A 115,343-nucleotide genomic window follows, 5' to 3' on the forward strand; every position below is an offset into this window, starting at 1 on the left:
AAAAATTTCTTTCCCAAGCCCTTATAGACGCGCGCCCGGGAACTACACAAAAAACAGGACTGAATATGCACAAAAATCTTATTCTATGTATTTTTTAATGATATTCTACACGAATAAAAATTAAATAAATACTTATAAAGTTCAAAAAGAATTGAGGTTAAACTCCAGCTTTTATAACTAATTATAATTAGATTTACAAAAATATGTATTTTTCTTGGATACCTATATATAATGGAACTGGAATTCAATGATCTGAACATAAATATTATTATAAAATTTCAGAGAAAAGAGGGAGTAAAAAATTATACAGATCGTACATCTTTCAGATATTCATTTTTCAGAAGCATACTTTGTCCCGGAAATCGCAGAATCCATGCTGCAGAGCATAAATCAGCTGGATCCGGATATAGTAGTAATTACCGGTGACCTGACAGAAAATGGTTTTTCAGCCGAATATGATGGAGTAAAGAAGTTTATTGACAGGATCGAGTGTAAAGACAGAGTCCTTGTCCCTGGAAACCACGACTCCAAAAATGCCGGGTACCTGCACTTTGAAGACCTTTTCGAAAACAGGTTCTCAACCAAGAATCTCGGAGGCGTAACTGTTGTAGGGGCTGATTCCTCACAGCCTGATCTTGATGAAGGGCATCTCGGAAGGGAAAACTACGGCTGGATCAAAGAAGCCTTCTCCGGGGAGAATTTCAAGGTATTTGCCCTGCACCACCACCTTGTCCCGGTCCCTCTTGCGGGCAGAGAAAACACCGTCCTTGTCGATGCAGGCGATGTCCTTGATCTCCTGAACCGCTGCAAGGTAAACCTCGTACTTTGCGGGCACTGCCATATTCCTCATGTCTGGAACCTGAACAATATGCTCGTTGTAAATGCAGGCACCTTCTGTTCCTCCAAGACCAGAGGTAAAACCACGCAGTGTTTTAACCTGATTCAGGCTGAAAACGAAAATTCAGATAAAAATAACTGGAAGGTCCGGATTTCCAGGGTTTTCCCGCAGGGGAACTTGGAGCTGATTACAGAAACCGTAATGTAAGGGAGCATCAGATCTCCTGGTTTTCCTTTACTGGTTTTCCTCTTTTTTATTTTTGATTATTAAGAAAGGGGACGTTGTCATCATTCCTTTTCCTTTCAGACTTTACCGCCTCAAAAAAGAGGCAGGCGGTCGTGATCGCAGATCTGAAAGGAGAAGACCTAATCCTCTGCCAGATTACAAGTGCTGTAAGAAATGACGAGTATGCCGTTCTTCTTACGAATCCTGACTTCGAAGAAGGCAGCTTCCCTACCGAAAAGAGTTCGATTCACACAAATAAGGTCTTTACTGCTGACCTTTACTGCTGACCTTTACTGCTGACATATCCCTTATTCTATAGAGGAGTGACTATCTTAAGCCACAGAAAATCCGGGAAGCCGAGGAAAACTTACCGAGATATTTACAAAATAATTGCTTTGCAGGGAAAGCTACAGGTCAATTATTTTGCTACTTACTCCTTCTTGATCTGCCACCCTACCAGTTTATCCGTTTTAATTTTCTCAATCTCATTTCTCTCAGCCAGGTCCTGCAGAATTTCAAGAATCTCTTTTTCCCTGATCTCGAGATCGTACCTGTCCTTAAACTCAGCTATAATCTGAGAAGTATCAAGGACATTATGCCCAAGAATTTTTTCAGTAAAGCCTGCCAGATCTTCATACCGAGCCCAGGGGTAAATAATCCAGCGCCATCTGACAACCTTCTGACCATAAAAATCCGGAACGAAAGAAGAACAGGTCTTGTGCTGGAGGACTGCGGTTCTTATCTCTGCAGGTCTCAGGCTCCGTACATAATCCACAGCAAGCTGCAGGGTATCTCCAGTATCGGTTATGTCGTCTGCAATCAACACCTTTTTCCCGCTTATGTCCCCGGAAACAGGAAATTTGATTCTGGCTCCCGCCTGCATGTCCGCCCCCCACATATAGTGTTCAATTTTCATTGAGGTAAGCTCTTTAAAAAGCAAAAAGTCCGAAACCAGCCTCCCTGGAACATAGCCTCCCCTTCCTATAGCAATGATCAGGTCGGGCTGGTAGCCTGAAGCTTTAATTTTCCGGGCAAGAAGCCTGGAAAGGCGAGAAACCTCTCCAAAGCTTATGAGCTCGCACCTGAAAGATCCCTTTTCTGCCGGAGAGCACCCTTGCTGTCGGGCTTCTTTTCTATTTACTGTGTTCAGATAAACCGCCTTCTTCATGCATGTCTTTCAGGCTCCTCTTCCGGATATGAACCAGAGGGAAGCTACTGTACTTGCAAACGATCTCCAAATGAGCAAATAGTGCACCCTCAATACTGATATGAGGTACGTATTTCAATCACCTCTTCCCTTGAAATTACTTCAGTACCATCTACCACGGCATAGACTCTGAAATAGAGGTTACCTGCAGCAGGTGCTACTATACTACCTTCGAACTCCTGAGGACTTATTCCATTCTGTGAAAGACTTCTTGAAGGATATGCATCAATGTTCGGACCTGCATGTGTAGAACTGCTTAGGACACGGGTGTCACTGATATTACCCGGAGACCCGCCTGATACCCTCCATCGGATATTAAAAGCATCTCCACCCCGAACGCTTTCCGGCGCCTCAGTAATTTCAATAGATATTTCTTCAGCTTCTGTACCTGAAGGTGACTCCGCAACTTCAGGTGACTCTGCAATTTCAGGCGTTTCATTATCTGTGAGCGGCTCGACCTGCCCGTTTTCGGTGCAGCCTGCTGCAAACACCAGTGATATGCAAAAAAGTATAGAGAAAAAATGAATCATACCTCTCATTAAACAACCCCCTTACAATAACTTGATAACCATACTTGATAACCCTGTATGCCTGGATTTTAACTGTAGCTCCCTGCTCTAGATTTATCTTACCAGTATCAGTTGAAAAAAGGCAAGAAGTAAGAGAAAGAATATTCGAAAAACACTTGCCGATTTTGATGCCCCATTTTGATACCCAATTATAATTTTACTGGAAAATATATAAGGTTGTTTTTGTAAAGAATAAAGAATATCTTCACATTTATTAATTCTAAACGGCCTTTACACTAACTTATTCAAGATCCTGAAACTTTAAATATCAAAATAAGCATCCAGGATTAAAATAAAAACATAAGTCGTTGAAAAAACAGAAATCGTTTCCTAAAGCGGTAAAAAACGGCATTTTTATATACCTGCGTCTCACTACTAATTTTACCCACAAAACGGATTTTTATTGATAGTTTTTAAAAGGAGGATAATAATAATGGACTTCAAAGCAATCCTTGCAATACTTGTATTCTTCACCCTCTACTTTATCTATCATTTCTCATCCGGCGCTATAGCCTGAGAAATACTGTCGAAAAAGGAGTATAAAGCTTATGGATTTTAAAGCGATTCTTGCGATACTAGTCTTTGCTGTACTTTACTATATATATCATTATTCAAACGGAGCCATAGCTTGAAAAAGAGAAAAGCAATACCGGAATTCCATAAAAAAGCAATTCTTAAAAAGCAATTCTTAAAAAGCAATTCTTAAAATTTGAATAATGATAAAGACAGTTGAGATTATGTAGAAAACTTATTAAATTAGGATAAGGGTTTCTGCAGATCAAGAGTTATGTTGATTCAAGGATATTTCTACCCCGACTTAAAAAATATTTTAATCTTGTTCTAAAATTCGTGTTATATGAAAATTCTCCAGTCAACCTTTGAATTTATCTTTTAGTATCTACTGAGCTACATACACTTTTTACTTCAATATATTTCCTGCCGAAACAATAGTTGGAATTTACAATTCTAAAATTTATTTGGTACTTCTATTTTATTCAATTGTACTTTAATTTCTACTTTACTTGACCATGCTTGATATCAAGTTTATTTTGTGAAGTTTCTTTTATTTGACTCTATATTTTAGTTATAATTTTATAGATATTATATACCGATTTTGTAAATATTATAATATCATCTGAAAACTTATCTTATTACCTGAAAATATTTGAACCAGGGACACAATAAATATAAGATAAATCTGGGAAAGAAATAGGGATTAGGAGGATTGACAATAATAAGGGACTTTTTAAAGAAAATCGATTTTAAAGCTGCTCTTGCAATTCTTGTTTTTCTGATTCTTTACTACATATACCATTTCTCTGGAGGAGCCATAGATTAAAAACAAATGAAACAAAAAATCATAAAGAGACAATCTACTAAAGCAGCAAAGGACATCTTAGAAGTTACAATAAAAAGTAACAGGAGCATTTCATAACAGGCATAATTGATGAAAAGGAGCCTCAAGCTATGCTATCAAGAGAAAAAGATCAAGTAACGCACCAGGGGCTGGCTTCCGTTGAGGAAGAGTTTGACGAAGGAGTTGGGCAGGCTCTTGCTTCCCTGACAGAAATAGGCACAGTTTACCTCAGTGAAAAAAAAGAAGTGGAGGCTCAGAGTACGGTAGCTTCCATAAAAGAAATAGGAAAGGCTGCTGCCCTTCAGGGAATGGAGAATGCAGCAGTCAATGCTATCAGGTCTCTCGAAAGGATGCTCCAGTACTCAATGGAACAGAATATGGAGGGCACGACTGTCAGGGTTCTGCTTTCTTTTGGAACCATAGGGAAGACAGCTGCCGAGCAGCAGCTGGAAACTGTAGCCAAACTTGCTGCGTCAGTTCTTGGGAGAAGCGGAAATACGGCAGCTTTTCTGAACAGGGAAAGAGAAACAATTGCAGTAGCAATCGGGCTTGGAGAGATTGGAAAAGCGGTTGCAAGGATGAAATTCTCCGATGCCTCTGAAAATACCGCAATATGCGTTTCCTGCCTTGGGGATACCGGAAAACTGGCAGCTCAGAAAAGCCTTGAAGAGGCTGCAGTAGGAGTAGAGATAATGCTCGAAGAGATAGCTGCAGCAGCCATGCAAGAAAACCTTCAAAGTGAAGTAAGAAATATTACATCTTCTATTGAGGAGGTCGGGAAAAGCGCTGAACAGGAAGATATGGAAAGCGCAGTTTTTCAGGCGACTTCTGCCCTCCAGACGATCATGAGTAATGCAGGAAACAGATACCTGCACGAGACCTCGATTGCGGCAAAGATCGCCCTTGAATCCTTCAATGAACTTGATATAATAAACGACGAAACCAGAATAAGAAAAATAGAAGAAATAAGGAAAATGATGAGAGCTTTGTGGGCAGATTCGAAGTAAATCGAAGTAAAAAAGGCGAGAAAGATAATGAAAGTGAAAAATGGTAAAAAAACAGTCCAGAAAAAGCAATCCAAAAAATATCGGAAAAAAGAATTCCGGAAAACAATTCCGGAAAAGCCTCAGAAAAGCCTCGGAAGAAAAGCCCAGGAAATATCCTTAATTTGTCAGCGACTGGATAGGAGCTGGAATTCTTCCTCCCCGCTTTATAAAGGTCTCTGAACTGAAATTACTTACTGGCATAACAGGTGCGCTTCCGAGCAGCCCGCCGAATTCCACTGTATCTCCAACCCTTTTTCCTGGTGCGGGAATGATCCTGACTGCAGTTGTCTTTTTATTTATTACTCCTATTGCCATCTCGTCTGCAATTATTGCAGAAAGGGTAGTAGCAGGAGTATCTCCCGGGACTGCTATCATATCAAGGCCGACGGAACAGACGCTTGTCATGGCTTCGAGTTTTTCGAGAGAGAGAGCCCCGACTTTAACTGCTTCGATCATGCCTGCGTCCTCACTTACCGGAATGAAAGCCCCGCTGAGACCCCCTACGGAAGAAGAAGCCATTGCTCCGCCTTTTTTTACCGCATCGTTAAGAAGCGCGAGGGCTGCAGTCGTTCCGTGGGCTCCACAGCGTTCAAGTCCCATAGCTTCCAGAATAGCGGCAACACTGTCCCCGATTGCCGGAGTTGGGGCAAGAGAAAGGTCAAGAATCCCGAATTCCACACCAAGCCTTCTCGAAACTTCCCTTCCCACCATCTCCCCCATGCGTGTGATTTTAAAGGCTGTCTTTTTGATCGTCTCGGAAATTTCAGTGAGGTTAGGATTTTCAAGCTCGCAAACAGCTGCATTAACCACGCCAGGCCCGCTTACACCCACGTGGATAACACACTCGGGCTCACCTATCCCGTGAAAAGCTCCTGCCATAAAAGGGTTGTCTTCAGGGGCATTTGCAAAAACAACGAGTTTGGCACAGCCTATCCCGTCCCTGTCAGAAGTCAGTTCCGCAGTCTTTTTGATCTCTTCTCCCATCAGGCGGACTGCATCCATGTTAATGCCTGCTTTTGTAGTTGCAACGTTTACGGACGAGCAGACTTTCTCGGTAGTCGCAAGGGCTTCAGGAATGGAATTTATCAGTTTGAGGTCTCCTCTGGTTTGTCCTTTATGGACAAGGGCGCTGAACCCTCCTATAAAATCGACGCCTGCTTCCTTAGCAGCTTCATCCATTGTCTTTGCAACGGAAACGAAGTCCTGAGACTTGCAGCTTTCGGCTACTATGGCTATGGGAGTAACGGAAATCCGCCGGTTGATAATGGGAATCCCGTAAAGGCTCTGGATTTCATTTGTCGTCCTGACAAGCTCCTTTGCCCTGGAAGTTATTTTTTCGTAGATATTTTCGTTGAAGACCTCAATATCCGGGTGGCTGCAATCTCTGAGGCTGATCCCCATGGTGACGGTCCTGATATCAAGGTGTTCCATCCTGACCATCTGGATTGTTTCCAAGATTTCTTTCGGGTTTATAAGCATGAAAAATCCTCCTGCTTCCTTGCAGATCATATCCTGTGCATGAAACGGAAAGCATCTTCATGCTGCACCTTGATCTCAACTCCAAGGCTCTTTCCTTCGGCATCCATAGCCTGCTGAAAAGCCGAAAGGTTAAAGTTTTCCTTTGGGGCTTCTGCGAGCATGATCATTGTAAAGATGCCCTGCATGATAGTCTGGGTGATATCAACAATATTTACGTTGTAACTGGCCATCACCGTGGTGACCCTCGCAACAATCCCTACCCTGTCGCTGCCAATAACTGTGATAATGAAACGACTTGATGTCATGAAATATCTCCTGTTGATCCTGTTTTTTTTGCAGGTTAATACATGAAAACTGTAGACAAGAAAATTTTGTTCAGATTGAAGACCTGATAGATAATAAAGTAAACTGCTTAAAGTAAACTGCTCCAGTCCCGAAGTGAACACTTCTAACCCTCAAGTAGACGCGCGGACCCCATTAAAACTAAAGATATTGGAGGGGTTATAAAGAAAAAAAGTTATGAAAATAAAATAATTTATAAGCCGGGTTAATTTATCATTTATGAAAGGTTGATTAATCGAAAGTTGATTATCGAAGGCTGAATAGTAGAAGGCTGAATAGTAGAAGGCTGAAATAGAAGGCTGATTAATGAAGGGATGATTAATAAGCAGTTGATTCTCAGATCAGGCCTCCGTTTCAAAACAGAGCTGGATTATCCTTCCCGCGACTCTCTGAATATTCTCCCTACCTTTAAGTCTTATTGAAAAGTCAGCATACTTACGATATAGAACCAGTCTCTCTTCAAAAAGCTCCTTAAGGCTTCTGTCTCTGAGCCCTACTATACCCCTCTTTCTTGCGTTAGGGGTCCTTTTTACAATGCTTCTGAAAGGAGCGTCCAGGAAGACTATCTTAGAGACTTTTTTTAAGTGCTCCATGGCTTTTTTAGAATAAACAACACTCCCCCCTGGAGATATAATACAATTATCCACCTGTTCAAGCCCCAGAATAGCCTCTTCTTCAAATCTGATAAGAGCAGAATCACCCTGTTTATCAATAAGAGCCTGAAGGGGCATTCCAGCCTTCTCTGTTATCAGGCCATCGACATCAATAAAAGTATAATTCAGGCGTCTTGCAAGTGCCTTTCCTATAGTACTCTTCCCCGCTCCTGCCATGCCAATTAATGTTATGTTCATTGCCCACGCTTCCTGCCTGCGAAAATCAAGGAATTTACTGACGAAAATCCCCCTAGGTAAAAGGCTTGCAGTCTATAAGTTATCAGGACAAAATAGAATCTTCTGCTATATAAAATGTGCAACGTGAGTATTTTAAAGAAAAAGAAAATTTATAACACATGTCCGTAGTTTTTCAGACATATCAGGAGTTTTTCAGGCAGCCGTTACGATCATTTAGAGATAGCATATAAACTCCTATAAGTTTATAATTTACCAGCTATTTCCTCATATATTACTTCAATGAAAAAAACCTTATCTCGTTTTATAATTACAGGAAAAAGATTTAAAGAAATAATCGAATATAAGAAGCTATTATTAAGTCTGAGAAATTATTTTCTGATATGCCGTTCTTTTCTGATACGTTGTTCATTTCTGTTTACTGGCTGAGAGATCAGGCTGCAGATATATTTTTCAACCTCTTTAGAGGAGCACATAAAAGTAGACATATACTCCAGAAGGACAAAACTGCTGCCGCGTACATAATGTCTGAAAAGACTCAGGATCGTCAGCTTATCAACCTGTTCGAGAGAAACAATTGAAAGATACATGAGAAGCCGGATAAAAAGATTAGATGGAACACGAGCATTTTGACCCAGGGACTGTCCGAACTGATAGCCAGCCCGCAGATCCAGTTACAAAGTTTCAGGGAGTGTGAGAGAAGCTTGAATTTATAAAAGTGAAAAAACAGAGCCAGAACTATAAAAAGAAACGCAGATCCTGCTAATAAATTTATTTTCTGCTCTATTAAATCCATATGGTTCATTAACCCTTACTTTTCGTTATTATTTGAATTTATTTATTTATTTATTTATTTATTTAGTTAGTTATTTATTTCAAGGCCCGTTTTTCAATTCAGATCAATCAGGCATTTGCTGAAAACAGATTTAAGTTTGTAGTTTCCCGCTTAAAGCTCGCTCTGGGGAAGGTTTTTCAGAAGAGAGTAAAGAAAAACGGAAGGGATGCCCGACAAATAAAGTGTCTGACCGAAAAAATTTGTCTGCCTGCACCCCTTAACCGGACCTTACCTTAATTTTCCGGAGCCGTTAACGAGTCATACCTGTCAGCCCCTTCTGGCGGGAACGAAAACGGACAATCCGGACCCTGCTGTTAGCAGGAGGAATGGTCTGCACATAGACATTTTATCCTATGTAGAGCTTATATTTAACACTTTTCTAAAAATTCGTATTAACATATAAAACATGTCTAATTAAAGACCTGAAAGTCTGAGAAATAGGCCCTTTAAAAAAGATAAAAGTGAAAAGTTAAGCCTGACGTTAAAGTCTGCTTATTCCCTGATGTTTTCGATTACGTGTTTGCCCCTTTCAGCCGGGATGATTTTCAGCTCAGCACCTGAAAACTCTTTTTCAAGCGGCTCCTTCTCAGCAATCCTGTCCATTGTGATTGCAACTGCCGCAACTTCGGAATGGGGTTGGCTGCCTACGGCCACGTTCCAGTCAGCGAGCTGGTAAATTTCTGGTGGGACTTTTTCTGCACCTACAACGATCATGAGCCTGTCGCACTTTTTGAGTTCGTCGGTAACATCTGGCAGGTTGACCCCGTACATGGAAAGGTGGCAGACTTTTCCGCCTTCTTCTTTCCAGCCCCTGATTTCCTGCTTAAAGTTAACGTTATTTTTAATGTAAAAGTTTCCACCCCAGCGCTCGACCACATCTTCAAGGGTCTGCACAATCCCTGGGTCATCAGAAGCAAGAAGCATGCCTTCAGCTCCAAGCATCCTGGCAGTTAAGCCAACATGTGTGGTAATTCTCTTATCCCTCTCAGGGCGATGCCCCAGGCGCAGTAATACGATCCTCTTCATGCTCGGCTAAAACCCTTACAAGGTATTAAAGGGTTTCACTTAATTTTCACTTAATTTTCACTTAATTTTCACTTAAGTTTCATTGAAGTTTCATTGAAGTTTCACTTAAGTTTCACTCGGTTTCACTGAAAAAATGGGGAAAAAGAAAATATGGGTATCACTGGAACCCATAAGTTCCCGGGATTCTCCTGAGAAGCATACCTTCTACTATTATCGGGTTTGTTCTCTGGGCCGTTGTCAACGCGGTATCGAGCTTGAACTCTTTTTCAGCATAGATAGTAAGGATAGCGTCTCCTTTTTTAACTTGCTCTCCCATTTTCTTATGGATAGCAACTCCGGCTCCTTTATCATTCGGAGCCCCTGCAAGCCTGGCGATCTCAATTATCCACCTGTTGTCAAACTCGATGACATACCCATCTGCAGAAGCAAAGATGTCAGCAGTGTATTGCCCTACCTGGATATCATCGGATTTAATGTTCGGGTCTCCGCCCTGGGCTTCAATGATCTGCCTCATCTTTTCAAGGGCTTTTCCGCTCCGGAGTGTTTCCAGCGCAATTTCTTTTCCGCGGTCCCTTGGAGCCGCCCCTCCCATCTCAAGAAGAATTCCGGCAAGGGCAGCACTCTTTTCAATGAGGCTGTTTGGACCTTCCATGCTTTCCAGAACTTTCAGGGCTTCCCTTACTTCCAGCGCTGGTCCTACTTTTCTCCCTATGGGAGACGAACCGTAGGTAATGGCACACTCAACATTCATCCCAAGCCTGTGCCCGAGATTGATCAGGTCTCTTGCCAGTTTCTGCCCTTCCTGGACGGTGGGAACCTTTGTGCTTGGCCCTACAGGGATATCCATAACCACATTATCGGCTCCTATAGCTCCCTTTTTTGCCATAATTGAGGCAAGCATCTGGTAATAAGGATCAATGGATAAGGGGTACTCAACTCTAATGAGTTTGTCATCCGCAGGCGCAATATTGGTAGCTCCTCCCCAGACAAGCGCACCTCCTACTTTCTCGGTTATCTCCTTAACTTCCTGAGAACTGAACTCAACAGGACAGAGCACTTCCATGAGATCTGCGGTTCCACCTGCACCTGTGATTGCTCTGGAGCTTGTCTTCGGGATAAGCAGCCCGTTTGCAGCAATGATAGGGACAACAAGGAGAGAAATCTTGTTTCCAGGTACTCCTCCTATCGAGTGCTTGTCCATAATAGGATGGGTGTCAAACTCAATCGTGTCTCCGGTATCGATCATAGCCCTTGTCAGCCATTCGACCTCGTCATCAGTCATTCCATGGATATAAGAAGCTGTTATAAAAGCCGAAAGTTCGATATCACTGAGGTTTTCCTCCACAATATCGGTTACGAGCAATTTGATCTCGTCCTGGACAACAGGTTTTTTGTCCAGCATCTTCTTGATAACGCTCGAAGATTTTGAGCGGAATGCCGGGACAACTTCGACCGGCTTATCCCAGTCTTCGAAGTGCTCGTAAACTTCAGAAAAAACACCCAGAGTGCCCGGAGGAACCATATCATCAGTTGTGTCCACAATAGCAGAAAGGCTTCGATGCCCACGGATTCGGACCCGATCTCCGGGATTAACTCCCAGTTCCTTCGCATCGGCAATATTGAACAGCACTTTATGCTGCCCTATTTTTATCTTAAAATGTTCCAGCTTCAACTGCATTGAATAAACACCATCCTTTTCATTCTCAATATAATTGTGATTTTGTCATTGTAATTTATTTCGCCTGAATTAGATCCACTGCTGGTTTCCCAACCCCGGAAAACACAGAGAGTACGAAAAAATACAGGATTTAAAGAACAGACATAGTAAGCAAATATAGTAGATACAGGTAAAATACCAGGACTACAGACTAAATACTAAACCGAGCTAACATATTAACCTTTATGTTATTTTAAGTAATTCCGTAAAAACCTTCTGAGGATCAAAAGAGGATCTCAGGAAAAAATGCTTCAGGATGAAAAACCTCAGAAAGAAAATATCAGAAAGAAAACCCCAGAAAGAAAACCTCAGAAAGAAACCTCAGAAAGAAAAAAGACCCAAATTAAAGAAAAAAGGTTCAAATTAACAAACTTATTTTCGCTCCTGTATCAGTACAACTGCTGCAAGTATGAGCAGAACCCCTGCTAACTGCCAGCCTGATAGCACTTCCCTGAAAAAGAAAAAACCTACAAGGGTACCTACAACAGGCTCTATTGTTGCTACTATGGATGCCCTGCTCGATTCGACTTCTTCAAGCCCTTTGGTGTACAGCAGGTAGGCAAGCACACTGGGAAAAAAGCCCATGCCTGCAAGGTAGATCCAGAAACTTTCCATAGAGAAAGCTTCTCCAGAATTTTTAAAGTTGCTAAAAGGCAAAAGAGCAAGGCTCGCAAAAATGAAAGTATAAGCTGTAATTGTCAGTGTATCGTACTTTTTAAGGGCAGCCTTTCCAAATATGCTGTAAAGGGCATATCCGAAACCTGCCCCTAACCCGGTAAGAAGCCATGGCAGGGAGAGAGAAGGAGAATTTCCGAGTTCCGGAAGGTAACCGGTTACAAAAGCACACCCTGCAAGGGTAAGACCCAGAGAAAAAAGTTTCTTTGCTCCCAGGCTTTCCCTGAAAAAAATCCTGGAGAGAACCACGACAAATGCAGGGGCTGTGTAGAGCAGAGTAACGGCAATAGCAATTGAAGTTTCCCTGATGGTAATAAAATAGCAAAGGTTAAAGAAAGCAAGGCTGAAGATACCTGTTCCGACAAAATAAGGAAAATCGCGAAATCTGATTTTCAGCAGTTCCGGCCTGGTAAATAGAAGATACATCAACATGATAACAGATGCTAAGAAAACCCTCAGGGTTACGACCTGAAGCGAAGAGAATCCTAACCCATAAAGTCCTCGAACAAAAATCCCTATCGTACCCCACAGGATACCACTTGTAATAATTAGTAAATATGCCCGTTTTTGCATTCCTTAACCCCCCTTCTCCAGACCTTCAGTTTAGTATACCTATATCCATTTGAAATCTTCGTTCAGTGGAATTTGTTACTGAATCATTCAACTGACAATCAGAACATGATTTGAATAACGACTCGTAAATCGAAAAAAGAAGGAGAAATGAAATCTTCTTTGACTTCGTTTTTTGCATATATCTGCTATTTAAAAAATAATAACATTGGTAAAACTGCCATATAAAAAATTAATAGCAAAAAATAAGAATTAATTGACAATATAGCTTATTGAAACTGTTTTTACGTCATTTCTCTTGAACTCATCTCACTGTATGACGTATAAATCAGTCCTCTTGAGTGAAGCGAAACTCGGGAAGTAAAATCTGTTATTTTTATAAATTAGACATGTTATAAATGATTTTTTATATTTCATTTTTTCATTAAGATTAATTATTATGAAAAAGCCGCGCTGATAGCGCGGTAAATTTCCGTGAATATGCCTAATAAGGTTGTTTTGTCCCCCCTAAAGCCCAAAACTCTTCCTTCCCTTTTCGCATAGACCGATAAAAATCTATAGCCACAGCTACCTTTTTTCAATCCTTTTTCTATTTTATAGGCTGGGAACCAAATATCCCTCTGCTCTCTACAGACCGTAAGCTCGTGGAAAATCGCCAGACTCTGTGAACACAGAGCTGTAACATGTTAAATTGCCGGAGAGCCGTAGGAGTGAGGGTGGTAGTCTAAGATAGCCGGACAAAGCCGTAAGTCTGCAAAACTACCCTCCCAGCCTACGTATCGTTTTTATGAAAATGCAGCTATAAAAAAAGCTGCAATTATCCTTTATACGAGTCTGCTTGAGCGAGCGAAGCGAGTGAAACAGACTTCGTGCTGTTGCACTTGCAGTGCAACTCCCAGAAAATCTTCGATTTCCTGTGATCCCGAAGCGAAAAGCGGGCCGAAGAAAAGTATGGATATAAAAAAGGAGAGGAAAAGAACTCCATCAATAAAAAATAAGTACGCACTGGAATTCAGTTATTTGTACTTATATATGGAAACCAGACCTCTGGCAATAGCTATTGAAATTATGGATATCAATACTGCAGTTAAGAGAACCATGAAAAGATTTTCTTGCTCAGCAAATTGGAACATAAAATAGAAGAGAATAACACTCAACGCTACTCCGACAAACAGCAAAATTGCTGCCGGCCCTCCCATAATTTTTTCAGTATCCTTGCGCATAAATACAGCCCTCCTGAGATAATTCACAAGCAAATTAACATTTCAAATTATTCTTTTCAAGTTATCCTTTTTAAGGATTTTAATGTTTCCAGAAACCTGAATGCAACAAAATTGAGTAGAATTACATTTTTTAACGGAAAGAAGTGATTTTAATTAATTACAGCAATCAGAGATAAGAATGCATTAGTAAAGGGAATCTATAGCTTTAAGCATACCGATTCTCAGAATTTTATAAAAGAATCGGAATTATTGGAGTAATTTTTCAGGTATGACAGCCTTCTAAGTTCTAAATAAATTTATAGTTTTTGATTTTGAAAATCAGATGATGCCCTTGAGAACATATTTCTGAAATAAGAAATTGCTGATCATCCGTCTTTAAATGGCTGATGCTTTTGAGCAAAAATAAAACAATAATCTGCTCTAGACTCTGAAAACTGCCCTTATCACGCCAGATAGAGAAGAAAGGTATCTCAGACAAAAAAGAAAAAAGGACCAAAATTATAAACCAGAAAGTAAAAATGAAATAAAAAGAACAAATACTAAAAACGATAGAAAAACCGGCACAGATACGAACAAAAAGTGATTAAATACGCATTAACAGCACTCTTTTCTCTCTTTTGAATGTATGTTTTTCGTGCTTTTTTTGTTTCCTCATTATTTCGTTCTCCTTTTAAAGAGCCGTCAGGCAAGCTGTCGGGGACGCTTTTGACGTGAAAATTAAAAAACGATAGATTTAAGGAAATTATTTTTCTGGCTAGCAGGGCGGTCCAGTCCTGTATGGAAGGGAAATACGCCTATCAAAAAAGCCTATCGAAAATAGGTAAGACTATTTGAAAGGTGAAGGTATCGAGGAATCCACCGATTAGAAAATTAAGGCTTCAGAGAAACTCAAGGCACAGAGATACGTAATATTCCCTTGTAATTCTTTTTAGCCAGTCTGGAACCAGGCAGTACCTGTCAACAATAAGCTCATTCAGGTAGTAAAGGGACTCTTCAGTTTTGCATTCACTGAGCCTTTTTACAGCCGTCCTTCTCGCCCATGCAGATCTCTCGTCGTCAAGAATCTCAAGATAAAGCTGGTATTCTTTACTATCATCCATTACACTAAAATTATCTACCAAAGAATATAAATATTTGTATCAGGTGTCAAAAGCGCCGATATCCGTAAGGTTTTCAAGAGATTTTCATGGATTACAGCTGATTCCCAGCTGATAGGACAATTTTAGGGCTTTTCGACAAAGAATCTGGGTAATAAACTTTAAGAACTTGAGATAAATCAAAAAAATTAAAGGTACTTCTGAAAAAGATATTAGCGTAATCAAAAAAACAGATTGCTGAATAGAATAAAATAAAAGGGATTCCCTTTATGCAGTGATCAGCTGCCAGCAATCCCCCACTCAAATGTTCGCTCTGTGCTACAAGTTAGCGCTCAAAAATACAATACAAGTGTAAATATAGTTTCCGAAATTCTTTTGAAAAACCTAAAATTATGGAAAATGTTTCCTGAAGCCATCCCGATGAGCTCCTGAATAAGGCTACAACAAGTACGAAAAAGATATGAGGACATATGTAAAAAAGTGATTTCAGGTTATAGAGTGTAAAAATAGGAAAGGAGAATTCCCATGCAATGATCAGTTGATGAGAATTCCTGCACAAGGTTTTGTTCGCTATTGTTCGCTATGCTTACGAAGTAAGTAATCATTAGTCAAAAAAGATATATAATTACCGGGATTGAAATTTCAATCCTGGTGGCATATTGGACCGCGTTGAAATGTTTAAAGCCAGCAATAATTTTAAGAGCATCGTTAATTTTTTTGCCTTCATAAATTATTTGGAATGAAAAGAAGAGAGGCGGGAAAGAATTATGATTACAAATGTCTTTTCATTTATGCATCTTTTTACTTAGAGAATATATATTCAACTGTACTTACGCATTTATTTACTTTTATGCATTTATTTACTTATCTCTTTTCCTTACTTTACCTGAGTTTTGCATTTTTTAAATTTTATTTCCTTCCAGGCATATTCCATTTTAACTGTACAAATCAAATCTTCGGAATCATCTTGTGCTTATTGCTTTTACAGGGTCCAGCTTTGCTGCCTGCCGCGCAGGATAGATCCCTGTAATCAGGTTCAGCAGAAATACAGCAACAATAATGACCACGATATCCTGAGGGCGTACAACAATCGGGATAAAAGTAATACCACCGTAGACATCGGAAGAAGCTGCCGGGACTTCATACTGGCCTATTGCCAGTGCTATAAGGACTCCTGCAAAAGTACCGGCGAGAGCGCCCATCAGGCCGAGGATTCCGCTCTGGAGAATGAAGATCTTCTGGATGCTTGAAACAGAGGCACCCATAGCGCGGAGCATACCGATCTGGCCTGTTGCTCCGATAACCGAAAGGTTCAGGGTACTGACCACTCCGAAAGAAGCTATGACAATAATAAGTCCGTATATGACGTTGTTTGAAGTGCTTTCTATAGCAATGGTGCGCAGAATTGCAGGGTTTGTTTCTGTCCAGCCTCTTGCCCTATAACCGGTTTCTTCGATCTCGGCTGCGACTTCCCGATCCTGATCAAAATCCCTTAGCCGGACTGAAATGCCATTAACCACATCCGTGACGTCATAAAATTCCTGAGCAGTATCCAGGGAGGTATAGGTCAGGGACTCGTCCAGAGGAGACCCCGTGTGAAAGATCCCTACAACTCTAAGGGAAAGAGGATTTGCATTTGGAAAAGATACACTTACGGAGTCGCCAAGATTAACTTCAAGTTTATCTGCCAGCCTTGAGCCTATAACCACTGTATTTCTTGAAAACTCAAGTTCCCGGAAATTGCCTTCAACCATATCTTCTTCAATAGAGCTGATCTCATTTTCCTGTGAAGGGATGATGCCTTTAAGCTCGGAGTTGAGGGAATTGTCCTTGAACCTGAAAGAAGCCTGCCCTGTAAGGAAAGGAGAAACTGTGGAAACTCCTTCGATTGAACTAATCCTTTCCGTAAGAGTCCTGTAAAGATAGATGTAATCCTCACCTTCCTGTGGGGAAACCGATACATGAGGGAGTTTATTCACGGTAGTGTTGTAAAGCTCCCCTGTAAAACCCACCATAAGGGCTTGAGAAACCGTAAGTACCATCACGGCAAGGGCTATTGCTCCTACCGACAGGAGAGTCTGGAATTTTCTTGCCCTGATCTGCCTGAAAGCAATAAAAAGTTCATAGCGCATGGGATTCACGGCTTTTTTGAATTTTATTAAGCTTTAGTCGAATTTTTCCTGATCGGTACATCTGTGTTTTTATGCAAACCGATTTTTATGCAAACAAATTTAATGCAAACGGATTTTAGTGCTGCTTTTTAAGAAGGGCAAAAACCATAATAAGCCCTGCAACGCCGAAAGCAACTGAAAATCCAGGGATGCCATCCCCATCGTCTTCATCTGAGGTTTCGTTTCCTGTACCAGGGTTTACTTCGCTTGCATTCGAGGGAGAAAGATCAGACTCAATAATGGTTTCCCTGCGTTCGATAACATCACCATCGTTGCCGAAAAGTTCTATCTCAAGCCTGTAGACCCCTTCCGTGAGCCTTTCATTCCAGGCGACTTCAACGGTCTCATCATCATCATTCAATAGTACGGGGACTCTTTCCCTAACAGATTCAACAAACACGGAACTGTCATCATCTGATATTGCCTGAAGTTCATATACGGAAAAAACCAGGCTTCCTTCAAAAGGCACCTGGGAACGCCCTAAAACAGTTGCACTTGCTCCGGTCTCATCCTGATAAATGTCAGTAATATCTGCATCGTCTCTGGCAGTGAAACGCTCTGTTGAAGCTATGAACCCTCTGTTTGGGGAATAAACCTGGACCTTCACTCTTCCTGCATACTCTTTATTATTCTCGAGGAGAGAACCCCATGACGCAGAAAAGGCTTCCGGGACGCTGGTCAGGGATGCCTTTTCGGTTGTTGCCCTGTAAATGACATCTTGCCCGTCTACAAGCATATACTCGATATCAAAAAGTGAGGCCTGATTGGGGGAGAGAACAACAGTGATCCCTTCGGAGTTAGGGACAAGGTCATCGACCTGAAGCCTGGCAGCAGAGTTGCTGCCGTAAACAAAACCATATTCCGATTCTGAAAGTGCCTGCCCATTTTCCAGAAGTCTTGCTTTTATAGTATAAGCTCCACGTTCGGCATTCCTGACATCCCAGAAGCCGACTTTCGTGACTCTCGTATTTGCAGGAAAACTGCCAGTTGAGAACTTCTGTTTAGTAATGACCTCTCCAGACCCCCTTCCTGGCCTGACCAGAGAAACCTCAAGTGTCAGGTTCTCTTCCGGCTGGATTGAGTAAAGTGTCACATCAAAAGACTCGATATCACTGAAAAGTTCAGCTATGCGGGCCTGACTTGTTCCGCCGACCTGAGAGGTATTTGCTGCAGAGGCCGGAAGAACAGATATAAGAAATAAAGCAAGTACAAAAAGCGCGGCTTTCATGGTCTTTTTTCCCCGTTTGATAACAAAAAGATTGTTTTGATCTTATTTAAAAGAAATGTAGCCGGATAAATACACTTATTTTCATGGAAAGCAGCAGGATAAACAGAGAGAAAAATGGAGATAAGCAAAAAAAAATGAAGTAGAAAATCAAAAACAGAAAGTCGAAAAAAGAAAGTCGAAAAAAGAAAGACAAAAATAAGAAAACAGAAGTCGAGAAAACAAAGGTTGAGAAGACAAAAGAGCAGAAAATTAAAAAGTTTTTCAAATTAACTAAACAAAACCTGCAGTGAATCCGAAAGTATTTATTCTTTAGTTGAAGTATATGAAGACAATTATTAAATCTAAACAAGTTTACTTGATTTGCAGCTACGAGACCACAAAATCCCATTGTTGATTTTACTGAGATCGTTATTTAATAAAATCGTTATTAAATTTAATAGAATCGTTAGTAAATCATCCTATACTGGAATTATATAAAAAATACGTGTTCAAGCAGAAGGTATGGTAAAAATGGAGAAGAAAAGCCTCTTAATCCTTGGAACCGCCTCTCATGTTGGTAAAAGTTCAGTTGTGACTGCAATATGCAGGATCCTGTCCAGAAGCTACAGGGTTGCCCCCTTCAAAGCCCAGAACATGAGCCTGAATTCCTGGATCACAAAAGACGGAAAGGAAATAGGGATTGCACAGGCAATCCAGGCAAAAGCCGCAGGCACCGAACCCACTGCAGACATGAACCCTGTCCTCCTGAAACCCAAAGGAGATTGTGTTTCCCAGGTAATCCTGCTCGGGGAACCCTATGCTGACAAGAGTGCAGGCCAGTATTACGATTCCATTGAAGAGATGCATGCAGTCCTTAAAGGGGCTCTGGAAAGGCTCTGGAAAGAACACGACGTCATTGTTATGGAAGGAGCCGGAGGGGCTGCAGAGATCAACCTTTATGAAAGAGATATCGTAAATGTAGGTACTGCCAGGCTCACTCAGGCTCCCATAATTCTTGTAGGGGATATTGAAAGGGGAGGCGTATTTGCAAGCCTTTACGGCACGGTTGCCCTTCTGCCTGAAGATGTAAAGAAGAACGTTAAAGGGTTTATTATCAATAAATTCAGGGGTGACCCTGAAATCCTGAAACCTGGACTCAAGCAGCTTGAGGAAATAACCGGGATCCCGGTGCTTGGAGTCCTTCCTCATTTCAAGCTCCGCATCCCCTCCGAGGATTCGGTCTCCCTCGGGGATAAAGAAGGTTCAAAGACAGAAAGAGAAATTGAAATCGCAGTAATCCGCCTGCCCAGAATCTCAAACTTTACTGATTTCGAACCCCTTGAGGGGCTCGTAAAAGTCCGCTACGTAGACATTGACGAAGAACTCGGAAACCCTGATGCAATCATGATCCCAGGCACGAAGAACACGGTCAATGACCTCCTTGACCTCAGGGCAAGCGGGATGGACAGAAAAATCCAGGCTTTCAAAGGAAAAATCCCTATCTTCGGAATCTGCGGCGGCTACCAGATGCTTGGCAGGACTATCTTTGACTCCGGAGTAGAAAACGGAGTCGAAGCTGAGTTTGAAGGTCTCGGGCTTCTGGACATAGGGACCAGATTCGGGGCGTATAAAAAGAGGACAGTCCAGGTAACAAAGAAAATTAATGGATATGGCCCTATCCTGAAACTCATAGACGGGGAAGAGATAAAAGGTTATGAAATCCACATGGGAGTTACCGACTCGAACCGTACCGTTTTCGGAGACGATGGAGCCATTGATGAAAAAGGCCTCGTAATCGGCACATATCTTCACGGGCTCTTTGATAACAGGAATATAAGAAATGCCCTTGTCCAGTACCTCTGTGAGAAGAAAGGGCTGGAATACACGCCTGAAGAGATCGTGAGCGAAAATGATGCCTATGAAGAACTTGCAAACGTGTTTGAGCAAAACATTGACATGGAAAAGCTCTACGAGATTGCAGAGATCTGAAATACCCGGGTCCGCAAAGAGAAATAAAGTACTGAAAACGCGCTCAGCAGGTGCTGCTATCCTGTAGTATCTGCTGAAGCTGTTATAAAATACTACAATATGCCTGCATGGAGCAGACTACGAAACCGGTTGGCGCTGAGAGAAATATAGAACAGGTATTGAGCGAATTCTAGAGAGCATATGGAGAATACTGGAACTAAAGAAATGGTACTATTGGGGTAAGTACAATGCTCGCGGAGGCATACTGATCCCCAGAATCTGCTCAACGTTTAATATTTTCATCTCTAACTATTTATTCATTGTGAATTAATTCTACTTATTTTAAATAAGGTCGATTTGTAGTCGAACTCCCCTGTTTTTATTAGTGTAGGTAGTCACTCACTTCTACTTCATTTCCTAGAAAATTGGCTAGTTTCAAACCTAGTTGAGGTAATGATCGATTCTGCCTGAATTGTAGAAGAATTATTAGAGGGCACTGCATTATATCGCAGCTTGATTGGAGGAATTAGAAGTTCGAATTCTACCCTTCGCACTAAAATTCGGGGATATAGGTAAGTCAAAAAAACGCAACGCTAATGTGAAGGTAATGCACAACCTCTTTTTCAAAAGTTGCCCTACAAAAAATTTTCTCATTTGTATAAAGTCAGATTAATAAAGATAGAGTTTTTTGTAAACAATAAAACTTTTAGTTTCAATTATTTACAGTCAATATTTTCCAAACCGTATAAAAAGTCTAAAACAAGGAATGTCTAAAAAGATGGTCTTTTCTTCCATATGTTGTATTTTCTCCGTGCATAAGTTTGTGTCTACTTAACCCAAAAGGCTTTTTTAAATTCTGTCTTGTGTAAGCCGTTTGAAAAAGAGTATTAAGGATAAAGTCACTTCCAATTTCTAAAGAAGTTGTTGAATGACCGTTTGTTTGTCCTTGTAAGGATCAGTATATCATTCATAAAGATGAGAATAATAAGGCTTCATGTGTTTTTGGCTATAATTGGCTTCTGCTTTTCTACAGATATTTGGCGTCGAATACCTAGATCTATGTTTTTTTAATAAAACAGTTTATTAAATATTATGTTATTTTTTTAAAAAAAGGTAATATTATATAGCAATATTGTTTGATTTATGACTCTAGTTCTTAAATATGTTGGTAAAGAATGTTACAATGACACATTATAATAATGTGGGTTCTGTTCAAACTAACTTTATAGAGTCTGCTTGAATCTCGGAACATCCTAAGGCAAGGTTATGGTTGGCTTTGGCGATGTTAAGGTTTGCGTAATCCTGCCTTTAAATAAGAGGTGAAATAAAATGAAGGAACACAGAATCAAAGTTTTATCGATATTGATCACAATGTTGATCATTAGTTCTATTAGCGTGGCCTCAGCCAATGTCTACCTCTTAGGCGTCAGTGCTGTCGATGAGGGGGAAATCCGCTACGGAGGAAGTACACAATACACTACGGCTCAAGAGTACTCATTCGACTTATGGAATGATCTCGGTGAAGTCGATATTTTACCAGATACCATTTGGACATATGAAGATGTCCAATATGGTGACTATTACGACGAAGATGATGGAGCGGTTGGATACTACCAACCTTTAACACCATACACAGATTTAATCAGATTCAACGAATACTATTTCGACAGCTACACATCTAGTTACAGAAAAATGGCTGCTTCACACGAATTAGGACATGCATTGGGACTTGACCACAGTAATCAAAACAATATAATGTGTTCATATGCAACAAGCAGAACCACACTAGGAGTAGACGATATAGACTCTTATAATTATCTATATTAATTCTAAAGGAGTGAAAATAATGGAAAATAAATTTAATAAGCTATTCGCAGTCTTCGTACTTGCAGCCATTCTAAGCACCATTGTTTATATCGCTCAACCAAATGAAACGGGTGATGATATACAAATCTCCTATGGTACTGCTCTCTATGCTATCAATGTTTCTGATGACCGAGAACTAATTGGGGCTTCAACTGATGCATTCATTGGTAAAGTCATTGAGCAAGTTGGTAACTCCACCGAGCCATATGTCCGTACACATTTCAGCGTTGAGGTCTTAGAAACAATAAAAGGTGATGTTTCAGGAAAAGTTATTGTAAATCAAAAAGGTGGCTTCCAAACCATCAACGATGACACATTTCTGCTTCTTACAGAGGGAGATGAACTCCTACAGCCAGGGGAAACCTATTTCTTTTGTACTAAAGGAAACGACGAAAGAGGATATACCTTCATTCCTGTATATGGAAACATTTTAATTAAAACAGAAGAAGATTACCAGAATACTATGAAGAGGTTCCAAAAAGCACTTGCTGAAGAGATTCCTGAAAAACTGCCTGATAAAAGAGAACAACAAGAGTAATTTTTTAGTAATTAAATCACTTACGAATCAAAGTTTATTTAAAAAAGCTATGGATCATGGAGTCGTTTATTGAACCAAAAAACGACTCCATTTTTGGTGCAGGCAGAGCCAGTAAACTGGCTGTGTCTTAAGAACTTCTTAGGGCTCACCGCGAAATAACATAGGCAACTTTTTAGACTGTACTCCACCATTTTCACAAGCAAGCCCACCGATTAAATCCCAACATAATTATGCATTACCTTGGTTATTTCGTAACGAGCCCTTAGTTTAGTCATTTGTTTCACCTTTACATAAACATTAAGAGAAAAATCAAAACTTTTGTATAATTATAGTAGGATTTTGAAAATATTTCTGTTCAAAATTGTTATTTTTTTGATATACTTTCTATATTAAGGAATAATATTTGGTAAATTGGTGAGTAAATTCTACATCTGTGTACAGCAGATGTCTGTATTATAAGTTCCTCTTGATACCTTTTTACTACTTTACTGTAAATTTACAATTTCTTCTGATATTGTTTTACAATTTTACATGTAAATTTACATTTTTACATTTTACAGTAAAAACATACAAATTTTACCTTTGACTTGAAACCAATGCTTCCCATTTATTTACCCTTTCCAGAACGTGAGCATTAAGAGTGAATGGCTTATCGCTCTTAGAGTTCTGTTTCATATAATGCAATGTACCTTTAGAAAAACCTAGTTTCTTCCAATCAACATAAGAAATATTGAGAATCTTTTGCCTTATCTCATAAGAATCAATTCTCTCAATTTCATATTCAGGCTTAAGAAAATCCAAGTTTTCTTTTTTGGTTGTGAGATAATGGGCTAATTCTCTTACCTTCAGGAAGATAATGTAACTCCATGTGCTTTCTTTTCCCTGGTAACTTACCTTCTTATTCAGCATATTGGAAAACCCATTAACAATCTTCCTGGCTCCTGAAGGTTTTAGCCTGAGGATGTAATTCTCAGTCATGATAAAGTCGTGGTATTTCCTGGTCAAGACTCGGTATTGAGACTGATCTTTTCAATATATTGACATTAATTGAGATTGGATCACAGGAAATAAGTATATAATAACGGAACAGTAATCGCAAGAGAAGAGCGAGGGATATAGAATAAGTCTTACAGGAAATAAGACACACTGCTTTATTCACCGCAGGTGGAAGACTAAAAATGAGCATAATAAATAAGAGAATCAATTTTTTGTCAGTTTTACTAACGCTGATTGTCATTATAGGCTTAATCTTGTTTACACATTTTCAGTTTATCAATGGTTATTGTACGGATACCATACCTCCAGGCAATATCATTGCTATCTATCAGGCAGATTACACATATGGTGACCTTAATGCAGTTTATGCCAAAGGTGCCGGATTAGATGTCGATTCCGACAACTATGACCGGATGATATTCTACGAAGACATCCCTGATATTGTTTCAATAGATAAGGTTGAAAATGTAATACTCTACGATAACAGTTATTTTGACGCTATTTTTACGGCAGCGAGCGAAAATAGATTATCTGAAAAATTGAATCTAATTGCGATGCCTGAATCTATAGCACAAAATTATACTCATTTGATTGGTGTACCCTACGGCACAGAATATATGGAAGAAGGCAGACTTCCTTTGGATAACGCCCATGAAATTACAATTTCAGAGGCATTGCTGGAAAAACACTTTACACATACCGATGAAATGCTGACCCAGGCAATCGGCAGCAAGGTAAACTATGACAATGATACCTATACCATCGTAGGCATAAACAGCTATGATATTTGTTACATCTCTTTTGACGCAAAAAGAAACTATGGATTCTATCAATATGAGGTAGACTCTTTTGATGAATTTGTAAGCCGAAATATCGATTATAAGATTACTAATGATTGTCTTTATCCGGAATACGCAAACGAAATCTTCATCTATACAACGGATGGCTCAGAAAAATCAGTATTAGATAAGCTTTTTCAAGAATATCCTGCCGAAAATTATTTTTCTAACGAATATGTTTCTGTATGGAAAAAGACATTTAACGAAAGTGTTCTGCGAAAAATAATCGTCATAAATAGTATTGTTGTTGCTTTGCTAGGCATTATCCTGCTGCTCTTAAACAAAAAACCCATTTAAAAGTAACTATCGAGCCTCGATCAAAATTAACATTTATCACCAAAACCAGAAGGGTTTATTATTTTCGGTAGTTTCTGAGAGCTTAATGTTTAACCTAACATTCTTCCTAGATCAGTGTTTAAATATTATTTAACCTGGTTGTTGTTTAACTCACATCCACAGGAATTATTGGTTTTCTCAATTGTACTGTTCCATTATAAGGTCAAAAAAATACTTTTTTTGTATTTTTAGGATCTAATATTTTCTTCAATACCCAACCCATGAATTTTCCCCTTCTTCCTTTAATCCTCTAACCTTAGAATAAGCCCTTTAAACTTAGAATAAAACCCTTTAAACCTTATCCAGAACCCCAAGTTCCAGTTCTTTTGTTTTCCCTGCCAATGAGCTAACCCCCTAACCTTTAAGAGAAGGGTAGGCCCCCAAGAAGTCTGTATCTCCCCATAACCCACGGTCCCATCAGTTAGAAAACTCATTAACTATTTCCTTGGCCACTGATTCCTTTAACCTCGTATTCTCATGGAAAAACTGGAGACTTATTAAAAGATGGGTTCTTCTGAGTTTCAATGGAAGAATAGAAACTGTTATTTATGGTTACTGTAATTTTGTAGACAAGACAAATGTCCACTTATCCTCTACGAATTTATCTCATTAAAGAAAACCTGGAAAGTTGAGGTCAATGGAATAATGTCTTAAATAAATATTATTGAGGTTATATTATGAGCATGAAAAAAGACTGTATCCATTATATGATTATTCTAAAGCCTGACTACGAACCTGGAAGTCAAGAGGTTCAGGATAATACAGAACAACCAGCTTGCCGAAGGGGAAAATTTTTAGCAGACTCTTGTCCTCCGAACTGCGAGTTGTATGAACGTTTTGTTTTGTACGAGTGATAAAGCAATACTGTTGGCTTTCTAAAACTTACCAAAACTTCCGCCATTGTTTTTATTCGTGGTAATTTCAGGCAATAGCTTCATGTTCAATTTACTATTTTCCTGAATTAAGCTCTGAATATGGACTGCTTGTTTATGCATATTTTCATTTAACATTTATATCTGGTTTTATCTCTATCTGGTTATCCTTAGTGTGCAACTGCTCGTAACGTGCCTGTATTTGAATATTCAGAAATTAGAGGCTTTCATAAATGTAAAAGTTTATTATTTCTGACATTTTGTTTCAAATGAGCTTATGCCATTTTAGTTAATAGCCCTTATTTTGGAATAATGGATGTTAAAAAGATCTATTTTTTTAAAAAATTAGACTAAAACACTTTAATTTCAATTTAAAGGTAAATAGAAAGGATTATACCTAATTAAACCAATATTATGTCGCCAAACAAATAATTGGGCTTTAAAAAGGTATAATCCATGATAAAGATTATTACAAAAGGATATAAGTACTTATTGACTCAAATCGACGATTTTTTAGGGTCTGCACGTACCATTGTTATAAGTCTTAAGAGTATTAAAGGCAGAAAAGAATACGAACAGCTTTTTGGTCGAAAATTGGACGATCAAAAGACAAATATTAAAATCCGTATCATATCTCTAAAACAGTCAAGACTCACAGATTTTATAAGCAATCTTTTTGAAAAATCGATGTCTATATACTCTATTTTCGATCCGATGTTGAGTGAATATTCTAACTTAAAGATCCTTTTCATTGAGAAAATTACTAAAAACAAAAGACATTGTAAAGTACGTAATGTGCTCCCTATTTTTCAAAAAGTGCTTTCAGACTTTTTTGGTGAAGGATTTACTTTTCTCAAAAGGAAAATTTGCATTCCTTATAAAATTAATCTTCTAGTTGTACATAGCAAAGATTATATGGAAAGTGTATTGCCCTGGAATCAAGTACTTGCCTTTCAACACTTCAAAACGTTTCATGGGTATATAGGAGACATGTTTGCATTAAATCCTTCGCTGGATAACTTTTTCATTGAATTACAGGCTTCAATGGAGTACCATCCTCAGCATGAATCGTTAAATTTCAACAACATTCTCAAGTTAGAAATTGCAAGATGTAAGATGGGGTATTCAAATTTTGAATCATTCATTAGAGAATTTAACCAGAATAAAGCTCTAAGAAAGGAATTAAATATTGAAAATCGTGATCGAATCACTCTTTCATCATATCGTAGAAATCTGAAATGTATTTATCCATATTTCGTGGAATATGCTCAATTACTGATACAAGAATGTAGAAATCTAAATCTTATAGGAGATAAAATCTGGATATGGGATAGAAGGTTCTTTGAGTGCAACTGCAGTGGATTAAAAAATAAAGAAACTGGTATGCTCTCAGATCCTGATGCAGGACATTATGTTAAAAAAACCGGAAAGTATAGTGTCCTATCTGGAGCGGGGTATACTGATACATGTGTTGTTGATAGTTGGTGGGGTTTACCAGTTTATTGGGATGCAGTAAACGCAAGTAAAAATGACAACACTATATTTCAAGAAACTATCATTCAGTGCATGAAATCGGAAACTCATAAACCACTTTTTATGATTGCAGATGCTGGACCTGATAGTCATCCTTCTAACCAGGTGGTTATTGATCATGGAGTTATTCCAATTATAGCAGCCAGAGCTAACAGTGCAGGAACTATTCTTAAAACAGAAACAGGAACCCACTTCAGAGGAATATATATACCAAGGAAATTTCATAGACTCCTTGGTAAAATATACAATCTTAGAACCACTGTTGAAAGAAAGAACTCAAATGAAGTAGTGGGATACAATCGCTCGAAAACACCTACAAGAAGAATTGAATGGGCTAAAATGTTTGTCTCTATAGGCAACATTGCCGCTTTACTTACGGCATTAACGGCTTTTAAAGTTGGAAGAAAAGATTTGATAAGGGCACCAACTGCTTTTAGAAGGTTGCATTTTTAAGCTATTTAAGGAAATTTTTCCGGAAAATATAGAATTGAGTGCTTTTATTTGGGATTTAAAGCATTTTAAATGATTTTGGCATAAGCTCAAATCTTATTTTTCTTCTACCTAATATCCCAAAAAAGCCAGAAAAACGAGTCAGGAAGTCGATTGACGCAAAGCTACGCCGAATTATTATAGTGATTTGTGGTGGCTGGTATCGGTTTGATGGGCTTTCATATATCGCGAGTAATAAGACAGAAGAATCTAAGAGTAATACAGGCAGAAAAAGAAGCATTATGTATGCTTTTCTAAAAGCTTTGCCTGAAAAAAGGTTGTTGAGCGGTTAGAGGGAATATGGGGAGTATTTTGGGGATAAAAATTGATACCATTTGGGGGGCTGGTATGTTTGCTCGTAAAGGGTGAATAAAACCCAGAAAGTTAGCCGCTCAACAAATATAATTTTGCTGCTAAGTATTTATGTCTTATGGATTTATCTTACTTATTTAAGGTTACTAAATTCAAGCCTCAAATCATATAAATACTGCAAAATTTCGACATAGTGTGAGGTGAAATCCTGAAAAATGAGGAGCGATTTTTAAAAATTCGATATCATTAAAACCTGCGGAACTCAAGATTTTTTTCAATCGTTCATTTATATCCTGTTTCAGAACAGGTGTGTTTTATTTTTGACTGATGCCAGACCTGTAAAAGTGCTATATATCAGGACATATATGATTTACCTGACCCCAGGATTCATAAAAAGCTTCCGGAATCTCCCCTGATTTCCTTTCTGCATAAATGTAACGCCAAAACAAAAGGAAATATATACTCATGAGTATTACGGACAATACAGTGTAGGGAAAAATTTTAAAACTAATAAAGTTTGATCTATCAATAAAAACGATATTCAAAGAAAATTAAGTGAAAATATTACAACTTATCAAATATTTAGCGATAATGTATGCATGGAAAGCCAGGCACACATAACTGGAGGATTTAAATTGAGATATTCATTTCAGAGGAAGTTCCTTTTTATGATAATCCTGTTTTGTGCAGCCGCAGGAATTTTAATGAATCCTGTATCTGCAAATGTGAAAGAATGGCAATTATCTCCGGCTTCTCCCAGTATAGGAGACAAGGTTACGATTTCCGGGACTGCAGAAAAGAATGATATTATAGATGTATCGATTTTGCATGAAGAAATGGTTCCTGTATCAGGAAAAAATTACATTTATCAAATAAACAAACTGACAATTCCAGAGTCCGTATCCGGCGATAAGAATTTCTTCGAAGTCAGTGCCACTGGTGAAAACGGTATTGTAGTCAAGGACATGCATATAAGAGTTAAGAAATTTAAGTGGATTTCCAGGCACACTAATGCCAAAGATGGCACTGCTACAATTTCTCAATCAAATGTCCCGTCTTGGATGAGTTATTTTGTAAAAATTGACGGAGACGTTGTCTCCAAAAAAGAAGCATCTGAAAAAAACAAGGACAAAAGTGATTCAAACAATGGGCAGGTAAAACTTACATTCGAAACTTCTTACGAAGCTGCAAAAGCGGACTTAAAGGGAAATTTCATTTGCAGCTATGATACAGACTCACTTCCTGCGGGCGATTACACAATAACTGTAGGAGGCATTGCAAAAGAGTTTACCCTTAATCCAGAAAAAGGAAAAGAGCTTCAAGAAAAAGAACTTAAAGTAAAAAAGAAGGTAAAAGGGCTTTAAGGTTAACTTTCCTGATGATTGCTTAGTAATGCTTAACGCATAAGTGAAAAACAGGATGAAAAAGAAAAAAGAGTATGCAGCTCAATAAAAATATCTGATCCCGTGGAAGTATCTTTTACTTCCATGGAGCTATCTTTTACTTCCTGCATCAGTTTAAATTAACAGTTAAATTAACAGCCATATCAAATTAATATTGATACCTGTCCAGAGCCTTTTTTCTTTTACCTGACTGAAAACTTCACTTCAACTCCTGGGAAACCTGTAATCGGGAGCCTTTGAGAAGAAAGCAAATGGCCATCTTCAATGCTTGATAATCTGAACTTTATATCAACGATTTTTCCTTGAGACCTGATTTTTACAGTGCCTCCCTTTACAAGCCCCAGCCTCCTGATCATACGCAGGTTCAGTTCGACAAAATCGTTCTCATCTTCAAGCCCGTGCCACATGAAAGGGGAAAGAGAATAAACGAGCGAAGCTGAGAGCGAAGCTGAAGAATATTCTTGGAGGGATTCAGAAAGGAATATGGAGCAGGATTTCTGACCGGGTTCGTATTTTGAATATGGAGCTTCAGTTTCAGTCGGCCCGGAGCAGGGTTCAGCAGGAGCCCGGAAGGCAAACTCACCTGCTTTCTTCAATCCGAAGTCTTCAAACACCTCTTTCCGGGCCGATTCGAAATCGAGCTGTTTTCCGAAAGCTGCCGTCAGGCTGGAAAGGGCATCGAAACTTAGAGTAGAGTCTCCACCTGTTGAAAGTAGCCTTCCTTCCGCATTGAGTACTGTACCCTGTTTGCGGTAAAATGGTTCGGATGCGATCACTATGTCAGCAAACCTGGAAAGCTCCCCCCGACTTGAAGTCTGGACTATCAGGGAATCCAGTTTCGAGAGAGCCCTTACTGCAGCCTCCCGGTCAGGAGTAAGTTCGAGAAAATCGGATTCCAGGCAGAAGAGGGTCTTTATTTTTCCGGAATCGATGTCCTCAAGCAGCTTTTCCAGTGTACGCTGCTTTGTGTTCGCTGTAAGCAGCCCTGCACCTGCAGAATTTGCAAAGGGCTTGAGGAAGAGGGTTTTTGAACCGGAAACCTCTGCAAGTTCCAGGACTGCTTTTATGCGCTCAGGGTTCGAGTAAGGATGAATATCGGCTACAAGCACGGAATCCTGTGAAGGAAACAGGAATTTCCCGTATTCTCCTGGTTTCAGGCAGAACTGCTCGTCAGCAACAGGCAAATGTCTGGGACCTATGCAGACAATTTTCGCTCCGTTCTCTTTCGCCCTGAGAACCCTACGGAGGAGCAGGGGATACTGAGAATAGGGGTCAACAAAGAGAAAAACCTGTTTTGCTTTTTCGACTTCCTCCAGGGACATATTCCGGTTGAGTGCAGCGTGCATACTAACCGGAAGAGAAGAATAAACGCCCATCCCGGTCTCCACATCTTTGTCGAACGCACCTGCAAGGACTGAGAAAGCCTTCTGTTCTTCATTTGTTGCGTTCCCCACCGAAAAGAAAACCAGACTTTTTACAGGTGCGGTTTTCAGAGCCTCAATCGATGTTGAGATAGCGGCTTCGAGTTCGGACTTCTGTCCCTTCACCATTGAGGTCTGAGGTTCAGCACAATATAGAGGAAGTTTCAGCCCGAACCTGCAGAGTTTGCCTGCATTTACCTGCGCACTTTTCCGGAAATCCACTGATACCAAAGCCTCTCCGGTTTCGGAAACGGTTTCCCTTAAATAAAGTCCGCAAGCAAGCCCGCAGCCTGGACATATGCTTGCATACACATTCTCCCTGTTATTTACCTGCATGTGCAGCCACCTCCTTCTTTATCTTCATTATCTTCAGGTTTCAGGGCAAAAAAGGGCGGAGTCCTGTCTGACATGCCCGGGAGGTACCTGTATTCTTTCTGGACAGGCACCGCAAAACGCTGGTAAAGGCGAGTGAGCGGAATTTCCGCAGGGCAGACATCTTCACACTGCCCGCAGCCTATGCAGGAATCCGAAAGGTGCAGGAAACGCACCATGTGGAAAAGGGACATTTTGTGGCTGTCCGCAAGGGAAAAGTAAGCAGTGCATTTTGAGTCCTCCCCGCAGGTGCAAACAGGACAGACTACTTTGCAGGCTCCACAGTGGATGCAGTTTTCAAGCTCCTTCCGGAAATACTCGAAGCGTTCTTTTCCATTTTCAATAGGGGCAAAAACTTCAGTTTTCCTTTTCTCGCTCATCCCGAGCATTACTTTGTTGACTTTTTCCCGGGCAGAAATACTTTTTCCATCAGCCTGCATAACTCCGGCAAAGCCTGCACTAACAGCATTTCTCAGGAGTTCTACCCCTTTCTCAGTCATAACTTCCACAAAGGTGCCCTTTCCTGCAAGGTCACCCGGGACCCCCCAGTTCCCGCAGGCCAGGTCAGCGCTCGTCGGGATCTTTACCTGACAGTAGCGGCAGGAGTCTCTTCTTCCGAGATCTTTGGCTTCAAGGTCATCAATAGGGATCGCGTGCTCTTTACCGTCTTTTGTGAAGAAAACGAGCTTGCCTTTTACGATTTCTTCTCCCGCAATTTCTTCAGGATCGAGCCTATAGATAGTTTCAAGCATCTTCCGGACTTTTTCTGGGTGCATTGTTCCCCCACAGTTCAGGCCTATTACATAAGTATCCTTAGAGGACATGGCATTCCTTTTCACCCTCTCAACGACTGCCCTTGCATCGCAGGGCTTTGCTGGCAAGGCTGTTTTTCCAGAGCAGGTCTCTGGCTTCAAGTACCTGGCAAGGTTTACGGGCACTGAATGCATGGAACCTGCTGATTCCAGAACCTCCTGAACGTCCGAAGTAAATACAGGATAAGCTTCGAATTCGCTGACCTTTTTCAGGACAAGCACCCTGTCCACAAGCCCGGTTTCAAGGGCAGCTGCGAGCACTGCAGTCACAAGCCCTCCGGAGGCTCCGCGCGATCTCACATCTTCGGATGCAGCCCAGCCGAGCAATTTATCCCCGACCTTAATGTCGGCAGCAACTTTCAGTTCTGACATTTTCAGGCCACCCCTTCGGGTTTTAAGACACTCGGACCAAGCTGCCTGACCTGTTCCGTAACCATGCGGACAACCTCAGCAAACTTTTCACCTTCCGATGCCGAGATCCAGTTAAGCTGCAGCCTTTCTTCTTCAAGGCCGAGCTCTTTCAACATCGAGCGCATAAAATTGAATTTTACAAGCGTTTTTTCGTTTCCATTTATGTAATGGCAGTCTCCAAGGTGGCATCCCGTAATTAGCACGGCATCGGCTCCTTCAAGAAAAGCGGAAAATACATGCACAGGGTCCACCCTGCTTGAACACATTACACGGATGATGCGCATGCTTGCAGGCTGCTGGAAACGCCCGATCCCGGCTCCGTCTGCGCCTGCATAGGAACACCAGTTGCAGCAGAACATTACAATCCTGGGTTCCCATGATTTAGAGATTTCAGTTTTCTCAGGTTCCATTAGCGGACCTCCTCAGAATAAGTAAAGACATCTTTTACCTGGGCAAGGAGCTGATCATTTTTGAAATGCTGCTGGTCGAGTGCCCCTGTAGGGCAGCTCATAGCACAGGCTCCGCAGCCCTTGCAGAGAGCCGGGTTGACCCCGGATTTCTTTGCTTTATAAAAAACGCCCTGCTTTTGAAGCAAAACTTCTGTTAAGCTGATTGCCCCGTAAGGGCAGACCTTCTCACAGGCTCCACACCCGACACAGAGTTCTGTATCGACTTTTGAGATAACAGCACTCGATTCCAGGGACTTTCTTGAGAGAATAGTACATGCCCGCGAAGCTGCAGCTGCAGCCTGGGCAATACTTTCGTCCACAAGTTTGGGAGCCTGGGCTGTCCCGCAGAGAAAGACCCCTTCGGTTGCAAAGTCCACAGGTCTCAACTTTATATGGACTTCCAGGAAAAAGCCGTTTGAGTCCAGAGGGACTTTAAACATAGGAGCAATCTGTCTGTTTGAAGCAGGAGCCACAAGCGGTGCACTCAGGACTATAAGGTCAGCCTCGATTTCCAGATCAAAGCCCGTAATCTCGTCGTATACTCTGACCTCATTTTCCCCTATCCAGGGCAGCCGAGTATCGGAATAGGCTATAAAGCGGACGCCTGCAGCCCTTGCCCTTGAGTAGAGTTCTTCCCATGCCCCGTAGGTGCGCATTTCCCGATACAGCACGTGTACGATAACCGAAGGGTCCCTTTCCTTGATGCGGAGGGCATTCTTAACTGCAGTTATACAGCAGACCCTGGAACAATAGGGGCGTTCTTTATTTCTGCTCCCTGCACACTGGACCATTACCACATGTTTTGCCTTGAAGTCGCCTTCGAGCTCTGCTTCAAGCTCTGACTGAGTGATAATATTCGGGAATTCACCATAGCTGAAGTATCCTGCGGGCGAAAGCTCTTCGGCTCCTGTTGCAAGGACTGCGACTGCAAACGAAACTTCCTGTTCTCTGTCTTCTCTGTCCCTTACCCGGCCTTTGAAATTTCCAACCGATCCGTTGACTTCAATCAGTTCTGAACCGGTCATAACCGTGATTAGAGGATGAGCCCTGACCTTCTCGAGAAGGGGAAGAAGGATTTTTCCGGTTTTTCTGCCGTCCTGAAGAGCTGTTATGTCCCTGAGGAGCCCTCCGAGTTCGGGTTCTTTTTCCACAAGCAAAACTTCAAACCCATTTTCTGCGATCTCGAGAGCTGCATGAAGACCTGAAATCCCCCCTCCTAACACGAGTGCATTGTGCCCGAGAGATAGTTCCTGTTTATAAAGAGGAGCAAGGCACCTGACCCTGGAAACCCCCATCCTTACGATATCCTTTGCTTTCTCAGTGGCTTTCTCATGCTCCTGCTGATGAATCCAAGAGCAGTGTTCCCTTATGTTCACGAGCTCAAAAAGATAGGGATTCAGCCCTGCAGCCCTGCAGCTCTCCTGGAAAAGAGGCTCGTGCGTTCGCGGGGTGCAGGAGGCTACAACTACCCTGTTCAGCCCGTGTTCGGCAATCATTTCTTTAATCCGTTCCTGGGCATCTTCGGAACAGGCGTACATTTCTTCTCTTGCAACAGCCACATTTTTAAGCGTGTTTGCATAGCTAACCACTTCAGGGACATTAACAAAGCCTCCTATGTTCGTGCCGCATTGGCAGACAACCACGCCGACCTTCGGTTCGCCTTCAACCGCCTTTTCCGGTGGAAACTCTTTTTTGCTCTCCAGAGTCCCGCGGGCAGGAGAGAGCAGAGCCCCGGCTTTTGCGGCAGCTCCACTTGCCTGAGCTACTGTATCAGGGATATCTTTTGGACCCTGAACAGCTCCTGCAGCGAAAATTCCGGGCCTGTTCGTGCTCATGGGATTCTCTATTGAAGTGTTTATAAATCCGGCTCCCGTAAGCCCTACCCCAGCAAGCCTGGCAAGTTCTTTGCCTGATTCGGAAGCCCCTATACCTATTGAAAGGACCACCATATCGAATTCTTCATGGGCTATGCTGCCATCCTCGTTTTCATAAGGAATTCTCAATTCTCCTTTCAATGGATTGGCTTCAACGCAGGAAGGGCGAGAACGGATAAAACGGACTTTTTTCTCATTTCTTGCGCGCTGGTAGAACTCTTCAAAGCCTTTTCCGAAGGCTCTTATATCAATATTGAAGATTGCACATTCGATCTCCGGGTCGTGCTCTTTTGCGATCACTGCCTGCTTTACCGCATACATGCAGCAGACCGAGGAGCAGTACTTTTTCGACAACTTCTGGTTTCTCGACCCCACACACTGAATAAAAGCGATCTTTTTGGGTTCTGTTCCTTTTGAGGTCTGGAGATGCCCGTGATAGGGTCCGGATGCATTCAGAAGCCTCTCAAACTGAAGTGAGGTTACAACATCAGGATGTTCGGGCCTGTATGCTTCAAGCCCTTTCGGGTTAAAAGCCTCAAAACCCGCGGCAAGGATTACGGCTCCGGCCCTGAGAGAGAGCTTCTGATCTTTCTGAGCGTAGTCAATAGCTCCCCTTTTGCAGACCTTTGCACAGTTCCCGCATTTGCCTTTGCTCAGGTAGATGCAGTTTTCAGGGTCAATTGTCATGATTCTGGGAACAGCCTGCGGAAAGGATAGGTAAATAGCTTTCCTCGGGGCGAGCCCTTCATTGAACCTATCCGAGACTTTTTTAGGGCATTTTTCAATGCAGTCCCCACAGCCAGTACATTTTGTCTCGTCCACGTATCTGGATTTTTTCTTGATTTTTACAGTAAAATCTCCGGCAACCCCGTCAATGGCAAGGACTTCGCTGTATGTGAGTAGTTCTATATTCGGGTGCCTGCTGGCTTCCACGAGTTTGGGAGAGAGGATGCAGGCTGCACAGTCCGAAGTAGGGAAAGTTTTGTCAAGCTGGGCCATTTTTCCGCCTATGGTCGGCCCGGATTCTATAAGGTAAACTTTATACCCGCTGTTAGCAAGGTCAAGGGAAGCCTGCACCCCGGCAATCCCTCCCCCGACGACAGCTACTGCTCCGGTTATTTCCGTTTTCATGCTTTCAGCTCCTACAGATATTTTTCAGATAATTCTGCTTTAGCACAGTGTTTGTCAGTGTTTGTCAGTGTTTGTCAGTGCTCTTTAGTATTTGTCAGCTTTTTTCAGCTTTCACTTCAAAACATCCTGAAACTTATGTGGGCACTCCGCCCTTTCCAAAATCTGTACCTGTACCGAGTTTTTTACCCGGAAACTTATTTTCGGCCCTTTCCCCGAGCTTTGTATAAAATTCGGTATTCTGGATGCGGTTCAAGTGAATGCCCAGTTCTTCAGGGGAATACCCGAAAGCGAGCCCGAGGAGCTGGGAATAATGCAGCACCGGGATGCTGAACTCTTTGCCCTGGAGGTCTGCAAGCTCAAACTGCCCCTGATCAAACTGAAGGTGGCAGAAAGGACAGGCGTCCACGATGCAGTCCACATCTGCTTTTTGCATGTGTTCGAGCTTTTTTTCTGTAAGTCTGAGGGCCACGTCCTGCATAGCTGAACGGGCTCCTCCCCCTGCCCCGCAACAGGCTGTTTTGTCCTCGTATTCTATACTTTGGGCTCCCGTAGCTTCTACCAGCTCGTCAAAAAAAGAAGGGTTTTCCACGCTTCCGAGTTTTCTTTCATGGGACGGTTTTATCAGGTGGCAGCCATAGTGCACTGCAACCCTGAGGTCAAGAGGTTGCGTGACTACGTCCCGGATTTTTTCGGGGCTTACTTCCCTGAAAAGATATTCTACTATATGCCTGACCTCAATCTTCCCGGAAAATCCTTTTCCGATTTCCGAAAGCTTTTCGTTGACACCGGCTTTTGCCTCGTCATCTTCTCTCAGGATCCGGTTGGTGTCCGCAAGTGTGGCATAACAGCCGTTGCACACTGTAAGGAGATCTGCATTAAGGGCTTCCGAAAGACACAGGTTTCGGCTTGCAAGGGTGAGCCAGGTCTTTTTGTCAAACGACTGAAAGACCCCTGGAGCAGGACAGCATGAAGCTCCTTCAAGTTCCTTAATGGAAATTCCAAGCCGTCCCATTACTTTCCGGGTGGCGCTTTCAATACCGGGATAACGGTTTGGGGCGATACAACCTAAAAAGAGAGAAAGGTTACGTTTTGAATTATCTGTACTGTTTCTCGTCATGTTTTTCAGCTTCTTATCGCAAATTCGTGTTTCAGGCCGGAGAAGACTGGTCAAATCCTGCAAGCCTGTCAAACCCGCAGGCTTTAACGAGCTGCCTTACTTCTTCAAGGGCTTCCGGGAAGGAATGCACGGTTCCGGGCAGTTCGTCCAGTTCAAGCTCTTTCCGCTTTTTCCTGTTCTGCTCATCAATCGGAACACCATGCCCGGTACGCATCACGGACTCAGCGATTTTTTTATGAGCTGGAAGCATGAAGCCATTTTTTACGGCAATACTTCGAAGCTTAAGCATGGTGTCCACGGTTTTTACTCCTTCTGGGCATCGTTCTTGACACCTGAAGCAGGTAGTGCAGTACCAGAGGTGCTCACTGCTGAGCACGCGGTCCCGCAGCCCCATTGCAGACATGCGCAGAAGTTTTTTTATGTTGTATTGCGGTACAACATCGGTAACCGGGCAGCCTGTAGAGCAGCCCTTACAGTTAAAACACATCAGAATTTTTTCTGCTCCGGCTTCTTCTTTGATTTCTTCGAAAAAAGCAGGATCGGATTCTGAGGTTTTTATAGGGTGTTTCATAGATTCATCCCTGATACATCTCTTAGTTTTTGAGGCGAATAGACAATTTTAGGTTTTAGATAATTTTTCAAATTTTGAATAATTCCTCAAATTTCTGCCCTTTCTCGAGAAGACTCTTCTGCAATCTTGAATTGCATACATGAACCTTCATTACCCGAAAAGGAAGGTTAAACAAGCTCCTGTTCAGGAATAAGCTCAGGATGCTCGCGGGGTAATAATATAATAATATACTTAAAAGTTTCGCACATTTATCATGATAATTAATTATAAATATAGCAAACAAAAATATTTAAAAAAAGAAATACCAGCATGCTCAGGCTCATTTTACAAAAATGAAAACTAAAAAAATCAAAGGCTGAGTGAAGATAAAAGAAATATAGAGAGTAGAGATTGGAATAAGAGTGGTTCTTTTCACTGAACTCAAGAGAATAATTTATGGGCTATAGCAATCAGCTTCACTCAAGAGAGATAGAAAAGGACAAATTTACGAATTTTGCTCCTTACAACCTTATTCGTTTTACTGAACCATTCTTGTCACGCTCGACAAAGGAGAGAGGTCTTTCAGACAAAAAAAGAAGAAAAAAGAGAATAGCTGAAAGTAAAAGCCAGAAAGTGAAAACGATAGATGAAGACAATAACGAATAGCCTCCAGATAAGCCGGCTGAGAAGCTTATATTTACCATTTACTCTCTCCTTAGACCCCGATCGCGAGATGGAATTTCTGACTTGGCGATGAATATCCTCTCTCCCCGTCCAGTATAGACCCTGACCCCAGCACCCTTGAGATAGGTCATGCAATCGTTCCTGGTGCAGTCTTTGGGGAATGCGGCATTGAAGGCGGGAGTCTTACTGGGTTTGTTGACAGTAAAATTGCTTCTTCTCCTTACTATCTCGTGGGCTGGATCGCTTCTCACTTGTTCCGGTTGCTGGAGGTGTAGCTGATGCAAGGGATGCAGTTTAAGCTCTAATAAATGGTGACGAACTGGGAGCTGCCCTGAATGCTACAGGTGCTTTCTCAGGTATAGTAGATGAAGGAAAAACAGGGGCAACCGTCACCCTTTTCCTTGTGAAGTATCCTTCAAAGCTCAACGAAATCCAGAAAGTAGTGGTCCCTCTTATTAAGTACGTGCCACTCAACCAGGCTAAAAAGGTCATTCCAGATATTTTATTTGACAATGCAGCTACGAAACTGATAAATAAATATGGTGAAGCAATTATAGCTGATTTGATAACGGTTGCCGAAAAGAACGGTAATCTGGCGAAAACTACTGGTATTGCTAAAGATGAGAACAATGTAAGGTGGTTGGAGGAAGGGGCGAGTTCATGGGGGTGGACTCATATCAAAAGCCCTCAGCGCTGGCAGCAAATCACGGATAAATTTGGACCTAAAACTCGAGCGAATTCGTTAAAACACAGAAGAAGCCTCTCCCCGAAAAAACAGTGGAGTTTCTGTTAGATGACGAAGAGCCGGACACTATTGTAATTACCAGTCTAGAGGGTGGAGCAGAAAATTTCTTGGGTATCAATAGCGAGATTGAGAAGTATTGTGGCGAAGTCAGGAAGCTGGGTGACTATCCTAATCTTTCTTCGCTTATGGAAACTTATGTTACTGGAAGTTATCTAGAACCTGAACTCCTTGTTAAGGAATGTAAAAAGCTACTTGCAAGGGATGATGTGACTGAGTGGATAAAAGAAAAACGAGAATCGTGCTGGAAGTTGCTGAGGATGCAGTAGAATCAGGACACAATTTGTATTTTTATTTATGAGCTGATCCCAAAACTTAAAATTGAGTCTCTGAATCTCAAATTTTGAACTATCAATCGAGTTTATGATCATGGAAAATAGTTCTGAAACTTTTATTAATTTAAGAAGAAACCTAGTTTTGGGATAGGCTCTATCTCCGGAAATTGAATGGTTTTCAAAGGGGAAGGAGCTCTCAATATCGGGTTTGCAACTGATTAATGAGTATAAATTTGAACAGGCTCGATTTCAATCGAAGTTGAGTCTGTAATCTCTTTTTTATTTATACACCGATACTCTTGACAACTTAGAAGAATATGAACTTGGCAGAATAGTTGAAAATCGGTTTCCGGAGTTAAGGGAAATATTCTTCTCCTGGGCTAGTGTCATGGCAACTTAATTAGGAGGGCATTAATATTTAGATTACCCCTCATAAGTAGTCTTTTTTCGTAATTATGATGGCTCATAAATAAATTTCCTAGACACTAGGAGATTTTCTTCAGGATATTGTTTCTCTTAATTGCAGTACTGGTTCAAAATTTATTTTATAATCCGGTTGGCAGACAGGCAGGCTTCGACCCCACGTAGCGCAAGGAGAGAAAATTGAGGTATTCCCTATCTGTATTCCGTAATAGATAAACCAGTTAATCAGGAACCGCCGAAAAATAGGAAAGGAAAAAAAGAGTGGAAACAGAGCTAGAAAATTGCAAAAAAATCGATACAGAAAAAGTAGAAGTGGAAAATAGGAAACAGATTTCAGAACATGCGGACCTGTCTGCCAAGCCCCTCCCGAACAGCTCTTTCGTAGACCATGTGTGCAGTTGCAACATCCTGAATTGCAAGCCCTGTGGAATCGAAGATCGTAATCTCCTCTTCACTGGTCCTGCCGGGTTTGAGACCGACTATAACTTCTCCAAGCTGGGCATGGATATCATTCTCAGAGATATAGTGCTTGGAAAGGGGAACGTTCACTTCCCCGGAATGGAGCGCCTGTACCATATCGTCAACGACAATTTTGGAGCGGAGGAGAAGTTCGGGGTCAAGTTCTTCTTTTCCTACGGCATCTGCCCCTATTGCGTTTATATGAGTCCCTTCTTTAATCCAGCTGGCTTTTACAACTGGTTTTCTAGTAGGAGTTGTGGTAACAAGGATGTCACAGTCGCAGACCTTTTCAATGCTCTCTTCGTAATGGATTTCACAGGACACAAATTCTGACATTTCCCGGATAAACTTCTCACAGCTTTCTTTTGTCCTTGAATTGATCTTTACAATTTCGGGTTCGAAAACTTCGCAGAGGGCCTCAAGCTGGGTCCTTGCCTGGTTCCCTGCGCCTACCAGCCCGATAACTTTCGAATCTTTCCTTGCAAGGTATTTCGCGGCAATCCCTCCGGCTGCCCCTGTCCGGATATCGGTCAGGTAAGTCCCGTCCATAATTGCAACCGGAGCTCCGGTTTCAGGGGAAATAAGGATGATCAGCGCCATTACTGTAGGAAGGTCGCGCATGGGATTTCCAGGATGGACATTTACAATCTTTACACCTGTGATATCCTCTTCTTCAAGATATGCAGGCATTGTCCGCAGGTCGCCGTTGTAAGCGGTGTAGTAAAGATAGGATTTAGGAGGCATCTGAACCTTGCCAAGCCCGTGCTGCCTGAAAGCTCTTTCCACTACCAGCATATCGGAATGCATATCCATAACACTTTTTACTTCTTCCTGAGCCAGCCACAATACTTCCATAACGTAACCCTCCACCGGAGCCATAGACCATCCTCACATCCTGAACGTAAGCCGACTTCCCGCTGAAAGCCATGCTTAAATTGAATAAAACCGGAATAAAAACCGGCAGACACACAGGCACATTGACTGCCGGGTAGCATAAATTGCCATTTTATTCGCGCAAATATGTATATATAACATATATCTTCACTCATTTAAAGAACTTCCTTCCTGAAAGGAGAAATTATGCAAGAGAGTTCTGCTGCTTTTCCCGGAACCTACCTGAAAGAAAAATTGCTGAAGCCTGCCAGAGATATCCGAAGTATCCTGCGCTGGGGATACCCTAAATTTGCAACCATTCGTTTTGTGGCTGATCATTCCCGGCTCAGTGTCGAAGAGCGGCATATCCTTACAAGGGTAATTATGCCTCCGGAAAAGGTAGTTTCCAGAATCAGGAAAAAAATGGCATGTGATGACATAAGAAATAGGGACATTATTCTTGACGGTTATAACGTCCTGCTGAGCGTGGACAGCCTGTTGAAAAATGAGCTCATGTGGTTCTGTGACGACGGGTATATCAGGGACACCCGTTATTACTTCAGCAAAACGAATCAGGCTGAAGATATTGAGGAAGCCCTGGACTTAGTCCTTGAATTTCTCTCCGAAGCCCGCTCTAAGTCAGCAACCTTCCTGCTTGATTCCCAGATCAGCCGGAGCGGAGAACTTGCCGGTTTCATCCGCTACAAACTTGAAGAATACAGGATTCAGGGAGAAGCCCGGACCTCAAAAACTGCAGATTTGGACCTGAAAACCGAAGGCGGAAATCCCGAAAAAAACCTTATTGTAGCAACCTCCGACGGGATCGTAATCGATTCGGTCACTCAGGTACTCGATATCCCTGCCTGCCTGATGGAAAAAATGGAAATTGAGCCGATAAGGCTGTACTGAATCAGGGCTCTACCAACCTGAGAATGTACTAACCGGATACATTAACCAGATATACTAACTGAGAATGTATTAACCGGATACACTAACCGGACATACTAACTGAGAATATACTAACTGAGAATATACTAACTGAGAATATACTAACTGAGAATATACTAACTGAGAATATACTAACTGAGAATATACTAACTGAGAATATACTAACCGGATATTCTAAACTAAGAATGTGCCTGACTGGGTAGACCAAACTCATTAAACAGATCAGGATTATCAGGCTCGATATATTAGTAATTAATTACCAGGGACTCGTCTGGAATATTCTGCCTGCCTGTAGACCTCTTCAGCTTCCTCATACTGTCCTTTTTCTTTCAGCAAATCCCCATATCCGCACAGGCTTCCGAAATGCCCGGGATCAAGTTCAAGGGCTTTTTTATACTGGACTTCGGCTTCGTGCCTGTGTCCGAACCTGGCAAGCAGCCTTGCATATTCGCAGTGAGCTTCCACATTACCAGGGTTAGTTTTAAGCGCGTACCTGAAGTGTACCCTTGCGCCATGGACAATTCCATGCTCTGCAAGCAGGCGGGCATAAAAAATGTGAAGTTTGGAGTTTTCCGGATCTACTTTGAGAGCCTTTATATAATGTGCTTCAGCTTCAAGAGACTCCCCTTTTTCTTTAAGGAGACTGGCGTAGCGGAAATTGGACTCTACATGTCCGGGATCAAGTTCAAGCGCCCGTATATAATGGTAGTTAGCCTCGGTTTTTTGCCCTCGCTTGTAAAGTAAAATTCCATACCCGCAGTGTGCTCCCACATGCCTCGGGTCAAGGAGAAGAGTTTTTTTGTACGCTTCTTCGGCGCCGTCCATATCCCTGAGCCTGTAAAGCAGGCAGCCGTAATTGCAGAGCGTATCAATATGGAAAGGGTGAAGCTCAAGGGCTTTTTCATACTGGACTCTTGAAGCATCAAGTTTTCCGAGCTCGGCAAGCATATCTCCGTATCCGCAGAGAGCTTCTATATTTTCCGGGTTCTCCTCAAGCGCTTCTTCAAATTCTCTTGCAGCAAGACCTTCAAGTCCCAGTAAAGAAGCTGTTTTCCCGGCCTCCATATGGGCATTTTCTCGCATTTTCCCTGAGAATAGTGAGGCACATGCCCTGGAAAACACATATTTTTCCCTGTACATCTTATCGTTGCCGAAAATAAAGGAGAGTTTCAGCAGGGTCTCTGGCGAAAGCGAGTGCTCACGTGAAAAAGAAATGACAAACTCAACGACCTCATCGAGATCACATTCATCTTCTGCAACCTTTTCGATTACATGAAAAACCAGCTTGTCTACGGCATCTATTTCCATGTCCAAAAACCTCCTGAATTAAACTTCTACAGTGAATTTATTTGGCTGGCTATAAATAATTACGCTTTTATTTTTGACTCACTATTTCCGAACTTCAGAAGGTTTTTAATATATTAATCCCTAATTATATTTGGGATGGTTCAAAAATAGATGGCAGCATATGACGATTTAAGAGATGAAATAACAATTATCAAGTGGCTTGAGAGAATTAACAGAAGACCAAAAACAGAGAAAGCTTATCTCCTTGGCTTCCAAAAATATGTTGAATTCACAAAAATGTCACCAACTGAACTTTTACAGGAAGCAAAGCGTGAAATTCGTGAAAACGTTGACGGGGACGATAGAGCCATCCTAAACCGGAGATATGCCTTTAGAAATTATTTGCAAAAGACAACACTATCCCCGAACTCTATTCAGAGCGCAATGAATGCCGTGACAAGCTTCTATTCCACATTCTCACTTAACCCGCCAAAGCTTAAAGGGAATAAACGACCAAGCCCAAAGGAAGAGAACGCAGGGATTATTGAAAAAGCGGATATTCACGATGTATTGACCATAACAGACCCATTGGAAAAAGCGGTAGTTTTAACCGGTGCTTCATCAGGTTTGGGCATGTCCGATATAATTAATTTAACGCTCCGGCAGTACAAAGAAGGGCGTGACAAGGAAAATAATATTTGTGTATTAAATCTCACACGTATTAAAACAGGGGTTAAATTTACCTGTTTCATTTCTTCCGAATGCTGCACAGCAATTGATTCATATATTGAATACAGAAGCAGACCCTCTGCACCTCGGCAACATGTGGTAAATGATGATGGATACTTGTTTATTCAGCATAGAATTTCAAAACAATATAATCCCGAAGACCCAAAAACAGAAGAATACCGTAAATTTACAGAGGTTGCCTTTACAAGAATGTACGCAAGGCTTGCAGAAAGGGCGCAAAAAATAAACCCAAATGGTTGGAACCTTGTGAGAAGCCATCAACTTCGTAAATTTTTTAACAATACGTTACGGCACGCAGGGCTAGATTATGCATTCTGTGAGCATATGTTAGGGCACAAAGCCGATGATGTGGATAGCGCATACCTGAAAGTTAATCCTGAAGAGTTGAAACGAAGATATCTTTTGTATATGCCGTACCTGACCATTGAAAAAGGCGCTGCATTCACTGAAGAAACTTTTGAGGATATGAAAGCAGAAATTACGAAACTGAAAGCAGAATCAGAAACAAACAAACTTGAAGCATTTGAGCACCAGAGGCTTGAATCAGACTTTAAAAATTATAGAATTGAAACACATATTCGTATGATGGAAATGGAAAGAGATTCAGCAATAAAACCCTATGAGTTTGAAATTGAGAAAAATAATGAAGAAATTGAAAGGCTTGGATCCCTGAAAGGAATTATAGCAATGGATAATGGTTACATCATTGAAACCGGTGATTTAGAAAAAGAGCAACAGAAAACATTAAGAGAGGAAAATAAAAAGTTAAAGATGCAAATTCAAAGAATAAAAGCATTTTTTCAGAAAGATATTGATGAATTTAAGAGAAATCCCTATTAATTCCTCTCACTATTTTTTAAATTCGTTTGAATTTAATTCCCTTTCTTTTTTTACCAAAAGCGGGAGAAAACAACCCGCTAAAGTCTGGGAAAACGAAGGCTTTGTCCTTTTAATCCCTTTCTCTTTTTTCATTCTCCTGAAGCCCTTTTGGATATTATTATATATAGGACTTACGCGGTTGATTTGTTTTCTATAGATCACATTAAAATAATATTGTTTTTAATATAATAATAGAAATATAATCAAAAGAAGAGAAGAATTCTTGTTCTGGATAATTCAAAATCACATCATGCTGATAAAACGGTAAGGAAAGCAAGAGATTTAAAAATAACACTTGTGTTCCTTCCTCCTTATTCTCCAGATCTAAATCCTGTAGAATTTATGTGGAAAACGATTAAGAGAGAAGTATCTGCCACATTTATTCAATCAAAAGAACATTTAAGAAACATCATTAGAAACGAATTTATGAAAATGGAAAAATCATTATCATTTGCAAAAAATGGATGGAACATTCAAGCTACAAATAAAAAGTGTAATTTGTTGAGTTAGGAACTATAGTTGATATTTTGATATTCCTGTAACTTAACAAATCTGTTAAAGTCCATTTATTATTTCTGGAGGGGGTATTGTGTGCACAGTAAGATGGATACTAAAAAGATAATGCTTAGGGTTCGGGAGCTATAATCACCCTATTCCGTGCGCTCCAAGTACAAAAATTACAAACGGAGTCAAGGAAATCTTAATTCCATAAATCTTATAATGAGCTTATCCCAAAAGCCATTACTTCCATTTATTAACAATTTTTTATGATCATTTTCAAGATCAAGAACCCTCTCAAGAATTCAGGATACAGGATTCGAGAAGCAAATCCTGAGTTTTGGGATCAGCTCAACCATTATTTTAAGCAATTATATGGCATAAAATCATAGAAAATGCATTAATAGCTTTTTTACTTCATTGGTTTTTATATTCACTTTTCCATCTTTTAAAATTTTATCCTTTATCTTTTTTAAAGTGCTCCTGTATTTTATCCCTAGTTCCTTAGCTTCTTTTGGAATTTAAGCCAGATTTTCTGTTTAATCTCTTCTTCATTAATGAAAACCTGAGGCTTGATAACATCCAAAGTCTGATCTTTAATATTGGCTTCTTTCCTAATATAAGTCAGACCGTCAGCCGGAGTTCTACTTTTTCTCTGTCCTTTCCATTTCACAACTATACACTAACGGATCAAATCGGAATCGTTCATTCCGCTCTCTCTGTATGCTACAACAAGCATATTGAAAATCAGAAATAAAAAATGATAAATCTGTCATCTTTGGACAATTGAGAATTATAAAATCTCATCAAAAAACGGGAAGAGAAAATTAGATGCTTAGAATTTGAAATTGAAAGAACAAGAAAACCATATCTGAAACAGATTGAAGAAAGATAGTGTATTGATCGAAAAATACTTCTAGCAAAAAAACGCACCCTGAAAAACAGATATTAGTCAGTTTGATTGTTCGTGCTGGAATTTGGTGGATTAATTTACAGAAAAATTTGCACACTGCCGAGAAAATTGATAGAAAACTTGTTTAACTAAAATTTAGTCTATATCTTCTAGTGCTTCGATTCCAAAATCAATTCCTTATTTATCGGGAAAATCCGTGGTCTTCGAATCTATTCAAAAACCAAGGTTTATGAATTTACTTTGGAATCGCAGTACTAGTGTTGCGTCAACGATCAAATGTCGTATAAAATTGGCTGCAACCATCCGGAATCATTCGATCCTTTAGGATTGACGAGACACTAGTAATATTCGAGATATCAATACCGATGAAAAATAAGAGAAAATCGAAAAATTCTATTTCTATTCTTACGAGACAATGTCGGCGGATTATCCAGAACTTATCAATGCTTTCTATCTATGTCCATATATTTTCTGAATTTAGTTAACGATGTATAATATGGACTAAAATTTCGATATGTTTTATAATTAATCATATATAATGATAAGATTAATTTTTCTAAGTTAACGGTGATTACATATGAAAGAAATACTAAAAGCTTTGTGTTTGTTAATGTTCATTGTAATTCTTGTCCTGCCTGTAGAGGCAGTGACCAATGAACTATCCGGGTATGGTAACTTTACAGAAGGATCTGGATTGAATATAACAGAAAATGCTTCTAGAAATTATTTTGACTCAGGTTCCGGCTTAATCTGTATTGCCGCAGGAAAGACTACAGACAATGGAGAAATTATTTCTGCAGATGATGTTGTAGAAGAAATTACTTTTCTAACTGATAGTCCCGAATCTGAACTCTCTCCGGTCTGGACTCCGGATGGAAATTACATTTTGTACACTGTTAAAAGAAATGACTCGGATAGTCTTGAATCATATAGAATGAGAGCAAATGGCAGCGAGATAGAACGAACGGGCACTGGAGAAGGAAATCTTACCGGCTTTAGTGATATAAACCCTATCGGAACAGAACTGATTTTGACTAAATCGATTGATTCTCAATATGATCTTTATCTGGCAAACCTGGAAAACGGAACAGTATTCTCTGTTACCAACGACCCGCAGGTCTCTGAAGGCTGGGGTGTATGGTGCCGCCTTGGGAGAAAAATAGCATATACGCAGGAACCTGAGGATATGCCGTCTCAGTTATGGATAGTTGATCGGGACGGAAGCAACAAAACAAGGCTAGGGGCATCAGAAAATGTAGGAATTGGAAAGGACTGGTGTCCTCTTGGATTAAGAATCATTTATAGTGCAAAAGACTTGAAAGACAAATATGACCTGTGGGTAATAGACTTTTATGGTACAAATCAGGCGCAGTTAACGAATACATCGTACAACGAGTGGAATCCCTCTTTTAGTCCTGATGGAAAATGGATAGCATATGTCTCGGATGAAGGAGGGAGCCCTGATATCTGGATCAAGGATATTGAAGGAAGTTACAGAGCCAAGCTTACAAACAATACTGGAAGCCCTGATTCTGTTCCCAAGTGGAGTCCTGACGGGTCAAAAATTGTTTTCACAGGATACGACACGGGGAATAATTCTACTGTTAATATCACAGATACCGACACGATAAACGGTTCAAATATAAATGGTTCGAACTTTAATTTGATTAATAGCTCGGATATTAACGCGATAAATGACTCAAATATCAGTACGATAAACGATTCAGGCATTGATCAGATGAATAGTTCGGATAGGGCCGCAATTAATGGTTCGGATATTATTGTTATCAATCTCTTATTTGAACCTTATAATCCACCTTCTCCAAAAATTACCGGCATTAAAGTCGATCCTTCCGAAGGACTTTCTCAGGAAGGAAATGTCACAATTTCCATAACAGTAACGAATGAGGGAGGAAACGCAAGTGAAGGGAATATCTTAGTTTCCTTCCCCGGTAAAGACAAAATCGAAGGTGTAGAAGGAACAGGCAGCATTGCCAATATCTTTTCAGAAGGTAGTTCTGTTCAGGGAAAAGACGGAGAAATAACTGTTCAATATCCACTTGTTGAATTTATAGAATATGAATGGAATACAGGGCAGGAAGAAACCCTGAATGTGACCATAATACCGAATAACGAGACTGAGGAGTTTGTGTTTTTTGTACGGGGAGGTCTGAAAGACAACCGCACGGAAACTTACAGGAGAGACCCTTTAACCTCTACAGAAAAAGACCAGCAGGGATTTGATGTCTACAGGTACTCATTGAATTTATGAGAAGCTCGAAGATTCTTGATGTTGAAGCAAATATTCTGTTATTAAATATGGATGAAATGCTCCATTATTGAAACAGGGTATTTTAGCTTTAATATCTTCAAATCTATAGGTCTTATTTCATTTTTTCATTTTTAAATGACTGGTTTCAGAATTTTTCTTTACGCTCTTCTTTGTTTTTTTTCCATAGGCTGAAAGTGCGGGTCCTGACGTGTCCGAAGTTATCGTACCGCCACCTACTCTTTCTCTATGTTTGTGGAGTAGAGTTTGGAAAACTCAGACATACCCTTTTTAAACTTGTTCATATGCAGTGGAGGAAATAAGAGTTAAGAAAAAGATTGAGGTAAAAACCTCAAGATTCAGATTTATATTGCAGTTTAAGTGGTTGTACAAAGGCATGTTTTACAAACATGCTTGCACAAAAGAGCATTTATTGCTTCATATTACTTCAGACTACAATAGCATTACTCACCTGCCTCTTTATTTCGTAAAGGCTCTGGCGTGAGTCAAGGAAATAAAAACGTTCCATTAAGATTTTTTCTTCCTTTAGTCTGTTCAATGCATATCGGACTGTGCGTGAAGGAAGAATTGTTTCACGAATTAGATCTTTTTGTGTCATCTGTCCGTTTGCTTCAAGCGTTTTAAACACCAGCTTTGCAGACGGAGGCAGTTTCTCAAGTTTTTCGTAGCTAATTTCATTCGAATTGTCGTTTATAGATTCATTTTCAACAAAAACGATCCCTCATAGTGAGTCACCATCCTCATAAAAGAGCTCTTTATATTTAAGCCGTTTGGTCCAAATTTTAAAAACAGATACAAAAGGATTAGTTTATTAGACTTTAAGGAGAGATAAATATGAAAAACAAAGGCAAATTAACATAATTGTACTTTAAAGTATCCCAGATGGAGAAATGCCCGAAAAATAACTTCAGAGCTTTTTCTTTCTTAATTAGAAGTACTGAAACGAATCAGTTAGCTAATAACTATTAGGTCAAATGTACCATCCATACACGAGACCGCAAATTCATGGAAGTGCTTCATGTTATCTGACATCTCTTCGTAAATTGAATGAGAAACATATATGGTTATATGCGGTTTTTTTTCAGGGTCTTTTTTAAGTTCTAGATATAATTCTTTAAAGATCTCTATTAGAGTCTTAAGGTTGATACGTCTGATTATTCTGATATGCCCCGCTCCCTCCGAATCAATCATAGTTCTATAACTCTTGTTTTGCTTTATATTCTGCTCATTTAAACCCATTATCTTACCGCATGTATGATTTTTCTATATTTTTATGTGCAAATATAGGTTCACAATTGTGAACTTTTTTAACGTTGAATTCACAATTGTGAATACACTATTTTCTTAAGTTATAAAAACATTGTGATCACAGAACTGAATAAAAAATTACTGAAAAAAAGAGATTCCAAAAAGAAATTCTGGAATAAAACAACTATCATTTGCAAAGAAGTGGATGAAATGCCTCCATGCACAGATAAAAGTATGAGTTCACAGAGTTACCTTGAAGTTCGAAAGCTCCTGTTGCAGAAAGGGTTTACAACAGAAGTTTAAAGGCCGAAACTTAAGAGTTTCATGCTTCCGAGCTTACCAGCGTTCTTCCTTCAATACCGCTTCTTTTCCCTTCAATACTGCTTCTTTTCCCTTCTCCCTGTTGTACATGTTCACGCTCCCTGAGGAGTATATCTGACCAGCTTTCAGCCCATACTTTGAGTTCTTCAGATTCAAGTGGGGCAGGAACATATTTCTTATCATTATGCAAAATGCCCCTTGCAAGTTCTCTGTAAAGCTCAGCCTGCTCTGAGTCAGGTGCATGTTCGACCACAGTCTGCCCTCTGAGTTCACTCCTTGTAACATCAAGCGAACGGGGCACATATCCTGCAATCGTTGTCTTTGTCTGACTTGCAAAGTCGTTTATTATCTCCTTTTGAATCTGCTGGTTCATTGAGTTTGCAATTATGCCGCTGAACAGCGCACCGCCATTGTTTGCATATTTTCTTATTCCTTTGAAAAGATTGTTGGCTGCATATATTGCCATGAAATCCGAGGATGCGACAGTGTATACCTGTTCTGCAACACCTTCACGGATAGGTATTGAAAATCCTCCACAGACAACGTCTCCAAGGACGTCATATATTACTACATCAGGTTTGAATTCCTCAAAGACATTTTTTTGCCTCAGGAGTTCAATTGCAGTAATAATACCCCTGCCAGCGCATCCCACTCCAGGCTCCGGACCTCCTGCCTCGACACAGAGAATGCCATTAAAGCCCTCGTAGACAATATCGCTTGTTTCTATTCTTTTCCCACTCCTTAAAGCATCAAGAACCGAAGGAATCGATTTCCCGCCCCTCAGGTTATTTGTGGAGTCGCTCTTTGGATCACAGCCGATCTGCATTACTGTAAGGCCCAGGTCCGAAAGAGCTGCTGAAAGATTTGATGAGGTAGTCGATTTTCCGATACCTCCTTTTCCGTAGATTGCGATGTTTCGTGCTTTTGTCATTTCATCACCATACGGAGAAACAAACAGATACAATTTATAATCTTAGACTTCAGCAATAATTGACTTTTAAATTCTGTTTTTCTTGATTTTGCGGCAAAAATCCCCTCTTTTTATTGAATTTCTACTTCTTATCTGGCTAATGAAAAGATTAATTTGATAATTTTTCTGATAAATCAGAAAAATCAGAAAAGTATAAATTTATGGAAAACCTCATTATCATGAGGATTCTAATGGCCAATAAGAAAACAATTGATGAATGTTGTAATTCTAACGGATCGTCATGCGGATGTAATCAGGGTTCGGGATGCAAGGTCGAGGCAGTTCTTAGTGTGGATGAAAGAGGACAGATGGTACTTCCAAAAGACGTACGGGAAAAAGCTGGCATCAATCCAGGGAATAAACTTGCTTTGATCAGCTGGGAAAAGGAAGGTAGTATTTGCTGCCTCGCTCTCATAAAGGTCGAGTCCCTTAGCGGAATGGTAAAAGGTGTGTTAGACCCTTTGATGCAAGATAACGATTGAAAAGAGGAGTTGGGATCACATGGACAATAAAAAGACTGCTGGTTCATCATGCTCATGCACACAGAGATTGGAGATAAAGCCATTAAATCGTTTGACTGAAAATCTACCGGTTTCTGAGATTCTCAATACCACAAGCACAATCACATTCGCCAATCGGCTCGATCACTTCCTTGCCCGGTGGGGAGTTAACCGGATGGGACGTATTGTAAAGCCCGGCCTTTACCGGCTAGGAAATCCGACACCGGATTCACCTGTTTTTGTCTCTGCAAATTACACGCTGAGTTTTGACGCCGTCCGTTTCGCACTTGCAGGCACTGACTGTTATATTCTTGTCCTGGACACAAAGGGAATAAATGTCTGGTGTGCTGCGGGTAAAGGTACATTCGGGACAGATGAACTTGTGCGGCGTATATCATCTACAGGGCTTACCGACGTTGTCAAGCACCGAACCCTCATCCTTCCTCAGCTGTCAGCTCCGGGAATATCTGCATACGAAGTGAAACGCAGATCCGGATTTACGGTGGAATATGGTCCCGTTCGTGCCAGCGACCTTCCCGAATACCTCAAAACGCGGAAGGCAACGCCTGAAATGCGCAGGGTTCAATTCCCATTAAAAGATCGACTGGTACTTACCCCTATAGAGTTTATCCATGCAGCACTGCCGACAATTATTGCCAGTATTATTCTTTATTTCCTTGCAGGCCCTCTTACAGCCTTCGCTGTAATCACAACAGTTCTTGTGGGAACTTTACTCTTCCCAGCTCTGCTTCCGTTTATCCCCACACACGATTTCAGTACAAAAGGGCTCATTCTGGGGGAGATTGTCGCTATTCCTTTTGCAGTTGTTTCCTTTATGGCAAATTCTGCATTTCCCTTATGGGAGAATGCTCTGATATCTTTGGCAGTACTTCTGATTATGCCAGCTTTAGTAGCGTACTTAGCACTTAACTTTACAGGATGTACAACTTTTACTTCAAGGACTGGCGTTAAAAAAGAAATTTTCCGATATGTGCCTGTAATGGCGTTTATGGCAGGCTCTGGAATTATACTCTCAATTCTTCTGGGAGTAATCGCGTTAATGAAGGTGATCTGAATGTTTAATTCGTATCTTGAGAACACACTCAAGTATCATCTGGACCAGTGTATCAACTGCAGGCGTTGTATGCAGGTCTGTCCTCACGGAGTCTTTGCCGAAGGAGAAGAACACGTTGAACTCGTACAGCCATCTGCATGTATGGAATGCGGAGCATGTGCTCTGAATTGCCCTGTCCAGGCTATAGAAGTGCAGAGTGGAGTTGGCTGCGCATGGGCAATGATTGGTGCAGCAATTAGAGGAAGAGATATGGATAGTGGCGAATGTGGCTGTGGAGGAGAGACTGGATCTTGCTGCAGTGGAAGTACAGAGAAAATATCCTGTAGTGAAAAGTAATGAAAAAAATGTCTGCATCAGAGTAATAAATAATTGCAGTTGAATACGAATTTGGTCGTTCTCTAGTAATCGGTTGGTATCTTTACGAACTGATCCCTAAACTCAAATGAGTCTCTGAAATCTCAAATTCTGAATGAACAGTAGAGTTCTCGATCCTGAAAATGGTTCCGAGATTTTTTGATCTGAAGGTAAAATTTGGTTTTGGTATGAGCTCAGTATATTGTTTCATGCCTTAACTTCTTTCCACAATTTTCAGTTCAATTCTATAGTTGCTTTCTTACTTTTGTAAAAGTTCACACCTACATTTTACTTGTCTTATCTTGCCGGGCACAGGTTATGGTCAGTAAACCATAAACAATTCTTGCATCCTGAGCACGTGTTTACAGGCTCACTGTTTATCACATGATTGGCAAACTCAGGGTCAGCTAACTTGCCTCTGCCAATAGCAGCAAAATCCACATAATCATTTTCATTTAAGAACCGAACCTGTTCTTCCGTGCGGATTTCTTTGACTGCGATAACGGGAATGTTTACTTCTTTTTTGATCTTGCATCCATTGAGATTATAGGACTGCATATGAAACCTTCCGTTTTGGTATACTCTTACCTATGTTTTCTTCTAACTATTCAGGTTATGGTTAATGACGATTTTTTCAGAACCGATAGAACAGCCTTTAGTTCTTAGTGGATACGAAGTATCTAGCGAATATGAAGTATCAATCTGTTTGATCAAAATCCGAAAGATAAAATCAATACTCAAATTAAGGCAAATTTTGCCGGAACTTAAGAGTATAAATATCTCGCATTTTATAGCTCATGCTGACTTCACAATTGAGAATTTGCCTTAAAATCTTCACAATTGTGAACTGATGTGGAATTTGGATAATTTTCTAGTAGAGGAATATTAATGACAAGTTATGCTGAAACTGTTGCGGCAAAGTGCATCGAATGTGGTCAGTGTATTGATGAATGTGATTTTCTAATCGCATATGGAAAAACACCAAAAGAGCTGGCTGATGAAGCATTGAATACGGGTTTTTCCAATAATCCTATCCTGCCTTATTCGTGCAATATCTGTGGATACTGTCAGAAACTTTGCCCTGAGAATCTGAATCTTGGACTTATGATAATGGAAGCCCGCGGGAAACTCGTCTCAAAGGGAACTGGACCACTTCCCGGTCACAGGCCTGCAATAGATGGGCAGGAATTTTACTTATCAGAAAGCTTCAGGATCATCTCTGCAGGTAAGGGGACAGAATCCTGCGATGCAGTTTTCTTTCCAGGATGCGCGCTTTCTGCATATTCGCCGGATCTTGTCAAAGCAGCATACTCACATCTTACTACACAATATGCCAATCTTGGGATAGCACTGGGCTGCTGTGGGGGACCATCAGTGTTGATTGGAAAAACTGACTATGCTAACCAGATAACAGAGCAACTTGAGCAAGATATAAAACGTCTGGGAGCTTCCAAAATTATTGTAGCTTGCCCATATTGTTACAAACGTTTTTCTGAACAATTGACTGATGTCAAGCCAGTCTCTCTTTATAATGTGCTTTCTGAAACTGGTGCTAAATTTCCAGAAAAGGGAAACAATACTTACACTATTCATGATCCATGCTCTGCACGCGGTCATCCCGAAATTCAGGATGCAGTGCGTTCTTTGATTTCTAAAGCAGGGTACATGGTTCAAGAACATGTCCACACCCGGGATAATACCCATTGCTGCGGAATGGGTGGAATGGTATTTCTAGCGAATGCAGATGTCGGTGCAGCAAAAACAGAACGGACAATTCGAGAATCTTCCCACGATCTGGTTACCTATTGTGCAACCTGCCGAGATATATTCTCCGGTCAGGGAAAAAAATGTGTCCATCTACTTGATCTATTATTCGGCAAAAATCCGGCTGAACAGGCAGCAAAAGCTCCCAATCCTCCGGAAATTGCAACGGAAAATATGAAAACTTTGAACCAGTGGGCAAGAAATTTAGCGAAGGAAATAGAGAACGAGTCAGTTTTGAGCCCGTGGATAGACGATTTAACGGAGGAGGTAAAGCATGAGTCTAAATAATCAACCTGTTCGTGGAATCATTCCAGTCCTTTGTGTTATCATCTCTTCAATAATCTTTATTGGAATCGGTCAGGAAACTTTTGGCATTAATCCGGATATGCTCAGCGTATATGCCTTATTCTTCGTTTGGACTGCATTTCTCGTTTCGCTTGCTGGAAACTGGCCACTGGAGAATGTAAGACAACCTCTAAGGGGAATTACTTATCTGGTTATCTGCCTGGTGGTCGGAGTATTGCATCCACTGGTTATTTCATGGCTTGGATATGGACCTGAAACCTATTGGTCACTGATCTCTAACCTCTTCCTTGGAATTGGAATCATTATTGCCTTTGATAATCCTTTTGTTAATGGTTTTTCTCAACCTAAATCTGTTTTTTTCAACGCTCTTTTCTGTTATGTTTTCGCCATAATCCTCATGGTAGGATTAGGCTTTGTTCCATCTATCTGGTTTGCGATGTTTGTTTATTACTTCTTCTGGGTAGAGAAATGGCCATTGCAGCAGGTAACCCAGCCAGTGAAGGGAATTCTGGCTTTCACCGTTTTAGGATTCCTGAGTCTTATTTTCTGGCAAGCCTACAGCATAGCAGGCACGAGTTTCTTTAAGCCTGAAGGAGGATTGTTCTTTGTTCTTTTTGTATGGTGGCTCGTCATGTTCTCATGGAATCTGGAAACATGGCCTGCACAGAAGGTTGCTCAACCAGTAAAAGGGATTATTGGTCTTATCATATCCCTGGTTTTGACAGGCCTATCATATGTAGTAATCTTGAAGATTTTGGGGATTGATCCGGGCACTGCTGGAAGTATAGTTTGGATCTTTGTCTCCTGGCTCTATACCTGGGATATCGTCCTTGCCAAATGGCCAGCAGATCAAAGCTCGGGGTTGAATCAAAGTTCGGAACTGGCAGAGCCTGCCACGGCATAAATGGGTTTGCCTCCTATGGAGGCCCCATAATCTTCTACCCATAACTCTTGAGATTTGTAATTTACAGAAAAATCTGTATATTGCCCATATTCCGATTATCTTTCCTTTGATTTTCTTTTCAGCCCTCCCCAATTTCACTATTCAACCGCTCATGTCATTTTTTTCATTCTAATCACATGCCATAGCCATTCTTCTAAAAGTTAACTTAAATAACAGAGCCTTATAGAAAGCTCTCAGAATTGAGATCACAGCCTATACTAAACATCCTTAACTATTGATTTGTTGAAGTCTTCAAAACTTCTTTTTTTGCCGCAAAAATTCGGATAATGAGAAACTAGATCACATTTTTGCTTAATTCCCGATTTATATATCCACCGATCTCAATTAGACGTAGTGATGCCAGAAGCAGAACATAAAGGAGACGAATTCATTAAGAAAAAAAGGTCTCCTGCGGAGTAATATTAATGTCAGGAACAGAACTTACTGAAAATGAACTTATCGAGGAAAGAATCGACCTATCACGGGCCACATGTCCCAACAGAGAACAGAGGGCAAACGGCATAAATGTCTGGTATGGAAAAGCAAGCGACCTTGCAAAAGAAGCCCGTTCAGGCTGCCTGAGGCAGAGAGAGAGGAATTTCCAGCAGTCCAGTGGTTGTGTTCTGAACTTCTACCTTTCAGTAAGGATCGGAACAGTCCGTGATGCTGTAGCTATATACCATGCACCTGTAGGTTGCTCATCTTCAGCTCTTGGATACCGTGAACTCTACAGGCATGTGCCTGTTGAACTTGGCCGCCCTGCCAATTACGATCTTCACTGGATTACGACAAACATCGGGGAAAAAGATGTGGTTTACGGTGCAGGCGAAAAGTTGGGCGCAGCAATACTCGAGGCTGAAAAGCGGTACAATCCGAAAGCAATCTTCATACTTACATCCTGTACCTCAGGAATAATCGGAGAGGACATAGAAGGCGTTGTTGCAAAATTCCAGCCGCAGGTAAAAGCAACAATAGTCCCCATCCATTGTGAAGGCTCACGCTCAAAGCTTGTCCAGACAGGCTACGATGCCTTCTGGCACGCAGTCCTGAAATACCTTGTCAAAAAGCCGGAAAAGAAGCAGAAAGATCTGGTAAACGTAGCAAGCATGCTGTCCTACACATGGCAGGACAGGCTGGAAATAAAGCGCCTGCTTGGAAAGGTAGGTCTCAGGGTCAATTTCGTCCCTGAATTTGCATCTGTAGAGCAGTTTGAACAGCTTTCCGAAGCTGCGGTTACAGCACCATTGTGCCCGACCTATACCGACTATCTCGCCCGCGGGCTTGAACAGGAATACGGAATTCCTTATTTCCTTTACCCATCTCCGATGGGAGTTGCCCATACAGATGAATGGCTCAGGGAAATTGCAAGACATACAGGAAAAGAAAAGGAAGTAGAAGCCCTGATCAAAGAAGAACACGAAAAGTGGCTTCCAAAACTGAAAGCGATCAGACACGAATTTGAAAATTTCAAAGGCAATGGAGAGAAAATAGAAGTGCTGGGCGCACTCGGGCAGGGAAGACTGCTGGCTCAGGTCCCGTACTTTGAAGAACTTGGTCTTAAATCTTCAGCTGCAATGTGCCAGGACTTTGACAACCTCATCCTCAAGGACCTTGAAAAATTGCTCACTCAGATGGGAGACTTTGACATCCTGGTAAATACATTCCAGGCTGCAGAACAGACGCACATAACAAATCAGCGGGATCCAGACATCGCAATGACCTGCCCGTTCCAGGGAGGTGCATTTAAGCGTGATAAAGGTGTGACCAGGGTACATGCCTTGAGGTCTGATCCACATCCATGGAGTGCCCAGAGCGGCTATACGGGAGCGATTGCATTTGGAAACTTCCTTTTGCAGTCATTGAAAAGCCATTCGTATCAGAGAACAATGAAAGAAAAAACACAGAGCACATACAAAGACTGGTGGTACAAACAGCCTAACTCATTGTATTATCTTCAAGCAGAGGACTGAATAAGGAATGAATCAGGTGTAATTATGGTAATAAGTGAATCTTTAGAGTCAAATAATCACATATTAGGTGCTATCGAAGCACCTCGCTACTCCTGTGCACTCGGAGGAGCATATTCAACCGCAGTAGGCATATTTGGAGTTGTTCCTATACTTCATTCAGGGGCAGGATGTGGAATTGGACAGCTCTTCGGCCAATTTTACGGAGGAGGCCAGAACGCCGGAGGCCCTTACGGAGGGACAAGCACTCCCTGTTCCTCTTTAGTTGAAGAGCATGTTATTTTCGGCGGCGAGAAAAAACTTGCAAATCTTATCGAGACAACGGTAGAACTTGTAAATGGAGAGCTGTTTGCAGTCATTTCCGGCTGTGTTCCCTCACTTATAGGAGATGATGTTGGATCGGTTATCAGGAGGTATAAAGAAAAGAACCCTGACGTTCCGATCATACATGTGAATACCTCAGGGTTTGCAGGAACATCATATGATGGCTACGAGTACTTCTTTGATGCTGTAATCGACCAGCTCCTCGAAAAGATTCCGAAAGAAAAAGGACTGGTAAATGTATTCGGTATAGTCCCTTCCCAGCATATATTCTGGAAGGGGGAAGCGAGAGAGATAAAAACGCTTCTTGAAAAAATAGGCTTGAAGGCAAATCTGATCGTAGGAGAGTTTGATGCTCTTGAGAACCTGAAAAAAATTCCGGCTGCCGAATATAATATTGTCCTCTCAAGTTGGATCGGGCATAAAACGGCAAAGAAACTGGAGGAAAAATTCGACACCCCCTATATTTCTTTCCCCGGAGTCCCTGTAGGACCAAAGCAAACCTCAGAGTTTCTGAGAATTATAGGAGAAAGGCTAGATGTTCCATCTGACATTATTGAAGATCTGATTGCCAGAGATGAAAGGCGAGCGTACAGATTTGCAGAATATATTGGCGACATACTTTTGATCGTCAGACCACATCCGTATCTTGCGGTTGTTGCCGATAGTAATTCGGCTGTAAGCATCACAAAATACCTTGCAAATGAGGTGGGATATCTGCCTGACATTGTCCAGATAACGGATAATCCACCTGCGGAGGCCCGTGAATTAATAAATGAGGAGCTGACAACTGGCCTTGAAACTCCTGCGTGGCCCGAGATAATTTACGAAGTTGACGCATACAGGATTCGGCAAAATTTGAAAGATAGGAATTTCTTATTCCTGCTTGCGAGTTCTCTCGAAAGTAATATCGCCGGCCCTGAATTCAATGCCATACATCTGACGGTTTCATTCCCGTCATACGACCGCGTTGTGCTTGAGCACAGTTACGCAGGATTCAGCGGAGGGCTTACTTTACTGGAAGACATTATGAGTAAATATGCAGGGCCTCTGTGATTATTGCTGTAAATACTGCCTCTATGAATATTACCTCCATGAGTAATTTCTCTATGAGTGGATCTAGCTTCCTTTTTCCACTCATTTTCGAATTAAGATTCTCACACTCCTTTTTTAAAGATGGCAATAATATGCTCGGGTACGAACAATGATAAGCCCACAAGGCAGGCCCTAATGGATTTATATGTCTATTGAGCCTGTCTTCCCAGAGCCTGAGATATTGGAAAAGCGAGTACTTCTTTGTGATCAAGATGAAACTATTGATGTTCGATACTGATGAGTTCTGGTATAAAACGTTCAGCAAAACCGTGGACTCTGCTGAAACATATGACGTTGAAAAATCCACAACTGATTCTCTTGTCATTTTTATTAACGTTGAGAAAGAAGATGAGGATCAGAAAGACAGGGTTGTTAAAAAAGCTGTAAATAATATCAGTTGGCTGGCCAAAAAAACAGGCAGAAATAAGGTGGTCCTCCATTCTTTCGGACACCTGTCTGAGAGTAAGTCGAGTATTGAATTTGCTGAAGATGCAATTAGAACAATCAGGGACAGGCTAAATGCAAAGGGATTTGAAACTTCGATGACACCATTTGGATATCTATTCGAGTTTAAAATCCACGTGAAGGGAGAGTCGCTGGCAAAGGTATGGAAATCAATATAACTCTAAAATGAGACAAAAATTGTCAGGATTCCTGCAATAATATTTCGAGCTTTTGAATTCTATCGAGTTGCTTGAACAGATAACGGTTATACTCCAGGTCTGAGTCTATCTTTACTCTGACTTCTTCCCTTGAAGGGTGCATGATCCAGTTTCTGAATTTATCAAGTCCTCCGAACTGCTCAACATCTCTTATTGACAAACTGTGTTTTTTCTTAAAAACATCATAATTTTTCAGGGCTACAAGGTAATCGTAAAAGCTGCATTCTTCAAAAACAGAGAGTTCGTACATCTTATTTTGTGATCTGCATTTAGGTTTTGCAAGTTCTATAAATTCGTCTTCGGACATTCTTTCCTTGAAAAATATCTTCATCTGGTTCTCCAGCCTGTAGAGCAGTAGATAGAAGAACATCCTCACAGCCCCTTTCCTTAAGTCTGCAACAGTAACTATCCCTACAATCTCAGCATGGGTTACAAAGAAAAAGGAGTTTTTGTCCAGCATTTTGATTAAAGACATTATATCCAGGTTTTTTGAAACCATCTTATTTGGCAGTATATAGTACTCTCTTGAACCCTTACTATCGTAATATCTAAGGATTGAGCCATCTTCATTTTTAATGGGAAAGATAGTTATTTCTTTATGAAATTTTGAATCTTGAGGATGGAAATAAAATTCCTCTTTTGGGGTCATTATTTGTTCCACAGTTAAACTTTTGTGGATTTGTTCAAAAATTTCGTCGTTCACCTGAACCACCCAGTATTATTGACACCATTTATGGTGTAGTGCACCTCATAAATGGAAAATCTACTGTTTTATCAAATTTATAGTGCACTCATGAATTGAAATCAAAATCTTATGGGTACGACTCGATTTTATCATTCTGTTTTTTTACCATTTTGTATGCGTCTATTACTGCAAATATCCAGATAGCGGGAAATGTGAGAAATCCAATAATGAGAGCCATCAAACATAAGCTAATCCCCAGCCCCGCAAGTAATGCAAATCCTCTAAGTAGATCACCTGCATAGACATGGCCGAGTCCCGGAATTATGAGAGATAATAAAGCGGCAAGCAAAGGACTTTTTCTTTTGCCTCTGATTTTTTCTATGCTGCATCCAGAGCGTATTCCTGCCTCCGGATGAATCTCCGAATCTGTATCGAATGTTTTGTTATATACTTCTTCCATTGTATTTGCTCCACGGTTAATCTACTAAATAATAATATCTGTTCGATCGGGGCGTTGCCAAATATAGCTACTGGTATTTATGAGACTACTCAGCATCATTGCCAGCACTTTACACCAAAAAAACGTTTCAGAGATAAAAATACAATTTTTTTTGGAATAAGTGGTATCTTAAATTATGGGATAAAAAATGTCTCCAAGGTATTTAAACAGAGAAAAGCAGGCACATTTTGCCGTAAAATGTGGGTTTAAATATTTACAAGTGTTATTGTAATTGTCAAACTACAGAGGATTTTAAAATAGATAAAGATGTGAAATAGCAGGTAAAAGTATGAACATAAAAGAGTTAAAGTCTCGCAAATCAGCTAATCTTCATGTTTTGAATGCAATAGAATCTTTATCCTCCAGCTATTGTTGTTGATTTAACTCGTCTCCACCATCCTCCTTTTTTTCTTTCTGTCATTACTGAACTAATCTGCCCAACCATTACTCTTCCCTGAATCTCAAGGCAGCTACAAGTAAAGAATATTTTTTGATAGTTATCGGCTCTAAATATCTGAATACTGGCTATTTATTGTGCAATCTCAGTGATATATCTCAATTTTTACAATAAAATGTAAAGGAGTGACTCAAATGGCAAAAAGTATCTACAAAAGTATTTACAAAAGCACAGTTCCTGTGAGAGATGATCGGTTGAACACCACAATCACCTATGGTGGAACTGCCAGTGAACTTGTGAATTTAACAACACGGAAGTGTTTGAAGGCAAAAGACCGGGCATTCTCCCAGACAACTTTCTGTCAGGAATGGCTCGCAATATTCACACTGGCAACCATAAAAGATGCAGTTGTAATTACTCATGCGCCTGTAGGATGTACCAGCTCACTGCCTTTCATTAATATATTCAGCCGCTTCGGACAAATTCTGAGGGGAGAAACCCCATTAAATGTAAAATGGATTTCTACAAACCTTGCCCATGTAGAAGCCATTCATGGAGGAGAGGACAAACTTAAGGAAGCAATCTTGGAGGTAGATAAAAGACACAATCCGAATGCTATTTTTGTATTCTCTTCATGTGTTTCAGGGATCATCGGGGAGGACATTGACGCTATAATAAAACGAGTTCAGGGAGAGGTATCTGCAACAGTAATCCCCGTATACTGTGACGGATTTAAATCAAAGGTATGGGCGTCCGGATACGATGGGTCATTCCAGGGAGCTTTGAATCATCTTGTCAAGAAGCCTAAAAAGAGAAGGAATGATTTAATCAATGTGATAAATCCGCTTACAGTCGGAAGACTTGATGAAGTTGAAATCGAACGACTTCTGGCCAAATTAAAACTTAAAGCAAATTTCATCCCGAACTTCACCACTACGGAAGTTATTGGAAAGTCATCAGAAGCAGCTCTCACTACAAGTATGTGCCCAACGTTCAGCGAGTACTTTGCAAAATCATTAGAAGAACGCTTCCAGGTACCTTATACTCAAAAAATAATGCCAGTTGGCCTTGATAATACAGATCGGTGGCTTAGAGAGATAGGGAAATTACTTGGGAAAGAAGATGAAGTGGAAACGGTCATAAAAGCGGAAAGAGAAAGAGTAGAGCCAGAGATCGAAGAACTTAAAGAAAAGCTTGCGGGAAAAAGAGCATTCGTAAGTGCAGGACAATCAAGGGCAGTAGGAATTCCAAACCTTCTTGCAGATCTTGGGATGGATATTGTGGGAGTCACCGCATATCACTATGACGAAGTAATCTTCGAAAGTTTTGCAGATTTAGAGAAGAGATGTGGAAACTTCTGTATCAATATTGCAAATGTACAGCCGTTTGAGCAAACAAATATACTAAATAAAGAACAGCCTGATTTCTATTTCGGTCACGTTGGGGAATCAATCTGGGCTGCAAAGCAGGGATTCCCTACAGCTATGATTTACAATTTATCAGTCATCTTTGCTGGTTATAATGGCGTAATATCGTTCGGAAGTAGAATTCTTAACTTGCTCAACAATCCCTCATTTAGTAAAAAGCTTGCCGAACATTCAAAGCCGATTTATCGTGAAAGCTGGTTAAATGAAAATCCATTCAAGTACCAGAAAGAGGAGAATTAAAATGAGCAATATTATTGAAGCACCACGGTTTTCATGTGCTCTTGGAGGTGCTTTAAGCACTATTACAGCTATAGAAGGCCTTGTTCCGATTATTCATGCCGGACCGGGATGCGGTGTTCAGTTATTTTACGGACAGAGCTTTTCCGGAGGTTTTAGAGGATCCGGGTGGATTGGGGGAGTGAGCGTCCCAAGTACAAACACCTATGAAAAAGAGGTTGTGTTTGGAGGAGAAAAACGGCTAAAAGAGCAAATTGAGAAAACAATCGAGCTTATTGAAGGAGATAAGTATGTGGTACTTACCGGTTGTACTGCGGAACTTATTGGGGATGATGTAAACTCTGTATTACGTGAATTTAGAAATAAGTCAATTATCTACGCTCAGACTGCAGGTTTCAAGGGTTCAAGCTATGTGGGTTATGAAATTCTGCTGGACGCATTCATAGATCAGCTAGTGGAAGAAAAGCCCAGAGAAGAAAAGCTTGTCAATATATTTGGAATAGTGCCTTCTCAGGATGTGTTCTGGGAAGGAAACCTTGCCGAGGTAGAACGGATACTAAATGGCATTGGTCTGGAGGTTAATACGCTCTTTAATGGAAAGAAAATTGAAGATTTGTCGTCTGCTGCTCTAAATATTGTTTTATCTCCCTGGACAGGTATCAAAGCAGCTGAAAAACTGAAGGATCGATTTGGGACTCCTTATATTGCTAATCCGCTTCCTATAGGAGTTACTGAAACAAATTTGTTCCTGGAAAAGGTTGGTGCTGCATTAAAAATAGATATTAGCGATTTCACGGCAAAGGAAGAGGAAAAAACCTACAAATCTATTGATAAAGTTGCAGATTTTATCGTGGATTTTGATGTACAGCTCCGATTTGCAACTATTACGGACTCAAATTATGCAATAGCTCTCAATAAGTTTCTTGTAAATGAGTTCGGATGGATTCCTTCACTTGCCCTTATAACGGACGATGTGCCGGAAGATTATATAGATTATATTAAAAAAGAACTCAGTTTCAAGAATAATCTGTCCCCAGAAGTCATATTTGAATCGGATTCCGGAAAAATCTGGGAAGCTATTGAAAAAGAAGCCCCGAATTTCATATTTGGTAGTTCGCTTGATAAAGATCTTGCAGCAAAGCTTGGCGCAACAAAACTAAGTATATCTTTTCCTTTTACGGATAGAATCGTGATTGATAGGGGGTATGCTGGATACAGAGGCGCAATAAGCCTTATAGAAGACGCCTTAAGTGAATTTGTAGCTCCACTTTAAAACTGAGTAATAATTGGTACTCAAAATAAAATCTATTATCAAATTCACTTATTTTATTTATTTTTTTAAAACTGGAATGTTTTTGAATTTATCCTACATTCGGCAGCAAGCACATCCTAACATCTAAATATCCTTGATTGTTATTTTTTGAAGGCTTAATAAAAAATCAGTATCATAAGGACTATACATCAAATCCGATTTGTCATTTCTCTCATTTGTTGGAAATATATATTAATGATGTTATGGTTAACATTTAGTAATTTTTGATTTAAATTGAATTTTAAAAGTTCTGAAAAAAACGATCTCAATAGAAAAATTGAATGGATTTTTATGTCGACCTGCCGAAAGCAGGTTTATAGTAATTTAAGATAAAAGCTCAAAGCTAATTATTAATTTCAGTCAAATCCGATTAAATCCGATGAAGTGAATAATTTTCATTTATTGTAAATGATCCGGATTCTGTGACCTTTTTTTGCTTTGCAACAAAATCTGCTGGCTCAAATTCAGGTCTTAATAAAATAGTTAGATACAAATAAACAGTTATTTTTCTCAGCCAAATTGGACCGAAAGCATTGAAACCGAACCGCCATCAAATCCTTTAACTGGAAAACTGACCTTCTCATCCCCCTTTCGGCAACCTGCAACATAGAGTAAAGGTAAATAATGATCCGGAGTAGGAATGGAAAGAACTGCATCCTTTCCGAGGGCCATATAGTTGATGAGAGGATCATCGTTTGCATCCAGAAGCGATTCTTTCACTATTTTTTCAAACCGAACAGCCCAGTCAAAGGGCTCAACAGGGCGCTGGCTCCAGCTGTAAGCGTGCAAATTATGCACCAGGTTACCACTCCCGATAATGAGAATACCCTCCTCTCGCAAAGACGCAAGCATTTTGCCAATCTTATAATGAAACTCTGGAGGTTTTGTCCAATCAATGCTGAGTTGCACGACAGGAATATCAGCATCAGGATAGATATGGCAGAGAACTGACCAGGTTCCATGATCCAGTCCCCATTGATTATCAAGGCTTACTAAATTCGGAGAAAGTAAGGCCAGGATACGGTTTGCAAGGATCGGGTCTCCGGGAGCAGGGTAGGTAACCTGATAAAGATCCTCTGGAAATCCGGCAAAATCATGGATTGTTCTGGGTGCAGGCATCGCAGTTACGGAAGTTTGCGGGATGTACCAGTGAGCAGAAATAGACAGGATAGCTTCAGGCCGCGGGATCTCGGCTCCTATGCGAGCCCACGCTTTAGTATAATCATTATCCTGTAGCGCATTCATGGGATTGCCGTGTCCCAGGAAAATAACTGGCATAATTTCGGGCATTTCTTAACCTCAATATTTAATAGCAAGGGCTTAAGCTCGCATTCATCATTCCCATTTTTCTCATTATTCATCCTTATCTCTGAATTGATTCTTATCTCTGAATTGATTCTTATCTCTCAATATGGCTACCGTCACAGAAAGGCTTGTTCTCCGATTTTCCGCACCTGCAAAGAGTTACACGGTTCCGAATTTCGTACAGTTTGCCATCTGCGGATTCTATAGGAATGCCGCCGCGTACCCAGAGAGGGCCTTGTTCGTGGCGCGGGGGAGACTCAACAATAACAATTGACTTCTCAAATTCAGGCTCAATTGCCTTTCCAGTAGCGTTGTCGATGATCACCAGTCTCCCGGAAGGGCAGTTGCAAGTTTCTTCAATGGCTGTATCCCTTGCCTCAGGATTATCGGATTGTTGGACAAGGTTCCATGTTCCTCCTGCCCGTACACAGAATCCAGCGTGGACACAGAGGTGTTTATTATCGGTCAGAGTTAGCACAGGGCCAGGGATAACATCCGCACCTTCGCTAAAGGATTCATTGTCTCCTGCTTCTGTTCCGTCAAAGTGAATCTTTGTGTGTGTCCCGTCACAGAAAGGTTTGTGTTCTGAATGACCGCAACGGCATAGAGTATACCGTTCCTTCAAAGGGTATCTTTTGATTTCCCGCCAGTCTCTGCAGTAGCCTTCTTCATCATTGCAAATCTCTGAAACAATAAGTGGAACTCTACCTGTCACGATATATGGGCCATTCCTGCTCACAGTAATCTTCATGGAGTTTTCCGGAATTTTTGGTTTTTCTTCAATTTCATTTGCCATGGTTAATTATATCCCCTTTTAAATTAAGAAAAATTCCTGTGTTATGATTTTCAATAACTACTGACATAATATATATGTGAAAATGCATTATGAGGTTTACCACTCGTTTTTCTGTATTGTCACGCTCGACAACGGAGAGCAGCTTGTCACGCAAAAAAGAAGAAGCAGTGCCATAAGTAAAACCAGAGCTAAGAGAAATAAAGCTCTAAAGCACTTTAGTTTTATATTATTTCAGTTCTCTGGGCTGTTTGTTTTCAGGCAGCTCCGGCAGGGGCATGGTATTGATCAGGATAGGGCTTTCGACCTCTTTTGCCCTTTCGGCCACAAGTTCTTTTCCTTTCTGGGTAAGGGCGAAAAGCGGAACTGCAGTCCCTACCTGAGCGAGAGGTTCTGCAAGATCTCTCATAAACTTTGAAGCGCAGCTGGTTGTGATATCGACATTTTCCAGAAGTGTCTGAGCTTCTTCCCGGCTGATACCTGTTACATGCACGCCAATTACTATCAGATCAAGTCCCAGTTCAGCTTCAAGCTTCCTCAAGTCTTTTGCTGTTTCAGCGAAAGGAACGGTAACTGCGATTCTTTTGTACCCGAGTTCGGCTGCCTCTTTCACGCCTGCAACAGAATCAAGTTTTGCAGTTAAGGAGTCAAGCACAATTCCCCCACGTTCGGTAATCCCTTTTATTATGCCTTCAATTGGTTCGGTTTCAACGAGCCCGGACATCCTGCCTCCCATACCCTGGACAAGGGCAGGGTTGCTGGTTATGACAGTTCCTGCACCGTCACAGGCGGTCACTGTTGTGTCAAGCAGCCCCCTGCGAAGCCCGGTCATCATAACTTCGGTAGCTCCAAACCCTACAAAATCCTCGAGTTCCAGCCGGCGTTTATCAGTAAATATTCCAAAATCACTGATTCTGAACTCCATGTTTTTCTTGACTTCTTCCGGAGTTATCTTCTGTATTCCGCGCACCTTGGCAAATATAGGACACCACTGGACTTCAGGTTCTCCAACTTCGACAACCTTCCCATCCTTTACTACTACTCTTGTTTTCCCCATTAATTCCATTATATGTGGCATGTTATACCTCTAAACTTAAAGAAGACTCAAAATTACCTGGTAGATCTTACCAGCCGCGTTCCTGAAGGGCTTCCTGCGCAGGAATCATATCTGCACTGATGCCTTTCATCCCTGCACCCACGCCTTTTGAGATCTCGGCAAGTTTTGCAGGGTTGTCGTAGTTATTTACTGCTTCAACAATTGCTTTTGCCATCTTTTCCGGGTTTTCGGCTTTGAAAATGCCTGAACCTACGAAGACCCCGTCAGCTCCAAGACGCATCATAAGAGCTGCATCAGCAGGGGTTGCAACTCCACCGGCTGCAAAGTTCACCACAGGCAGGCGCTGCATTTTAGAGGTTTCAACTACAAGTTCGATCGGGGCTTCTATTTCCCTTGCGACCATTATAAGTTCTTCTTTGGTCTTGCCTGCAAGGGCGCGGATTTCGCCCTGAATCTGCTTCATATGCTTTACTGCCTGGCTGACGTCGCCTGTACCGGCTTCTCCTTTTGTCCGGATCATGGCTGCGCCTTCATTGATCCTGCGGAGGGCTTCTCCAAGGTTCCTTGCTCCGCAGACAAAAGGCACGGTAAACTGTGTTTTGTCTATGTGATAGAAGGGATCGGCAGGAGTAAGGACTTCGGATTCGTCTACCATATCAACGCCGAGTGCCTCAAGAATTTCGGCTTCGACAAAGTGCCCGATCCTTGCTTTTGCCATAACAGGGATAGTAACCGTATCAATGATCTGCTGTACTATTTCGGGATCCGCCATACGGGCAACCCCGCCTGCCTTTCTGATATCTGCAGGGACAGCCTGAAGAGCCATAACAGCAACTGCTCCGGCTTCTTCTGCGATCCTGGCCTGTTCGGGAGTAGTCACGTCCATGATCACACCTCCCTTTTGCATACGTGCAAAGCCTCGCTTGATAAGTTCGGTCCCATGTCTCAATTTTTCAAATTCCATGAATGTCATCCTCTTTGTTTGAAAAAATTAAAACGAATTTGCGATGAGCAATATCTCATCAAAAAATAAAAAAAGGTTTCTTCTTTCGATTTTTCTGTTCTGAAATCTGTGCAGGTTACACATTCTCAAGAGCCTGCTTAAGGTCTGAGATTATATCCTCTATATCCTCAATGCCCACGGATAGGCGTATGTAATCCGGCTTGACGCCTGTTGCTTCCTGTTCCTCTGGGGTCAGCTGCTGGTGGGTTGTGGTCGCCGGATGGATGACAAGGCTCTTTGAATCACCAATATTAGCAACATGGGAAAAGAGCTTCAAAGAGTTAATAAACTGTTTTCCTGCTTCTGCACCGCCTTTCACGCCAAAACCCAGCAGTGCACCATAACCGCCTTTGAGGTATCTGGTTGCAAGCTCATGGCTTGGATGGTCCGGCAAACCGGGATAATTAACCCATGAAACCTTGGGATGTTTTGACAGGTATTTTGCCACCTTAAAGGCGTTTTCAGAGTGCCTCTCTATTCTCAGGTGCAGAGTCTCAAGTCCCTGAAGCAGCAGGAATGAATTGAAAGGTGAGATAGCAGCACCTGTGTCCCTGAGGAGTTGAAGCCTTATTTTAAAAACGAGGGCTACATTTCCAAGTCCCGGGAAATTTGAAAAAGTATCCCAGTATTTCAGGCCGTGGTAACTTGGATCAGGATCCGTTAGTTCCGGAAACTTGCCGTTGTTCCATGCGAACTTTCCTGAATCGACTATCGAGCCGCCAATTGAATTTCCGTGCCCTCCTATGAACTTGGTTGCAGAATGCACAACTATATCAGCTCCGTAGTCAATGGGACGGACAAGCCCGACAGCACTTGTATTATCCACAACAAGCGGGACTCCTGCTTCGTGGGCAATCTTTGCAATCGCCTCAAAATCCGGAACATCAAGTTTCGGATTCCCTACTGACTCGATATAAACAGCCCGGGTTTTATCCGTGATAGCCTGGCGGTATGCCTCCAGATCAGTCGAATCTACGAACATAACTTTCCTTCCAAATTTGGGAAAAGTATAATTGAAAAGCTCATAGGTCCCACCATAGAGGTTATTGCCGGATACGATTTCATCCCCTACACGGGTAATCGCCAACAGGGCATAGGTTATTGCTGCCGAACCGGATGCAACTCCAAGGGCTCCGGTCCCGCCTTCAATGGCAGCTATGCGCTGTTCGAACACATCAGTGGTAGGATTCATTATACGGGTATAGATATTGCCAAGCTCTTTGAGACCAAAAAGATTAGCTGCGTGGTCTGTGTCCCGGAAAACATATGACGTTGTCTGGTATATTGGTACTGTACGTGATCCTGTGGCTGGATCAGGACTCTGTCCAGCATGAAGGGCAAGTGTTCCCAGTTTATAGTTATTTGTGGCCATTAGAATAGTCCCCTTTTTATCTGAATTTTTTAATCTGAAGTTTCTTTTTGTTTGAAATTACTTTTTTACCTGAAGCTCGTATTTATTCGCGATATCCTGAAATGTATCCACTACATAGCGAACTTTCTCCCAGGAAAGCCCATATGTGTTCAGTTTCCAGATGCGTGTAGCTCCTGCAAATTCTCCTACAATGCCCTTGCCTGAGAGTTCGTCTGAAAGGAAGAAACCTCTGCGCTTATGGTTCTGCGCTATTACATCGAAGTTGCTAGTGGTATCAACTTTTGAAAGGGTGTGTTTTCTCGGGTACTCTGAAACAACTTTGCTGCCTTCGATAGCAAGTAAACCATCAATCAGATAGTTCGACTTTTTCAGCTCATCTTCCCAGTTCTTTACTCTCTCCCTTACAGCAGGGAAAGAAGCCATCATACCCAGCAGCGTCGATCCCATAAGTGTGCAGCCGAGCATCTCTACTTCTTTTACACCAAATTTTCGTTTGGTGAGGTCTCCAGTCATCTGGGTTGTACGGAATATCTTCGGAGCCCACTCTTCAGTTGTTGCCAGCACTCCTGACGGTGCAGGTGATGCCATGCTTTTGTGGCCCGAACCCACGACAAAATCCGCACCGATATCCTTTCCATCTACTGGCCTGACCCCCACGGTATATGCGCCGTTATACAGGAGGGGAATATCATACTGGTGTGCAACTTTTGCAATGCCTTTTACATCATGTTCATTGGCATATTGATAGTCGAAATGGTCAATCATCACCAGTACTGGCAGTTTGCCTGTTTCCTGCTTGACGGCTTCAATCTTCTCAGCTGTAGCATCTGCCGTTACGATCTTTTTCTCGTTTAAGGGCACTTCCCTTACTATTCCGCCTGCTTCTTCGACAGCGAGAAACTCGGTATAGTGAGCCAGGGCCGAAACCAGGACAGAATCCCCTTTGTTTACCAGGGTAGATGCCACTGCCTGAAAACCACGCCTTGCACCGGGCACTACGCGAGCTACGTCCATGTTAACAAAGCTGGCTAGCTGTTCATGAAACGGGGCAATAGGCGGGTTGGTGATTTTGTCCAGCCTGAAAGGTTTGCGGCAGGCATCACAGGTAGAGTAGCCGTCCCCATATGCTATGAGGGCTTTTCGTGCTTCCGGTGTAAGCCTTCCAGCTGCCTGGATCGGCTGTATATTAATGTGTGTTTCTTCTCTTGACCGGATATCAATATTATCAGCTATTTTCCGGACTTCCGGGGTTCCGGTACTGTTTTCTATATCGTCCAGAATTTTTCGGACTTTGTTCACTCCTTCTTTAATGGAATGTTCTTCTTCAGGGGTTGTGATATTTGGAAGGGTTTGTCGGAGGGTCTCCCGAACATCCTCAAGGGCAAAAAGTGCCTCAAATGTTTTTTGTGTTCTTATATCCATGAGATTACCTCTAAGCTGAAACCCGGAATCGAACCGGGATGTAATGGATTTGCAGTCCACCGCGTAGCCATTCCGCCATCTCAGCATTCATAGAATTAGAATTGCTGTTTTTGTGCCCGCATACCGCAGATATTCACAATTGTGGGTCTATTCCTATTTGCCCGATACAGCCATTCTGGCGAGTTAGGTTTCAGAATCTGCCTGAGAAGCTGTATTGAGAAGAACGGTGTTTTTCGTTAGCCTCTGCAGAAAGCGGGTTATGTAATGTTGTCTGTTCGTCTACGACTTGTGTTTCGATACATCTAAAAGTTTTCTTGGTGTGTAATGAAAACTTTTAAGCCAGAGCCTGGAATCGAACCAGGATTAATGGATCTGCAGTCCATTGCGTAGCCTTTCCGCCACCCTGGCACTAACTAATCACAATTGTGAATTGGCAACAGATCATACTCATTTTTGGTATTTAAAACTATTTTTTAAGGCAAAATGTGACTCAGTTCCAAAATCTAGTGATCTTTTCATTTTTTGATTGAAGTCTAGAATTTCCAAGAAGAATTCAGTCTTCAATCAAACTCAATATTCGGGATCTCCGGCATCAATCAATCGGCCACATTCAAAGGATTATAGCTATTATCAAAATCTAGTGCATCGATTCCAAAATAAATTCCTTATTTAATGGAAAAATTCGTGATCTTCGGATCTATTCAAAAATCAAGTTTTATGAACCGACTTCGGAATCGCAGTACTAGTGATTTTTAATTTTACGTTCATCACTAGATTTTGGCATTGTGTCCAAAATGTGTCATTTTTAACAATTAGACCCTGAAGTTTTCATACCTAAAAGTTTTCTTTGTGTGTAAAGGAAACTTTTAAGCCAGAGCCCGGAATCGAACCGGGATTAATGGATCTGCAGTCCATTGCGTAGCCTTTCCGCCACCCTGGCACAATCATTCACAATCGTGAACTGCCAAGATCTTACTATACAGTATTAATATTTAAATTTATGTTTTAAGGCAAAAAGAGATTCAAATATTTCTGCTGATTGATATTAGGAGGTTCAAATGCACATATACTGTTAATAGATTCTCAGTATGATTTGCTGTGAAGCAGGACTATACTGCCACCATGAATATCCAGCCACTGAAATATATTCACCTTTAAAAAGAGAAGTTTTTTCCTCAAAATTACCTGCTGGCAGTTATTTATTCTGCAATAAAAAAGAAAAGGAGGTTAGAGCTTTACAAATGAGCTCAATCAACAACAGTAGGATGATTTTGAGGCTTCAGTTAGATGCGGAATCAGAGGAAGGGGTGATGTGCGACCAGACACCATAATGAAGTTCCCATATGACCCTGTATCCCTTTTAGAATCCATTGTTAGCTGTCCGCACATATTGACCCCTGTTCCTGAAATGCGATCCATATCGAATACTTTCCATAGCCGGGATTTTCCTTTTTCAAAGAAATCACCTGTTACTTTCTTGAGTTGAACAAATTCCCGTTCAATCGGTTCCTGAGGGTGAGTTCTAGCTTTATCAAGCATGTACTCCACTGCAAGAAGTACATGTCCAGTTATACGCAAAGTGAAATACAGTTCGATTAGATTAAGAGCCTCCCATATTATTTCGACTGTAAGCCCGTCATCGAGGGCTTCCCAGATCGAGGATATAGTCCTTTGATCCGTCAACGATGTCTCCTTTCATACTTTGACCTTTTTAAATTCATATTTTTGCCTTCTTTAAATTCTCATTTTCACCTGTTTTTTTGTCTGTTCTGCTAAACTCCTGTTTCTTTAAGGTTTAAGAGGACTTCCGGATGCAGAGACAAAAACACTCAAAGTGTTATCTGTCCTCTGAATACATGGAATCCTCCAAGCCAGGACCCGGACTCGAACCGGGATGAATGGGTCTGCAGTCCACTGCGTAGCCTTTCCGCCACCCTGGCACTACCAATTCACAATCGTGAACCTGCAACAGATCATACTCACCTTTAATATTTTAATATATTTCTTAAGGCAAAAAGTACCTGAAAATTATCTGTACCCGGCGATTAAGGATAGAAATTGCCTGCTTACAAAAAATATTTGAGCATTTTCTGCCACTTCAACATGAATTCAAAATCAGAACAGGAACTAAGAGGATTCGGAACTGCCGAATCCCAATTATTCACTGGCAGATATATTCTTTAAAGCTTCATCAATAAAGTATGGAGCTTCTATCGCCTTGATGCCTTTTTTTCTTAATTCTTCCTGCGGCCTGCTGCCAATTCTGGAGCAAAGCAAAACCTTACAGTCAGAGATCAAAGAAATTGCCCTGCCCAGGACATCATCTGCATGCCCCTCATCCGCCGAGCCGCACACAGGTATAGTCTCCCGTACTTCCAGGAATTGTATATTTTCACCATCAACCTCAAATATATAGAAACGAGATGCTTTTCCAAAATGCTGATTGACAACCTTACCGTCACTTGAAACAACAGCGACTTTCATCTTTAATCTCCATTTGTCCTTATTAATTTCCATTTAGTCCTTATTAAATATTTAGCAAAGACTTGTTTTTTTATTAATTTGTTGGTTTATATGCATCAGTAAGATAGCTGGAAAAGAAATGAGAGATTAGTAAAAATTAGAGGGGACAATCCCAATTTTTGCATTAGTCGCTATTTTATATAAAGCCTTCAAGCTTGAATACTTTTTATTCTCCAGAGTTACGCTATAGTAGGGTACCAGTTTGGGGGAAAAAGCCATGATAAACTCTGCAAACCTTGGAATATTTCCTGCCATTACATTCATGTATTCAAAATTTCTGGACTGAAGGTCAAGAAATTCATTGTAATAGAGAAGGGCATTTGTTCCTCTCAGGCTAAAAGCCGGATCCCGGGCAGAGGACCAGCCAATTGTGCTATTCTTTCCGTAAAGAGTCAGATGTGCTGCAACTGTTTCTCCTTCAGGAGTTTCGGAAACAAACATATAACCAATGTCCTTTTTCCTGAACAGCTCGAATACCTTTTCGAAAAACTTCCTGGGTAATGGTATTTTCAGGTTCTGTCTCTCGTATACTTTGGAAAGCAGCCCATAATATGTTTCAGGATTGCTCCATTTTCTTGTCTCGAGTCCTGCTCCGGTTGCGGATTTAAGATCTCTCCGGACCGTCCTTGAAATATTGTCATTCACGTCTTCTTTAAGATCCAGGTAATGGGTATAGTGAACCTTTGAATCCCACCCATTCCATGTAAATGGTCTGATATCCTCAAATCCTGGAGAGAATTTTAGGTGAATACTGTCAAAGCCCTGCGAGCAGAGGAATTCTCTAAGGGAGTTAAGAATTTCGTGGTTTTCCTGAACTCGTCTGCTTGTTTTAGAGCTTGAACTTTCATTTATAAGAGGCCCGCAGTAGTCAGTCATACTGGATATCGAAGATGCCACTTTGAGAATTCCTTTGAGGTTCTTAACAAAAACGGGGCATCCTCCCACAAGCTCATCATTTCTGAAACAACCATAAATCCTGACATCTCTTAAAAGGACATCCCTGTAGATCTGCAGCCAGTCGCTTGTGTGGAAAGGCGTACCTGGCTGGTTCCTTTCTACAAGCGTATCCCATTCTCTGAATTCGGATGGCGCTAATTCTCTAACTTCAATTTCATTCATTTCAAGCCCAGCATAAAATAGGTGATTGTTCTTTATCTGCAACGAATACGGTACTTACACAGTGAGATGTACCTGTTTTGAACTCAGCTGCGTAAGACTTAGCGTGAAAAATTTCACGGCTCTTAATTGATCCCCACGGTTTTTTCGTGAGCAGTTACCATATCATCCAGTTTCATCACAATATTCCCATCAGAAACCGTGTAAGGGATACTTTCCTTGGGGAATGACACACAGCCTCCTCCGATACCCGTTCCTTCTGAAGCGTCAAAAACGGTGCCACATGAGTCACATACAAGAGTATCCTTATCAAGGCTAAATCCTATTGAATTGCATGGAGGGCATACATTGGACCTGACAAATATCTCATCATTAAATTTGTATGCCATAACCGCGATTTCCCCGCTGTCAGTATTTACTTTGAAATGAACATTTGTGTTTTCTTCTACAGAACTGAGTGGAATGGATACATGGTCTGCACTGGTTTCAGCTGTAATCCAGGTAGCTTTTACAGGGCTTGCATTAGCTTTACCCGAAGATCCGACATCCGTACATCCTGCTGCCACGAGGGACACTGCAATTGCTAACAAAACCATACCGGTTAATTTTATGTTCATTTTTTCACTCCGCTATGTTCCCATCTTTTAAATATACAATACGATCAGAATAAGCTGCAAGTTCCCTGTTGTGAGTGACCATTATGACGGTCATCTCTCCTGCGAGGGATTTCAGTAAAGAGATTATCATTGAGCCTGTGTTTGCATCAAGCGCCCCTGTGGGCTCGTCTGCGAGCAGAATTTTCGGGTTCATAACAACAGCTCTGGCAATTGCAACCCTCTGCTGTTCTCCTCCGCTCAGCTCTACCGGTTTATGATGCATCCTGTGAGCCAGCCCTACTCTTTCAAGAGCGCTTTTTACAGCACCATCGTCTTTGTCACCTGCAAATACAAGCGGCAGAGAAACATTTTCATAGGCTGTAAGGGAAGGAATAAGGTGGAATTGCTGGAATACGAACCCAACGGTTCTGCGCCTGAAATCGACAAGTTCTTGCTGGGACTTTTTTGTGATATCGGTATCTTTGATGAGGATGCTTCCACCAGTCGGTCTGTCAAGCATCCCTATAATGTTCATCAAAGTGGTTTTTCCGGAGCCTGACTGTCCCATAACGGACACGAACTCTCCTTCTTTGATTTCGAGGTTAATTCCGTGCAGAACTTCTACCTCGTTATGGCCAAGCCTGTATTTTTTTGTCACATCTTTGACCTGAATCAGGTTTTCAGTCATTTTTTCAATCAGGTTATCTGACAGTCTTTCAGGATTACGGGATATTTCAGAAATTTCAGGATAATCAGACACTTCTCAACACCTCCGCAGGGTCAACTCCGAGAGCTCTTTTTGCAGGAATAATAGAAGCTACCATTCCAGTAACTATACAAATTCCGGCAACACCAGGCAGGATCTCCCACATTGGAGAAGGCGATACTGAGACCAGCATGGGTGCAGCAATTGCTGAGGCTGCCGTTCCAATGGCAAAACCGATAGTTCCACCGATTATTCCTATAATCGCTCCTTCAAAGAGAAGCATAGAAACTACCTGTCTGTTGCTTGCTCCGACTGCGCGCATAATTCCTATTTCTTTTAGCTTTTCATTTACTGATGCGAGCATCGTGGATGCGACAGTTAACGTGCTTACGAGAAGGGTAATTATTGATACTGCCATTGCCGAAGACTCGGTATGCTCTACCACCGCCATTTCAGTTTCTACAATCTGGCTCATGGATCTAGCTTCAAGTCCGGGAAACACTTCCTCTATCTGCCTGCTTATTTCTTCAACAGGACAGTCATTACACAGTGCCCTTACCTCCAGGCTGCTGACTTTTCCTTCTTTTGAAAGCAGTTGTTGGGATGCTGCAAGAGGAAGAATGACATATCCATCTTCATTGCCGCCTGTACTTTCTATTACACCGGCAACCTGAGCGTCAATGGAAATATCACCCTGGCTGAGAGTTATCTGGGAGCCTTCTTTAAGTCCAAGGGGACCGGCTATATCCGAGCCAACCATTACTTCGGTTTTCTCAGAGTCCTCAGAGGTATTTGCAGCCATCCAGTGCCCCTGGATTTTCCACCAGGGCTTGAGTGTTTTTTCCTTTTCAGGATCCACACCCATTACAACTACGGAAGAATCGCCAAGTTCTGCAACCCCATACAATCTCGGGGCTACAACTGCAAGGTTACTGTTATTCTGGATAGTATGAATTTTAGGAATTTCCGATTCCTCAATATAGTTCTCTCCCGTAGACAGAGAACCAATAGAGGTTGAACCCGCCACGAGCGGAATGTTTGTTACTTCGGGCCTGACTATGATGTTTGCACCAAACTTATTTGATTCCTCATAGAGACCGTCAGTTGCTGCGGAGAATGTGGTGACCACAGCTACTATTGCTGCAGCAGCCACTACTACACTCAGCACTGCCAGACCAAGTTTTGTTTTTCTGCGGGATATGTCTTTTAAGACCAACGTATGTAAACGCATTTTAAATCCTCAATACTGCTCCCGATTCTCTTTCAATGGCTTACCTTTCAATTTTCACATTGAATCGAAACTAAATTTAATCGGATACCATGTTGAATCGAATATCATGTTGAATGGAATTTACTATACACCTGATGTAAAGATCTGACTTTACATTGAGTGTAAATGTACTTTAACTTTACGCCAGATGTAAACCAGCTGAGACTAAAAGGACAAATTTTCTTGGACTTAACAGGTCCCGATTGAAAACCAGTATCTTGAAACTCATCACAAGGCTTATATTCGTTTACAGCAGTTGTAAAGCATATGGTTAAGTTAGACCGGATAAATCTTTCCAATGAGGGTTTGACAAAATTTTTCAGCCCCATTGAAGCCCAGATCATGGAGGTTTTGTGGACAGATCAGGAGTCTACAACGCCGGAAATTACTGAAAAAACAGGAATTCCGTTATCAAGCGTTGCAGGGACACTTGACAGGCTTGTAAAAGCCGGTTATGCAAAAAGAACGGTGGATAAAAGCGGCCACAGAGTCAGGTATCTTTACTCTGCAACCGAGTCCATGGACAATACAGCAAACACCATCACAAAAAAAGTACTGGACAGTCTTGTAGATACCTTCGGCAAATTAGCTGTTGAAAATTTCCATACTTATAAAAATAATAAGTGAGCCCCAGAAATATGGTTTTTGAGTGACTTTGAGCAGTGGACATGTTCTCTATTACGCAGGAAATTGACTGTTATATTACATGCATCACCGGTTCCGACCTTTTGCCGGTAATAGGAATAGAAGCATTCCTAGCTCTAATATTTTTCACGTTTTATCTCAAAGCTGGAAAACCGGCCTTCAGGCTTGCTTCGTTCATTGCTGGACAGCTATTCATGGTACTGCTTATAGGTACGGTTATTTCGGCTATGCAGTGCAGTCAAATGCTGACAATCGAGATCTACACAGCCTACGCGGTTCTTTCAACCGCAATTGTCATGCTCCTGCCAAAAGTATATTATAAAATCCTGATCCGAAAATACAGTGCTCAGCCAATTACTGAAATAGTGGACTGGCCTCAAGCATTTGTAAATGATTTAATCGAAGGAGCAAAAGTGTATTATTACGATTCAGCAGTGCCCGCAGCTTTTGCTTCGGGAAAAGTTATTTTTTTATCAATCGGGATGCTTGAGCTGATGGACGAAAAGGAATTAAAGGCTGTAATTGCCCATGAAGTATGGCATATCAGGTATAATAACAGGACTCCTTTATTGAGACAATTATCTTTCATGACTTTTACGAAAAACCATTCAGAAGATGAACTTGAACTTCTTGCTGACGCTTTTGCTGGAAAAGTTGTTAGCGAAAGTGCAGTAAAATCAGCAAGGGCAAAACTGAACTAAAACTCAGATTTTTTAATTATTCTTTTCTCTCTTTAACTCTTTTTCTTTCTTCTTTTTGGGCAGAGCCACATGACAAACTGATGAAGATGTCCTGTATTATGATAATTAAAAATCGGCTTTCAAGAATGATCAAGAATAACTCAGAATTTGGAATGTTCTTACTTTTTCATATTATGTAGGGAGCATCGCAATCTATTTAAGTTCACAATTGTTATCTATAGCTAAGTTCACAATTGTTAATTTACCTGGTTAAAAATTGAAAGTAGTAATGCTTGTTGAAAGTTTGCCGGGCTCATATTGTGGCTTCGAATTTTATCGAGTGTATAAATATGGATACCGAACTGAGTGCAACTGTCAAGGCAGACCTGCTGAGCATAGGAAGTGTTCGAGTAGATCCGGCACTTTTTCCTGCGCAGCTCAAGAGTGTGGCTACAGCCGGGCCCGGAGCAGGTGGATCTTCTATCTTTTTGAGGTCAGGAGATCGACGGGTACGCCTTACGATTAATGATCTTTCTCCTTTGCGTGCAGTGCCAGAAGATGGAAACGTAGTCCTCATGAAAGGTGATGATGTAATTGCCAGAGGCATGCTTGAACGCCCTCTCTGCCACTGTCCTGAACAGGCATACATTACACTGTCCGAGAAATGCATATACGATTGCCAGTTTTGTCCCGTGCCGAAAATGCAGGGCGGGATAAAGGACAGCAAAAAGGTACACCAGATGGTTGCGGAAGCTTATGCAACAGGTGAACTGAAGGCAATTTCCCTCACAAGCGGGGTAGCTGTATCTCCAGAAAAAGAGGTTAAGAGGATGGTGGATATCGTAAAACAGCTCACACGTGAGTACGATCTCCCGATAGGTGTCTCTGTCTATCCCACAGCAAGTTCATCAGCAGAACTTTATTCTGCAGGCGCATGCGAGATAAAATACAATGTTGAGACTATGGACCCCGAGCTTTTCCGTCGTGTTTGTCCGGACCTCTCGCTCTACACAGTTCTTGATGCTCTCGACACTGCAGTGAATGTTTTCGGCAGAAATCGGGTATCTTCAAACTTTATAATTGGCCTTGGAGAAAGTGACGAGACTGTCCGAAAAGGCATCAAACGCCTTACTGACCTGTGTATAATTCCAATTATCAGACCTATATCTCCACACCCTCTAAGGAAAGATACGATAAACATTCATCGACCGGATGCTGCACGGCTTCTAAAACTGGGAAGTATGCTCAAAGAGATGCTCGACTGTCAGTCCCTCTGTGTAGAAAAATCGAAAACAATGTGCCTTCTCTGTACTGGCTGCGACCTGACACCTCATAGAGATATTTGAAATTATATCAGCTGAAATCGTAATTGATTTGACTTGCAATCAACTTGGAAATCATGATTAACTCCTAATTCGATATTGATTAGTTCCGACCCATAGCTTTTGAGGTCTTGGTCCTATTTTTGCGTGTACTCATGTGATGACAACTCTTCGGGCAATCCTTGAGGAGTATCATAGTTTCGAATTAGTCCATTCCTTCCAATTTATTTCATTTTTTAACCCAATTAGGAAATATATTATTGATTTTTTAGCTTTAAAGGATAATATTTTAGAATTTATGGAAAAGCTTATAAAAGCCAGATCTAATCCTTTGAATACATGACACAGCAATTTACTCTCACCATTGAATCTGGAAAGAACAGACTTGGAGAACAGGAAGGATTTGACAGTATAGAGATCAGGCCCGGAGACACCCTGTCAATAGTTGGTCCGACAGGTTCGGGAAAATCTGCTTTAATCAATGATATCGAAACTCTTGCTCAGGGAGATACCATAACAGGTAGAAGGATCCTCATTAACGGGGAGGAACCTCCCGAGGCCTTCGTACGTGAGCCTGCTTTCAAACCCATTTCCCTGATAACTCAGAATACACGCTGTCTGGCAGACCTTTCTGTCGAAGAATTCCTGCTCATGCATATAAGGGCACGGAGACCAGGCAGGGAAGATCTGCTCGATGAAACAATAAACCTTGCAAACACATTTACCGGCGAAGAGATCAGCCTTAAAAGCCGGATGAGCGGTCTATCCGGAGGACAGACACGGTCTCTTATGATTGCAGACGCACTTGTGATCGGCGACACTCCTATACTTCTCCTTGACGAGATTGAGAACGCAGGGATCTTCAAAGACCGCGTCATCCAGTCTCTTCAGGGAGGAAACAAGGCTGTTATCCTTGTAACACACGACCCTTATCTGGCTCTTACAGCCGGCAGGCGGATAGTTATGAGGCAGGGAGGAGTTTCCTCTGTGATCGAACCAACAGGACAGGAGCAGGAACTTATTGAAGACCTTACTTTAATCGAAGACAGACTCCATCAGCTTAGAGAAAGACTCAGACTTGGAGCTTCTTTTTCCTCAGGTTCTTCGTCCGGTTCTTCAGAAGTTTTAATGGCTGCAGTTAACAGGGTGTGATTTAAAATGAAACTCCTTATAATCGCAGGTCCTCCAAGCGGAGGAAAAACTGCTGTAATTCGCCAGATAATTAAGAATTTGCCTGACGGCTCACTCCCCGCCTTTCTCAAGATTGACGTCGTGCATGCAACAGAAGATAAGGAACTTGCAGAAGAATTCGGCATTCCTGTCAAAAAGGTATATTCAGGAGATGTATGCCCTGACCATATGGGAATCCTTGTCCTTGACGACGCACTGCGCTGGGCTGAGAGCCTCTCAAGGAATATCCTGATTATTGAAAGTGCAGGGCTATGTCTCAGGTGTACTCCTTACACAAAATACTCCCTTGGAATCGCAGTTGTCAGCTCGATCTCAGGAACAAATTCGCCTTTCAAAATGGCACCTCTGCTCGCTCTTGCAGATGTAGCAGTCGTTACGAAAACCGACCTTGTTTCACAAGCAGAAAAAGAGGTCTTCAGGGAAAGCATCAGAAAAGTCGTCCCTGATATTGACATTGTTGAGACAAATGCAATTCAGGGTACAGGCCTCAGGTACCTCATGCGAAGAATTGTCAATCAGCCAGAAATCGGGCCGGACCCCATAGTGCTCAGAGGCAACCCTCCTCTCGGCGTCTGTACGGTGTGTATCGGGAAAAAAGAGATCGGGTGGAAGAACCACTTTGGAGTCATCCGACCCCTGGATATGCCGGAGCCCCTATATAGAGGTGACTGATGGTGATTAACTGGAACCCTCCGGGTAAAAACTGTGGGGCTTGCGGTTCCCAGACCTGTTCAGACTTTGTTTCCAGGATTGAAGCCGGGTCAGCAGAAGTAGACCTGTGTCCGTTTTACAATATGGAAAATACCCTGCGCCCGGAAAAAATTGCAAGCAGAGGAAGTATTGAGCTTCAGGTAAGAAACGCTGCTTACTCAGGCGTTGATGTTGCCGGAAAAGAATATGACTTTGTTCTCCTTCCGTTCCCTGGAGAGCCTTCAGCACGCAAATTCATAGTGCCTTTCAGGGCAGACCTTGTGGAAAAATGGAACATTAAAAAAGGAGACCTCGTAACCGGCAGGCCGGCGGGGCCGGGATGCCCTCTTTATCATGCTTTAAGAGTTCTCAGCGCAAACCCTATCACGGGTGTACTTGAGTGCCATACGGTAGGCCCAATGGCTGCAAGAAAAGAAGATGCCCACGATGTCCAGGCATACCACGTCCATGCTTTCGAAGGGATTGTCAGCGTTATAAAGAAGCCTCCTGTCCTTGGAACCAGGCAATATTTCCTGCCCGGCAACTGCATGATTGATCTTGCACACACCGCTCTTGTGAACATGGTTTTTAAGAAGCCTTCTGGAACTCATGTTCGGCTTGAGGATATTCGGATATTATAACGGCTATTGAATAATCGCTATATCATGAAAATGGGATAATATGAAAACTATTGAAGAGATAAATGAGAAGATCGCCAATAAAGAAGCGATAATTCTAACTGCTGCCGAACTCAAGTCCATGGTACGTGACGGAAAAGAGGTGACTATTGATGATGTGGATGTGGTCACGACCGGGACCTTTGGCGTAATGTCCGGCACGATGGCAGTTATGATGGTGCCTGTTGCTGGAAAATGCAGTTTCGAGAGGGCGGACGCAATCTGGCTGAACGGGGTGCCTGCCCAGCCCGGGCCCTGCCCGAATGAAAAACTCGGGGTTGTGGATCTTGTAATAAACGGGACAGCTCATGCAAATGCCAGGTACGGAGGTGGGCATCTTTTCCGGGACCTTGTAGAAGGAAATGAGATTGAGGTACTTGTGGAAGCGCATGGCAGAAGATATGAAAATCAGGTTACGCTTGAGGATATCGACTTTGCCAGGATAATTACCACAAGGCTTGCGTTTAAAAATTATCATGCATTGATAAATCCCACATCTTCCACAATCAGCACCATTTTCTCTGTGACAGGCCTGACAGGTCCTTTTACGGAAACAACGGTATCAGGATGTGGAGAAATAAATCCTCTGCAAAATGACCCTTCCCACAGGTCAATAGGCGTGGGAACAAGGGTCCTTTTAAATGGCGCACCTGGGTATATCATGGGGAAAGGAACCAGGGCCAGCCCTGATAAGCCGAACGTGTCAGCTTATGCAGACATGAAAGGAATGGACCCGAAAATGATGGGTGGGATGAAAACCGCACACGGGCCTGAATGCCTGACCTCGCTTGCAGTTCCTATCCCTGTCCTTGACGAAGAGATCCTTTCGGGATTAAAAATCCTGGACCAGAATGTCCCATTACCCGTATCAGACGTAAACGGACGCACTGCACATGCAAAAGTAAACTACGGGCACATATGGGGAGGCACTGATAAAGTCATCCGCGTCGAAAAAGAAAAGTGCCTGCACCATCCGGACTGTGCTGCAATGCGCACCTGCCCCACGGAAGCGATCTCAAATAATTGCGTTATCAACAGAGACCTTTGCATTAACTGCGGGACCTGTACCCTCCAGTGTTCCGAAGGAGTGTTCCATGCAAGGCTTGGTTCCATAGAACTGGCTGAAGGGATTATACCCGTATCATTGAGGCAGTCAGACAGGGCAAGGGCAGAAAGGCTCTGTATGATCCTTAAAAACAGTATCCTGAATCAGGAGTTCGTGCCTACGAAGATGCTGGAACCTCTCTAACGAATTCCAGATTTATGAAATTACTCTGTAACCTCAGTACCGGTATCACATCAGCCACAAATATTGCAGAAAATAGCTGCATAAATAGTTCAAATTACTGGACACTCCAATAATCACTGATAGTTCTATCAGGAACTTCTGGGTCGATGTGATACCAGCACGCATAACCGGAAAAATCATTTCATTTTTTGAAATTCTGGATTTTTGTCCATTCATTGATACACAGCTGGTATTTTTCATGGTAATAGAAAAAATTGAATCTGACATTTGTACTCGTCGGGAAAGCAAAGGTATCCGAAAAAGTGATGCTGAAAAGCAGGATTGCTCGAATTCCAAATCCTTTCACTCCGAATACAGGGTTCAGACAGAAGTTGTTATAGTCCGCTATGGAGAGCTTGCTCTTAAAAGCTCAGGTGTTCGGAACTGGTATGAGAAAATTCTCATGAAGAACATTGCCGCAATGCTGGACTCAAAAAATATTCCATACTCTCTTATGCGGAGAGAATGGGGAAGGATATTTGTTGAGACTAAAGATCCTCGCGCGGCTCAGGCGTCTGCAGACGTTTTTGGGGTAGTATCAACCTCACCTGCATTAATGACAGAACCGAACCTTGAGAGTGCAGCCGAAACCTGTGCCATTCTTGGAACGGACCTTATTCGGGAAGGTGAATCTTTTGCTATCCGGGCAAGAAGAAGTGGAAACCATCCTTTCTCTTCAGCTGATATAGGTAAAACCTGCGGAGATGCTGTCTGGAATGCACTTGAAAACGAAGGAAAACATCCCAGGGTTGACCTTAGCTCTCCTGATAATGAAATTTTTGTAGAGATGAGGCAGGACTTGGCTTACGTTTACCTGGAAACGGTTAAAGGAGTTGGAGGGCTTCCCCTCGGCACGCAGGGCAGCATGGTAGTGCTGATATCTGGAGGTCTCGATTCTCCTGTTGCAGCCTGGCTCATGATGAAACGGGGCTTGATGATCACTCCTGTTTACTGCAACAACTCTCCTTATGCGGAGGATGCGGCAAGAGAGCGTGCTTTTGACTGCATCCGGCAGCTTCAGAGGTGGGCTCCAGGGTATCAGTTTACTACCTACGAGATTCCCCATGGTCCCAACCTCAGGTCTTTCATAGAAACATGCAATCGAAAAAACACCTGTCTCCTCTGCAAGCGCATGATGTACAGGGAAGCCTATGAGGTTATGAAAAAAGAAGGGGCAAGCGGAATTATCACCGGCTCTTCCCTCGGGCAGGTAGCCTCCCAGACTGCTGCCAATATGCATGCCGAAATTTATCAGCTGTCTATCCCTATTTATCACCCTTTGATTGCTCTTGATAAAACGGAAATCATGGATATAGCCCGCAAAATCGGAACCTATGATATTTCCAGTAGGCAAGCAGGAAGCTGTGGTGCCGTTCCGGAGCGTCCCGAAGTAAAGTCAAATTATGACCTTATAATGCTCGAAGAACAAAAACTGGACAGCGAAATCATGGTTTCAAATGCTTTAAAAGCCGCAAAAATCCTTAAACTCTGAGAAACAATCCAATTTTCTGACCCGTATGGTGTCATTCGCTCTCCTGTGTTGTTTTCGGGAGCAAGAGGAGCATTTATCGGGCCAGAGAGTTTTTTCTTGCAGTATCCTGTTTTTCTTAATACCAGCATGAATTCATCTGTTACTTTTTCTTGCGTCGCTGTTCTATTGTTTTTTGTTGATCATCCGCGGGTAAGGTAATTCCTTACCAGATGATCAGGAGAGATTTTTCAGGCACATTTTGCCCAAAAAAGCAGATTTTAGTATATATGAACGGTATAATTATCTTAAGTCACAATTGTGAATCGAACGATAGAATAACGGAAAGAATATCACCGGGCTGCAGATCCATTCATGAATTAGAATCCGGATCTTAGCTTAGGGGGATTTCATAAATATGAAAGCACGGAAACTTATCAAAATAATGAACAAAATGTAAATGAAGGGAAAGTAAATGGCAAGAGTTATGATCGTAGACGATGCTGAATTTATGCGAATGGTGGTCAAGGAAACTCTTATGAAACACGGACATGAAGTCGTTGCTGAAATGGCTGACGGGGAAGAAGCAATTCAAAAATACCTGGAAACAAAACCTGACGTTGTTTTGATGGATATAATCACACCTGCTATAGACGTAATTACATCAGATATTAATGAGGAAAATCAATTGAAAAAATTTCTTTTAATGGACCCGGATGCAAAAATGATAATGTGTTCCTCTCTTGGGCAGCAAGCCTTGATAACGGAATCGAAAAAAATAGGAGCTATGGGTTTTATAGTAAAACCTTTTGGACCTGATGAAATGCTGGATGTAATAAGAAAAATTGCTGAACCAAACTAACTATTTTGAGCAGGAAAATCCATAATACGATTTAAGCGTAACACGAAAGATCAGGAAACGAACAACAAAGCGTACTCATCCTCCTGCCAGCCTCTGGCTGCCGAGGAAGAAACTTCCTGCTTCATTCTATCTACTATTGATGAAAATGTCAGTTAAAGAAGTTAAGAAGTCGAGCGTTAAAATAAACGTAAAAGATAAGAACAGGAAAACTCTAGGACAGACATGAAGTCAAACTTCATCCGTAATGTAGTTGCTGGCTAGAAGCCACATACAAAGACTTAAGCAATTCTTTCGTTCCGGCTTTGATAATCATCCCTAATTTTAGTACAGGTTACTAAGGAGTATACATATGCTTCATATGCAGACTCCTTATGCATAAATCATGATCGAATCAAGTCTTGCAGTACCTACTTCTGTCCAGTAATCACATGTGGTACAGTACTGAGTTTTGCTTTCTGAGCTTACTTTTAGCTTAGCATGGCATTTTGGACATATTTTTAGACTTTTCATAAATAAACCCCCTTAATACTAAAGTACCGAAACAGTTGAACTGAGAAATCGATAGCATTAGACCTTTAACTGTCTCTTCCAGTTCAAATTCAAACAATCTTAGAATATTTCACAAGCGTATTGAGGCATCGTGTAACCATAAGCAGCTTGATTTACTTAAACAAAACGTATACTAGTGAATGTACCGACCTGATAAATTTTGACCGAATTTTCAAGGAGTTTATATGATAAATGTTTTGTAAAGACATAGAGAAGCCTCCAGGCTAAGACCCTGATCGAACTCAGGATGAATGGATTTACACTCCACTACGTAGTCCTTCCTTATCTCAGCATTTTGTCGACAGTGTAACATAAGTTCTGTAAAATCACAAATCTCAAGAAGTTATTTGGTAGAAAATTCCATATCGGGAGATCAATTTTTTCATACTACACAAAAATTTGCTTCAAATTTACAGCAAATTAGGCACACTGCCCATTTGCCAGTATTATTCTACAATTTGGAGCCGCTGATTTTTTCCCAAAATTCCATAGATGTATACAATTACATGATTTCGCCAGTTTACCGATATTTTATTTAAATGGCATCCTGAAATTATTGTACAAGATAAAAGGCGACATCTTTGTATACTTCTACGGATCATGGGTCGCGAAATTGTTGTGGGTTGTATGAAATACTGTCTGTTCGTTTATGACTGAAATCCCATGCCATGTGAGGGAAATCAAATGGCAATTGGGCAACGCAAGATTCACATATGTCAAGTTACGATTTGCTATTAATGCTCACCTTTATTTTGACCTCCTTTTGGGGGAAATTATCCCTCATATTTTTTTACTTCAAAGCGGTAATCTGGGATCTGATCGGGCTAAGCGTGCCTTCAGTCTCCGAGTAGCCATTTTGCTTTTTCAGCAGTTGCTTTGTCCAAATTATGAATTTACTATCTGAAGCGGATTGAGCTGGTTGTGAGTTCATTGTCCGCGGGCTTCAGTCAATTCACAATTGTGAACTTACAATACATAATTATATTTGCTAATACTTAAACTCATTTTTTTGGGCAAAATGTGCCTGAAAATAAGGTTGTGAAGTTCGCTTACTTTAGAAACAAATGATCTTTTAAATCCGTAAAGAGCACAAATCAAGCAATTTTTGCCTCAATACTATAGCTTATCTGATTTTATTCTCTTTTTTTATGGGTGAGCAAAATGAAAAAGAGAGCAATTTTAGCTATTACACTTATATTTTCAATATCATTAGCATTCTTGCTAATATCCGGATATGCATCAGATTCCGTAGAACAGGAAGCACCTAAGTCAGACATTTATGAAAATGTAGCAGACAGTACATTAAAAGAAGATCCTGAGTTGGATCTTTCCGGAAAAGCGGCAGATAAAAAATTAGAAGAAGATCTGAAATCAGGCCTTCCTGAAAACCTAAATTATACTATAAACATATTCGGTGGAACGAAAGGGAACATAACATTAACATATTCCGACCTGAAAGCCATGGATTTCGTAAAGAGATCAAATGTGACGTATTATGACAGTACGGGCGACAAAACTGTCAGCGATTTCATTGGAATAGAATGGAATAACATTCTTGAAAAAGGAGAAGATCCAACCACAGAAGCTTATTTCAAAGTATACTCTCCTGATGGATATAATGTGGTATATACAAGAGATCAGGCAAATAATACGATCCTGGCTTTCATAGACAATGAAAAAACTTTAACTGCAGATCTCAAAGACAGTCCGGTACACCTTGTTTATGTAGACGGCAAACAGTGCCACTGGGTGACCTTGCCAGTAAAAATAGAGATATCCTCGACAAATCCTGATAAAGGCAATGAAATGGAAATGAATATGAGTGAAATGAATATGAAAGAAGAAAATTCTAGTTCATAATTGTAATTCATTAGTCTGTCGGATAAGGTCATATGGAAAAAAAGGCACTGCTAGTCACTCTGGTAGTAATTGGCACAGTCGTTCTGATAGCCGGTTGTTACGCCATGTTAAACCCAAAAACAATCGGCTCCAACGAATATGTGTTTATGGAGCATTATGTAGAGATCCAAGGCTTTCTTGCCGGCAACCCTGAAATCAACGCGTACGTGTACATGGGTTATCCTACCTACAATTCTACTACCAGCCAGAACCTCCTGAAAGCAACATGGTTTCCGCCTCTCAATGAAAGCCTTAAGGCCATGTTAGGGGATGGAAAAGGAATAGGAAAAGAGGGCTGCCACGGGGGAGAAATGTATCTTTATGGGGCGTATGAACTGCCGTACAAAAAAGACAATATCACCATAAAGAGCGTTGACAAAAAAGGTACAGTATACCTGGATTACAACGGTGAGTCTCTGGTCCTCAATCCCGGAGACATCTGGTATAATAATAGTTCAAGAATCGAGATCATTCATTTTACCAATAGCACAATGGACGAAGATGTAAAAGTTAACATATCTGTCATGGACCGCATCAGGAATTTTGGCATATTTACCAAAGGGTTGGATTAATAAGAATGACTGAAAAAAAGTTTTCTAAGTGGACGTATTCAGTAGTTGCAGCTCTTATTCTGGTGAGCATTATTGTCTGTGGGTTTTACGCATTCGGTCAAATTGGCGAGAAAAACAAATACACATTAAAAGCCAGTGTGACAAACGATTGTACAGGCACCCCCTGGTTTGTCGGAAGCCAGCAAGGTTTTTTCAAAGAACAGGGCCTCGATTATATTGACGTTGGCCAGACTGTAGCTACACAGAGGTCTTATGCTCTTGCGCTGGGACAGATCGATGTCCTTGATGCTGATCCTTTAACACTTGTCAATCTGCTCAAATCGGGTGTAAAAGTAAAAGCTGTTGCCCAGAGTGGGATATCCCCTGAGGATGGAAACAAAAACACGGAATACCTTCACTGGGATGTACGCAGAGACAGCGATCTTACATCATTTGAATCTATCAATAACAGTAACAGGACCATAAAGATCGGAGTAGGGGCTCTCGGGTGCAGTTCCGACCTGCAGACGAACGCGCTTTTAAGAAAATACGGAATACCAGTAAGCAAAATAGAATATATTGTAATACCTGAACAGAACCAGCAGCAAGCCCTTAGAGAAGGCATTATAGATATCGCAGTCCTGCAGACTGCATATCACGGGTGTGCTCGACTTCGTTTAAATGCAAGGTCCCTGGCAAGCAGCTCTGATGCTCTTGGTGAGGCAGGAGGAATGACCCTTCTTATATGCAGGGAAGATTTTATAGAGACGCATCCTGAAACAGTGGAGAAGTTCATTAAAGGATATAAAGAATCGGAGCGCTGGTGCAATGATAATCGTAAAGAAGCCGGAAATATCACTGCTGAGAGGCTTGGACTCTGTGAAGGAGGGGCGGTGTCTCATTATTATAGCGATGAAGGAGATGTAAATGAGACTCAGCTGCAGATCTGGCTTGATGAAATGGCTATGCAGGGCCTTATTAGTCCTGGAGAGTACAACGTATCGGACCTGTACACAGACCGGTTCAAAAATGCATGGTAATTTTGTCCCTCAAAAGCAAATTTTGCCTTGATTTTTCCGAAAAAAGGGTGATCGATACAATAAATGCTGGTTTATCTACTTTAATATATTCCGACGCCAATCCCTGATTGTGATACATATCGGTAATTGATGCATGAAAATTTGGAGTAGGTTACTCCTTCCTATTCTTTCAAATCTCCGATATCACAGCTTTTTATTTCAGGCATTCAGGAGTTTTTGAATGAGTAAAGTAAATCTTAAAGAACCGAAGGTAGTTATACGTGAAGTCCGGCTTGGCTCAATTACCGGATTTGAAGGAACTGCTTGCAAACTGGTACAATGCTCCCGTTCAGGAAAACTGAACGATAGTGTAAGAAGCTTTAGCCAATGCATGGGTTGCAGTTCTCTTAATGCTTTTTGCCAGCTCTCAATGATAACTGACGCAGCAGTCATTAATCACGCACCTGTTGGCTGTTCCGGAGATTTTTTTACTTTTAATTTCGTTTACCGCGTTGGGCAGATGGAAAGAAATCTGCCGCCTGCAATGGGGAGATATTTTAATACAAATATTGAAGAAAAAGACACAATTTTTGGTGCAACACAAAAACTTGAGGAGACAATCCGGGAGGTTTTTTGCAGGATAAGACCAAAAGCGATTTTCATAACAACATCATGTGCTTCTGGAATAATAGGCGATGATGTTGAAGCAGTTGCAAACCATTTATCTCAGGAGCTTGGAATACCGGTAGTTGCATGTTTCTGCGAAGGATTCAGGTCAAAGATATGGACAACAGGGTTTGATTCTGCTTATCATTCCATAGTTCGGAAAATAGTGAAACCCCCGCAGAAAAAAAGCAATAGAGTAAACATCATTAATTTCTGGGGCAGCCATGTTTTTGATGAACTGCTTGAAAAGCTAGGCTATGAAACTGAATATATAGTTCCTTTTTCTACAGTTGACCAGCTCGGGCATATTTCGGAAGCAGCTGCTACTATTGAAATCTGCCCAACTCTGGGAACATATCTTGGTGCCGCACTTGAACAGGTTTACGGCGTGCCGGAAATAAAATCACCTCCTGCATACGGGCTTGCAGGAACTGACAAATGGATGAGGGAACTTGGCAGAGTTCTTAACAGAGGAGTGGAGATTGAAGATATAATAAAAAAGGAGCATGAGAGAGTACTGCCGCAAATAGAAAAATATCGTTCAAAGCTAAAAGGCAAAACAGCTTATATTACTGCAGGTGCTGCTCATGGTCACGCGTTGATCTCACTTCTTAAGGACCTGGGTCTTGAAGTCCGGGGAGCTGCTATTTTTCATCATGACCCCATTTATGACAACGGAGATATTACTTCGGATGTTCTGGCCCATAGTGTTGATACATACGGGGATGTAGAAAATTATACTGTATGCAGCAAGCAGGCATATGAACTAGTCAATATCCTGAACAGGGTAAAGCCGGACATTTTGATTGCCAGGCATGGAGGGATTACTTTATGGGGGGCAAAATTCGGGATTCCTACCCTGCTTGTGGGCGATGAGCAGTTCAGCTTTGGCTATCAGGGTATTCTGAACTATGCTGAAAGAATACTGGAAACTCTTGATAACAAAGAATTTGTTACGAATCTTGCGAAACATAGTACAATGCCATACACAAAATGGTGGCTTGAACAGGACCCATTTTCCTTCCTTGGAGTTAATGAACGTGTCGAGTTTTATTGAGCAGCCGAGATATTCCTGTGCTCTTGGTGCACAGCAGTCAGTAGTGGCAATAAAAAGAGCTGTCCCCATCCTTCATGCGGGCCCTGGGTGCAGCAGCAAGATTAACAACCTCATTGGGCAGGGTGAAGGGTATGCAGGTGGGAATACAATACCATGTACAAATGTCAGTGAATCCGAAATTGTCTACGGTGGAGAACACCGCTTAAAGGAAGTAATTGAAGGTTCCTTTAGAGTTATAGATGCTGATCTTTATGTTGTGCTTACAGGCTGTACATCGGATATAGTCGGAGATGATGTGGGTAGAGTAACAGCAGATTTTCAGAGCATGGGCAAGTCGACCGTATTTGCAGAAACCGGCGGCTTTAAAAGCAACAATTATGTTAGCCATGAAAAAGTTGTTAATGCAATTGTTGACCAGTACGTCGATAAGTTCGGAAGCAAAAGAACTACTAAAAAAGGGCTTGTCAATGTCTTTTCAGTTATTCCATATCAGGACCCTTACTGGAATGGTAACCTTCAGGAATTGAAGAGAATTCTGGAGGGAATAGGGCTTGAAGCCAATATCCTCTTTGGGCAGGATTCCAGGGGTATCGAAGAATGGAAAACAATACCTGAAGCGGAATTCAACCTGGTTATCAGTGCATGGGCAGGACTTGGCATTGCTGAAAATCTTAAAAATAAATACGGCACACCATATCTGCATTTCCCTTATCTTCCAATCGGGGGCAATGAAACTTCAAAATTCCTGCGTCAGGTGGGTGAATTCGCGTCCCTTGAAGAAGCTCGAGTTGAGGGATTCATTAAAAAGGAAGAAGAAAAGTTCTACTCACATATTGAAAGAACTGCGAATTTCATGCTTGAATTTAGATATGGTATTCCCAGAAGATTCTACACTTTACTGGATGCGACCTATGCCATTGGCTTCTCCAAATTTCTTTTGAATGAGCTTGGAATTCTTCCGGCAAAACAGTTTATTGTCGATAATACTCCAGAGGAATTCCGTGAATCAATCCGAAAGCACTTTGCTGAGATCTCCGAATTCAGGTCTGCAGAGGTCGAGTTCATTATTGACGGCGGAAAAATCCATGAGGAAATCAGAAAGAATGAACATAAAAACAGGGCATTGATTCTGGGCAGCGGCTGGGAAAGGGATATTGCAAAGGAAACAGGAGCCGATCTGCTTATTATCAGCGTGCCTGTATTTTACAGGCTTGTGCTTAACTGCGGATATGCAGGATATACGGGTGGGCTCAGGGCAATAGAAGACATTTATGATAGAGTGCTTGATACTTACCGATAAGCAGATCTCGGATTAATGGGCTCAGGCTTACGCTTTACAGGTTCTGTATATTTGTATAACAAGGTGAGTGAAAATTAATCAAAGTGAAGATTAATAAAAAGAGAATCATTGAGCATAAGCTTCAAATTTCAGATTTTGTAGGATGTTAGGAGGATCGGTCAATAAATGCAGGGCTTCCAGAGTAATGTAATAATTGGTGAGCCGACCCGTACGCCGGATCGTGACAATTTCATCGGCAGCGAATCTTTGCATATACCAGTGAACTGTTGGGGATGCCACTGCAAGCCTTCCGGCAATATCTCCCTGCGTTATCCCCGGGTTCGAGAGAACTATTGAAAGAATTAGTTCAGCCGTCGGGTTCCAAAGGTGGGCCAGAACACGCCTTTCCAGGATACCATATCTCCCGTGGTTTTCATAATACCTTATGATACCATGATCCTTCATCACAACGATTTTATTTGACGATACCAGTAAGTCAATGTGGTATCGGAGTGTTTCCCGGTTAAGGTCAAGAGCCTTTCCAATCCTCCCCAGATCAATGCCCGGTTTTGCCACGATGATATCATACACTTCCTTTCGCTGCGGGTGATCAAGAACGTTCTTCGGATAGATCTTCCTAATTCCAGAAAAACTGCCATTCAGTCCGATCATTCCCTGGACACTAATTTTTTGCGCTTGCGGTTGGGAGGCATTATTGCACGGGCATGGAGAAGACTGACCTGAAGATGACCGCGGAAAGGATTCCCGTGTGGATCTGGAATTTACCTGAGCCAGCATCGGGCAGTTAACCATACAATTCATCCCGGCTTCACAGCGTTCAGGACCAGTATGCATCGAAAACATAGACGAACCTGCCGGTACTGCAAGAACCGAAAATGGTGAAGCCGCAATTGTAAGAACAAGTGCTATAATAGCACATGTAATCTTCCTGATCCAGGCCATATGTTAGTACTCTGAAAATTAAGTATATATCAATTAGCTTATCGGCAATGACCTGCGAGGGAGAATTTACTGAGTGTCCGTTAAATCTCTTAATATTCATCCAATGTCATAAAGATTCATCATTTTTCACTGTCGAGTTGTACATTAATAGATAGATTGGTGAGAACAGGTTTAAACTGCAAAATTATCCCTCTTGTAACCGGAGAAAGGAACAATAGTCTCCGGTGGAGATACAAAAATGCAGGAAATGATTACTCAGACAGCAACAACTGCTATGAATATGAACATGACCCATTATATGGAACTGCTCGCGACCAATCAGCCGTGGAATTTGCTGATATTTATGGCAATTCCAGTAATCCTTGCCGAAACGCTGACTGCAACGGAATTCTTTGTAACTTTCGGACGTCTTTATGACGGCCCCCTTCGCCAGTTCAACAAAATCGTTGGCATTGCTTTAGGATTCTATTTCCTCGGCATCTTTACATACCTCATGACGATGGTGGTGCCAAATATTGAATGGAGAGGTTACAGCGACATTCTTGCTGTAGGGTCCTATCTGAGCGGCGTAATCTTTCTCTTCGGAATTGCACTCCTTGAACTGGGTGTGATCGCGAAGAATAAGGAACAGGATTCAAAAATGAAACTGCACTTCCTGCTACTTATCGGATTCCTTGTCGTTGCCCATATTGCAATGATCTTTGGCATGCTCAATCCATCGCTACTCTGAGAACCCTGATTATACCAAAAACCAGCAAAAATGAAGAAGAGCAGTATTGAAGAGGTACTACAACGAATATTTTTGTCTCAAGGTATTCGCCACTTTAGTAGTTATTCACCACGTTAGTGGTTTTTCGAGACAGGAGACGTGGAATGTAATTTCCATTAAATATCATCATTTTGTGGATTATAAACAAGCAAAGGAAATTTATTCAGGCAGATTTTACCTCAAAAAATAGATTCAAGTATTAGTAAGTGTTATTATAAGTTGCCTAACAGAAGAGATGTAAAACAGAAGAAAAAGTGAATTGAAGCAGGTATAAACATGATAAGAGGGTTAAAGCATTGTATATCGTCCCATTCGTGGGTTTCGCATATCATCGAACCATTATTCTCCTACTGTTGTTGATTGAGCTCATTTAACTTCACCTCCTATTTTCTTTTTCTGATTATTTAATTGCTGTCAATATGTTTTTTTAGAGAAGAAATATTTTCAACGGCAAAGGAATAAAATAAGTTTGAAGGCTTTGCTACTGGATTATAAAAAATAAATACTTATTTTCAATGATTTAAACAAAAATTTGGATTTTATAATAAATTGTTTTTCAAAAATCAAATCTTGATTTTAAAACGGTATAAAATCTGATTAACTTTGCCTCAATTCACCTGAAAAACAAACGATTGAGACCATTATTGCTCAGAAATCTATTCTCATATATTACCGACACCTAATCCCTGATCAAAGACACGTCGGTAGTTGATATAATGAGTAATATTGAAGCAATAAATGTTAAAAAAACATTCAAAATCCGGAATGCAATAACATCCAATAAAAGGGATGCTTCCGCATCAAAATTTTATGCGCTGGACGGTGTGAATCTTAACATTCAAGCTGGAGAGTTTTTTGTTATTCTCGGGCCAAGCGGATGTGGGAAATCCACATTTCTTGACCTTATCGGCGGGCTCACAGAACCTGATGACGGGAAAATACTGATTGATGGTAAGCCGGTTGAAGGCCCTGGCCTTGACAGAGCTATTGTTTTTCAACAGCCTGCACTCTTTCCCTGGAGAACCACCCTGAATAATGTTTCTTTTCTGCTTGAGGCAAAAAAAGTCGAAAAAAGCGCAAGGGAAGAAATAGCAAGAAAATACCTCTCTCTGGTCGGATTAACAGGTTTTGAGGACAGATTTCCGTATGAGCTTAGCGGAGGCATGAAACAGCGGGTTGCAATTGCGAGGGCGCTTGCCATAAACCCAGAGATTCTTTTGATGGACGAGCCGTTCGCAGCTCTTGATGCCCAGACCAGGGAGATCATGCAGATAGATCTTTTAAAGATAAGGGATCAGACGCAAAAGACCGTACTTTTCATAACTCACAGTATTGACGAAGCAGTATTTCTTGCTGACAGAGTCGCAGTTATGACTGCCAGGCCCGGGATCATTAAAACTATTATTGATATCCCAATTCCTCGAAAAAGCCGGTTATCGAATGACATAAGGATAACCCGGGAATTCATTGAGACCAGGCATAAACTATGGGAACTTTTAAAAGAAGAAGTGGTAAAGGCACAGAAATACGGTAAATGCTCGATTGAGGACTGCACTCCTTCAGATTCAAGAAGCATTAAAAAAGCTCCTGTCCTGTCGATACCTTTAGACGCAAGGTCAAAGTGATCCAATGGAAAGCAATGCCAGCTCAGAGACTGCCCACAGGTCCTCAGCCTTCGATATTGTTGACCTCCTTAAGTCATATTTTCAGCGATCAATAGCTATCATCATATTCCTGCTGATATGGGAAATAGCTCCCAGGGTCGGATTGGTAAACATATTGTTCATATCCCCACCGTCAGTGATTTTCTCCTCAATGGTGGATCTGATTTTGTCTGGAGAATTGACAACACATACCATAGCAAGCCTGATAAGGGTGTTTACGGGTTTCGGGCTAGCCCTCCTGATAGCATTACCACTGGGATTTCTTCTTGGAGGATGGTTTAAGGAATTCGAAACATCGGTCAATCCGTTACTGCAGGTTCTTGGCCAGGCTAATCCATTTACACTGTTCCCGGTCTTTATGGCACTTCTGGGCATTGGCGAGATATCCAAAATAGCCATCATCTACTGGGTATGCCAGTGGCCAATACTTTTCAACACTGTTACCGGCATTAAGAATGTTGATCCGGTATTAATAAAAATGGCAAGGACAGCAGGGCTGAGTAAACTTGAAATGTTCTGGAAGGTACTGCTTCCGGCATCGTTGCCGACAGTTTTCACAGGCATACGTATGGGTGCCGGATTCGCATTTTTCATGCTCATTGGCTCGGAGATGATCGGTGCACATTCCGGGCTTGGGTTCATGATAATCAAGGCACAGGGCACCTTCCAGATCCCTAAGATGTATGCCGGCATAGTCACGGTCGCTCTGCTTGGTATCGTTATAAACTATGTTATGCTGGAGCTGGAAAAACGCTCAGTGAAGTGGAAGGAGTCTATTGTAATCTAATCTTGATGGTAGTGATGATCAATATCTTAAAAACTTCTGGAGGTATAAAATGGGTGATGTTAATCATAAAAAACCTAAAAATAAGCCGGTATTAGCGGCAGTTGCCGTCCTGGCAATAATCATTATTGTGGCTGCAGGTTTCATATTTTTAAATAGCGGAAATAAACAGGTGGACAATGAGGAATATAAGTTAAAGGCCAGTGTCAATAAGGATTGTACCATAACTCCGTGGGTCGTAGGTGTACAGAAAGGTTTCTTCAACGAATCCGGCGTGAAATTTGTTGATGTAGGCGAGATTGCATCTACTCAGAGAAACAATGCCTTCGTAAGCGGGCAGATAGATGTGCTTGACGCCGATCCGCAGGATCTGATCAACCTGAGGCTTGCCGGAGTACCTGTGATTGCAGTTGCTCAGAGTGGGGATGAACCACCTGATGGCAACCTGAGCAAGACCCACATGCACTGGCTGGTTATGGAAAACAGCAGTATCAAGAGTATTTCGGACCTGACAAAGGAAAAGCTGGGCCATAAGCCCAAGATAGCCGTAACGGCACTGGGTATTTGCGCTGATACGCAGAACAATAAGTGGTTCAAGGACAATGGGCTCTCTAAAGATGACTTTGAGTATGTCGTGATACCCGACCCACAGCAGGAACAGGCATTGAGGCAGGGCCTGATTGATGTTGCAGTGCTACACCCCCCGTTCTACTTTGCGGCGGAAAAACACGGTGGTGTCAGGGTTTTGACCACAAGCCAGGAAGCTTTCGGCAGCGCAGGCGGTAACACTCTGCTTTGCTTTACCGAAGATTTCATTAAGGAGCATCCTGAGACAGTAAGAAAATTCATTAAGGGCTATAAGACCACTGAAGTCTGGTCCAACAATAATCGCGATGAAGCTGCCATTATAACTGCAAAAGCGATCGGTCTGGACGAAGCAGCTGCACACTATTACAGCAGTAACGGTGCTGTTAATGAAACGCAGTTGCAGGTCTGGATAGACCAGCTTGTGGACGACGGCGCCCTTCAGCCAGGACAGATCAAGCCAGGCGACCTGTACACAAAAGAGTTTCAGGATTCCTGGTAAGAATAGTTTCAAATGATGGCTCTTCTCTTCTACCATCAATTATTTTTTTGATACTATGTTTGAAAAACAGATGAATGTTAAGGGCAAGAGCCTTTCATGGCTCATTGCCGGCCTGATAATCATAAATATCTTCTGGGGAGCTTCCGGTGTTGCTGTTAAGGGAGCATATGCCCAGCTGGGTACCCTGGATATTGTAACGCTCAGGTTCGTCCTGTCAACACCAATGATAATCGCAGCAACTTTATTGTTGAAGGGTAAACAGGGGCTTTCTATTGATTTAAAAGACGTGCCATATATGGCATTTCTTGCCACGATCGGCATCTCAGCGTCACTTTTCCTTCAGGCGTGGTCGCTGGAACATACAACGGTTACCAATTTCACTATGATATCCAGCCTGTCCACTTTCGCGGTAATGTTGCTATCACTTGTGATTATAGGAGAAAAGCCCTCGAAGGACAAAATAATCGGTGCTGTCATTGCATTTGCAGGATTGGCACTGATAACTACAAGCGGTAGATTTGAGCTATCCGCGCAGTTGAAAGGTGATATTATTGCTCTGACATCGGCTTTTTTTTGGGCATTATACACTGTCATGGGTAAGAAGATCAGCGAAAAATATTCCGTCCTTACAGTATTGAGCTACGTTTTTCTGTTCGCATCCATAGAGTTCCTGCCTTTCTACCTGACATCTCCTCATACTCCCATGTTTGAATTTACGCTGCTTACCTGGGTGTCCCTGGGATTTCTGACAATATGCTGTTCCTTGATCGCCTTCCTGGTGTATAATTTCAGCCTGGATAAATTATCGGCTTCAACAGTAGCTATGACGATCTATATTACTCCACTATCAGGTGTTTTTCTTGGGGCTGTACTGCTTGGAGAGTCCTTTACAGCGTATACGCTTCTCGGAAGTGTCCTGATAATCGCCGGTCTATATAAAGCAGAAAGCAGGAGTATCTGCACATTCAGGCAGTCAGCACCTCTTGATGCTTAAGTTATCTCATTTATCTGTTATGCCTGAATATCCATTCATCTGCTGTCGATAAATAATTAAACTTTAATCTTCAACGCGTGTAATCAATTTCAACGCGTATGATCAATTATATCTCCCAGCGCGTTCATTTTTTTATTTAAAACTAAACTCTCCGGATGAGTTCCATGTAACAGCCCCGGCAAACAAAAAGATATCTCTGGATTACCAGAAAACCCGAATCTTATCAACGATACCCATTTGCCCCACAATAACCCATCTGGATTCATTACATTGTTCCAGATTTGACCTTACAGATTCAAGTTCTCGCTTTTTACTTAACGCTTCGCTATAGTTGATGGTATTTTCCTCTATCTCACGGTTTAAGGTCTCAGCTTCAGAATTATATTTATCAACTTTATCCAGATAGCTGAGGTATTGTTTTTCTTTGAGTTTATAATAAGAATATTCGAGATTTTCCGCCTGCTCGATCCGCATCTCCCCGAGTTCCTCACCTTCTCTGGCATAGACTATCATGTCACAGGGTTTATTTCCCATCTCTTTTTCTTCAACTGTGATGCCTGTAGAATCCACATAAATTATCCCCCTATCGGTCGTGTTAAAGGCATTGAAAGCATGCCCTCTGCAGGCATCATAGCTGGAGTAGGCAGGCGGATAATGGGAACCATTGTTTAATATTTCCGATCTGTTCTCTTCATAAACGGTTTTGAACTTTACCCCGACAATACCACACCTTATGCCGCGTTTTTCAGCACTGTCATGGAGGCGTGAAGCAAAATCCCCGCATGTGTAGACTGGATAAACATAGTCCTTATTCTCTGTGGCATCTTCCGACAGAAACATGATAAGGGTATCAAAGTCAGGGTCTGCGGCATCCCTGTACTCGTTGATAGTAATCTCCTGTCCTGCCATATTCAAAAGGGGCAGGCTTTTAGATGTCCCATCTGAGTGCAGGAATGCATATCCTGCTCCTGTTCCGAAAATCAAGATACATGCCGTTATGAAGGCGATAATCCGGATTTTAAGGCTTATTACCATAGAAAACGATATTTTCTCCCCGGGCTGCCCGGTAAAATTCTTTTTCCGGCGTATTGTTATCGCAGTATATATAAGTGCAGATTAAGGTAAAATAATCCCAAATAAAAATTTTATTATACAGGTTAGTTAAGGAATTGAGACTTATATTTTACAGTGTTGGAAATCTGTATTGTTCAAGCAATTATTGCCTGTTTTTTTGAATTATCTGAATAATATGGTCGTTTTTGCTCATTTCCGATCATATTTAACAATTCACGCTTTAGATATCTGGTAAAAGCGTATCGATCCTCACCAGTAAGAGCAACTGCCCTGTATACGTAATATTCATGAGCTTCCCGAATCAAGGAAGTCATTTAATGCTCTGTTCTTTTCTGATGGGTCGATAGCATATATTATTGATTAACCGGGTGATAATATGACCAAAACCAGGAATATTGCCATTTACGGTAAAGGCGGCATTGGTAAATCGACCACATCATCAAATATCAGTGCTGCCCTTTCCGAACAGGGATATCATGTCATGCAGATCGGGTGCGACCCGAAAAGCGATTCCACGAATACGCTGCGCGGAGGAACGTTTATCCCGACAATACTCGATACACTGCGCACAAACCGAAAGGTGGAGATTGATGAAATAGTTCACAGCGGATTTAACGATATACTCTGTGTCGAGGCAGGAGGTCCGGAGCCCGGAGTGGGGTGCGCGGGAAGAGGTATCATCACTGCTATTGAATTGCTCGCATCCCGGAACGTCTTCGAGGACTATAAACCGGATGTTGTTATCTATGACGTGCTGGGGGACGTGGTCTGTGGGGGTTTCGCTATGCCTATCCGTGAAGGTATCGCTGAGCAGGTGTATACTGTTTCATCGTCTGATTTTATGGCCATCTATGCTGCTAACAATCTTTTCAAGGGAATCAAGAAGTACGCAACGAGCGGCGGCGCTCTATTTAGCGGAATAATCGCCAATTCGATCAATCAAACTATCCAGAAAGACATTGTGAAAGACTTCAGCAATAATACCGGGACAACAATATCACAGTTCGTTCCAAGATCACTATCTGTGACCAGGGCCGAGTTATTGGGGAAGACCGTCATAGAGGCTGATCCGGATTCAGAGCAGGCTACTGTGTATCGAAAACTGGCAAAAACCATCATCAATAACAGGAAAAAGTACGTGCCCTCACCTATGGAGCCTGAACAATTAAAGGAATGGGCCGAAAGGTGGTCTGACAGTTTGTTGGGACAGAAGGACGAGATCTCTCCGGGCTGTAGGCTTAACTATCTGGCACAGGAAGCGGAGATCTCCAGCGAGAATTAAGGAGAAAAATAAATGATCAAAACTAAATCAGAACTCCTTGTCCCAACTCGCGAAGAGCGTCTCGGCACGGTATGCGCATTTGGAGGAAGTGGAAAAGATCTGGCGCGGTGCTCGAGAAAAGGCTGCCTGAAGAACAGAGACAGGAGCTTTTCACAGGCATCAGCCTGCGATGAAATGATGCCCCTTTTAAATGCGGCTATGATTAATGATAACGTTGTCATAGCGCACTCGCCGGTAGGCTGTTCATCTATGATACCTGGAGTGCTGCTCATACATAAAACGGAAAGAGCAATTCGAGGGCAGTCGTCGGATACTGTCAAAACCATATCAACTAATTTTGGGGAGCATGAAGTTGTTTATGGTGGAGTTGACGAGCTCGAGAAAGCTATTCTGGAAGCTGAGAACAGATATCATCCGAAAATAATCACAGTGATATCGTCCTGCGCCGCCGGAATAATAGGTGACGACATCGAAGCCGTCATTAATAGAGTACAGCCACAGGTTAAAGGAGTCGTCATACCAATGCAGTGCGAAGGGTTCAGGTCCGGAGCTGTTGCTACAGGATACGACACATTCCTTGTAGCGCTTATGCGAGCCATAGAGCCTCCAAAGGAAAAGAAAAAAGATACGCTGCTTGTAGTTAATCCTCTTACGATATCCCATGTTAATGAGCTTGAAATCGAACGCCTCCTGGCTAAAGCCGGGATTAAGGTACAGTATTTCCCCTTATTTACAGACGTGGCTAACATTAAGAGTGCATCCGAAGTTACAGGCGCGAGTACCCTCTGTAATCTGATGAGCAATCTTTTCCTGATAAACATGGAGAAGAAATATGGAATACCTTATGTTGAGCCCCCAATGCCTGTTGGAATTGAGTTTACGAACTGGTGGCTGAGGGAAACTGCAAAGCTGTTCGGCAAAGAAAAAGAGATTGAAAAAGTGATCGAGGAAGAAGAAGCCAGAACTGCACCGATACTCAGGGAAATAAGGTCAAAGCTTGAGGGCAAAAGGGCTTTTGTCGGCTTCAATTTAGCAAGAACTCTGGCTATCCAGAGCCTGATTGAGGAGTTTGGAATGGAAACTGCTGTCAGTACAGGCCTGGAATACAGCGATGTTTATGGTCTCGAACCCCTTGAGAACCTTAACCGCCGCAGCAAAAAAGAATTCACTTTACAGATAGGCAATTTCCAGCATTTTGAGTGGGTTAACCTTCTGGCAAAAGAAAAGCCAGATGTTCTGGTGGGCGGTATAGAGTACTGCAGTACTGGCATACGGCAGGGAATTCCGGTTGCTCCGGTGCTCCCAGGCACACTCTATGTTGGATATGAAGGCGCGATAAGCTTTGGCAAGGAACTTGTAAGGTCTTTAAGAAATCCGGCTTATGCCAGAAAGATTTCGGCAAGAGTAAACCTGCCGTACCGTGAAAGCTGGTATTCGCAAAGTCCCTTTAAATATATAGGTGATAACAAATGAGCTACATTGATGCACCAAGGGTGACCTGCGCTCTCGGCGGGGCTCTGGATCTGGTAAATTCCATTCACAGAGCAGCCCCCATCATACATGCCGGTCCGGGGTGTGGGATGGCATTATTTACAGGCAACCTGGGTCATGGTTATCAGTATGAGGGTTACGCGTGCGGCTACGCAATGCCTTCGACCAACACGCTTGAAAAGCAGGTAGTCTTCGGAGGGGAAGACCGCTTACGGGAACAGATTAAGACTACACTTGAGATCATCGATGCTGACATCTATTTCGTAATATCGGGCTGTACGGTCGGACTTATAGGCGACGACATAAGGGCAGTCGTTAATGAGTTTTCAGGGAGCGAGAAGCCTGTGATATTTGCAGAGACCTCAGGGTTTAAAGGTGATACTTACAGGGGATATGAGATAGCTTATAAATCGATGGTCGATCAGCTTACGGTCCGATCGAAAAAAAGGACAAAGGGAGTTGTTAACCTCCTGGGCATTGTGCCTCTTATGGATGCTTTCTGGCAGGGTAATATTAACGAGATAGTCCGCCTGCTGCAAAGAATCGGTCTTAAGGTAAATTTATCCGGAAACTACGACACTGTGGATAAAATAAAGAATGCCTCAAAGGTGGAGCTAAATATTGTGCTGTCTCCAAACACCGGCATTGCCGTTGCTGAGCACTTTAAGCAGAAGTTCGGTGTTCCTTACCTTGTATATCCACTACCTATCGGTTCCGAAACAAGCAGTTTCCTGAGAGAGGTAGCAAGAGTATTGCATCTGGATCCGGAAAAAGTAGAAAAGGTCATTGAAGAAGAGGAAAATACATTCTGGAAGTACCTTCTTAAATTCACCGAGGCGCACGTTTTCGCATTATCCAATAAGGAATTTGCAGTAATAGCTGACTCAGGATATGCCGTGGGGATAACAAAGTTTCTTGCAAATGACTTAAGCCTGTCTCCTGGCTTGATAGCCGTCACGGACCAGCCTGAGGAGGATCTAAGAGAGCCTATAAGAGAGAACATTTCAAAGCTTGATTATGACCTGGAGCCGACTGTATTGTTCGAGTCTGACAATTACAGGATCTGGGAGAATATCAAGGAAAATAAACCCAATGTGGTTTTCGGGAGCACAAACGATAAGATCGAAGGCAAAAAATATGGAATATCAACGTTTCCTCTTACGTTCCCGCTATATGACCAAGTAGTACTTTCTAAAGGTTATTCTGGATATAGAGGTGCAGTTACGCTGGCAGAAGAACTGAGCACAATGCTTATCTCTGGCACGTAACCGTAATTTTTTATTTGGCATGAAAGTACCTTCAAGTACTTTCATTTTTTTGTGCCTTCTGTTTGGAAATTTCAGGTGTGTTTTTTGAGTTACAAAAATTCTTAATTTCTTGAATCACCAATTAAAAATTATATTTTGAACCCTGGAACTGAGCACTTTAGTGACTTGCACAGCTATTAGTAATCTGCCATATTTGAGTTGATAATTCAGAATATAGGGCTCTAGGATCTCCACTTTTACGGATATAAGAACTTACACCGTTTTCTATTGCCTTGCATATGATTTTATCTTTATCTGCTCCCTTAAACAGGATAAAAGGGGTTTTAATATTTTTATTGCGGATAGTCTTCAGGAAAGTAATTCCGTTTATCAAAGGCATATCATAATCTGAAATTACGACATCATAAGAGTCCTTCTCCAGTTTCTGGAGCGCTTCCCCGGCAGAATCCACAGTATCAGAGGCTATATCGTGGAAAACTTCCAGGAAAGTTTTTGATAGCTCCAAAAAAGAGGGATCATCATCGACAAGCAGTACTTTCATGAATGCAACTCCGTAAGGTAATGGTTTTTGGCTTTTATATCTGTCGGGACGTATCCTTTTCCAGACTGATGAGAAGCCTCTAACATCGTATCCCTGGAGTTATTTAATTTGAGCCAGATATTATTGTAACTCATTTGGACCATCTCCCCAACATGATTTTCCCCAATATGATTTTAGTTCATCTTAATTTTGTATTTATCACTGAATTTAGAATATTGAGGCTTTGAACCTCTTTTCAAAGGTAAATATCACCTCCTTTTCTGTTTATATCTCCGGGATTCATTTTTTTGAATCCTCAGACCCTTGAACTGCATCTCAAATATTCGAGTCGTAGAGCGAAATTGGTCTACAACTGTGTAGCTTTCTATTATTCTACAAACGTTAATTCACAACTGTGAATTAACAGTTTATAATACTCATTGTAAATATTAAATACTGCATATTATGGCAAAAATCGCCTAAAAAACCTGAACATTGGGAAAATGAAGACGCCATGGAATGACCGGGAAAAATTTTGATCCCGAAAGCTTTAACCCAAAAAACATTAGATTTTAGTTTCGGTAAATCAAATATCTTAAAAGTAATTTAAAAGAAAATACCACACTGAAACAGCAATCAAGGACAACTACTCTATAAAGGTAAAGCATAGTTATCTTTGAAAAGGCCTTAAAGACTACCAATAATTAAATTAAAAAAGTTTATATTTACCTCTTAAAAATCATGAGTTATTGATTAATCCTGGAAAAAAGGCACAACTGTCACCATTATCAAGATTTGGGAACCTTCCCTAAGGTTGAGATTTTCAGTGATTTTCCCTCAAGACCGAATTCTCCAATTATTTTTTTCAAATTTGTATCGGTTTTTAAAATATACAGATAATAAAAGCAGATAAGCACACCGGAAAAGGCAACAATCAGAATAGGGTTTGCTCCTCCGATTTTCAGGGCAACAAGGATAATTCCTGCAGGAACAAAAAGAATAAAATTTGAGAATACGATTCTCATGGCTCTTGAAATCTTTACTCCGGAATAAGACATCATCTTCAAGCAAAGGTAGCCATATACCACAATTCCAGATATCGAAAAAAGAATAAGTGCTATACGTGCGCTTCCTAAAAAACCGCCTATAATAAGTGAAAGAAAACGTGTAGCCAGGTTAATAAAATTGTAACGAAAACCAAAATCATACTCTTCAACTACAAGATATATTCCAGTTAGTGGAGATGAGATGAACCAGACAAAAGCCCAGAACCCAAGGATCTGGGTATAAACCCCTGCTTCTGCCCAGGCTTTCCCGAAAATCACAGTAAAAACATCACTCCCTACAATTGTAAGGACTAATATAGGAAACATACCTATTATTACAAGGATTTTGAATACATTTTCTGCAAGTACAGAAAGGTTTCCACTGGATGCAGCTCTTGATGCCCTCTGGAAAAATACCTGTGAAATCGAACTACCAATCAAACTCATTGGCATCTGAAGAAGTCTAAATCCAATGGAATAAAAACCGACGACTGCAGGAGAAAAAAAGGCTGCAAGAAGGAAAGCTGGAAGTTGCCAGGAGATCGAATTCATAAGGGCGGAAAATGAGTCTACCAGTGGAAATTTACGGTATCTTTTAAGTACCTCACACATTTTCTTCCAGTTGAGGCTTTTTCTGATCAGTTTTATATCATCTCTCCAGATTTGTCCCGCAAGCATAAATGTTGCGACAGACTGCCCGGTAAGATTACCGGTTATAAGGCCAGTTGGGCTCTTTTTGTCAACTATTCCTATAATTATCTGTGTTGCAATGGTCGAAAAAGAACTCGATATTCTTGAAAAGGATAGTCTCTTGAAAAGTTTAGTCCTTGAATTCCAGCCATTCAGGGCAAGAAATATCCCATTTACAAGAACAAATGGGGGTACAAGCCAGAGATAATTTCCTATTTGAGGAGAATTCAAAATATTAACTATAAACTCTCTGAAGAACCATATTATTGCCAGGGTCAAGCCGGTTACAACCCCTATTGCAAGAAAACTTACTCCTAAGAGATTTACGGCGTCCTCGTCCGATTCAGGCAACATTATGGCGTACTCATATCGCATGCATATTATAACGCTGATAATACCGGTAATAGAACTGTATAGAGCCCATACCCCAAAATTTTCAGGCTGGTATAAGCGGGCTAAAACAGGAAATGATAGAATGGTAAGAATTTGAGCAAGGGTTGTCCCACCTGTAAGTGTCAGCACATCGAAAGCAAAGCTTTTCTTGTTACTGTTATCAAATCTTTTTTTTGCTGCATTTACTGTCGTCTCATCCATATCCTGTATCCCCCATTAAGGACCTATAACTTCAGTTCCCCGTCTCACTTGTAGGACTCGTTTTTTACCAGCTTCCTTACATCTTCAAATATTTTTAGTGGGCTCTCACGGCAGGAAGGTTTATGTGGAAGGTTTAATGTGATCAGTTTGTATATTTTCTCTTTATTTACTTTAGTTCCTGTCTTACAATTAAATTGCTTTACAAATTTATATTGTTAACGGTGTTAATATAATACAATATAACACATTCAGGGTTGAAACTCAGGAAAAACGCAAGAATTAGTCGTAAAAGATTTAAAGGAATATTTAGACGGACAAGTCAATATCAGGCAGTGTCGAGAATTTGCTATAAATTTAAAGTCAGTTTTTGGATACTGTGTGAAAACTACTCTACTGCTCTTGAATTCTTTTACTCAAAAGCTTCCTAAAATTTTTAATTTTACAGAAAAATTGGCGCACTGCCAAAACCGCAAAAATCTTAAAGGAAGCATATTTTCTAATCGAAGAAAAGCAGAGGTTACAAATTATTATATACAAACTCATTAACTACAGGTATTGTATATTTCCACTGTTCTTCTGGTACTGTAACACAAATACCTGCAATAATAAGCGCACCTATGTTTCTTCAAGAGATAAACCTTGAAGACCCTGATAATATGCATCATCAAAAAGCTTAAGCACCAGTTTATCTACTTCTTCGGGCACTACACCAGTTAAACCGGATTGCTTTTTACCTTTCATATACAGTTCTTCAATGTTAATTATATCCATGTTTGTACCTTTTTCAATATTTTGTAAAAGTTAGTTATTTGCGCATTGCGACAGTTAAAAATATTCGTTGCAGATATAAATACTCACATTTTACGGCAAAAAATGCCTCGAAGGTCCTCTAATATATGTGCTCTAAACATCTCGATTCTGTGATACGAAAAAAATGATTTTGTGAGGGAGACTTTTGAAAAAAGACTGTTGTGTGTAACTCGTACAAAAGAGTACACTTTTTGAGATACCTGTTACTCCTTATCAATTCTTGAGATAACGGTAAAAAACGGCAAAATTTGCGGCTAAGCCGAGATTTATATCATTTACGAATTATTATGTATTTGTATGAGAAAAATTGAATCTATTTACGGTGCGGATTATCTTGATTCCGCAGATTTCGAAAGATTGCTTGTAATAGAACTTGAAAAACAACGTGGATCCTGTTCGCAGGATTAACTCTACTTTTTTGATATAGAACTTATCCCGAAAATTAACACTTCTTTTCTTAATCTTGAATTCGGAATAGCCTGTAGAACTTCTGGTCAAAAAGTAAAATTCTAAAACACTTGCTTATCCGGGAAATGGAATTGGTTTCGAAATAAACTCTTCCATAAAGTCAGATAAATAATAAAACCATAAAGAACAGGAATAAAGCTTTATTTTCATAAAGCGTTTTTTATTATTTTGAAGTCAAGGTTAAATGCTTTTTTCAACTTCTGCATTTTCTTTTGCTTCTACTTCCTTTGCCCTGATTAATCTTTTCTTAATTTCTTCTTTACTTATCCTGACATGGTCCATCTGGTATTGATAAGTCTCCATAATTTCATCAATCTCATCTGTCAAATATATCACTACTTAAATCAAATGAAATTTCCGGAAATTATGCGTAACTTCAAGATATATCAGAATCAAAAAACACTATAAAATTAAGTGATTTATTTATGGGCTTTACAGAAAGTCGTAAGGAGTACAAAGCCTTACTTTTCATACTATCAACTCTTCTCATAGCATATTAGAAATTTTGTCTGCATTCCGAAACCCAAATAACACTGCACCCACACCATGTTCTGACAGGCGTACAAGCCCTTTCGAAATATTTTTGTCCACAAGTTTAGCATGATATAAATTATCGACTGCATTTTTATCCAGTTTTGATTGTTTTTCCCACCCTTCGTTTATGCCAAGCATTCCAATTTCATATAGATGCCTGAGTATTTCGCTTTCCATAGCTTTTAACTCAGTTCTTTCAAGGTTAGCTCCTTCAAGATAACCTTTGTTAAGGTTAGATTTTTTAGTAGTAAATTTAGTAGTAAACATTCCATAACACTTTCCTGTTCCACGAATTCTTGCTTGTTTTCTATCAACTGTAAATTAAAAGAAATATAACTGTTGTGCATTATCATGGTTCTGAATACAGGCATTGTCCTGCCGTGGACTTGAATGCCCCCTGAATTTCCTTCAGCCATCATCCTTGAAAATATTTGAGACCTGAACTGCCAATATACGATACTCTTTGTTATTATTAAAACCTCTTTTTTACGGCAAAAAGTGCCTGAATTTATCCTCAAGAAAAATACTGACTCGATATTGACCTTATACTTTCCACGAGAATTTAGAGCCTTTGTTGAGACGGAATGACTGAAATAATGTCACTGAGGTCCTGCAGATAATGCCTCAAGCCATGGAAAATCTTTTTTCATTGATTCATTCTTACTCACCTGATCCACATATCCCTTCTCAACGTTGATATCGGATGTGGAGTTTGCGTATATGTAGCTTCCACCGGCATTGTTTGAGAGGCAGTTGTTTTCCACGATGAAAGAGTGTGTATTGTTTAACTTATTAAAGATGGCATAACCTTTTCCGGCCGTATGGCTGGTCTGAGTGTTAATTATTATATTATTTTTTACAAGAGTTGTGTATCCTGAACCAGGAGCCAAAAATTCATCCATAACCTGTTTGTGGGCAATAGCTGCACCATAGCATCCATCAAAAAAGTTATTCTCTATAAGAGTGTTCTGGAAGCCGTTGAGCACAATACCTCCTGCCCAATCCGCGCCCTGATTGGTGCCTGTTTTATAAAATTTATTATGATGAATGTATATATCTTTTGCAGAACCTTTAGAATACTCAGACCCATAACCCGTAATCCAGATACCTGCTGCATTGGTTTCATAAAACAGATTATTATATATTTCTATATCATCCATGGCCATTGAAGATCCATCTTTTTGAATTTCAATACCTGCTCCTCCCTCTCTTTCGGAGTTAATGGTATTGTTGTAAAATTTTACATGATTTGATTCATAAACTCTCAGGCCACTATTTGTCCTGCATGTTATTTTGTTATTCCAGGCTTCTATGTTTGAAGAATAAATTACGTAGAGACCATCATGGCCTAACTTATACACCCTGTTAATGTAAAATTGAATGTTTGAACAGCCTGTAACCTTCAACCCGTCTCCGTGACTGTCGTGCATGTACAGACCATACACCTTTATATTTTCGGAATCGGTGAAATGAATCAGATTATAATATCCTGCTCCTCTCTTCTTTTCTGCATTGCCGTCATGATTTCCGTCAATTTCAAACCCCCTTATAATAATATTACTGTTTCCAGTTTTGTCCATCTGTGTAATTAAAGCCTTTTCTACTGGCCAACCTGCTTTATCTTCAAGTTTAATTACAGCTGTGGAATCTCCTTCGAGAATTGTATTGCTTCCAATAAGAATGCTGTCAGAGATTACATACGTAGTGTTTCCTTCTAAATGAACGGTTGTGTACTCAGGATTTTCTGCCACGTAAGTAAGAGCCTTATTAATCTCAACCTGATCTTCAATACCATCACATACAAAATTTCCACTCTCATTGGTAGTTACATACACAACCTTACCAGAAGGTTCCGATACCGAGAAGATTATAACTGCAATCAAAAAAATAAGGAAGAAGCTGATAATTATTATTTCTCTTTGAGTTCCCCATTTGCTAATTTGTATTTTTTCGCCCATTTCCCGTCCTCAAATACATCACATCTTTACCGTAGATGTTATTATCTCTTTCAGTGTACAGAGGTGACAATTTATTTGCTGCTTACATACCACTATTTCTATACTATACACACAATCACTCAAAGGATTTTTTGAAATGAGCTTTCACGCCTTCAAACCCGAATACGAACACTTTTTCCCAATATGAACGGCAAATAATCGTTTATGATATAAATTGCAGGCACTAAGAGAAGAAGATTAAGCGCGGTTAAGCTCAATGCAAAAGCGGTTTTGCAATAGAAACACTCAAGCTCTATCCCAAAAAAGAGAACTGAAAGCTTTGTCAGGACATCCTTAATAGGAAAGTGAAGTGCAAGTACGGTTAAGCTGTTTCTCCCGTAATATTCTAATATTTTTGAGCTCCCAATTTTTTTGAAAATGTAAACAAAAGCAAATATTCCTGAGAAAGCCAAGAGGTAAAACGAAAAGAAGTTTCCATATTTAAGCACGTTCATGTTGATCTTATCTGCAGTCGGAAATTCCAGCAGGTATCCAAGATAAAGTATGTTGAGCAGGATAAAAATTACAGGAAAACATTTTTTAATGGAAAATTTTTCTGGCATTTCTGGTTCTGTGATTTTTCTAAATAGATTTCCAGCACCGTAAAAGACTACAGCAGAGAGTGCCACATCAGCATTCCACGGTATCCTTAAAGGCACATAGATCGAATAAAGATACCCGATCACACCTGCAACAGTAAGCCACAATACAAGTTTTTTTGGTTCTGCATAGAATTTCTTTGCAAGCCCATAAAAGAGAAGCTCAGTTACGAAAAGACAACTCAGGAACCAGAGAGGCGGATTATAAGAAACCAGAGGACCCAATGCGTACAGAATTGAATAGATTCCATAAAGAGCACTGTTTCCAAAAAAGTCAATATTTGTGACTCCTGGCTGGAATGCCATATCCAGCAAAAAATAAAACAGGCAGGTAATTAATGCAAAAAAGAAGTAAGGAACCATAAGAGATTCAAATCTTCCCTTTACAAAATTTGCAGCTGATTCTGCATATTTTCCGAAGTTAAACAGAAATCCGGAAATGAAAAAGAATAACGGCATATGAAACGAAAATATGTAAGTATCAAGAGCTACAGGTAGGCTATGGTGTGCAAACACCACAAGCATGATCCCAATTCCTTTTAAGGCATCAATCCAGTGAAGTCTCATATTAACCTATACAGTTAACAGTGTTTACAATATAATAATATTTCGTTGTTTATATGACTTTGTAGCACCTTTGACATGTATGTATTTAATTTGCTCGCATAACGCGTAATCTCAAATTATCTAGAATTTTAAGAAAGATATAAATTTACTTTCTTTTTATCTTTTGCATAAATATAAGAATGATATCAAAAATCTAACTTTCTATATTCGGCGGATTATAAAAGTAATAGATATTATTTTATCTAAGACAACTTCTTAATAATGGCTGCGCAAAAATATCACAAAACAGCGTTACTTTTTCACATTACCAATAATCCCTCTTAAGAACCTCCTTCCTCATTCCGGATTATCAAGTCACCTTTCGAGAGCCAGTAACGTTCCTGACAGTTTTGACATCATATGTAGAATCATTCGTATCATCCGAAATATTCATGGAAATATTATCAAAACCATCAAAACCACTGCAGCAGTCAACAATAGGTGGAGTATAAAAATCCTGCAAGCTCCTCGAATCGGCGGAACTATCTTTTAGTAGCATTGAAAAGATGCCTGCAAGCACAAAAATAACACACAGACACCCGATAAGCAGATGTTTCTTGTCCATAGGTTCCTCAGTGATATTCCTGGGTGGTATAATCAAAACAAAATAAACATTTATTTTAAGATTAAGCGAAAAATCGGCATCAGTTAAACTGAAGAGTATTGTCAGTAAACTGAAGAGTATTAATACTCTTCATGATTACGACTATAGATTAATTCATTTTTTAATGTTTTTTGTAAACAATGCTTCCTTTGAATTTACCTTATGATTACGATCACTCGTTCATTTCTTTATATTCCGATAGCAGATTCTGATAAAACTGATCATCAGGATTTTCCTTGATCAACTCTTCAAGTGCCTGCCTGTATACTGTACTGTCTATATGGTCTTCTACCTTGACTTCCGTATCAATGTACCCGCTGTCCTTCATTTGTTGATAATACTCAACCACACCGTTTTTATTAGGGTCAGGGGATGCATAGAAATAATTATTCCATGTTGACTGTCGGATCGTTTCTTTGTCGACATTGACATATTTCTGGATGTTATCTACGGACTCGTTCTGGTTTTCGCTGAAAAACTTATACGCCCTAATAAGTCCCTTTTCAAATTTCACGTAAGTATCCCGGTCTTCATTCAGGGTTTCGGTCTTCAGCACAATCCGGCAGCATGGGTGGTTATCATAGTATTGATATGAATATGAAGCTATAGCCAGTCCCTGTTTTTGTGCGAGTATCTCAAATGGAATCCAGACTATTCCGCCATCGGCTTTACCACTCTTAACTGCCTCCAGTATTGCATCAGGTGAACTTAACTCGAGAAATGTCACATCATTTTTCCAGTCTACACCTGCCTTTGCCAGTGCAGCCCGATAGACAGTATCTCCGCTGGACATAGCAATTGTCGCAATTTGTTTACCTTTCCAGTTATTAAGGTCTGAAAGTTCTTCTGAGTTCTCAGGTTTTGCCACTACAAGCTGGCCCTCACTCATCAGACCACCAATTATAGTGATATCTGCTCCTTTTGCAATAAAAGTGGCAGGAGCACCCGTACCAGCTCCTACAGTATCGAGCTTATTACCAAACAATGAATTATAGGCTTCCGGACCTTTTGTGAACTGGTACAGTTCCACATTTAAGCCTTCTTCAGTCCAGAAACCCTCTTCCTTTGCCACAAAGATCAGCACGTCCCCGTTTGAAGGCAAATATCCGTGCCTTACAATCTTGATTCCGGAAGTAGAAGTGCCTCCCGAAGTTGAGGTATTAACATTTTGTCCGGCAGAGGCCGAGGTATTTACTTCCTGTGACCCTCGCGAATCCGAAGAGCCTCTCTGGTTCAGCAGAATTACACTGAAACCCGCAAGCAAAATTAAAGCAATAATTATCCCGGTAAATACATATTTTTTATCCATAAGTACCTCCATTGATGGTTTCAACAAGCACCGAAAATTACCATTGGAGGCTTAATAACAGTAATAAAGGATTTATACATCCATTTTTAAGTAAAAATTGCCTTTATCTACACATAAACCGTTTTATTTCGGCAAAATCATCCCAATCTGGTTTAGTTTTCCTGAGACTCTTTATTATTTTCTGGTCTTCAAATTTTCTCTGCAAATCATACAAAACAATAAAATTTTAATTATATTGAGAAAAATAATTCTTAATGGGAAAAGGAAATATCACAATAGACCGTTCAATGATAAAAACT

The 115,343-nt window shown here is 41.1% G+C and carries 100 protein-coding genes, 4 tRNA genes and 2 pseudogenes (1 of these 106 running past the window's edge); 50 read left to right on the forward strand and 56 right to left on the reverse strand.

The window, feature by feature from the left end:
* Nucleotides 1-361: 361 nt before the first annotated feature.
* Nucleotides 362-1,045 (forward strand): metallophosphoesterase family protein, encoded by a 684-nt coding sequence (locus ACZ5A8_RS14750; protein WP_464534151.1) that lies wholly within the window; start codon nt 362-364, stop codon nt 1,043-1,045.
* A 74-nt stretch (nt 1,046-1,119) separates the two neighbouring features.
* On the forward strand, nt 1,120-1,350 hold the full coding sequence (locus ACZ5A8_RS14755) for a hypothetical protein (RefSeq protein WP_464529964.1): 231 nt from the start codon (nt 1,120-1,122) through the stop codon (nt 1,348-1,350).
* A gap of 143 nt (nt 1,351-1,493) precedes the next feature.
* Here ACZ5A8_RS14755 and ACZ5A8_RS14760 read toward each other — a convergent pair whose 3' ends face one another.
* A complete protein-coding gene (locus tag ACZ5A8_RS14760; RefSeq protein ID WP_464529965.1) occupies nt 1,494-2,231 on the reverse strand; it encodes a phosphoribosyltransferase in 738 nt (245 codons plus the stop codon).
* A gap of 89 nt (nt 2,232-2,320) precedes the next feature.
* The gene (locus ACZ5A8_RS14765) at nt 2,321-2,809 is read right to left on the reverse strand and encodes a hypothetical protein (protein ID WP_464529967.1); all 489 of its coding nucleotides are present in this window, start codon (nt 2,807-2,809) and stop codon (nt 2,321-2,323) included.
* Between the two features lie 1,497 nt (nt 2,810-4,306).
* Between ACZ5A8_RS14765 and ACZ5A8_RS14770 the strand changes: the two genes are divergently transcribed.
* Nucleotides 4,307-5,203: a hypothetical protein gene (locus tag ACZ5A8_RS14770; RefSeq protein WP_464529969.1), complete on the forward strand. Its 897-nt coding sequence runs from the start codon at nt 4,307-4,309 to the stop codon at nt 5,201-5,203.
* A 156-nt stretch (nt 5,204-5,359) separates the two neighbouring features.
* Here ACZ5A8_RS14770 and ACZ5A8_RS14775 read toward each other — a convergent pair whose 3' ends face one another.
* From ACZ5A8_RS14775 to ACZ5A8_RS14820, 10 genes are all read right to left on the reverse strand, one after another.
* Nucleotides 5,360-6,721, reverse strand: coding sequence for a DUF711 family protein (locus ACZ5A8_RS14775; protein WP_464529970.1), 1,362 nt, complete (start codon nt 6,719-6,721; stop codon nt 5,360-5,362).
* Nucleotides 6,722-6,747: 26 nt separating this feature from the next.
* The gene (locus ACZ5A8_RS14780) at nt 6,748-7,026 is read right to left on the reverse strand and encodes an ACT domain-containing protein (RefSeq protein ID WP_229390318.1); all 279 of its coding nucleotides are present in this window, start codon (nt 7,024-7,026) and stop codon (nt 6,748-6,750) included.
* Between the two features lie 378 nt (nt 7,027-7,404).
* Entirely contained in the window at nt 7,405-7,914 is a 510-nt protein-coding gene (locus ACZ5A8_RS14785) for a shikimate kinase (RefSeq protein WP_464529972.1), read from the reverse strand.
* A 1,324-nt stretch (nt 7,915-9,238) separates the two neighbouring features.
* Entirely contained in the window at nt 9,239-9,772 is a 534-nt protein-coding gene (locus ACZ5A8_RS14790) for a tRNA (cytidine(56)-2'-O)-methyltransferase (RefSeq protein WP_464529973.1), read from the reverse strand.
* 157 nt (nt 9,773-9,929) lie between these two features.
* Nucleotides 9,930-11,450 (reverse strand): AMP phosphorylase, encoded by a 1,521-nt coding sequence (locus ACZ5A8_RS14795; RefSeq protein WP_464529975.1) that lies wholly within the window; start codon nt 11,448-11,450, stop codon nt 9,930-9,932.
* A 411-nt stretch (nt 11,451-11,861) separates the two neighbouring features.
* Nucleotides 11,862-12,737 carry a DMT family transporter gene (locus tag ACZ5A8_RS14800; RefSeq protein WP_464529976.1) on the reverse strand — a complete coding sequence of 292 codons (876 nt, stop codon included), beginning with the start codon at nt 12,735-12,737 and terminating at the stop codon, nt 11,862-11,864.
* Between the two features lie 1,013 nt (nt 12,738-13,750).
* On the reverse strand, nt 13,751-13,984 hold the full coding sequence (locus ACZ5A8_RS14805) for a hypothetical protein (protein WP_464529978.1): 234 nt from the start codon (nt 13,982-13,984) through the stop codon (nt 13,751-13,753).
* A gap of 851 nt (nt 13,985-14,835) precedes the next feature.
* Nucleotides 14,836-15,057 carry a hypothetical protein gene (locus tag ACZ5A8_RS14810; protein WP_464529980.1) on the reverse strand — a complete coding sequence of 74 codons (222 nt, stop codon included), beginning with the start codon at nt 15,055-15,057 and terminating at the stop codon, nt 14,836-14,838.
* A gap of 959 nt (nt 15,058-16,016) precedes the next feature.
* Complete coding sequence (locus tag ACZ5A8_RS14815) at nt 16,017-17,186, reverse strand: ABC transporter permease (protein ID WP_464529981.1); 1,170 nt, start codon at nt 17,184-17,186, stop codon at nt 16,017-16,019.
* Nucleotides 17,187-17,301: 115 nt separating this feature from the next.
* On the reverse strand, nt 17,302-18,453 hold the full coding sequence (locus ACZ5A8_RS14820; protein ID WP_464529983.1) for a hypothetical protein: 1,152 nt from the start codon (nt 18,451-18,453) through the stop codon (nt 17,302-17,304).
* A gap of 510 nt (nt 18,454-18,963) precedes the next feature.
* On the opposite strand from ACZ5A8_RS14820, the gene ACZ5A8_RS14825 reads away from it, so the two are divergent.
* The 3 genes from ACZ5A8_RS14825 to ACZ5A8_RS14835 all read left to right on the forward strand — a co-directional run bounded on the left by ACZ5A8_RS14825 (nt 18,964) and on the right by ACZ5A8_RS14835 (nt 22,804).
* A complete protein-coding gene (locus tag ACZ5A8_RS14825) occupies nt 18,964-20,421 on the forward strand; it encodes a cobyric acid synthase (protein ID WP_464534153.1) in 1,458 nt (485 codons plus the stop codon).
* 1,308 nt (nt 20,422-21,729) lie between these two features.
* Nucleotides 21,730-22,227, forward strand: coding sequence for a matrixin family metalloprotease (locus ACZ5A8_RS14830; RefSeq protein ID WP_464529984.1), 498 nt, complete (start codon nt 21,730-21,732; stop codon nt 22,225-22,227).
* A 19-nt stretch (nt 22,228-22,246) separates the two neighbouring features.
* Complete coding sequence (locus tag ACZ5A8_RS14835) at nt 22,247-22,804, forward strand: hypothetical protein (RefSeq protein WP_464529986.1); 558 nt, start codon at nt 22,247-22,249, stop codon at nt 22,802-22,804.
* Between the two features lie 576 nt (nt 22,805-23,380).
* Here ACZ5A8_RS14835 and ACZ5A8_RS14840 read toward each other — a convergent pair.
* Nucleotides 23,381-23,713 carry a CRISPR-associated protein Cas1 gene (locus ACZ5A8_RS14840; protein WP_464529987.1) on the reverse strand — a complete coding sequence of 111 codons (333 nt, stop codon included), beginning with the start codon at nt 23,711-23,713 and terminating at the stop codon, nt 23,381-23,383.
* A gap of 269 nt (nt 23,714-23,982) precedes the next feature.
* Here ACZ5A8_RS14840 and ACZ5A8_RS14845 point away from each other — a divergent pair, with 269 nt between their 5' ends.
* From ACZ5A8_RS14845 to ACZ5A8_RS14855, 3 genes are all read left to right on the forward strand, one after another.
* On the forward strand, nt 23,983-24,936 hold the full coding sequence (locus tag ACZ5A8_RS14845) for an ABC transporter permease (protein ID WP_464529989.1): 954 nt from the start codon (nt 23,983-23,985) through the stop codon (nt 24,934-24,936).
* A 1,901-nt stretch (nt 24,937-26,837) separates the two neighbouring features.
* Nucleotides 26,838-27,833, forward strand: a complete 996-nt coding sequence (locus ACZ5A8_RS14850) for a hypothetical protein (protein ID WP_464529990.1) — start codon at nt 26,838-26,840, stop codon at nt 27,831-27,833.
* Between the two features lie 983 nt (nt 27,834-28,816).
* Nucleotides 28,817-29,545: a hypothetical protein gene (locus ACZ5A8_RS14855; RefSeq protein ID WP_464529992.1), complete on the forward strand. Its 729-nt coding sequence runs from the start codon at nt 28,817-28,819 to the stop codon at nt 29,543-29,545.
* A gap of 221 nt (nt 29,546-29,766) precedes the next feature.
* On the opposite strand, the gene ACZ5A8_RS14860 is transcribed toward ACZ5A8_RS14855, so the two are convergent.
* The 6 genes from ACZ5A8_RS14860 to hdrC all read right to left on the reverse strand — a co-directional run bounded on the left by ACZ5A8_RS14860 (nt 29,767) and on the right by hdrC (nt 37,742).
* Nucleotides 29,767-31,341, reverse strand: a complete 1,575-nt coding sequence (locus ACZ5A8_RS14860; RefSeq protein WP_464529993.1) for a hypothetical protein — start codon at nt 31,339-31,341, stop codon at nt 29,767-29,769.
* The gene (locus ACZ5A8_RS14865; protein WP_464529995.1) at nt 31,332-32,561 is read right to left on the reverse strand and encodes a Coenzyme F420 hydrogenase/dehydrogenase, beta subunit C-terminal domain; all 1,230 of its coding nucleotides are present in this window, start codon (nt 32,559-32,561) and stop codon (nt 31,332-31,334) included. The genes ACZ5A8_RS14860 and ACZ5A8_RS14865 overlap by 10 nt, the downstream gene beginning before the upstream one ends.
* A 2-nt stretch (nt 32,562-32,563) precedes the next feature.
* The gene (locus ACZ5A8_RS14870; protein WP_229390337.1) at nt 32,564-33,010 is read right to left on the reverse strand and encodes a hydrogenase iron-sulfur subunit; all 447 of its coding nucleotides are present in this window, start codon (nt 33,008-33,010) and stop codon (nt 32,564-32,566) included.
* Nucleotides 33,010-36,054 carry an FAD-dependent oxidoreductase gene (locus ACZ5A8_RS14875; protein ID WP_464529996.1) on the reverse strand — a complete coding sequence of 1,015 codons (3,045 nt, stop codon included), beginning with the start codon at nt 36,052-36,054 and terminating at the stop codon, nt 33,010-33,012. The genes ACZ5A8_RS14870 and ACZ5A8_RS14875 overlap by 1 nt, the downstream gene beginning before the upstream one ends.
* Before the next feature lie 133 nt (nt 36,055-36,187).
* Nucleotides 36,188-37,171, reverse strand: coding sequence for a CoB--CoM heterodisulfide reductase subunit B (gene hdrB, locus ACZ5A8_RS14880; RefSeq protein ID WP_464529997.1), 984 nt, complete (start codon nt 37,169-37,171; stop codon nt 36,188-36,190).
* Between the two features lie 31 nt (nt 37,172-37,202).
* Nucleotides 37,203-37,742 carry a CoB--CoM heterodisulfide reductase subunit C gene (gene hdrC, locus ACZ5A8_RS14885; RefSeq protein WP_464529999.1) on the reverse strand — a complete coding sequence of 180 codons (540 nt, stop codon included), beginning with the start codon at nt 37,740-37,742 and terminating at the stop codon, nt 37,203-37,205.
* Between the two features lie 435 nt (nt 37,743-38,177).
* Here hdrC and ACZ5A8_RS14890 point away from each other — a divergent pair, with 435 nt between their 5' ends.
* From ACZ5A8_RS14890 to ACZ5A8_RS14900, 3 genes are all read left to right on the forward strand, one after another.
* Entirely contained in the window at nt 38,178-38,387 is a 210-nt protein-coding gene (locus tag ACZ5A8_RS14890; protein WP_464530000.1) for a hypothetical protein, read from the forward strand.
* 421 nt (nt 38,388-38,808) lie between these two features.
* Nucleotides 38,809-39,198: a hypothetical protein gene (locus ACZ5A8_RS14895; RefSeq protein WP_464530002.1), complete on the forward strand. Its 390-nt coding sequence runs from the start codon at nt 38,809-38,811 to the stop codon at nt 39,196-39,198.
* A gap of 59 nt (nt 39,199-39,257) precedes the next feature.
* Nucleotides 39,258-39,476 (forward strand): hypothetical protein, encoded by a 219-nt coding sequence (locus ACZ5A8_RS14900; RefSeq protein ID WP_464530004.1) that lies wholly within the window; start codon nt 39,258-39,260, stop codon nt 39,474-39,476.
* Between the two features lie 762 nt (nt 39,477-40,238).
* Here ACZ5A8_RS14900 and ala read toward each other — a convergent pair.
* The gene (gene ala, locus ACZ5A8_RS14905; RefSeq protein WP_229390442.1) at nt 40,239-41,219 is read right to left on the reverse strand and encodes an alanine dehydrogenase; all 981 of its coding nucleotides are present in this window, start codon (nt 41,217-41,219) and stop codon (nt 40,239-40,241) included.
* Between the two features lie 225 nt (nt 41,220-41,444).
* Between ala and ACZ5A8_RS14910 the strand changes: the two genes are divergently transcribed.
* On the forward strand, nt 41,445-42,146 hold the full coding sequence (locus ACZ5A8_RS14910; protein WP_464530006.1) for a DUF434 domain-containing protein: 702 nt from the start codon (nt 41,445-41,447) through the stop codon (nt 42,144-42,146).
* Between the two features lie 291 nt (nt 42,147-42,437).
* Here ACZ5A8_RS14910 and ACZ5A8_RS14915 read toward each other — a convergent pair whose 3' ends face one another.
* Nucleotides 42,438-43,493, reverse strand: coding sequence for a tetratricopeptide repeat protein (locus ACZ5A8_RS14915; protein WP_464530007.1), 1,056 nt, complete (start codon nt 43,491-43,493; stop codon nt 42,438-42,440).
* Between the two features lie 150 nt (nt 43,494-43,643).
* Between ACZ5A8_RS14915 and ACZ5A8_RS14920 the strand changes: the two genes are divergently transcribed.
* The 4 genes and pseudogenes from ACZ5A8_RS14920 (at nt 43,644) to ACZ5A8_RS14935 (ending at nt 48,784) form a co-directional block, all read left to right on the forward strand.
* Entirely contained in the window at nt 43,644-45,062 is a 1,419-nt protein-coding gene (locus ACZ5A8_RS14920; protein ID WP_464530008.1) for a tyrosine-type recombinase/integrase, read from the forward strand.
* A gap of 258 nt (nt 45,063-45,320) precedes the next feature.
* Nucleotides 45,321-45,606 (forward strand): annotated as a pseudogene (locus ACZ5A8_RS14925) (transposase); the annotation flags it as partial.
* A gap of 1,473 nt (nt 45,607-47,079) precedes the next feature.
* Nucleotides 47,080-47,169 (forward strand): hypothetical protein, encoded by a 90-nt coding sequence (locus ACZ5A8_RS14930; RefSeq protein ID WP_464530010.1) that lies wholly within the window; start codon nt 47,080-47,082, stop codon nt 47,167-47,169.
* Nucleotides 47,144-48,784 carry a TolB family protein gene (locus ACZ5A8_RS14935; RefSeq protein ID WP_464534155.1) on the forward strand — a complete coding sequence of 547 codons (1,641 nt, stop codon included), beginning with the start codon at nt 47,144-47,146 and terminating at the stop codon, nt 48,782-48,784. Before ACZ5A8_RS14930 ends, ACZ5A8_RS14935 begins: the two co-directional genes overlap by 26 nt.
* Before the next feature lie 445 nt (nt 48,785-49,229).
* On the opposite strand, the gene ACZ5A8_RS14940 is transcribed toward ACZ5A8_RS14935, so the two are convergent.
* From ACZ5A8_RS14940 to ACZ5A8_RS14950, 3 genes are all read right to left on the reverse strand, one after another.
* On the reverse strand, nt 49,230-49,430 hold the full coding sequence (locus ACZ5A8_RS14940; protein WP_259637134.1) for a winged helix-turn-helix domain-containing protein: 201 nt from the start codon (nt 49,428-49,430) through the stop codon (nt 49,230-49,232).
* A 323-nt stretch (nt 49,431-49,753) separates the two neighbouring features.
* Nucleotides 49,754-50,041 carry a hypothetical protein gene (locus tag ACZ5A8_RS14945; RefSeq protein WP_048048017.1) on the reverse strand — a complete coding sequence of 96 codons (288 nt, stop codon included), beginning with the start codon at nt 50,039-50,041 and terminating at the stop codon, nt 49,754-49,756.
* A 331-nt stretch (nt 50,042-50,372) separates the two neighbouring features.
* A complete protein-coding gene (locus ACZ5A8_RS14950) occupies nt 50,373-51,302 on the reverse strand; it encodes a nucleotide-binding protein (RefSeq protein ID WP_464530012.1) in 930 nt (309 codons plus the stop codon).
* A gap of 230 nt (nt 51,303-51,532) precedes the next feature.
* Here ACZ5A8_RS14950 and hgcC point away from each other — a divergent pair, with 230 nt between their 5' ends.
* The 3 genes from hgcC to hgcB are packed head-to-tail and all read left to right on the forward strand — an operon-like array spanning nt 51,533 to nt 53,252.
* On the forward strand, nt 51,533-51,823 hold the full coding sequence (gene hgcC / locus ACZ5A8_RS14955; protein WP_464530013.1) for an HgcAB-associated protein HgcC: 291 nt from the start codon (nt 51,533-51,535) through the stop codon (nt 51,821-51,823).
* Between the two features lie 19 nt (nt 51,824-51,842).
* Nucleotides 51,843-52,916, forward strand: coding sequence for a mercury methylation corrinoid protein HgcA (gene hgcA / locus ACZ5A8_RS14960; RefSeq protein WP_464530015.1), 1,074 nt, complete (start codon nt 51,843-51,845; stop codon nt 52,914-52,916).
* Nucleotides 52,917-53,252: a mercury methylation ferredoxin HgcB gene (gene hgcB, locus ACZ5A8_RS14965; protein WP_464530016.1), complete on the forward strand. Its 336-nt coding sequence runs from the start codon at nt 52,917-52,919 to the stop codon at nt 53,250-53,252.
* A 315-nt stretch (nt 53,253-53,567) separates the two neighbouring features.
* Here the strand turns inward: hgcB and ACZ5A8_RS14970 are convergent, their stop codons facing one another.
* Nucleotides 53,568-53,828, reverse strand: a complete 261-nt coding sequence (locus tag ACZ5A8_RS14970; RefSeq protein WP_464530017.1) for a hypothetical protein — start codon at nt 53,826-53,828, stop codon at nt 53,568-53,570.
* A gap of 330 nt (nt 53,829-54,158) precedes the next feature.
* Between ACZ5A8_RS14970 and ACZ5A8_RS14975 the strand changes: the two genes are divergently transcribed.
* The 4 genes from ACZ5A8_RS14975 to ACZ5A8_RS14990 all read left to right on the forward strand — a co-directional run bounded on the left by ACZ5A8_RS14975 (nt 54,159) and on the right by ACZ5A8_RS14990 (nt 59,627).
* Entirely contained in the window at nt 54,159-55,322 is a 1,164-nt protein-coding gene (locus ACZ5A8_RS14975) for a (Fe-S)-binding protein (protein WP_464530019.1), read from the forward strand.
* A complete protein-coding gene (locus ACZ5A8_RS14980) occupies nt 55,309-56,244 on the forward strand; it encodes a hypothetical protein (RefSeq protein ID WP_464530021.1) in 936 nt (311 codons plus the stop codon). The genes ACZ5A8_RS14975 and ACZ5A8_RS14980 overlap by 14 nt, the downstream gene beginning before the upstream one ends.
* A 464-nt stretch (nt 56,245-56,708) precedes the next feature.
* On the forward strand, nt 56,709-58,253 hold the full coding sequence (locus ACZ5A8_RS14985) for a nitrogenase component 1 (RefSeq protein ID WP_464530023.1): 1,545 nt from the start codon (nt 56,709-56,711) through the stop codon (nt 58,251-58,253).
* Between the two features lie 24 nt (nt 58,254-58,277).
* Entirely contained in the window at nt 58,278-59,627 is a 1,350-nt protein-coding gene (locus ACZ5A8_RS14990) for a nitrogenase component 1 (protein WP_464530024.1), read from the forward strand.
* Here the strand turns inward: ACZ5A8_RS14990 and ACZ5A8_RS14995 are convergent.
* Nucleotides 59,599-59,877 carry a hypothetical protein gene (locus ACZ5A8_RS14995; protein WP_464530025.1) on the reverse strand — a complete coding sequence of 93 codons (279 nt, stop codon included), beginning with the start codon at nt 59,875-59,877 and terminating at the stop codon, nt 59,599-59,601. The genes ACZ5A8_RS14990 and ACZ5A8_RS14995 overlap by 29 nt on opposite strands.
* Nucleotides 59,878-59,890: 13 nt before the next feature.
* Here ACZ5A8_RS14995 and ACZ5A8_RS15000 point away from each other — a divergent pair, with 13 nt between their 5' ends.
* Nucleotides 59,891-60,289, forward strand: a complete 399-nt coding sequence (locus tag ACZ5A8_RS15000) for a threonyl-tRNA synthetase editing domain-containing protein (RefSeq protein WP_464530027.1) — start codon at nt 59,891-59,893, stop codon at nt 60,287-60,289.
* Between the two features lie 22 nt (nt 60,290-60,311).
* On the opposite strand, the gene ACZ5A8_RS15005 is transcribed toward ACZ5A8_RS15000, so the two are convergent.
* Both ACZ5A8_RS15005 and ACZ5A8_RS15010 read right to left on the reverse strand, forming a co-directional pair.
* The gene (locus ACZ5A8_RS15005) at nt 60,312-60,803 is read right to left on the reverse strand and encodes a hypothetical protein (RefSeq protein ID WP_464530028.1); all 492 of its coding nucleotides are present in this window, start codon (nt 60,801-60,803) and stop codon (nt 60,312-60,314) included.
* A 337-nt stretch (nt 60,804-61,140) separates the two neighbouring features.
* A complete protein-coding gene (locus tag ACZ5A8_RS15010) occupies nt 61,141-61,473 on the reverse strand; it encodes a hypothetical protein (protein WP_464530029.1) in 333 nt (110 codons plus the stop codon).
* Between the two features lie 630 nt (nt 61,474-62,103).
* Here ACZ5A8_RS15010 and ACZ5A8_RS15015 point away from each other — a divergent pair.
* Nucleotides 62,104-63,576 carry a nitrogenase component 1 gene (locus ACZ5A8_RS15015; RefSeq protein ID WP_464530031.1) on the forward strand — a complete coding sequence of 491 codons (1,473 nt, stop codon included), beginning with the start codon at nt 62,104-62,106 and terminating at the stop codon, nt 63,574-63,576.
* A gap of 1 nt (nt 63,577) precedes the next feature.
* Nucleotides 63,578-64,846 carry a nitrogenase component 1 gene (locus ACZ5A8_RS15020; protein WP_464530032.1) on the forward strand — a complete coding sequence of 423 codons (1,269 nt, stop codon included), beginning with the start codon at nt 63,578-63,580 and terminating at the stop codon, nt 64,844-64,846.
* 549 nt (nt 64,847-65,395) lie between these two features.
* On the opposite strand, the gene ygiD is transcribed toward ACZ5A8_RS15020, so the two are convergent.
* From ygiD to ACZ5A8_RS15100, 16 genes are all read right to left on the reverse strand, one after another.
* The gene (gene ygiD, locus ACZ5A8_RS15025) at nt 65,396-66,175 is read right to left on the reverse strand and encodes a 4,5-DOPA-extradiol-dioxygenase (RefSeq protein WP_464530033.1); all 780 of its coding nucleotides are present in this window, start codon (nt 66,173-66,175) and stop codon (nt 65,396-65,398) included.
* Between the two features lie 109 nt (nt 66,176-66,284).
* The gene (locus ACZ5A8_RS15030; RefSeq protein ID WP_464530035.1) at nt 66,285-66,986 is read right to left on the reverse strand and encodes a CDGSH iron-sulfur domain-containing protein; all 702 of its coding nucleotides are present in this window, start codon (nt 66,984-66,986) and stop codon (nt 66,285-66,287) included.
* Nucleotides 66,987-67,212: 226 nt separating this feature from the next.
* On the reverse strand, nt 67,213-68,061 hold the full coding sequence (locus ACZ5A8_RS15035) for a methanogenesis marker 8 protein (protein WP_464530036.1): 849 nt from the start codon (nt 68,059-68,061) through the stop codon (nt 67,213-67,215).
* Nucleotides 68,062-68,107: 46 nt separating this feature from the next.
* Nucleotides 68,108-69,004 (reverse strand): pyridoxal 5'-phosphate synthase lyase subunit PdxS, encoded by an 897-nt coding sequence (pdxS, locus tag ACZ5A8_RS15040; RefSeq protein WP_464530038.1) that lies wholly within the window; start codon nt 69,002-69,004, stop codon nt 68,108-68,110.
* Nucleotides 69,005-69,119: 115 nt separating this feature from the next.
* Nucleotides 69,120-70,415: an O-acetylhomoserine aminocarboxypropyltransferase/cysteine synthase family protein gene (locus tag ACZ5A8_RS15045; protein WP_464530039.1), complete on the reverse strand. Its 1,296-nt coding sequence runs from the start codon at nt 70,413-70,415 to the stop codon at nt 69,120-69,122.
* A gap of 57 nt (nt 70,416-70,472) precedes the next feature.
* Complete coding sequence (pscS, locus tag ACZ5A8_RS15050) at nt 70,473-71,837, reverse strand: O-phospho-L-seryl-tRNA:Cys-tRNA synthase (protein WP_464530040.1); 1,365 nt, start codon at nt 71,835-71,837, stop codon at nt 70,473-70,475.
* Between the two features lie 13 nt (nt 71,838-71,850).
* Nucleotides 71,851-71,922: transfer RNA gene (locus ACZ5A8_RS15055), tRNA-Cys, on the reverse strand.
* Between the two features lie 252 nt (nt 71,923-72,174).
* Nucleotides 72,175-72,245 (reverse strand) — tRNA-Cys (locus ACZ5A8_RS15060).
* Nucleotides 72,246-72,706: 461 nt separating this feature from the next.
* Nucleotides 72,707-72,777: transfer RNA gene (locus ACZ5A8_RS15065), tRNA-Cys, on the reverse strand.
* Nucleotides 72,778-73,088: 311 nt separating this feature from the next.
* Nucleotides 73,089-73,520, reverse strand: coding sequence for a hypothetical protein (locus ACZ5A8_RS15070; protein WP_464530042.1), 432 nt, complete (start codon nt 73,518-73,520; stop codon nt 73,089-73,091).
* Between the two features lie 186 nt (nt 73,521-73,706).
* Nucleotides 73,707-73,777: transfer RNA gene (locus ACZ5A8_RS15075), tRNA-Cys, on the reverse strand.
* 217 nt (nt 73,778-73,994) lie between these two features.
* The gene (locus tag ACZ5A8_RS15080) at nt 73,995-74,321 is read right to left on the reverse strand and encodes a NifB/NifX family molybdenum-iron cluster-binding protein (protein ID WP_464530043.1); all 327 of its coding nucleotides are present in this window, start codon (nt 74,319-74,321) and stop codon (nt 73,995-73,997) included.
* 126 nt (nt 74,322-74,447) lie between these two features.
* A complete protein-coding gene (locus ACZ5A8_RS15085; RefSeq protein WP_464530045.1) occupies nt 74,448-75,479 on the reverse strand; it encodes a GNAT family N-acetyltransferase in 1,032 nt (343 codons plus the stop codon).
* 122 nt (nt 75,480-75,601) lie between these two features.
* Entirely contained in the window at nt 75,602-76,093 is a 492-nt protein-coding gene (locus ACZ5A8_RS15090; protein WP_464530046.1) for a Fe-S-containing protein, read from the reverse strand.
* Nucleotides 76,094-76,097: 4 nt separating this feature from the next.
* On the reverse strand, nt 76,098-76,832 hold the full coding sequence (locus ACZ5A8_RS15095; RefSeq protein ID WP_464530048.1) for an ABC transporter ATP-binding protein: 735 nt from the start codon (nt 76,830-76,832) through the stop codon (nt 76,098-76,100).
* Nucleotides 76,825-78,009 (reverse strand): ABC transporter permease, encoded by a 1,185-nt coding sequence (locus ACZ5A8_RS15100; RefSeq protein WP_464530050.1) that lies wholly within the window; start codon nt 78,007-78,009, stop codon nt 76,825-76,827. Before ACZ5A8_RS15100 ends, ACZ5A8_RS15095 begins: the two co-directional genes overlap by 8 nt.
* A 306-nt stretch (nt 78,010-78,315) precedes the next feature.
* Here ACZ5A8_RS15100 and ACZ5A8_RS15105 point away from each other — a divergent pair, with 306 nt between their 5' ends.
* The 14 genes from ACZ5A8_RS15105 (at nt 78,316) to ACZ5A8_RS15170 (ending at nt 93,912) form a co-directional block, all read left to right on the forward strand.
* Entirely contained in the window at nt 78,316-78,675 is a 360-nt protein-coding gene (locus tag ACZ5A8_RS15105; RefSeq protein ID WP_464530051.1) for a BlaI/MecI/CopY family transcriptional regulator, read from the forward strand.
* Nucleotides 78,676-78,716: 41 nt separating this feature from the next.
* Complete coding sequence (locus ACZ5A8_RS15110) at nt 78,717-79,394, forward strand: M48 family metalloprotease (RefSeq protein WP_464530053.1); 678 nt, start codon at nt 78,717-78,719, stop codon at nt 79,392-79,394.
* Nucleotides 79,395-79,723: 329 nt separating this feature from the next.
* Entirely contained in the window at nt 79,724-80,719 is a 996-nt protein-coding gene (locus ACZ5A8_RS15115; protein ID WP_464530055.1) for a radical SAM protein, read from the forward strand.
* A 315-nt stretch (nt 80,720-81,034) separates the two neighbouring features.
* Nucleotides 81,035-81,847, forward strand: a complete 813-nt coding sequence (locus tag ACZ5A8_RS15120; protein WP_464530057.1) for an ATP-binding cassette domain-containing protein — start codon at nt 81,035-81,037, stop codon at nt 81,845-81,847.
* Nucleotides 81,848-81,853: 6 nt separating this feature from the next.
* A complete protein-coding gene (locus tag ACZ5A8_RS15125; protein ID WP_464530059.1) occupies nt 81,854-82,558 on the forward strand; it encodes a GTP-binding protein in 705 nt (234 codons plus the stop codon).
* The gene (locus ACZ5A8_RS15130) at nt 82,558-83,217 is read left to right on the forward strand and encodes a (Fe-S)-binding protein (RefSeq protein WP_464530060.1); all 660 of its coding nucleotides are present in this window, start codon (nt 82,558-82,560) and stop codon (nt 83,215-83,217) included. Before ACZ5A8_RS15125 ends, ACZ5A8_RS15130 begins: the two co-directional genes overlap by 1 nt.
* A gap of 40 nt (nt 83,218-83,257) precedes the next feature.
* Entirely contained in the window at nt 83,258-84,502 is a 1,245-nt protein-coding gene (locus ACZ5A8_RS15135; protein ID WP_464530062.1) for a methanogenesis marker 16 metalloprotein, read from the forward strand.
* 238 nt (nt 84,503-84,740) lie between these two features.
* Nucleotides 84,741-86,033 carry a tRNA uracil 4-sulfurtransferase ThiI gene (gene thiI, locus ACZ5A8_RS15140; RefSeq protein ID WP_464530063.1) on the forward strand — a complete coding sequence of 431 codons (1,293 nt, stop codon included), beginning with the start codon at nt 84,741-84,743 and terminating at the stop codon, nt 86,031-86,033.
* A gap of 451 nt (nt 86,034-86,484) precedes the next feature.
* Nucleotides 86,485-86,871 (forward strand): response regulator, encoded by a 387-nt coding sequence (locus ACZ5A8_RS15145; protein ID WP_464530065.1) that lies wholly within the window; start codon nt 86,485-86,487, stop codon nt 86,869-86,871.
* A gap of 1,710 nt (nt 86,872-88,581) precedes the next feature.
* A complete protein-coding gene (locus ACZ5A8_RS15150) occupies nt 88,582-89,280 on the forward strand; it encodes a hypothetical protein (protein WP_464530066.1) in 699 nt (232 codons plus the stop codon).
* Between the two features lie 104 nt (nt 89,281-89,384).
* The gene (locus tag ACZ5A8_RS15155) at nt 89,385-89,891 is read left to right on the forward strand and encodes a hypothetical protein (protein ID WP_464530067.1); all 507 of its coding nucleotides are present in this window, start codon (nt 89,385-89,387) and stop codon (nt 89,889-89,891) included.
* A gap of 5 nt (nt 89,892-89,896) precedes the next feature.
* On the forward strand, nt 89,897-90,910 hold the full coding sequence (locus tag ACZ5A8_RS15160; RefSeq protein WP_464530069.1) for an ABC transporter substrate-binding protein: 1,014 nt from the start codon (nt 89,897-89,899) through the stop codon (nt 90,908-90,910).
* Nucleotides 90,911-91,130: 220 nt separating this feature from the next.
* Entirely contained in the window at nt 91,131-92,612 is a 1,482-nt protein-coding gene (locus tag ACZ5A8_RS15165) for a nitrogenase component 1 (protein ID WP_464530070.1), read from the forward strand.
* A complete protein-coding gene (locus ACZ5A8_RS15170; RefSeq protein WP_464530071.1) occupies nt 92,596-93,912 on the forward strand; it encodes a nitrogenase component 1 in 1,317 nt (438 codons plus the stop codon). Before ACZ5A8_RS15165 ends, ACZ5A8_RS15170 begins: the two co-directional genes overlap by 17 nt.
* A gap of 105 nt (nt 93,913-94,017) precedes the next feature.
* On the opposite strand, the gene ACZ5A8_RS15175 is transcribed toward ACZ5A8_RS15170, so the two are convergent.
* Entirely contained in the window at nt 94,018-94,854 is an 837-nt protein-coding gene (locus ACZ5A8_RS15175) for a winged helix-turn-helix transcriptional regulator (protein ID WP_464530073.1), read from the reverse strand.
* 238 nt (nt 94,855-95,092) lie between these two features.
* On the opposite strand from ACZ5A8_RS15175, the gene ACZ5A8_RS15180 reads away from it, so the two are divergent.
* The 5 genes from ACZ5A8_RS15180 (at nt 95,093) to ACZ5A8_RS15200 (ending at nt 100,152) form a co-directional block, all read left to right on the forward strand.
* Complete coding sequence (locus ACZ5A8_RS15180) at nt 95,093-95,584, forward strand: DUF6803 family protein (RefSeq protein WP_464530074.1); 492 nt, start codon at nt 95,093-95,095, stop codon at nt 95,582-95,584.
* 755 nt (nt 95,585-96,339) lie between these two features.
* Nucleotides 96,340-97,248 (forward strand): ABC transporter ATP-binding protein, encoded by a 909-nt coding sequence (locus ACZ5A8_RS15185; protein WP_464530076.1) that lies wholly within the window; start codon nt 96,340-96,342, stop codon nt 97,246-97,248.
* 4 nt (nt 97,249-97,252) lie between these two features.
* On the forward strand, nt 97,253-98,074 hold the full coding sequence (locus tag ACZ5A8_RS15190; protein ID WP_464530078.1) for an ABC transporter permease: 822 nt from the start codon (nt 97,253-97,255) through the stop codon (nt 98,072-98,074).
* A 49-nt stretch (nt 98,075-98,123) separates the two neighbouring features.
* A complete protein-coding gene (locus ACZ5A8_RS15195) occupies nt 98,124-99,158 on the forward strand; it encodes an ABC transporter substrate-binding protein (protein WP_464530080.1) in 1,035 nt (344 codons plus the stop codon).
* Between the two features lie 55 nt (nt 99,159-99,213).
* Nucleotides 99,214-100,152 carry a DMT family transporter gene (locus ACZ5A8_RS15200; RefSeq protein ID WP_464530082.1) on the forward strand — a complete coding sequence of 313 codons (939 nt, stop codon included), beginning with the start codon at nt 99,214-99,216 and terminating at the stop codon, nt 100,150-100,152.
* Between the two features lie 201 nt (nt 100,153-100,353).
* Here ACZ5A8_RS15200 and ACZ5A8_RS15205 read toward each other — a convergent pair whose 3' ends face one another.
* The gene (locus tag ACZ5A8_RS15205) at nt 100,354-101,187 is read right to left on the reverse strand and encodes a hypothetical protein (RefSeq protein WP_464530083.1); all 834 of its coding nucleotides are present in this window, start codon (nt 101,185-101,187) and stop codon (nt 100,354-100,356) included.
* Between the two features lie 415 nt (nt 101,188-101,602).
* On the opposite strand from ACZ5A8_RS15205, the pseudogene nifH reads away from it, so the two are divergent.
* The 3 genes and pseudogenes from nifH to ACZ5A8_RS15220 all read left to right on the forward strand — a co-directional run.
* Nucleotides 101,603-102,406 (forward strand): annotated as a pseudogene (nifH, locus tag ACZ5A8_RS15210) (nitrogenase iron protein); the annotation flags it as partial.
* Between the two features lie 114 nt (nt 102,407-102,520).
* Nucleotides 102,521-103,981 carry a nitrogenase component 1 gene (locus ACZ5A8_RS15215; protein WP_464530084.1) on the forward strand — a complete coding sequence of 487 codons (1,461 nt, stop codon included), beginning with the start codon at nt 102,521-102,523 and terminating at the stop codon, nt 103,979-103,981.
* The gene (locus ACZ5A8_RS15220; protein WP_464530086.1) at nt 103,978-105,267 is read left to right on the forward strand and encodes a nitrogenase component 1; all 1,290 of its coding nucleotides are present in this window, start codon (nt 103,978-103,980) and stop codon (nt 105,265-105,267) included. The genes ACZ5A8_RS15215 and ACZ5A8_RS15220 overlap by 4 nt, the downstream gene beginning before the upstream one ends.
* Before the next feature lie 157 nt (nt 105,268-105,424).
* Here the strand turns inward: ACZ5A8_RS15220 and ACZ5A8_RS15225 are convergent, their stop codons facing one another.
* The 10 genes from ACZ5A8_RS15225 to ACZ5A8_RS15270 form a co-directional block, all read right to left on the reverse strand.
* Complete coding sequence (locus tag ACZ5A8_RS15225) at nt 105,425-105,808, reverse strand: response regulator (RefSeq protein WP_464530088.1); 384 nt, start codon at nt 105,806-105,808, stop codon at nt 105,425-105,427.
* On the reverse strand, nt 105,805-105,942 hold the full coding sequence (locus ACZ5A8_RS15230; RefSeq protein WP_464530090.1) for a hypothetical protein: 138 nt from the start codon (nt 105,940-105,942) through the stop codon (nt 105,805-105,807). The genes ACZ5A8_RS15225 and ACZ5A8_RS15230 overlap by 4 nt, the downstream gene beginning before the upstream one ends.
* A 633-nt stretch (nt 105,943-106,575) precedes the next feature.
* On the reverse strand, nt 106,576-108,117 hold the full coding sequence (locus tag ACZ5A8_RS15235) for a lipopolysaccharide biosynthesis protein (protein ID WP_464530091.1): 1,542 nt from the start codon (nt 108,115-108,117) through the stop codon (nt 106,576-106,578).
* 615 nt (nt 108,118-108,732) lie between these two features.
* Nucleotides 108,733-108,888 (reverse strand): hypothetical protein, encoded by a 156-nt coding sequence (locus ACZ5A8_RS15240; RefSeq protein ID WP_464530093.1) that lies wholly within the window; start codon nt 108,886-108,888, stop codon nt 108,733-108,735.
* Nucleotides 108,889-109,575: 687 nt separating this feature from the next.
* On the reverse strand, nt 109,576-109,722 hold the full coding sequence (locus ACZ5A8_RS15245) for a hypothetical protein (protein ID WP_464530094.1): 147 nt from the start codon (nt 109,720-109,722) through the stop codon (nt 109,576-109,578).
* Nucleotides 109,723-109,881: 159 nt separating this feature from the next.
* Nucleotides 109,882-110,196, reverse strand: a complete 315-nt coding sequence (locus ACZ5A8_RS15250) for a hypothetical protein (protein WP_048048163.1) — start codon at nt 110,194-110,196, stop codon at nt 109,882-109,884.
* A 332-nt stretch (nt 110,197-110,528) separates the two neighbouring features.
* A complete protein-coding gene (locus ACZ5A8_RS15255) occupies nt 110,529-111,887 on the reverse strand; it encodes a right-handed parallel beta-helix repeat-containing protein (protein WP_464530096.1) in 1,359 nt (452 codons plus the stop codon).
* 152 nt (nt 111,888-112,039) lie between these two features.
* On the reverse strand, nt 112,040-113,092 hold the full coding sequence (locus ACZ5A8_RS15260; RefSeq protein WP_464530097.1) for an acyltransferase family protein: 1,053 nt from the start codon (nt 113,090-113,092) through the stop codon (nt 112,040-112,042).
* Between the two features lie 349 nt (nt 113,093-113,441).
* Nucleotides 113,442-113,696, reverse strand: a complete 255-nt coding sequence (locus ACZ5A8_RS15265) for a hypothetical protein (protein ID WP_464530098.1) — start codon at nt 113,694-113,696, stop codon at nt 113,442-113,444.
* Nucleotides 113,697-113,907: 211 nt separating this feature from the next.
* On the reverse strand, nt 113,908-115,044 hold the full coding sequence (locus ACZ5A8_RS15270; protein ID WP_464530100.1) for an ABC transporter substrate-binding protein: 1,137 nt from the start codon (nt 115,042-115,044) through the stop codon (nt 113,908-113,910).
* 254 nt (nt 115,045-115,298) lie between these two features.
* Between ACZ5A8_RS15270 and ACZ5A8_RS15275 the strand changes: the two genes are divergently transcribed.
* On the forward strand, nt 115,299-115,343 hold the 5' portion of the coding sequence (locus tag ACZ5A8_RS15275) for a transposase (RefSeq protein WP_464530101.1). Its footprint extends 1,242 nt past the window's final position; only the first 45 of its 1,287 coding nucleotides appear in the window; it begins with the start codon at nt 115,299-115,301; its stop codon lies beyond the right edge, outside the window.

It is taken from the genome of Methanosarcina subterranea, from assembly GCF_055385895.1.

Excerpts from the sequence above, each read along its gene's own strand:
- ACZ5A8_RS14760 (WP_464529965.1), bottom strand. The coding sequence starts at position 2,231 with ATGAAGAAGGCGGTTTATCTGAACACAGTAAATAGAAAAGAAGCCCGA.
- ACZ5A8_RS14765 (WP_464529967.1), bottom strand. The coding sequence starts at position 2,809 with ATGAGAGGTATGATTCATTTTTTCTCTATACTTTTTTGCATATCACTG.
- ACZ5A8_RS14770 (WP_464529969.1), top strand. The coding sequence starts at position 4,307 with ATGCTATCAAGAGAAAAAGATCAAGTAACGCACCAGGGGCTGGCTTCC.
- ACZ5A8_RS14775 (WP_464529970.1), bottom strand. The coding sequence starts at position 6,721 with ATGCTTATAAACCCGAAAGAAATCTTGGAAACAATCCAGATGGTCAGG.
- ACZ5A8_RS14780 (WP_229390318.1), bottom strand. The coding sequence starts at position 7,026 with ATGACATCAAGTCGTTTCATTATCACAGTTATTGGCAGCGACAGGGTA.
- ACZ5A8_RS14785 (WP_464529972.1), bottom strand. The coding sequence starts at position 7,914 with ATGAACATAACATTAATTGGCATGGCAGGAGCGGGGAAGAGTACTATA.
- ACZ5A8_RS14790 (WP_464529973.1), bottom strand. The coding sequence starts at position 9,772 with ATGAAGAGGATCGTATTACTGCGCCTGGGGCATCGCCCTGAGAGGGAT.
- ACZ5A8_RS14795 (WP_464529975.1), bottom strand. The coding sequence starts at position 11,450 with ATGCAGTTGAAGCTGGAACATTTTAAGATAAAAATAGGGCAGCATAAA.
- ACZ5A8_RS14800 (WP_464529976.1), bottom strand. The coding sequence starts at position 12,737 with ATGCAAAAACGGGCATATTTACTAATTATTACAAGTGGTATCCTGTGG.
- ACZ5A8_RS14810 (WP_464529980.1), bottom strand. The coding sequence starts at position 15,057 with ATGGATGATAGTAAAGAATACCAGCTTTATCTTGAGATTCTTGACGAC.
- ACZ5A8_RS14815 (WP_464529981.1), bottom strand. The coding sequence starts at position 17,186 with ATGCGCTATGAACTTTTTATTGCTTTCAGGCAGATCAGGGCAAGAAAA.
- ACZ5A8_RS14820 (WP_464529983.1), bottom strand. The coding sequence starts at position 18,453 with ATGAAAGCCGCGCTTTTTGTACTTGCTTTATTTCTTATATCTGTTCTT.
- ACZ5A8_RS14825 (WP_464534153.1), top strand. The coding sequence starts at position 18,964 with ATGGAGAAGAAAAGCCTCTTAATCCTTGGAACCGCCTCTCATGTTGGT.
- ACZ5A8_RS14830 (WP_464529984.1), top strand. The coding sequence starts at position 21,730 with ATGAAGGAACACAGAATCAAAGTTTTATCGATATTGATCACAATGTTG.
- ACZ5A8_RS14835 (WP_464529986.1), top strand. The coding sequence starts at position 22,247 with ATGGAAAATAAATTTAATAAGCTATTCGCAGTCTTCGTACTTGCAGCC.
- ACZ5A8_RS14840 (WP_464529987.1), bottom strand. The coding sequence starts at position 23,713 with ATGCTGAATAAGAAGGTAAGTTACCAGGGAAAAGAAAGCACATGGAGT.
- ACZ5A8_RS14845 (WP_464529989.1), top strand. The coding sequence starts at position 23,983 with ATGAGCATAATAAATAAGAGAATCAATTTTTTGTCAGTTTTACTAACG.
- ACZ5A8_RS14850 (WP_464529990.1), top strand. The coding sequence starts at position 26,838 with ATGTTTGCATTAAATCCTTCGCTGGATAACTTTTTCATTGAATTACAG.
- ACZ5A8_RS14860 (WP_464529993.1), bottom strand. The coding sequence starts at position 31,341 with ATGCAGGTAAATAACAGGGAGAATGTGTATGCAAGCATATGTCCAGGC.
- ACZ5A8_RS14865 (WP_464529995.1), bottom strand. The coding sequence starts at position 32,561 with ATGTCAGAACTGAAAGTTGCTGCCGACATTAAGGTCGGGGATAAATTG.
- ACZ5A8_RS14870 (WP_229390337.1), bottom strand. The coding sequence starts at position 33,010 with ATGGAACCTGAGAAAACTGAAATCTCTAAATCATGGGAACCCAGGATT.
- ACZ5A8_RS14875 (WP_464529996.1), bottom strand. The coding sequence starts at position 36,054 with ATGAAAACGGAAATAACCGGAGCAGTAGCTGTCGTCGGGGGAGGGATT.
- hdrB (WP_464529997.1), bottom strand. The coding sequence starts at position 37,171 with ATGACGAGAAACAGTACAGATAATTCAAAACGTAACCTTTCTCTCTTT.
- hdrC (WP_464529999.1), bottom strand. The coding sequence starts at position 37,742 with ATGAAACACCCTATAAAAACCTCAGAATCCGATCCTGCTTTTTTCGAA.
- ACZ5A8_RS14890 (WP_464530000.1), top strand. The coding sequence starts at position 38,178 with ATGGGCTATAGCAATCAGCTTCACTCAAGAGAGATAGAAAAGGACAAA.
- ala (WP_229390442.1), bottom strand. The coding sequence starts at position 41,219 with ATGGAAGTATTGTGGCTGGCTCAGGAAGAAGTAAAAAGTGTTATGGAT.
- ACZ5A8_RS14910 (WP_464530006.1), top strand. The coding sequence starts at position 41,445 with ATGCAAGAGAGTTCTGCTGCTTTTCCCGGAACCTACCTGAAAGAAAAA.
- ACZ5A8_RS14915 (WP_464530007.1), bottom strand. The coding sequence starts at position 43,493 with ATGGAAATAGATGCCGTAGACAAGCTGGTTTTTCATGTAATCGAAAAG.
- ACZ5A8_RS14920 (WP_464530008.1), top strand. The coding sequence starts at position 43,644 with ATGGCAGCATATGACGATTTAAGAGATGAAATAACAATTATCAAGTGG.
- ACZ5A8_RS14945 (WP_048048017.1), bottom strand. The coding sequence starts at position 50,041 with ATGGGTTTAAATGAGCAGAATATAAAGCAAAACAAGAGTTATAGAACT.
- ACZ5A8_RS14950 (WP_464530012.1), bottom strand. The coding sequence starts at position 51,302 with ATGACAAAAGCACGAAACATCGCAATCTACGGAAAAGGAGGTATCGGA.
- hgcC (WP_464530013.1), top strand. The coding sequence starts at position 51,533 with ATGGCCAATAAGAAAACAATTGATGAATGTTGTAATTCTAACGGATCG.
- hgcA (WP_464530015.1), top strand. The coding sequence starts at position 51,843 with ATGGACAATAAAAAGACTGCTGGTTCATCATGCTCATGCACACAGAGA.
- hgcB (WP_464530016.1), top strand. The coding sequence starts at position 52,917 with ATGTTTAATTCGTATCTTGAGAACACACTCAAGTATCATCTGGACCAG.
- ACZ5A8_RS14970 (WP_464530017.1), bottom strand. The coding sequence starts at position 53,828 with ATGCAGTCCTATAATCTCAATGGATGCAAGATCAAAAAAGAAGTAAAC.
- ACZ5A8_RS14975 (WP_464530019.1), top strand. The coding sequence starts at position 54,159 with ATGACAAGTTATGCTGAAACTGTTGCGGCAAAGTGCATCGAATGTGGT.
- ACZ5A8_RS14980 (WP_464530021.1), top strand. The coding sequence starts at position 55,309 with ATGAGTCTAAATAATCAACCTGTTCGTGGAATCATTCCAGTCCTTTGT.
- ACZ5A8_RS14985 (WP_464530023.1), top strand. The coding sequence starts at position 56,709 with ATGTCAGGAACAGAACTTACTGAAAATGAACTTATCGAGGAAAGAATC.
- ACZ5A8_RS14990 (WP_464530024.1), top strand. The coding sequence starts at position 58,278 with ATGGTAATAAGTGAATCTTTAGAGTCAAATAATCACATATTAGGTGCT.
- ACZ5A8_RS15000 (WP_464530027.1), top strand. The coding sequence starts at position 59,891 with ATGTTCGATACTGATGAGTTCTGGTATAAAACGTTCAGCAAAACCGTG.
- ACZ5A8_RS15005 (WP_464530028.1), bottom strand. The coding sequence starts at position 60,803 with ATGTCTTTAATCAAAATGCTGGACAAAAACTCCTTTTTCTTTGTAACC.
- ACZ5A8_RS15010 (WP_464530029.1), bottom strand. The coding sequence starts at position 61,473 with ATGGAAGAAGTATATAACAAAACATTCGATACAGATTCGGAGATTCAT.
- ACZ5A8_RS15015 (WP_464530031.1), top strand. The coding sequence starts at position 62,104 with ATGGCAAAAAGTATCTACAAAAGTATTTACAAAAGCACAGTTCCTGTG.
- ACZ5A8_RS15020 (WP_464530032.1), top strand. The coding sequence starts at position 63,578 with ATGAGCAATATTATTGAAGCACCACGGTTTTCATGTGCTCTTGGAGGT.
- ygiD (WP_464530033.1), bottom strand. The coding sequence starts at position 66,175 with ATGCCCGAAATTATGCCAGTTATTTTCCTGGGACACGGCAATCCCATG.
- ACZ5A8_RS15030 (WP_464530035.1), bottom strand. The coding sequence starts at position 66,986 with ATGGCAAATGAAATTGAAGAAAAACCAAAAATTCCGGAAAACTCCATG.
- ACZ5A8_RS15035 (WP_464530036.1), bottom strand. The coding sequence starts at position 68,061 with ATGCCACATATAATGGAATTAATGGGGAAAACAAGAGTAGTAGTAAAG.
- pdxS (WP_464530038.1), bottom strand. The coding sequence starts at position 69,004 with ATGGAATTTGAAAAATTGAGACATGGGACCGAACTTATCAAGCGAGGC.
- ACZ5A8_RS15045 (WP_464530039.1), bottom strand. The coding sequence starts at position 70,415 with ATGGCCACAAATAACTATAAACTGGGAACACTTGCCCTTCATGCTGGA.
- pscS (WP_464530040.1), bottom strand. The coding sequence starts at position 71,837 with ATGGATATAAGAACACAAAAAACATTTGAGGCACTTTTTGCCCTTGAG.
- ACZ5A8_RS15080 (WP_464530043.1), bottom strand. The coding sequence starts at position 74,321 with ATGAAAGTCGCTGTTGTTTCAAGTGACGGTAAGGTTGTCAATCAGCAT.
- ACZ5A8_RS15085 (WP_464530045.1), bottom strand. The coding sequence starts at position 75,479 with ATGAATGAAATTGAAGTTAGAGAATTAGCGCCATCCGAATTCAGAGAA.
- ACZ5A8_RS15090 (WP_464530046.1), bottom strand. The coding sequence starts at position 76,093 with ATGAACATAAAATTAACCGGTATGGTTTTGTTAGCAATTGCAGTGTCC.
- ACZ5A8_RS15100 (WP_464530050.1), bottom strand. The coding sequence starts at position 78,009 with ATGCGTTTACATACGTTGGTCTTAAAAGACATATCCCGCAGAAAAACA.
- ACZ5A8_RS15105 (WP_464530051.1), top strand. The coding sequence starts at position 78,316 with ATGGTTAAGTTAGACCGGATAAATCTTTCCAATGAGGGTTTGACAAAA.
- ACZ5A8_RS15110 (WP_464530053.1), top strand. The coding sequence starts at position 78,717 with ATGTTCTCTATTACGCAGGAAATTGACTGTTATATTACATGCATCACC.
- ACZ5A8_RS15115 (WP_464530055.1), top strand. The coding sequence starts at position 79,724 with ATGGATACCGAACTGAGTGCAACTGTCAAGGCAGACCTGCTGAGCATA.
- ACZ5A8_RS15120 (WP_464530057.1), top strand. The coding sequence starts at position 81,035 with ATGACACAGCAATTTACTCTCACCATTGAATCTGGAAAGAACAGACTT.
- ACZ5A8_RS15125 (WP_464530059.1), top strand. The coding sequence starts at position 81,854 with ATGAAACTCCTTATAATCGCAGGTCCTCCAAGCGGAGGAAAAACTGCT.
- ACZ5A8_RS15130 (WP_464530060.1), top strand. The coding sequence starts at position 82,558 with ATGGTGATTAACTGGAACCCTCCGGGTAAAAACTGTGGGGCTTGCGGT.
- ACZ5A8_RS15135 (WP_464530062.1), top strand. The coding sequence starts at position 83,258 with ATGAAAACTATTGAAGAGATAAATGAGAAGATCGCCAATAAAGAAGCG.
- thiI (WP_464530063.1), top strand. The coding sequence starts at position 84,741 with ATGGTAATAGAAAAAATTGAATCTGACATTTGTACTCGTCGGGAAAGC.
- ACZ5A8_RS15145 (WP_464530065.1), top strand. The coding sequence starts at position 86,485 with ATGGCAAGAGTTATGATCGTAGACGATGCTGAATTTATGCGAATGGTG.
- ACZ5A8_RS15150 (WP_464530066.1), top strand. The coding sequence starts at position 88,582 with ATGAAAAAGAGAGCAATTTTAGCTATTACACTTATATTTTCAATATCA.
- ACZ5A8_RS15155 (WP_464530067.1), top strand. The coding sequence starts at position 89,385 with ATGTTAAACCCAAAAACAATCGGCTCCAACGAATATGTGTTTATGGAG.
- ACZ5A8_RS15160 (WP_464530069.1), top strand. The coding sequence starts at position 89,897 with ATGACTGAAAAAAAGTTTTCTAAGTGGACGTATTCAGTAGTTGCAGCT.
- ACZ5A8_RS15165 (WP_464530070.1), top strand. The coding sequence starts at position 91,131 with ATGAGTAAAGTAAATCTTAAAGAACCGAAGGTAGTTATACGTGAAGTC.
- ACZ5A8_RS15175 (WP_464530073.1), bottom strand. The coding sequence starts at position 94,854 with ATGGCCTGGATCAGGAAGATTACATGTGCTATTATAGCACTTGTTCTT.
- ACZ5A8_RS15180 (WP_464530074.1), top strand. The coding sequence starts at position 95,093 with ATGCAGGAAATGATTACTCAGACAGCAACAACTGCTATGAATATGAAC.
- ACZ5A8_RS15185 (WP_464530076.1), top strand. The coding sequence starts at position 96,340 with ATGAGTAATATTGAAGCAATAAATGTTAAAAAAACATTCAAAATCCGG.
- ACZ5A8_RS15190 (WP_464530078.1), top strand. The coding sequence starts at position 97,253 with ATGGAAAGCAATGCCAGCTCAGAGACTGCCCACAGGTCCTCAGCCTTC.
- ACZ5A8_RS15195 (WP_464530080.1), top strand. The coding sequence starts at position 98,124 with ATGGGTGATGTTAATCATAAAAAACCTAAAAATAAGCCGGTATTAGCG.
- ACZ5A8_RS15200 (WP_464530082.1), top strand. The coding sequence starts at position 99,214 with ATGTTTGAAAAACAGATGAATGTTAAGGGCAAGAGCCTTTCATGGCTC.
- ACZ5A8_RS15205 (WP_464530083.1), bottom strand. The coding sequence starts at position 101,187 with ATGGTAATAAGCCTTAAAATCCGGATTATCGCCTTCATAACGGCATGT.
- ACZ5A8_RS15215 (WP_464530084.1), top strand. The coding sequence starts at position 102,521 with ATGATCAAAACTAAATCAGAACTCCTTGTCCCAACTCGCGAAGAGCGT.
- ACZ5A8_RS15220 (WP_464530086.1), top strand. The coding sequence starts at position 103,978 with ATGAGCTACATTGATGCACCAAGGGTGACCTGCGCTCTCGGCGGGGCT.
- ACZ5A8_RS15225 (WP_464530088.1), bottom strand. The coding sequence starts at position 105,808 with ATGAAAGTACTGCTTGTCGATGATGATCCCTCTTTTTTGGAGCTATCA.
- ACZ5A8_RS15230 (WP_464530090.1), bottom strand. The coding sequence starts at position 105,942 with ATGAGTTACAATAATATCTGGCTCAAATTAAATAACTCCAGGGATACG.
- ACZ5A8_RS15235 (WP_464530091.1), bottom strand. The coding sequence starts at position 108,117 with ATGGATGAGACGACAGTAAATGCAGCAAAAAAAAGATTTGATAACAGT.
- ACZ5A8_RS15240 (WP_464530093.1), bottom strand. The coding sequence starts at position 108,888 with ATGGATATAATTAACATTGAAGAACTGTATATGAAAGGTAAAAAGCAA.
- ACZ5A8_RS15250 (WP_048048163.1), bottom strand. The coding sequence starts at position 110,196 with ATGTTTACTACTAAATTTACTACTAAAAAATCTAACCTTAACAAAGGT.
- ACZ5A8_RS15255 (WP_464530096.1), bottom strand. The coding sequence starts at position 111,887 with ATGGGCGAAAAAATACAAATTAGCAAATGGGGAACTCAAAGAGAAATA.
- ACZ5A8_RS15260 (WP_464530097.1), bottom strand. The coding sequence starts at position 113,092 with ATGAGACTTCACTGGATTGATGCCTTAAAAGGAATTGGGATCATGCTT.
- ACZ5A8_RS15265 (WP_464530098.1), bottom strand. The coding sequence starts at position 113,696 with ATGGACAAGAAACATCTGCTTATCGGGTGTCTGTGTGTTATTTTTGTG.
- ACZ5A8_RS15270 (WP_464530100.1), bottom strand. The coding sequence starts at position 115,044 with ATGGATAAAAAATATGTATTTACCGGGATAATTATTGCTTTAATTTTG.